General features: G+C 64.1%; 105 protein-coding genes and 1 tRNA gene (2 of these 106 only partly in view). 56 read left to right on the forward strand and 50 right to left on the reverse strand.

Features of this window, described 5'->3' with window-relative positions:
- The 4 genes from C8N35_RS07305 to C8N35_RS07320 form a co-directional block, all read right to left on the reverse strand.
- A protein-coding gene (locus C8N35_RS07305) for an ABC transporter permease (protein WP_107988856.1) crosses the window boundary here: on the reverse strand, positions 1-694 show its 5' portion. The gene continues 1043 nt to the left of window position 1, outside the view; 694 of the gene's 1737 nt are visible here — the first part of the coding sequence; the start codon lies at positions 692-694; the stop codon falls past the left edge of the window.
- Positions 695-698: 4 nt separating this feature from the next.
- A complete protein-coding gene (locus C8N35_RS07310) occupies positions 699-1667 on the reverse strand; it encodes an ABC transporter substrate-binding protein (protein ID WP_107988857.1) in 969 nt (322 codons plus the stop codon).
- A 34-nt stretch (positions 1668-1701) separates the two neighbouring features.
- Positions 1702-2835, reverse strand: a complete 1134-nt coding sequence (locus C8N35_RS07315) for an ABC transporter ATP-binding protein (RefSeq protein ID WP_107988858.1) — start codon at positions 2833-2835, stop codon at positions 1702-1704.
- A gap of 350 nt (positions 2836-3185) precedes the next feature.
- Positions 3186-3959 (reverse strand): cupin domain-containing protein, encoded by a 774-nt coding sequence (locus C8N35_RS07320; RefSeq protein ID WP_245926688.1) that lies wholly within the window; start codon positions 3957-3959, stop codon positions 3186-3188.
- A 194-nt stretch (positions 3960-4153) separates the two neighbouring features.
- On the opposite strand from C8N35_RS07320, the gene C8N35_RS07325 reads away from it, so the two are divergent.
- From C8N35_RS07325 to C8N35_RS07360, 8 genes are all read left to right on the forward strand, one after another.
- Positions 4154-5338 (forward strand): branched-chain amino acid ABC transporter substrate-binding protein, encoded by a 1185-nt coding sequence (locus C8N35_RS07325; RefSeq protein WP_107988860.1) that lies wholly within the window; start codon positions 4154-4156, stop codon positions 5336-5338.
- A gap of 89 nt (positions 5339-5427) precedes the next feature.
- Positions 5428-6348 (forward strand): branched-chain amino acid ABC transporter permease, encoded by a 921-nt coding sequence (locus C8N35_RS07330; RefSeq protein ID WP_107988861.1) that lies wholly within the window; start codon positions 5428-5430, stop codon positions 6346-6348.
- Positions 6349-6352: 4 nt separating this feature from the next.
- Positions 6353-7531, forward strand: coding sequence for a branched-chain amino acid ABC transporter permease (locus C8N35_RS07335; RefSeq protein ID WP_107988862.1), 1179 nt, complete (start codon positions 6353-6355; stop codon positions 7529-7531).
- Positions 7528-8304 carry an ABC transporter ATP-binding protein gene (locus C8N35_RS07340; protein ID WP_107988863.1) on the forward strand — a complete coding sequence of 259 codons (777 nt, stop codon included), beginning with the start codon at positions 7528-7530 and terminating at the stop codon, positions 8302-8304. Before C8N35_RS07335 ends, C8N35_RS07340 begins: the two co-directional genes overlap by 4 nt.
- The gene (locus C8N35_RS07345) at positions 8304-9011 is read left to right on the forward strand and encodes an ABC transporter ATP-binding protein (RefSeq protein ID WP_107988864.1); all 708 of its coding nucleotides are present in this window, start codon (positions 8304-8306) and stop codon (positions 9009-9011) included. Before C8N35_RS07340 ends, C8N35_RS07345 begins: the two co-directional genes overlap by 1 nt.
- Before the next feature lie 12 nt (positions 9012-9023).
- Complete coding sequence (locus C8N35_RS07350) at positions 9024-10133, forward strand: M20 family metallopeptidase (RefSeq protein WP_107988865.1); 1110 nt, start codon at positions 9024-9026, stop codon at positions 10131-10133.
- A complete protein-coding gene (locus tag C8N35_RS07355; protein WP_107988866.1) occupies positions 10130-11422 on the forward strand; it encodes an amidase in 1293 nt (430 codons plus the stop codon). The genes C8N35_RS07350 and C8N35_RS07355 overlap by 4 nt, the downstream gene beginning before the upstream one ends.
- A 292-nt stretch (positions 11423-11714) precedes the next feature.
- Positions 11715-13076 carry a site-specific integrase gene (locus C8N35_RS07360; protein ID WP_107988867.1) on the forward strand — a complete coding sequence of 454 codons (1362 nt, stop codon included), beginning with the start codon at positions 11715-11717 and terminating at the stop codon, positions 13074-13076.
- A gap of 326 nt (positions 13077-13402) precedes the next feature.
- Here the strand turns inward: C8N35_RS07360 and C8N35_RS07365 are convergent, their stop codons facing one another.
- Both C8N35_RS07365 and C8N35_RS24175 read right to left on the reverse strand, forming a co-directional pair.
- Complete coding sequence (locus tag C8N35_RS07365) at positions 13403-14554, reverse strand: SH3 domain-containing protein (RefSeq protein WP_107988868.1); 1152 nt, start codon at positions 14552-14554, stop codon at positions 13403-13405.
- Between the two features lie 42 nt (positions 14555-14596).
- A complete protein-coding gene (locus tag C8N35_RS24175) occupies positions 14597-14902 on the reverse strand; it encodes a BRO-N domain-containing protein (protein WP_107988869.1) in 306 nt (101 codons plus the stop codon).
- 847 nt (positions 14903-15749) lie between these two features.
- Between C8N35_RS24175 and C8N35_RS07375 the strand changes: the two genes are divergently transcribed.
- Both C8N35_RS07375 and C8N35_RS07380 read left to right on the forward strand, forming a co-directional pair.
- Positions 15750-16310, forward strand: coding sequence for a recombinase family protein (locus C8N35_RS07375; protein WP_107989153.1), 561 nt, complete (start codon positions 15750-15752; stop codon positions 16308-16310).
- Between the two features lie 123 nt (positions 16311-16433).
- On the forward strand, positions 16434-17264 hold the full coding sequence (locus C8N35_RS07380; protein ID WP_107988870.1) for a hypothetical protein: 831 nt from the start codon (positions 16434-16436) through the stop codon (positions 17262-17264).
- A gap of 247 nt (positions 17265-17511) precedes the next feature.
- Here the strand turns inward: C8N35_RS07380 and C8N35_RS07385 are convergent.
- Positions 17512-17587, reverse strand: a tRNA-Ala gene (locus C8N35_RS07385).
- Between the two features lie 329 nt (positions 17588-17916).
- Between C8N35_RS07385 and C8N35_RS07390 the strand changes: the two genes are divergently transcribed.
- The 5 genes from C8N35_RS07390 (at position 17917) to C8N35_RS07410 (ending at position 20348) form a co-directional block, all read left to right on the forward strand.
- The gene (locus C8N35_RS07390; protein ID WP_107989154.1) at positions 17917-18213 is read left to right on the forward strand and encodes a YggT family protein; all 297 of its coding nucleotides are present in this window, start codon (positions 17917-17919) and stop codon (positions 18211-18213) included.
- Between the two features lie 25 nt (positions 18214-18238).
- Complete coding sequence (locus tag C8N35_RS07395; RefSeq protein ID WP_107988871.1) at positions 18239-18568, forward strand: DUF167 family protein; 330 nt, start codon at positions 18239-18241, stop codon at positions 18566-18568.
- A gap of 60 nt (positions 18569-18628) precedes the next feature.
- Positions 18629-19540 carry a bifunctional methylenetetrahydrofolate dehydrogenase/methenyltetrahydrofolate cyclohydrolase FolD gene (gene folD / locus C8N35_RS07400; protein ID WP_107988872.1) on the forward strand — a complete coding sequence of 304 codons (912 nt, stop codon included), beginning with the start codon at positions 18629-18631 and terminating at the stop codon, positions 19538-19540.
- Between the two features lie 173 nt (positions 19541-19713).
- Entirely contained in the window at positions 19714-19902 is a 189-nt protein-coding gene (locus C8N35_RS07405) for a hypothetical protein (protein WP_107988873.1), read from the forward strand.
- A 182-nt stretch (positions 19903-20084) separates the two neighbouring features.
- A complete protein-coding gene (locus C8N35_RS07410; protein WP_107988874.1) occupies positions 20085-20348 on the forward strand; it encodes a hypothetical protein in 264 nt (87 codons plus the stop codon).
- A 241-nt stretch (positions 20349-20589) separates the two neighbouring features.
- Here C8N35_RS07410 and tlpA read toward each other — a convergent pair whose 3' ends face one another.
- Positions 20590-21273, reverse strand: coding sequence for a thiol:disulfide interchange protein TlpA (tlpA, locus tag C8N35_RS07415; protein WP_107988875.1), 684 nt, complete (start codon positions 21271-21273; stop codon positions 20590-20592).
- A 33-nt stretch (positions 21274-21306) separates the two neighbouring features.
- Here tlpA and argH point away from each other — a divergent pair, with 33 nt between their 5' ends.
- From argH to C8N35_RS07435, 4 genes are all read left to right on the forward strand, one after another.
- Entirely contained in the window at positions 21307-22704 is a 1398-nt protein-coding gene (argH, locus tag C8N35_RS07420; RefSeq protein WP_107988876.1) for an argininosuccinate lyase, read from the forward strand.
- 202 nt (positions 22705-22906) lie between these two features.
- Complete coding sequence (locus C8N35_RS07425; RefSeq protein ID WP_107988877.1) at positions 22907-23128, forward strand: hypothetical protein; 222 nt, start codon at positions 22907-22909, stop codon at positions 23126-23128.
- A gap of 20 nt (positions 23129-23148) precedes the next feature.
- Positions 23149-24420, forward strand: coding sequence for a diaminopimelate decarboxylase (gene lysA / locus C8N35_RS07430; RefSeq protein ID WP_107988878.1), 1272 nt, complete (start codon positions 23149-23151; stop codon positions 24418-24420).
- 381 nt (positions 24421-24801) lie between these two features.
- Positions 24802-27339 (forward strand): TIGR02302 family protein, encoded by a 2538-nt coding sequence (locus C8N35_RS07435; protein WP_107988879.1) that lies wholly within the window; start codon positions 24802-24804, stop codon positions 27337-27339.
- Positions 27340-27652: 313 nt separating this feature from the next.
- On the opposite strand, the gene C8N35_RS07440 is transcribed toward C8N35_RS07435, so the two are convergent.
- From C8N35_RS07440 to C8N35_RS07450, 3 genes are all read right to left on the reverse strand, one after another.
- On the reverse strand, positions 27653-28048 hold the full coding sequence (locus tag C8N35_RS07440; RefSeq protein ID WP_107989155.1) for a RidA family protein: 396 nt from the start codon (positions 28046-28048) through the stop codon (positions 27653-27655).
- Positions 28049-28126: 78 nt separating this feature from the next.
- Positions 28127-29347, reverse strand: a complete 1221-nt coding sequence (locus tag C8N35_RS07445) for a multidrug effflux MFS transporter (protein WP_107988880.1) — start codon at positions 29345-29347, stop codon at positions 28127-28129.
- Complete coding sequence (locus C8N35_RS07450) at positions 29347-29826, reverse strand: MarR family winged helix-turn-helix transcriptional regulator (protein ID WP_107988881.1); 480 nt, start codon at positions 29824-29826, stop codon at positions 29347-29349. The genes C8N35_RS07445 and C8N35_RS07450 overlap by 1 nt, the downstream gene beginning before the upstream one ends.
- 213 nt (positions 29827-30039) lie before the next feature.
- Between C8N35_RS07450 and typA the strand changes: the two genes are divergently transcribed.
- From typA to C8N35_RS07465, 3 genes are all read left to right on the forward strand, one after another.
- Complete coding sequence (gene typA / locus C8N35_RS07455) at positions 30040-31863, forward strand: translational GTPase TypA (protein ID WP_107988882.1); 1824 nt, start codon at positions 30040-30042, stop codon at positions 31861-31863.
- A 660-nt stretch (positions 31864-32523) separates the two neighbouring features.
- Positions 32524-34779 (forward strand): heavy metal translocating P-type ATPase, encoded by a 2256-nt coding sequence (locus C8N35_RS07460; RefSeq protein ID WP_107988883.1) that lies wholly within the window; start codon positions 32524-32526, stop codon positions 34777-34779.
- Between the two features lie 317 nt (positions 34780-35096).
- Positions 35097-35492: a YkvA family protein gene (locus C8N35_RS07465; protein WP_107988884.1), complete on the forward strand. Its 396-nt coding sequence runs from the start codon at positions 35097-35099 to the stop codon at positions 35490-35492.
- A 116-nt stretch (positions 35493-35608) separates the two neighbouring features.
- On the opposite strand, the gene C8N35_RS07470 is transcribed toward C8N35_RS07465, so the two are convergent.
- Together C8N35_RS07470 and C8N35_RS07475 are read right to left on the reverse strand one after the other, a co-directional pair.
- Entirely contained in the window at positions 35609-35815 is a 207-nt protein-coding gene (locus tag C8N35_RS07470; protein ID WP_107988885.1) for a DUF1737 domain-containing protein, read from the reverse strand.
- A gap of 15 nt (positions 35816-35830) precedes the next feature.
- Positions 35831-36712 (reverse strand): HpcH/HpaI aldolase/citrate lyase family protein, encoded by an 882-nt coding sequence (locus C8N35_RS07475; protein ID WP_107988886.1) that lies wholly within the window; start codon positions 36710-36712, stop codon positions 35831-35833.
- Positions 36713-36865: 153 nt separating this feature from the next.
- Between C8N35_RS07475 and C8N35_RS07480 the strand changes: the two genes are divergently transcribed.
- Positions 36866-37318 (forward strand): DUF3237 domain-containing protein, encoded by a 453-nt coding sequence (locus C8N35_RS07480; RefSeq protein ID WP_107988887.1) that lies wholly within the window; start codon positions 36866-36868, stop codon positions 37316-37318.
- Between the two features lie 121 nt (positions 37319-37439).
- Here C8N35_RS07480 and C8N35_RS07485 read toward each other — a convergent pair whose 3' ends face one another.
- From C8N35_RS07485 to C8N35_RS07510, 6 genes are all read right to left on the reverse strand, one after another.
- Positions 37440-37643 carry a YgaP family membrane protein gene (locus C8N35_RS07485; RefSeq protein WP_107989156.1) on the reverse strand — a complete coding sequence of 68 codons (204 nt, stop codon included), beginning with the start codon at positions 37641-37643 and terminating at the stop codon, positions 37440-37442.
- 261 nt (positions 37644-37904) lie between these two features.
- Positions 37905-38900 carry a PDR/VanB family oxidoreductase gene (locus C8N35_RS07490; RefSeq protein WP_107988888.1) on the reverse strand — a complete coding sequence of 332 codons (996 nt, stop codon included), beginning with the start codon at positions 38898-38900 and terminating at the stop codon, positions 37905-37907.
- 117 nt (positions 38901-39017) lie between these two features.
- Positions 39018-39785 (reverse strand): GntR family transcriptional regulator, encoded by a 768-nt coding sequence (locus C8N35_RS07495; protein WP_107988889.1) that lies wholly within the window; start codon positions 39783-39785, stop codon positions 39018-39020.
- A 5-nt stretch (positions 39786-39790) separates the two neighbouring features.
- Positions 39791-40846 (reverse strand): aromatic ring-hydroxylating dioxygenase subunit alpha, encoded by a 1056-nt coding sequence (locus C8N35_RS07500; RefSeq protein WP_107988890.1) that lies wholly within the window; start codon positions 40844-40846, stop codon positions 39791-39793.
- Between the two features lie 243 nt (positions 40847-41089).
- Entirely contained in the window at positions 41090-41596 is a 507-nt protein-coding gene (locus C8N35_RS07505; RefSeq protein ID WP_107988891.1) for a cyclic nucleotide-binding domain-containing protein, read from the reverse strand.
- Positions 41597-41803: 207 nt separating this feature from the next.
- Positions 41804-42484: a hypothetical protein gene (locus tag C8N35_RS07510; protein ID WP_107988892.1), complete on the reverse strand. Its 681-nt coding sequence runs from the start codon at positions 42482-42484 to the stop codon at positions 41804-41806.
- Between the two features lie 279 nt (positions 42485-42763).
- On the opposite strand from C8N35_RS07510, the gene C8N35_RS07515 reads away from it, so the two are divergent.
- Complete coding sequence (locus C8N35_RS07515) at positions 42764-43225, forward strand: L,D-transpeptidase (protein ID WP_107988893.1); 462 nt, start codon at positions 42764-42766, stop codon at positions 43223-43225.
- Between the two features lie 101 nt (positions 43226-43326).
- Here C8N35_RS07515 and C8N35_RS07520 read toward each other — a convergent pair whose 3' ends face one another.
- The gene (locus C8N35_RS07520; RefSeq protein ID WP_107988894.1) at positions 43327-44109 is read right to left on the reverse strand and encodes a 3-hydroxybutyrate dehydrogenase; all 783 of its coding nucleotides are present in this window, start codon (positions 44107-44109) and stop codon (positions 43327-43329) included.
- 304 nt (positions 44110-44413) lie between these two features.
- On the opposite strand from C8N35_RS07520, the gene C8N35_RS07525 reads away from it, so the two are divergent.
- The 5 genes from C8N35_RS07525 to C8N35_RS07545 all read left to right on the forward strand — a co-directional run bounded on the left by C8N35_RS07525 (position 44414) and on the right by C8N35_RS07545 (position 49986).
- Complete coding sequence (locus C8N35_RS07525; protein WP_245926689.1) at positions 44414-44914, forward strand: Fur family transcriptional regulator; 501 nt, start codon at positions 44414-44416, stop codon at positions 44912-44914.
- 151 nt (positions 44915-45065) lie between these two features.
- Complete coding sequence (gene ispG / locus C8N35_RS07530) at positions 45066-46325, forward strand: flavodoxin-dependent (E)-4-hydroxy-3-methylbut-2-enyl-diphosphate synthase (RefSeq protein ID WP_107988896.1); 1260 nt, start codon at positions 45066-45068, stop codon at positions 46323-46325.
- Between the two features lie 12 nt (positions 46326-46337).
- Positions 46338-47243: a pyridoxal kinase gene (gene pdxY / locus C8N35_RS07535; protein ID WP_107989157.1), complete on the forward strand. Its 906-nt coding sequence runs from the start codon at positions 46338-46340 to the stop codon at positions 47241-47243.
- The gene (locus tag C8N35_RS07540; RefSeq protein ID WP_107988897.1) at positions 47236-47976 is read left to right on the forward strand and encodes a DUF429 domain-containing protein; all 741 of its coding nucleotides are present in this window, start codon (positions 47236-47238) and stop codon (positions 47974-47976) included. Before pdxY ends, C8N35_RS07540 begins: the two co-directional genes overlap by 8 nt.
- A 234-nt stretch (positions 47977-48210) precedes the next feature.
- On the forward strand, positions 48211-49986 hold the full coding sequence (locus C8N35_RS07545) for an SLC13 family permease (protein ID WP_107988898.1): 1776 nt from the start codon (positions 48211-48213) through the stop codon (positions 49984-49986).
- 181 nt (positions 49987-50167) lie between these two features.
- Here the strand turns inward: C8N35_RS07545 and C8N35_RS07550 are convergent, their stop codons facing one another.
- The 3 genes from C8N35_RS07550 to C8N35_RS07560 form a co-directional block, all read right to left on the reverse strand.
- Positions 50168-51610 (reverse strand): L,D-transpeptidase family protein, encoded by a 1443-nt coding sequence (locus C8N35_RS07550; RefSeq protein ID WP_107988899.1) that lies wholly within the window; start codon positions 51608-51610, stop codon positions 50168-50170.
- A gap of 514 nt (positions 51611-52124) precedes the next feature.
- Positions 52125-53075: an acetyl-CoA carboxylase carboxyltransferase subunit alpha gene (locus C8N35_RS07555; RefSeq protein ID WP_107988900.1), complete on the reverse strand. Its 951-nt coding sequence runs from the start codon at positions 53073-53075 to the stop codon at positions 52125-52127.
- Positions 53076-53417: 342 nt separating this feature from the next.
- On the reverse strand, positions 53418-54311 hold the full coding sequence (locus C8N35_RS07560; protein ID WP_107988901.1) for a DUF3108 domain-containing protein: 894 nt from the start codon (positions 54309-54311) through the stop codon (positions 53418-53420).
- A 426-nt stretch (positions 54312-54737) separates the two neighbouring features.
- On the opposite strand from C8N35_RS07560, the gene rpmB reads away from it, so the two are divergent.
- On the forward strand, positions 54738-55031 hold the full coding sequence (gene rpmB, locus C8N35_RS07565; RefSeq protein ID WP_107988902.1) for a 50S ribosomal protein L28: 294 nt from the start codon (positions 54738-54740) through the stop codon (positions 55029-55031).
- 171 nt (positions 55032-55202) lie between these two features.
- A complete protein-coding gene (locus tag C8N35_RS07570) occupies positions 55203-55847 on the forward strand; it encodes a queuosine precursor transporter (RefSeq protein WP_107988903.1) in 645 nt (214 codons plus the stop codon).
- A 71-nt stretch (positions 55848-55918) separates the two neighbouring features.
- Here the strand turns inward: C8N35_RS07570 and C8N35_RS07575 are convergent, their stop codons facing one another.
- From C8N35_RS07575 to C8N35_RS07615, 9 genes are all read right to left on the reverse strand, one after another.
- On the reverse strand, positions 55919-57163 hold the full coding sequence (locus C8N35_RS07575; protein ID WP_107988904.1) for a thiolase family protein: 1245 nt from the start codon (positions 57161-57163) through the stop codon (positions 55919-55921).
- Positions 57164-57339: 176 nt separating this feature from the next.
- Complete coding sequence (locus C8N35_RS07580) at positions 57340-59229, reverse strand: feruloyl-CoA synthase (RefSeq protein ID WP_245926690.1); 1890 nt, start codon at positions 59227-59229, stop codon at positions 57340-57342.
- 205 nt (positions 59230-59434) lie between these two features.
- Positions 59435-61114, reverse strand: coding sequence for a methyl-accepting chemotaxis protein (locus C8N35_RS07585; RefSeq protein ID WP_107988905.1), 1680 nt, complete (start codon positions 61112-61114; stop codon positions 59435-59437).
- A gap of 453 nt (positions 61115-61567) precedes the next feature.
- On the reverse strand, positions 61568-62602 hold the full coding sequence (locus tag C8N35_RS07590; RefSeq protein WP_281261769.1) for a dipeptide ABC transporter ATP-binding protein: 1035 nt from the start codon (positions 62600-62602) through the stop codon (positions 61568-61570).
- The gene (locus C8N35_RS07595) at positions 62599-63582 is read right to left on the reverse strand and encodes an ABC transporter ATP-binding protein (RefSeq protein WP_107988906.1); all 984 of its coding nucleotides are present in this window, start codon (positions 63580-63582) and stop codon (positions 62599-62601) included. The genes C8N35_RS07590 and C8N35_RS07595 overlap by 4 nt, the downstream gene beginning before the upstream one ends.
- A 2-nt stretch (positions 63583-63584) precedes the next feature.
- On the reverse strand, positions 63585-64496 hold the full coding sequence (locus C8N35_RS07600) for an ABC transporter permease subunit (RefSeq protein ID WP_107988907.1): 912 nt from the start codon (positions 64494-64496) through the stop codon (positions 63585-63587).
- A gap of 3 nt (positions 64497-64499) precedes the next feature.
- Positions 64500-65510 (reverse strand): ABC transporter permease subunit, encoded by a 1011-nt coding sequence (locus tag C8N35_RS07605; RefSeq protein WP_107988908.1) that lies wholly within the window; start codon positions 65508-65510, stop codon positions 64500-64502.
- Positions 65511-65613: 103 nt separating this feature from the next.
- The gene (locus C8N35_RS07610) at positions 65614-67203 is read right to left on the reverse strand and encodes an ABC transporter substrate-binding protein (RefSeq protein ID WP_210203454.1); all 1590 of its coding nucleotides are present in this window, start codon (positions 67201-67203) and stop codon (positions 65614-65616) included.
- 255 nt (positions 67204-67458) lie between these two features.
- Positions 67459-68010, reverse strand: coding sequence for a DUF924 family protein (locus tag C8N35_RS07615; RefSeq protein WP_245926691.1), 552 nt, complete (start codon positions 68008-68010; stop codon positions 67459-67461).
- 79 nt (positions 68011-68089) lie between these two features.
- Between C8N35_RS07615 and C8N35_RS24180 the strand changes: the two genes are divergently transcribed.
- Positions 68090-68407, forward strand: a complete 318-nt coding sequence (locus C8N35_RS24180; RefSeq protein ID WP_107988910.1) for a sulfurtransferase TusA family protein — start codon at positions 68090-68092, stop codon at positions 68405-68407.
- Between the two features lie 53 nt (positions 68408-68460).
- Here C8N35_RS24180 and C8N35_RS07625 read toward each other — a convergent pair whose 3' ends face one another.
- A complete protein-coding gene (locus tag C8N35_RS07625; protein ID WP_107988911.1) occupies positions 68461-68766 on the reverse strand; it encodes a 4a-hydroxytetrahydrobiopterin dehydratase in 306 nt (101 codons plus the stop codon).
- A gap of 155 nt (positions 68767-68921) precedes the next feature.
- On the opposite strand from C8N35_RS07625, the gene C8N35_RS07630 reads away from it, so the two are divergent.
- Positions 68922-69374, forward strand: a complete 453-nt coding sequence (locus C8N35_RS07630; RefSeq protein ID WP_107988912.1) for a host attachment family protein — start codon at positions 68922-68924, stop codon at positions 69372-69374.
- 100 nt (positions 69375-69474) lie between these two features.
- On the opposite strand, the gene C8N35_RS07635 is transcribed toward C8N35_RS07630, so the two are convergent.
- Both C8N35_RS07635 and C8N35_RS07640 read right to left on the reverse strand, forming a co-directional pair.
- The gene (locus C8N35_RS07635; protein WP_107988913.1) at positions 69475-70647 is read right to left on the reverse strand and encodes an NAD(P)/FAD-dependent oxidoreductase; all 1173 of its coding nucleotides are present in this window, start codon (positions 70645-70647) and stop codon (positions 69475-69477) included.
- 49 nt (positions 70648-70696) lie between these two features.
- Positions 70697-71566, reverse strand: a complete 870-nt coding sequence (locus C8N35_RS07640) for a phosphatase PAP2 family protein (protein ID WP_107988914.1) — start codon at positions 71564-71566, stop codon at positions 70697-70699.
- A gap of 131 nt (positions 71567-71697) precedes the next feature.
- On the opposite strand from C8N35_RS07640, the gene C8N35_RS07645 reads away from it, so the two are divergent.
- Positions 71698-72294 carry a 2-hydroxychromene-2-carboxylate isomerase gene (locus C8N35_RS07645; RefSeq protein ID WP_107988915.1) on the forward strand — a complete coding sequence of 199 codons (597 nt, stop codon included), beginning with the start codon at positions 71698-71700 and terminating at the stop codon, positions 72292-72294.
- Positions 72295-72500: 206 nt separating this feature from the next.
- Here C8N35_RS07645 and C8N35_RS07650 read toward each other — a convergent pair whose 3' ends face one another.
- From C8N35_RS07650 to C8N35_RS07680, 7 genes are all read right to left on the reverse strand, one after another.
- The gene (locus C8N35_RS07650; RefSeq protein WP_107989161.1) at positions 72501-73259 is read right to left on the reverse strand and encodes a DUF1223 domain-containing protein; all 759 of its coding nucleotides are present in this window, start codon (positions 73257-73259) and stop codon (positions 72501-72503) included.
- A 213-nt stretch (positions 73260-73472) separates the two neighbouring features.
- Positions 73473-74138 (reverse strand): DsbE family thiol:disulfide interchange protein, encoded by a 666-nt coding sequence (locus C8N35_RS07655; RefSeq protein WP_107988916.1) that lies wholly within the window; start codon positions 74136-74138, stop codon positions 73473-73475.
- Positions 74135-74353, reverse strand: coding sequence for a heme exporter protein CcmD (gene ccmD, locus C8N35_RS07660; protein ID WP_107988917.1), 219 nt, complete (start codon positions 74351-74353; stop codon positions 74135-74137). Before ccmD ends, C8N35_RS07655 begins: the two co-directional genes overlap by 4 nt.
- Positions 74353-75159 (reverse strand): heme ABC transporter permease, encoded by an 807-nt coding sequence (locus C8N35_RS07665; protein ID WP_107988918.1) that lies wholly within the window; start codon positions 75157-75159, stop codon positions 74353-74355. Before C8N35_RS07665 ends, ccmD begins: the two co-directional genes overlap by 1 nt.
- 69 nt (positions 75160-75228) lie before the next feature.
- Entirely contained in the window at positions 75229-75897 is a 669-nt protein-coding gene (gene ccmB, locus C8N35_RS07670; protein ID WP_107988919.1) for a heme exporter protein CcmB, read from the reverse strand.
- Positions 75894-76508, reverse strand: coding sequence for a heme ABC exporter ATP-binding protein CcmA (ccmA, locus tag C8N35_RS07675; RefSeq protein ID WP_107989162.1), 615 nt, complete (start codon positions 76506-76508; stop codon positions 75894-75896). Before ccmA ends, ccmB begins: the two co-directional genes overlap by 4 nt.
- 228 nt (positions 76509-76736) lie before the next feature.
- Positions 76737-78416, reverse strand: a complete 1680-nt coding sequence (locus C8N35_RS07680) for a methyl-accepting chemotaxis protein (protein ID WP_210203405.1) — start codon at positions 78414-78416, stop codon at positions 76737-76739.
- A gap of 898 nt (positions 78417-79314) precedes the next feature.
- Between C8N35_RS07680 and acnA the strand changes: the two genes are divergently transcribed.
- The 6 genes from acnA (at position 79315) to C8N35_RS07710 (ending at position 88866) form a co-directional block, all read left to right on the forward strand.
- Positions 79315-81987: an aconitate hydratase AcnA gene (gene acnA / locus C8N35_RS07685; RefSeq protein ID WP_107988920.1), complete on the forward strand. Its 2673-nt coding sequence runs from the start codon at positions 79315-79317 to the stop codon at positions 81985-81987.
- Between the two features lie 114 nt (positions 81988-82101).
- Positions 82102-82947 (forward strand): DUF3800 domain-containing protein, encoded by an 846-nt coding sequence (locus C8N35_RS07690; protein WP_107989164.1) that lies wholly within the window; start codon positions 82102-82104, stop codon positions 82945-82947.
- Positions 82948-83232: 285 nt separating this feature from the next.
- Positions 83233-83652, forward strand: coding sequence for an acyl-CoA thioesterase (locus C8N35_RS07695; RefSeq protein ID WP_107988921.1), 420 nt, complete (start codon positions 83233-83235; stop codon positions 83650-83652).
- A gap of 101 nt (positions 83653-83753) precedes the next feature.
- Complete coding sequence (locus tag C8N35_RS07700) at positions 83754-86576, forward strand: DUF3772 domain-containing protein (protein ID WP_107988922.1); 2823 nt, start codon at positions 83754-83756, stop codon at positions 86574-86576.
- Positions 86573-87088, forward strand: coding sequence for a CAP domain-containing protein (locus C8N35_RS07705; protein ID WP_107988923.1), 516 nt, complete (start codon positions 86573-86575; stop codon positions 87086-87088). Before C8N35_RS07700 ends, C8N35_RS07705 begins: the two co-directional genes overlap by 4 nt.
- Positions 87089-87222: 134 nt before the next feature.
- Positions 87223-88866 carry an acyl-CoA synthetase gene (locus C8N35_RS07710; protein ID WP_107989165.1) on the forward strand — a complete coding sequence of 548 codons (1644 nt, stop codon included), beginning with the start codon at positions 87223-87225 and terminating at the stop codon, positions 88864-88866.
- A gap of 45 nt (positions 88867-88911) precedes the next feature.
- Here the strand turns inward: C8N35_RS07710 and C8N35_RS07715 are convergent, their stop codons facing one another.
- From C8N35_RS07715 to C8N35_RS07725, 3 genes are all read right to left on the reverse strand, one after another.
- Positions 88912-89109 (reverse strand): twin transmembrane helix small protein, encoded by a 198-nt coding sequence (locus tag C8N35_RS07715; RefSeq protein WP_107988924.1) that lies wholly within the window; start codon positions 89107-89109, stop codon positions 88912-88914.
- A gap of 103 nt (positions 89110-89212) precedes the next feature.
- Positions 89213-90076 (reverse strand): SDR family oxidoreductase, encoded by an 864-nt coding sequence (locus C8N35_RS07720; RefSeq protein ID WP_107988925.1) that lies wholly within the window; start codon positions 90074-90076, stop codon positions 89213-89215.
- A 3-nt stretch (positions 90077-90079) separates the two neighbouring features.
- Complete coding sequence (locus C8N35_RS07725; RefSeq protein ID WP_107988926.1) at positions 90080-91318, reverse strand: ubiquinone biosynthesis hydroxylase; 1239 nt, start codon at positions 91316-91318, stop codon at positions 90080-90082.
- Between the two features lie 206 nt (positions 91319-91524).
- Between C8N35_RS07725 and tesB the strand changes: the two genes are divergently transcribed.
- Together tesB and C8N35_RS24015 are read left to right on the forward strand one after the other, a co-directional pair.
- A complete protein-coding gene (gene tesB / locus C8N35_RS07730; protein WP_107988927.1) occupies positions 91525-92394 on the forward strand; it encodes an acyl-CoA thioesterase II in 870 nt (289 codons plus the stop codon).
- A gap of 163 nt (positions 92395-92557) precedes the next feature.
- A complete protein-coding gene (locus C8N35_RS24015; RefSeq protein WP_245926692.1) occupies positions 92558-93697 on the forward strand; it encodes a mechanosensitive ion channel family protein in 1140 nt (379 codons plus the stop codon).
- A gap of 65 nt (positions 93698-93762) precedes the next feature.
- Here the strand turns inward: C8N35_RS24015 and C8N35_RS07740 are convergent, their stop codons facing one another.
- Positions 93763-94566, reverse strand: a complete 804-nt coding sequence (locus tag C8N35_RS07740) for an exodeoxyribonuclease III (RefSeq protein ID WP_107988929.1) — start codon at positions 94564-94566, stop codon at positions 93763-93765.
- Between the two features lie 263 nt (positions 94567-94829).
- On the opposite strand from C8N35_RS07740, the gene C8N35_RS07745 reads away from it, so the two are divergent.
- Positions 94830-96068 (forward strand): MFS transporter, encoded by a 1239-nt coding sequence (locus C8N35_RS07745; protein ID WP_107988930.1) that lies wholly within the window; start codon positions 94830-94832, stop codon positions 96066-96068.
- A gap of 106 nt (positions 96069-96174) precedes the next feature.
- Here C8N35_RS07745 and C8N35_RS07750 read toward each other — a convergent pair whose 3' ends face one another.
- Complete coding sequence (locus tag C8N35_RS07750) at positions 96175-98166, reverse strand: protein meaA (RefSeq protein ID WP_107988931.1); 1992 nt, start codon at positions 98164-98166, stop codon at positions 96175-96177.
- A gap of 323 nt (positions 98167-98489) precedes the next feature.
- On the opposite strand from C8N35_RS07750, the gene C8N35_RS07755 reads away from it, so the two are divergent.
- The 4 genes from C8N35_RS07755 to C8N35_RS07770 all read left to right on the forward strand — a co-directional run bounded on the left by C8N35_RS07755 (position 98490) and on the right by C8N35_RS07770 (position 103172).
- The gene (locus C8N35_RS07755; RefSeq protein WP_170122035.1) at positions 98490-99104 is read left to right on the forward strand and encodes a hypothetical protein; all 615 of its coding nucleotides are present in this window, start codon (positions 98490-98492) and stop codon (positions 99102-99104) included.
- A 30-nt stretch (positions 99105-99134) separates the two neighbouring features.
- Entirely contained in the window at positions 99135-100814 is a 1680-nt protein-coding gene (locus C8N35_RS07760; RefSeq protein WP_107988932.1) for a methyl-accepting chemotaxis protein, read from the forward strand.
- 387 nt (positions 100815-101201) lie between these two features.
- Entirely contained in the window at positions 101202-102497 is a 1296-nt protein-coding gene (gene ccrA / locus C8N35_RS07765; protein ID WP_107988933.1) for a crotonyl-CoA carboxylase/reductase, read from the forward strand.
- Positions 102498-102599: 102 nt separating this feature from the next.
- The gene (locus tag C8N35_RS07770; protein WP_107988934.1) at positions 102600-103172 is read left to right on the forward strand and encodes a cob(I)yrinic acid a,c-diamide adenosyltransferase; all 573 of its coding nucleotides are present in this window, start codon (positions 102600-102602) and stop codon (positions 103170-103172) included.
- A gap of 271 nt (positions 103173-103443) precedes the next feature.
- Here the strand turns inward: C8N35_RS07770 and C8N35_RS07775 are convergent, their stop codons facing one another.
- Together C8N35_RS07775 and C8N35_RS07780 are read right to left on the reverse strand one after the other, a co-directional pair.
- A complete protein-coding gene (locus tag C8N35_RS07775) occupies positions 103444-104622 on the reverse strand; it encodes a CobW family GTP-binding protein (RefSeq protein WP_107988935.1) in 1179 nt (392 codons plus the stop codon).
- 59 nt (positions 104623-104681) lie between these two features.
- Complete coding sequence (locus tag C8N35_RS07780; RefSeq protein WP_107988936.1) at positions 104682-106061, reverse strand: D-alanyl-D-alanine carboxypeptidase family protein; 1380 nt, start codon at positions 106059-106061, stop codon at positions 104682-104684.
- A 367-nt stretch (positions 106062-106428) separates the two neighbouring features.
- On the opposite strand from C8N35_RS07780, the gene C8N35_RS07785 reads away from it, so the two are divergent.
- From C8N35_RS07785 to C8N35_RS07795, 3 genes are all read left to right on the forward strand, one after another.
- Positions 106429-107319 (forward strand): urease accessory protein UreD, encoded by an 891-nt coding sequence (locus tag C8N35_RS07785; protein ID WP_210203406.1) that lies wholly within the window; start codon positions 106429-106431, stop codon positions 107317-107319.
- Between the two features lie 21 nt (positions 107320-107340).
- On the forward strand, positions 107341-107643 hold the full coding sequence (locus C8N35_RS07790; protein ID WP_107988938.1) for an urease subunit gamma: 303 nt from the start codon (positions 107341-107343) through the stop codon (positions 107641-107643).
- 61 nt (positions 107644-107704) lie between these two features.
- Positions 107705-108010 (forward strand): urease subunit beta, encoded by a 306-nt coding sequence (locus C8N35_RS07795; RefSeq protein ID WP_107988939.1) that lies wholly within the window; start codon positions 107705-107707, stop codon positions 108008-108010.
- 75 nt (positions 108011-108085) lie between these two features.
- Here C8N35_RS07795 and C8N35_RS07800 read toward each other — a convergent pair whose 3' ends face one another.
- On the reverse strand, positions 108086-108403 hold the full coding sequence (locus C8N35_RS07800) for a hypothetical protein (RefSeq protein ID WP_107988940.1): 318 nt from the start codon (positions 108401-108403) through the stop codon (positions 108086-108088).
- Positions 108404-108605: 202 nt separating this feature from the next.
- On the opposite strand from C8N35_RS07800, the gene ureC reads away from it, so the two are divergent.
- From ureC to acs, 6 genes are all read left to right on the forward strand, one after another.
- On the forward strand, positions 108606-110318 hold the full coding sequence (gene ureC, locus C8N35_RS07805) for an urease subunit alpha (RefSeq protein WP_107988941.1): 1713 nt from the start codon (positions 108606-108608) through the stop codon (positions 110316-110318).
- 23 nt (positions 110319-110341) lie between these two features.
- On the forward strand, positions 110342-110839 hold the full coding sequence (locus C8N35_RS07810; RefSeq protein WP_107988942.1) for a hypothetical protein: 498 nt from the start codon (positions 110342-110344) through the stop codon (positions 110837-110839).
- 35 nt (positions 110840-110874) lie between these two features.
- A complete protein-coding gene (locus C8N35_RS07815) occupies positions 110875-111387 on the forward strand; it encodes an urease accessory protein UreE (protein WP_107988943.1) in 513 nt (170 codons plus the stop codon).
- Entirely contained in the window at positions 111335-112090 is a 756-nt protein-coding gene (locus tag C8N35_RS07820; RefSeq protein WP_210203407.1) for an urease accessory protein UreF, read from the forward strand. The genes C8N35_RS07815 and C8N35_RS07820 overlap by 53 nt, the downstream gene beginning before the upstream one ends.
- On the forward strand, positions 112087-112710 hold the full coding sequence (gene ureG / locus C8N35_RS07825; protein WP_107988945.1) for an urease accessory protein UreG: 624 nt from the start codon (positions 112087-112089) through the stop codon (positions 112708-112710). Before C8N35_RS07820 ends, ureG begins: the two co-directional genes overlap by 4 nt.
- Before the next feature lie 269 nt (positions 112711-112979).
- Positions 112980-114183: the 5' portion of an acetate--CoA ligase gene (gene acs / locus C8N35_RS07830; protein ID WP_107988946.1), read on the forward strand. 746 nt of this gene lie beyond the right edge of the window; 1204 of the gene's 1950 nt are visible here — the first part of the coding sequence; it begins with the start codon at positions 112980-112982; its stop codon lies off the right edge, out of view.

Consider the following 114183-nt stretch of genomic DNA (forward strand, 5'->3'; position numbering starts at 1 on the left):
CGAAATTGCCGATCGAGGAGACGAAGGCGAGCGCAGCACCCGCGAAGATGCCGGAGCGGATCAGCGGCAGCACGATGTCGCGCGTCACCGCGCCGGCGCCGGCACCGTTGGAGCGGGCGGCCTCGATCAGCGAGGCGGGCAGGCGCTGCAGGCTCGCGCGCACCGACAGGAAGACGAGCGGGGCATTGTAGAGCCCGAGCAGGAAGACGATGCCGCCCATGGAATAGAGCGGATGCGGCGTTCCCGGCGGCAGGGTCAGGCCGAGCGGGCCGAGCACCGGGCTTGCCGGCGAGAACGCCTGGATCCAGGCAAGCGCGGTCACCTGCGGCGGGATCATCAGCGGCAACACGAAACCGAAGACCCATGCCGTGCGGTAGCGCATGTCGGTGAGGCTCACCAGAAGGGCCGCCGCCGTGCCGGCGATCGTGGCGAGCATTGTGGAGGCGACGGAAATCTTGACGGTGTTGAGGGTTGCTTCCAGCACCCGGCGGCCGCCGAGGATGTCGGCAATCCGCTCCGCATCGAAAACGCCGTGCGGCATCAGCGCGGACCAGGCGAGGCGTGCGAGCGGGACGACGGACAGGACGCCGACGAAGACGACGAGCGCCAGCAGCAGGAGGTATTCGCCACTCAGGCGGCGCGGGAACCGAAGCGCCCGGGTGGGGCGCTTCGGCATGTCGAGAGCGAGGCTCATCGCATCACAGCCCGAAGATGTCTGCGAACTTGGCGCGGACCTCTTCATTGGTCTTCACCGCGTTGTCGACGTCGTAGCCGAGGAGCTTCATGTCTTCCATCTTGGGGAAGCCTTTCGGCCCGGCGACGCCCGGCAGGATCGGCAGGTTGCCCTGGCTGGCGGCGAGCTCCTGACCTTCTTTGGAAAGCAGGAAGTCGATGAAGAGCTTGGCTTCCTTCGGGTGCTTGGTGGTAGCCATGATGGCGGCCGGCTCGGTGATGAAGGAAACGCCGTCCTTGGGCGCGATGAAATCGATCGGCGAGCCGTCGGCCTTGGCGCGCAGCGCGTTGGCATCGACCACGATGGCGTATTTCGCCGCGCCCGAGGCCACGGCCTTGATCGCCGGGCCGTTGCCGCCTTCCGGCACGATGCCGAGATCGTTCAGGCCTTCATAGAAGGACCAACCGATGGCGGGATCGTTGATCAGCGCGTGCAGGTGGTTGAGCGCGGCGCCCGAATAGAGCGGCGAGGGCACGGCGATCTTGCCGCGGTTGTCTTCGCTCAGGAGCTCCTTCCAGGTGGAAACCGGCTTGGCGATCTTGGTGTTGTAGGCGATGCCGGTGGTGATGGCCTTCGTTCCGAAGAACATCATGTCCTTGTCGTAGGTCGCCGGGTCGTAGTTGTCGACGGGCGCGTCCGGGTAGGCCATCAGGTGGCCGCCGGCCTTCAGCTCGCCGAGGTTGATGACATCGGCCACCAGCAGCACGTCGGCCTGGACCTGACCGGCCTCGATCTCGGCGCGCATCACGTTCATCAGCGCGGACGTGCCGTTGCGCGTCCACTGGACCTTGATGTCCGGGTGGGCGGCCTCGAAGGCATCGACGGTCTGCTGCGCCTGTTCGGGCGGCTGGGAGGTGTAGAGCGTCAGCGTGGTTTCGGCGTAGGCGGCGCCGGAAAACAGCACGGCGGCGAGCGTGAGGGAGAGCAGTTTCATGGATTTGTCCTGAGGCTTTTCGGGAGGTTGGGGACTAGAGGCAGGCGGAGGAGGGGAGGGACGATGCGGCGGCCGAGTGAACGGTCTGGGGGATGACCCAGCCGTCGCGCAGCGACAGGGTCACGCGCTGGCCCTGCGAAACGGAGGCCGGCGCGGGAATGTTGATGGAAAGCGGCACGGAACCCTGCGGTCCGGCCATGACATCGGCGCGCAGATAGGCGCCGCGATAGGTCGCCCGCGTCACGTTGGCGGCGATGCCGCCCGCATCCGCATTCGCGGTCGCGTCATCGGAAACGAGATGCAGATCGCCGGGGTGAATGGAAATGCTCGCGCGAGAACGCGGGCCTTCGCCGGGGGCGCAGCGCAGCTCCACTTTCTGGCCGAGCAGGGAGGCGGCGGCGCGGCCGTTGCCGAGCGGGCGGATGTCCTCCGCCTCCAGCACGCGGCCCTCGCCGATGAAGCCGGCGACCGTCTCGTTCGCGGGCCGGGCGAACAGCGCCTCCGGCCGGTCGAACTGCAGGATGCGGCCCTTGTCCATCACCGCGACGCGGTCGGCCAGCGCCAGCGCCTCCGACTGGTCGTGGGTGATGTAGAACATCGTCGCGCCGGAGCGCTTGTGGAAGGCGGCGAATTCCTCTTCCAGCGCGCCGCGCAGGTGTACGTCGAGATTGGCGAGCGGCTCGTCGAGCAGCACCGCGCGGCTTTCCATGGCGAGGCAGCGCGCGAGCGCCACGCGCTGACGCTGGCCGCCGGAAAGATCGGCGGGACGGCGGTCGGCAAGCGCCCCGAGTTCCACCACCTCCAGCACCCGGGCGACGCGCTCCGCACGCTGCTTCTTCGCCAGTCCGGCCACTTTCAGCCCGTAGGCGACGTTCTGCGCCACGCTCATGTGCGGCCACAGCGCGTAGTTCTGGAAGACGACGCCGATGTTGCGCCGTTCCGGCGGCACGTGGTGGCGCGGGGCGGAGACGAGTTCGCCGCCGATCTCGATGCGGCCGCCGTCCAGCGTCTCGAAGCCGGCGAGACAGCGCAGGAGCGTGGTCTTGCCGCAACCCGAAGGCCCGAGGATCGCCACGAACTCGCCCGACGCGATGTGGAGCGACACCTCGCGCAGAACGGCGGTGTCGCCGAAACTCTTGTCGATCGCGTCGATGCGGATGTCGCTCACGGTTCACCCCGTCTGTTGTCGAAAGGACGGCTGCACAGCTGTGCAGCGCCGGCCCTTGGACTAAGCGCGACAGGCAACAGGGCGATGACGCTCACATGACGTTTCGATGAACAATCGGGTCCGAAACAACCGCCGCGGATGGGGGGCTTGGCTCCCCTGCGGCACGTTGTTATTCCGACCCGGCCAACCCGGCCCGGACCAGCGGGAAAACGGCGCGCTCGGCCTCTCCCGGGGCTTGGCCGCCTCAGGCTGTAAAATGTAAAAAAAACCGGGTGATGAGGCTTTGCGGGGTCCTTTGGAAGAACGACGGGTTCGCAAAGGTCACGCGGGCAATGGTCGCCTGCGTGTGTTCAGAACGTCGCGGGTGTCGCCACCCACAGGATACGTGTGACGCCGATGTCGAGGTTGCGGTAGCGGTGCGGCAGGGTCGAGGCGAAGAAGAAGCTGTCGCCGGCGGTGAGATGGTAGCTCTTGCCGGCGACGATCAGCTCCGCGGTGCCTTGCAGCACGTAGCCGACCTCCTGGCCGGCGTGCTGGATGTCGCCGCCGCTTTCCGCGCCCGGTTCCAACGTGTGGATGTTTGCCGAAAGCATCATGTCGGGCACTGTCGGGGACAGGCGTTCCAGAAAGATCGATGCGCCGCCCTTGTTGCGCCTGACCTGCACGGCCGGGCGCGCATCGCTGCGGATGACGCTGATCTCCTCCGGCTGCGCTTCCGCTCCGAACAGGTGCGTGATCGAGATGTCGAGTACCGCCGCGATGCGATGAAGGGTGCGCAGCGACGGGGTGGCCTGTTCGGTCTCGATCTTGGAGAGCATCGAAGGCGAGCACCCGACCTCGTCGGCCACCTCGCGCAACGTCATGCCCTTTTCCTTGCGGGCCTTGCGGATCCGGGCGCCGAGATCTGAGAGCGTCATCTGGGACGCATGGGCGGACGACGCCTCGCCCGATGTCGGAACGCGCGACCGGGGTACGGTCTCCGGTTCGCCGTCTCGTTCCGCGGCATCGACGGCTGCCCGGGACGAAGTCTGTCGCCCACCGGCGCCGAACGTCTCGGGAGCGCTTGCGGGCAGGGGGGCGGCATCGCGACCGATTACGATCGTCTGCCTAAGTTTTGTGCTCATGCCTCACCGAAGTGCTCAAATGTATATCTGAACGTTTGAATAAAGATCACTTTTTCCGCAGTCCCTACATTAAAGTTGAATGACATTCAATTTTTTGCCAGCCTGTACGTCATCAGGCGCGATTGCCATGCAAGATGACCGAAGAAGTCCATCGGCACTCGAAAATATATCAAATGCAATAGAGGGACAACGAAATGACGTCCGGTACTTTCCACTCTGCACGTTTGGCCGTTCTGACGGCGGTGACTGCCGCGGGGCTCGCACTCGGTGGCCCGGCCATGGCCAAGGATACCGTCGAGCTCGGCTTCGTCGGTCCGCTGACCGGTGGCGTCTCGGCGATCGGCGTTGGCGGCCGCAATTCCGCCGAGCTCGCCGTCAAGCTGCGCAACGCCGACCCGAAGAGCAAGTACCACTACGAGCTCCAGGCGCTCGACGACGAATGCAAGCCGAATGTTGGCGTTCAGGTGGCGACGAAGCTCGCCGCCAACCGCAAGGTCGCCGGTATCGTCTCGCACTACTGCTCTGCGGTGGCGATGGGAACCGTCGATATCTATCACCGGTTCGGCCTGCCGGCGACGGTCTGGGGCGCTGTGCTGCCCGACATCACCTACGGCAACGACTACGCCGAGATCACGCGCGTCAACGGCACGATGATCAACCAGAACGAGGTGGCCGCGAAATTCATGGCCGACCGGGGGTACAAGACCTGGGCCGTCATTCACGACACCACCGACTACGGCAAGGGCCACGACAAGTACTTCACGAAGTTCCTTGAAGCGGATGGCGGCAAGATCGTCGGCGACTTCGGCGTGACCTCCGACCAGCAGGACTTCACCGCCGAGCTCACGCAGATCAAGCAGCTCAACCCGGATGTCGTCTACTTCGCCGGCCTGACGCCGCTTGGCATCCGCGTGCGCCAGCAGATGGACAAGCTCGGCCTCAAGGCCGTCTTCCAGGGCGTGTCCGGCATCAAATCGGACTCCTTCTTCGATGGCATCGGTCCGGATCTGGCCGAAGGCACGCTGACCTTCCTCGAAGGCGCTCCGGCCGAGAAGCTGCCCGGCGGCGCGTACTTTCTCAAGGAGTACCAGAAGGCCGGATTCGACAGCGCCGCCGAGGCCTACGGTCCCTTCGCCTTCGCCGCGATGAACCTGCTCATGGACGCGGTCGAGACCGTCGGACCCGATCGCAAGAAGATCGTCAAGTACATGGGCACCGTGAAGGATCACGACTCCATCACCGGCCCCATCACCTTCGACGAGCACGGCCAGAACACCGTCGCGCTGATCACCCCCTACGTGGCGCAGGACGGCAAGTGGGTGGTCTGGGCCGACAGCGAATACGCTTCCGGCAAGCGCAAGCTTCCCGGCCAGAACTGATCGTACCTTGAACACGTGAACGTCCCGGGCCGGTCAAGCCGGCCTGGGTTCTTCTTTCCCGTCCCGTATCCGGCTGGAAGGCTCCGACGATGGATCTCGGACTGATCGCCCAATACCTGGCCAACGGCATCATGCTGGGCACCATGTACGCCCTCGTTGCCGTCGGCTTCACCCTGTTCTTCGGCGTGCTCGACGTCATCAAGTTCAGTCACGGCGACGTGCTGATGCTCGGCACCTTCGCCGGCTTCACCGTCTGGCTGGGGCTTCAGGCCGCCGGCATCGTCAATCCCTGGCTGCAGCTGGTCATCATCCTGATCGCCTCCATGGCGTTCACCGCCGCCATCGGCGCGATGATCGCAAAGTGGCTGGTGCTGCCGCTCAAGAAGGCGCCGCCGCTCAACACGCTGCTCCTGACCTTGATGCTGGGCACGGCGATCCGCGAGGCGGTGCGCCTGTTCTATCCCAACGGCTCCAACCCGAAGGCCTTCCCCGCGCTGCTGCCGTCCGCCTCGATCGATCTCGGCGGGTTCCTGCTGCGCGCCGACAGCGTCATTCTGGTCGCCGCCGGGCTTTCGCTCATCGCCGGGCTGAACCTCGTGCTCAACCGCACCCGGCTCGGCCTTGCCATACGCGCCGTCGCGCAGGACGAGGAGACGGCGCGCACGATGGGCATCAACTACATGCTCGTCGTGCTGGCGACGTTTGCCATCGGCTCCGGTGTCGCCGCCTTCGCCGGCATCATGAACGGCCTCTACTATTCCGAGATCAATTTCGGCATGGGCCTGCTTCTGGGCCTGATCGGCTTTTCCGCGGCCATCGTCGGCGGGCTCGGAAATCTCTACGGCGCGATCCTCGGCGGCTTCATCTTCGCCGGCCTTCAGGTGGTCGGCGCGGCGCTGCTGCCGTTTGCCTCCGCCTACAAGGACGTCTTCGCCTTCGCGGTGGTCATCGCGATCATGGCGTGGAAGCCGACCGGCCTCATTCCCGAACGCACCAGCGACAGAGTCTGATCAGATGAGCGATATTGCCATTGACGCGCCGGCCCGGCCGAAAGGCCTCCTGCCCGGCGCCGCGACCATCCTTGCCGTCTCCGTCTACGGCTGGGCGCTGCTGACCGCGGAAGAGGACTGGCAGGTGATCGGCCTGCTGGTTCTGGCCGCAGCGGTCGGTCTTGTCGGCAAGCTGGCGGGTCTCGGCCCCAAGGTTCTGGCGTCGTGGAGCTCGAACGAGGCGACGATGAACGGCGGCGCCGTTCTCGGCCTGCTGGCCGTCATCTTCGCCCTGTCGACCCAGCATTTCCCGCTCCTGATGCTGACCACGACGCTGCTCTACTTCATTGCCTCGCTCGGCCTCAACATCCAGTTCGGCTACACCGGCATGGTGAATTTCGCCGGCGCTGCCTTCTTCGGCGCCGGCGCCTACACCGCCGCCGTACTTGGCGGCTACGCCTGGATACCGCCGCTGCTGACAATCCTTGCCGGTGGCGTCGTGGCGATGGTCCTCTCGCTTTTGCTGGTCTATCCGATCGTGCGCACCACCGGCCATTACGCTGCGGTCGTCACCATCGCCTTCGGCGTGCTGTTCAAGACCTTTCTCGAAGTGAACGAGATCCTGGGCGGGCCGCAGGGGCTGATGGTGGAATCCATGAAGCTGCCCGGCTGGGACTTCAACAACGGGCCGGTGCTGTTCGGCGTGGAGATGTCGTTCTATCTGAACTACGCGCTGTTCGCGACGGCGCTGGTCGCGCTCATCTTCTGTCTCGTGCGGCGGCTGGAGCGCAGCTGGCTCGGCCTGCACATGGATGCCGTCCGGCTCGACGAGACGGCGGCGGCCTGCTTCGGTATCTCCGTCCACCGCACCAAGATCCTGGCGTTTCTCTCCGGCAACTTCATTCTCGGCATTGCGGGCGCGCTCTACGGCATGATGATCAGTTTCATCGCACCCGCCTCCTTCACCTTCTCCGACAGCCTGCTGATGGTCTCCATCGTGCTGCTCGGCGGCATGGGCAGCCCCTGGGGCGGGGCGCTTGCCGCGGCCATCGTCGTGCTGTTGCCGGAAAAGCTCCAGGTGCTGCAGGAATACCGCTTCCTGCTGTTCTCGGTTCTGGTGATGCTGGTGCTGCTGTTTCGCCCCGACGGGCTGCTGCCGCGCCAGATCCGCAACTACTTCCCGGGCCGGGAGGGTGGCAAATGAGCGAACGACTTCTCGAATTCCAGGCCGTGACCAAGCGCTTCGGCGGCGTGACGGCGCTCGACAGCTTTTCGATGCATCTCGACAAGGGCGAAATCCTCGGCCTCATCGGGCCGAACGGCTCGGGCAAGACGACGAGCTTCAACCTCCTGACCGGCATTTATCCCAAGACCGGCGGCAGCATTCATTTCGATGATCGCGACATCTCCAGCATGAGCGCTCGCGAGGTCTACGAAACCGGCATCGTGCGCACCTTCCAGCGCTCGCGCCTGTGTCTGCCGCTGTCGATCTACGACAACATCATGGTCGGCGACACCTCGCGTCTGCCCAAAGGGCTCTGGTCGAACCTTGTCAGGCGTCGGGCCTTCCGGCGCCAGTATGAGGAGACCTTCAAGGTGGCGCGCGATCTCGTCGCCACCTTCTCCGGCAACCTCGCGGACCGGATGCTCGATCCCGTCGGCGCGCTGCCGATGATCGAACGGCGGCGCATCGAGATCTGTCGTGCGCTCATTTCCGGCCCGCGTCTGTTGCTGCTCGACGAGCCTTCCGCCGGCATGACGCATGACGAGACCAACCAGCTCATGAGCGACATTCTCGATGTGCGGGCGCGCGGCGAGGGCCTGTCGATCATCATCGTGGAGCACGAGATGGGCGTCATCGAGCGCATCACCGACCGCTGCGTGGTGCTGAGCTACGGCAAGAAGATCGCCGAAGGCACCTACGCCGAAATCGCTTGCGACAAGGAAGTGCAGAATGCCTATCTGGGGGTCGACTGATGGCGCAAATCGAAGTTCGCGGCCTGTTCGCGGCCTATGACAAGGCCGACGTGCTGCACGATATCTCGCTCGACGTGAAACCGGGCAAGATCACCTGCCTGCTGGGCTCCAACGGCGCCGGTAAGTCGACGCTCATCCGCGCCATTCTCGGCCTGACGCCGCCGCACACCGGCAAGATCCTGCTGGACGGCCACGACATCACCGGCCTGCCGACGCACAAGATCGTCTCGCGCGGCATCGCGGCGATCCCGGAAGGGCGCAAGATGTTTCCCAAGCTCACCGTGACGGAAAACCTGCGTCTGGGGGCCTTCCAGGTCGCGGACAACAAGGTCATCCGCGAGCGCATGGACACGGTCTTTGAGGCCTTCCCGCGTCTCGCGGAGCGTCGCGATCAGCTCGCCGGAACGATGTCGGGCGGCGAGCAGGCGATGGTTTCCATCGGTCGCGGGCTGATGGGCGCGCCGAAGATCCTGCTCATCGACGAGCCCTCGCTCGGTCTTTCCCCGCTCTACGTGAAGGAGAATTTCCGCATCATCGAGGGGATCCGCGAGCAGGGCATCACCGTCTTCCTCGTCGAACAGAACGTGCGCCAGACACTGGCCATCGCTGATTATGGCTATGTGCTTTCCGGCGGCAAACTGGTGGGCGAGGGAACCGCCGCGGCCCTGTCGAGCGACAGCGCGGTACACGCGGCCTATTTCGGATAAGAAGACAATCAAATGGATGTCATAGAACTCACCCGCTGTCTGGTCGCTTTCGACACGATCAATCCGCCGGGCGGCGAGGCGGAGGCCATGCGCTTCGTCGCCGGCCTGCTTGGCGAGGCCGGTTTCGACTGCCGGGAGATCACGCAAGGTGAAGGGCGCTGCAATCTCGTGGCGACCCGGGGGCTTGCCGGCGAGGCGAAGGCACTCGGCTTCACTGGTCATCTCGATACCGTGCCGCTGGGCGCCGCCGCCTGGCGCCATCCGCCGCACGAGGCGGTCGTCGCGGACGGCCGTATCCATGGTCGCGGCACGTCGGACATGAAGGGCGGTGTCGCCGCCTTCGTCTGCGCCGCCATGGAAGGCCCGACGCCACCCGGCGGCATCGCCCTGCTCATCACGGCGGGCGAGGAAACGGGAAGCGACGGGGCGAAATGTATCGTTGCGGCCGGCGATCTGCCGGATATCGGCGCGCTGATCGTGGCCGAGCCGACGCTCAACCGTGCCTTGCCGGGCCACAAGGGCGCGCTGTGGCTGAAGCTCATCGCGCGCGGCGTCACCAGTCACGGTTCCATGCCCGAGGAGGGCGTCAACGCCGTCATGATCATGGCGCGCGCGCTTTCCGTCCTCGACGGCTTCGTGCCCGGGCCCGTGCATCCGATCATGGGGCCGGCCACCTGCAATGTGGGCATGATCCACGGCGGGCTGAACATCAATTCCGTTCCCGACCTGTGCGAGGTCACGATCGACATGCGCTCCGTGCCGGGCACCGACCACGCCGCGATGCGCGCCGCGCTTGCCGAGCGGATCGGTCCCGCTATCGAGATCGTGACCCTGATCGACCTGCCTTCGGTCTGGAGCGATCCGGCCGATCCGTGGGTGGCGAGCCTTGCCGGCCTTGCCCGCGATCTGGCGGGGGCCGATCCCGCCCCGGCAAGCGTTCCCTATTTCACGGATGCCTCGGTCTTCACGCCGGCGCTCGGTGACGTGGCGACCGTGATCCTGGGGCCGGGCGATCCCGCGCTCGCCCACAAGACCGATGAAAGCGTTGCCATCGACAGACTGCAGCAGGCGCAGGCGATCTTTGCCGCCGCGCTCGGGGACTGGGACGGACGGGCACGATGACCGGCGCGGTGGAGCGGCCGCTGGGGGCGCTGGAAACCCGCACCGCGATCGCCGAGGGCCGGTTGAGCGCCGAAGCTGCAACCGAGGCGCTCATCGAACGCATTGCCGCGCTGGAACCGGAAACCGAGGCCTGGGTCGCGGTCGATGCCGATGGGGCGCGGGCGGGGGCACGGGTGCTCGACCGGGGCCCCGAGCGCGGCGCACTTCACGGCGTCGCCATCGGGGTGAAGGATATCTTCGCTGCCAATGGTCTGCCGTGGCGTTGCGGATCGCCCATCTGGGCCAACCGGATCGCTACCTTCGATGCGGCGTCCGTGGCGATGGCGCGGGCGGCGGGAGCGATCGTTCTGGGCAAGACCGAGACGACGGAGTTTGCGAGCTACAAGCCGTGCCGGACCCGCAATCCGGCCGCGCCGGGGCGTACGCCTGGCGGGTCTTCGTCTGGATCGGCGGCGGCCGTGATGTCAGGAATGGTGCCGCTCGCCTTCGGCACGCAGACGTCAGGCTCCATCATCCGACCGGCCTCGTTTTGCGGCGTGGTCGGCTACAAGCCTTCCTTCGACCTGATAGCGGGGAGTGGCGTGGCGCCGCTGGCGCGCAGTTTCGATACGGTCGGCCTGTTTGCCCGAAGCGTCGCGGATATCGCCTTTGCGGCCGGCGCCCTGACCGGGCTCGATCTCGCACCGGAAAACGCGGCGACGCCACCATGCCCCGTCGGGCTTTTCCGTTCCGCCGCCTGGGAATTCGCCGAGCCGGATCTCATGGCCGTATGGGAGACGTTCGAGGCCGACATGTCCGCCTCGCCCGCCATCCTCTCGCAACCGGTTCCCGCGCACTTCGCGGATGAACTGGAAGGCGCGCTCGACCTGCATGCCCGGATCATGGCGGTGGAAACGGCCGAGGCGCTCGCGCACGAGGCGGCGATCGCCCCGGAATTGCTCTCTGAAGGTCTTGTGCGCGAGATTGCCGCCGGCCGGGCTTTGTCGTCTGCACGGCGTCATACGGACCGGCTTTCGCTGCACCGCCTTCGCGCCCGCGCGTTGGATTGTCTGGACCGCCAAGCTGTCTGGCTGACGCCATCGGCCTGCGGCGCGGCGCCGGACTGGAACTCGGGAACGGGAAATCCGGCGTTCAACCGGACGTGGAGCCTGCTGGGCCTGCCGGCCTGCTCGGTGCCGTTGCTTGCCGATCCGGCGGGACGTCCGATTGGCGTTCAGGTCGTCGGCGCGATGGGCAACGATGCCGGCGTTCTCGCCGTCGCCGACTGGCTGCGGCGCCATTTCACATAGCCGGCAGTGATGTGACCCGGGGCGAAAGCGGGTGCACCATTGCGCACCGCGGTATTACTGTGGGATTTATTCAGGTCCGCACGACACTCGACACGGAGACTTCGCAACGAATCTTGCGTTTCCGACAGGATGAGCCCTGCGGAACGAAAAACGAACATGTGAAGAAATGGTGGAGCCGAGGGGAGAGTCTCTTCCACCGAAAATTCCCGAATAGAAACAAAATGTTCTTGCCGTCTCAACGGCTTCTGGTGCCTTCTGTGGGTACGCATTTGGGTACGCAGAAGACCTCCTAATGGCACGATCCTCCTCCACCGACCGCCGTTACCTCGAGCTTCACGGGGGCAAATGGCGGGTGACGATATCCATTCCCCGCGACCTCCAACGGAAGCTCGGAACGAAACTGAAGCACCCTTTGAACACCGACAGTCTCGCAGTGGCCAATCGGCTGAAGTGGCCGGTGATAGCCCGGTTAAAGGAGAGGATTGAGCTGGAAAGAGGGGGCGGTCTTCACGCGTCCCATATCAAGCAGGCCTTGGTTATGTCCGACTCTCGCCGCAGCGCGGTCAGCGATGTCGAACTGGTCGCCTCTGATGCGGCCATCATCGAACTGGCGGATCAAATTCTTGGGCCGGTTGTCGATGAGGGAACAAACGCCGTAACCGGGCAGGTCGAGCCGGTCTACAATAAGGACCGTGAAAAGCGAGCGGTCGAGTTTGCCAAAGTGGCTCTTGGGCATGCCACTCCCATGGACCGACATCACCAGCAATATCTCGACCAGCTGACGGTCAAGCCACGCACACGAGCGGACGACGAACGTGCCATGAAGTACCTCAAGGCATGGTGCGAACTGGAGGGAGTCTCACCGGTTCTTCAGAGCTTCACCCGGAAGACCGCTGTGCGTTTCATGGATGGACTGTCAGGCGTTGCCCAGGGCCTTTCGCCGGTGACGCTCAACAAGTATCTGCGGCGTCTCTCGCGGTACTGGCAGTGGCTCGAGATGCGCAATGAGGTCGAGGACAATATATGGCGAGGGTTGACCATCGCCGAGCCCAAGACGGCGTACGACGAAGCCGAGCGTTCCTTCACCGATGATGAAGTGCGGAGGCTGCTTCAGGGCGAGGCGACACAGCACATGCACGATCTGATGAGGATTGCAGCGCTGACCGGCGCTCGCATCGATCCTATCGTCTGTCTAAGGGTCTGCGATTGCGCTGATGGTGTCTTCATCTTCAAGCCGCAGAAGAAGGAAAAGAAGGAACGCGCCTGCCCCATCCATCCCGACCTTGCCGCCATCATCGAAAGGCGCGTTGAGGGAAAGGAGCCGGAGGATGCGCTCTTCCCGGAATGGCCTGCGCCACGAAAGAAGGGCTCAATGCGGGAGCGGTCTTTCAAGGCATCTAGCCAGTTCACGGACTATCGTCGCAAGATGGGCGTCGATGAGGTGGTAAGCGGCAAGCGGCGCTCGCTGGTGAACTTCCACTCTTTCCGGCGGTGGTTCATCACCAAGGCGGAGCAAGCCGATCAGCCCGAGTCCATCATCGCGGCGGTTGTGGGCCACAAGAGGCAGGGGATGACGCTTGGCCGGTACTCGGCTGGGCCGCTTGTGGATCAGGCACGACGGTGCGTGGAAGCCGTCAACTTACCCTGCCCTTAGGGATGACGGATCGAGGGGCTCTTGACGTTACTGCCCGAACGAGAGGCATCAGCGCCTCACATTTTTCCCCACCCACGTTTTTCCGGCTGGGCATCATAGAAGCCCCCTGAGAGACTCATAGAAGGCAACGGGTCTCTTTGGAGCACTGTGGGTGGCGAGCGGTCAGGATGACTCCCTGTGAGTCTCCCAAAAGGCTTCGCGGCCGTGCAGGTGCTTTGCAGGGCATCGTTGGCGTAATGCTGTCTGCTTTGGTCGGTTGGCGGGGACGTATCTGAGGCCTTCGCCTCTGGCCCTTCAAAGGTATTTGGGGCAAACGGAAGAGCCGCTCATTCCCCGCAGCAGACACGCTTCACATAGGTGTTGCCGAGGGTCACGAAGCTGTCCTGCGGGATTTCGCCCTTGCTCTTGAGAAGTCTGGTCAGACCGATAGCCTTGTCAACTTCATAGCTGTCGCCGACCGTGACGGCGTACCAGCCATTCGTGGCCACGAACACGGAAGCCTTCAGCGGGAATGCTCGAGCAAAGGTGTTCGCGTCATAGGCGTTGTCGAAGCTCTTGATTTGGATGAGGCGCTGATAGCCCGGGGTGCCATCGAACTGATCCACGCGCACCCAAGTGTGGTGCAGGAAACCTGTGCGACCGTCTGCGCGGACGCGGTACCAGCGGTCGGAGTCGCTAAGGATGGTTATGCGGGTGCCGTTCTTGAGCGTTGCGGCGTCCTCGGCTTTGGTGCCGGGCGAGGTCTTTAGATGCACCGCTCCCTTGGGATGACGCACGTATCCTGACCGCGCTGTTGGCAATGCGGGGGCTTTCCCGGAGGCATCCAACTGCGCCGTTGGCTTGTGAAACGGATTGTCCGTTACCTGTGGCGGCGGACTTCTTCTGGGTGATGTGGCATTGCCGACCCACGTCACGCGATACCGCGCCATCTCCTCGCGAGAGAGGTAGCGCATGTCGTTCGCCTCAGTCTTGAGGGAAAGCTGGAGAAGCGAAGGGTCAACTCCCATCTCCACCATGTAAGCGACAATGTCCGCCGTCATCTCTTGGATCACTGAGACCGCGACGTCCGCGTCCGGTGTAAACCCAGGTGAGAATGTGGACTTGTGAACACCGATTGCCCCGGCTTCGGCTCCTCGATTGACGCCGCCCATGAAGGCGAGTGCGCATGCCGAGCTGCATTCCAGCATGCGCAGTTGCAGGGTCGAGAGGTTCAGTTTGCGTATGATGCGTCCAAGCTCCATCGCCTTGGCAACGTTGCCTCCGGGGCTTTGGAAGCTGATGAACATGGGCTCGTGGATGATGGCCTGCGCGGCAAAGGTGGCCAAGTCATCATCGTGGTCGAACGTGCCCGATACGAGGATAAACTTCAGGCCGTCGTTGGTCGTTTCGGGCACGAAGTCGAGCTTCGCTTGCACCCCCGTGGCAGCAACGGTTGCAGCGAAAAAAGTGAACGCCATCATCAGGCTTGAAATACGCATACTTCCGCCCCGATACCCCGCCGGATCTCTCCTCGTATCAGCCTAGCACGTCAACTCTACACGCCAAGATGCCGTTGCCAAGACCCGCAGCCGTCGGCATGCGTCCAGTGTGCCGCCGTTCTTGCGGATGCTCGGGATATCCTCGCGGGTCACCCAGTCCTGAAAGGGCTTGGCCTCCGGCTTGTCGCTGCGCATGATTAGCTTGTAGAGGCCACTTTCCGAAAGGTGATGCATCTGTCGTAGCTGGACGCGCCCGTTCGAGAGATCCACTTGCATCCGATGTAAGCGAACCTCATCGGCAGAGGGCGTGGAGAACCGCTTCGGAGTGAAGCACACACTCCCGACCATGCGTCGATAGCAATATCTAACGTACGGCCAACATCCTGTACTGTGAACCACGGCTTCCCGTCGATCTCCATGACGCGGACGACGGGGGTGTGGAAGTCGTGACTGGGCTGGGTTGAAAGGCAGTCACCTAGAACATCAAACGCTGCTCATCACAGTCCACTCAGGAGGAGGTTTTGAAGGACGTGCTGGGGCAGGGGCGGGTTTGAAACGTAGTCACTCAGTGGGGGATGATACATGTCAGGAGTGTTCTTTAAGAGACTTAAGGATGGTGCTGGGTTGCCGTTCCCGTGACCGTCAAGGCCTGCGGCAGTGCAGTCCCTGAGCCCCAAGACGCCCATCGTGCCGCCAAGAGCGCAAGAGTGTCCTGCCGGTGTTCTCTGGTGGAACGCCACCCCGCACACCAAGCCCATCACCTCGGATGCTCCCCGCTCTGGTTGGTGGACGGCATCGACGCTCCACTAAGACAGACAGGGCGGGGTGGTCGTTTTCTAAGACGCCGCGCCATGCGAAAGACGCCTGAGGCTCCCCGGCTTCTCCGTAGCCTCTGATGACCCTTAGGCACCCGCGACCATTTCGGGGAAAAATCTGTTGGCTTATATCGATAGAGTTGCGCGGCAGCTTTCCCCCATACGGGGGTAGGGCTGCTGCTGCGACCTATACCGGGCGCTTCAACGCCGGAGACGGCGAGTCTCCGACGACTAAGCAGCGCTGTCTCAATTGGGTGCACCCCTGAGGGGCACTTAGGTGTGACATCGTGCCAAGTGATTTCGCGTCACAATAGGGTTGCTGCAGCTGTTATGTGACGATATGCAGTATGGGTCTAACCCTATTGTTACAGGAGGGACTCATGTCCCGCATTGGCTACGCTCGCGTTTCAACCGCTGACCAACACACCGATACTCAGGTCGAGCGGCTCAAGGCAGCCGGGTGCAGTCCTGTCCGGCAAGAGAAGGCGAGCGGGAAGAGCCGGGAAGGGCGTGACGAGCTTGCAGCTATCCTCGACTTCATTCGCGAAGGCGATGAGCTGGTGGTGGTGAAGCTCGACCGGCTGGGGCGTTCCACGCGGGACGTCCTCAACCTCGTCCATGAACTGGAAGAGCGCGGCGCATCCCTGCGGGTTCTGGAGCCCGAGTTCTCAACGGGCGATGGGACCGGTCGCATCCTCGTCACCGTGCTCGGGATGGTGGCGGAAATGGAGCGTGAGTTTATCAAGGAGCGCCAAAGGGCCGGGATCGATGCTGCCAAGGCCAAAGGGGTCTACAAGGGCCGCAAGGCGTCGGTGCCGGTGGAGCGTGTCAGGGAACTTGCCTCGGAGGGATGCGGAGCGACTGCCATCGCGCAAGCGCTGGGGATCTCAAGGATGAGTGTCTATCGGGCTTTGGATGGCGTGGTGGCGTCGTCGGAGTAGATTCCGCTTCTATCGCGACTTCCTAATTTTCTACTCCTTCATTTTTTAGGTTGTCGAGTGTGTCCACCCCGCATAGATTTGCATGATAAGTAATTCATATTACTCATACTTAAAGCAAGCTCAATGATACCCGTCAGCGCGATTCTAACACTTAAAATTGAGACTGAAGAGCCAATCGAATTAGATGCGTTCGTCGGCGCTTTTACTTCGATAGCCGAAGAATATAGGAGAAGTATCCGGGAATATCATCCGGATATAGAAGGCGATTCGCGTATCTATGTTAAGGAAATAAGAAAAGGGTCATATGAGGCGGATCTGATACCGCTCGTTGCTGCTGCGGCGGCTCCCTTGGTTTCCAGTATGGATCAGCTTTTGATTGCCGAGCAATTTGTTCGCACGTGGGGTGCGCGGATCAAAGCGTTAGCATCGGGTAAGTTCGATGGTTGGGAGCCAACCAAGGGCGAGCTTGCAACGTTGGCGAATGCAACCAAAGCCATTGCGACAGACCCAAATGCATCGTCGACGTTATCAGCTGTTCGATACAGAGACGGGCGTCGAGACGTTGAAGCTTCTTTTGTGTTTTCAACACCGGACGCAGTTCGGGCTCAAGCGTCTATAGATGCCGCATATCGAGCGCTCGAAGCGACTGACCACTCTGAGTATCGGCGGGTATTAATGGTTTTCACGCGATCTGATATAGGTAGCGCTCGCGTTGGCAGGCGATCTGCTGATCGTGTGAAGATTGAAGAGCTTTCTCCCAAGCCTCTTGCGGTTATGTATGCATCGGACCTTGCTAAGGACCGTATAAAACATGAGATTAGAGAGAGCGATGATAATATCTACAAAAAAGGATTTGTTGTTGATGTAAATGTTCGTACGCTTAACGGTAAGCCGTCTGTGTATGCGGTAACTAATGTTCACGAGATTATAGAATTACCTGACGATGACGAATAGGTGGTGTGCGAGCGTCTCAACAACTTTCCATCTTACCATATTGCGATGTTGACATTGCGCAGTCCGATCGGTGCGGCATTGCTGATAGCTTCAGCTCTTGCGCATGTGTAGACGCAAGGGGCGGCGTAATCAAAATTCTTGCATCGGGAGCGGGTACGCAGCCTGGGTACGAATGTGGGTACGCACTGCCTCGCACCGTTCGGCTAAGGCATTGAAATAATTTCGCGATTTTAAATGGAAAACCAAATGGTGGAGCCGAGGGGAATCGAACCCCTGACCTCGTCATTGCGAACGACGCGCTCTCCCAACTGAGCTACGGCCCCATCTCTTGAGTGAGGCGCATTTAGTCGGCGAGGGAGGGGGCTGTCAAGGGACCCTGCGTGCGAAATTAAACGTTCTTTCCATCCATCCCCCGGGATGCCTTGAAAACGAGGCTTCGACCGCCTCTTTTTCCACTGCCGGGCTCAGGTTTCTGCCTGACGGACGGTGGTGCGGCTCGTCAGGTTTCGCCCGGGCGGAACCTGCCGCATTTACCGCCGTGGAGAACGCGGCGCTCACCCGTCTTGCCATGCCGCCGGGCTATCGCTACATCTGCGACACCAAATATCGCCGGAACCCAATTGAGACCCCGAACACGGAAAGATCGACCCAGATGGCCGTCGTCTGCTCCATCGTCCCCGTCGTCCTGCTCGCGCTGCAGCTCTACTCCTACGTCATCATCGCATCCGCGATCTTCTCGTGGCTCTATGCGTTCAACGTCATCAATCCGCGCAACCAGTTCGTCGGCATGATCGGCCAGACGCTCTATGCGCTCACGGAACCGGTCTACCGGCCGATCCGCAACGTCCTGCCCGCCATGGGCGGGCTCGATCTGTCTCCGATCGTCGTTCTGCTGTTGCTGATCCTCATCCAGAACCTGATCACGAATCTCAGCGGCTGCTACTTGTAGCAGCGGTGCTTACCGGAGGCTGGCGGTGAGCGCGGATGCGCCCTGGCGCGTGGTCGAGGGCGGTGTCGATGTGGCGCTGCGGCTGACGCCGAAGGCGGCGAACGACCGGATCGACGGGGCGAGCGTCCTGTCTGACGGGCGCGCCGTGCTGCTTGCCCGCGTTCGCGCGGTGCCGGAAAAGGGTGCTGCCAACAAGGCGCTGGAAAAGCTTCTCGCCAAGGCGCTGAAACGGCCCGCCCGCGATGTCTCGGTCACGGCCGGCCACACCGCGCGCCTCAAGACCGTTCACGTTGTCGGCGAGCCGGGTGACCTCGTTTCCGCCCTTCAGGCTCTCGCGAAGCCGGCCGGAGGCTGATAAGAACCTCACCGTTCGGTCTTTCGCCTTATCCAGGCTTCCCTTTCAAGGACGTTATCCATGAGCGCCACCCTCATCGACGGCAAGGCCCGCGCCGCCCGTTTGCGTGAAACGGTCGCACGGGCCGCGGAAAAGCTGAAGCATGACGAGGGCTTCGAGCCCGGTCTCGCCGTGGTGCTGGTCGGCGAGGATCCGGCGAGCCAGGTTTATGTCGCAAGCAAGGTCAGGCTGACGAAGGAATGCGGCATGCGTTCCATCGAGCACATCCTGCCCACTGATACCAACCAGGCCGATCTCGTCGCGCTGGTCGAGAAGCTCAACGCCGATCCGGGCGTCGACGGCATTCTCGTGCAGATGCCGTTGCCGAAACACATCGATTCCGATGCCGTCGTGCTCGCCATCGATCCGGCCAAGGATGTGGACGGGCTGCACCCCGTCAATGCGGGCCGCATCGTGCTCGGCAAGCCGGGGCTGGTGCCGTGCACGCCGCAGGGTTGTGTGATCCTCGCCAAGGAAGCCTTCGCGGACAAGACCGGCGGCGACCTTTCCGGCTTCGATGCGCTGGTGCTCGGCCGTTCCATTCTGGTCGGCAAGCCGGTGGCGCTTCTGCTGCAGAACGAGAACTGCACCGTCACCATGGCCCATTCGCGCACGCGTGATCTGGAGGCGGCCTGCCGGCGCGCCGATATCGTCATCGCCGCCGTCGGCCGGCCGCGGATGGTCAAGGGCGACTGGCTGAAACCCGGCGCCTGCGTCATCGACGTCGGCATCAACCGGGTGCCGGCGCCGGAAAAGGGCGAGGGCAAGACGCGGCTCGTCGGCGATGTCGATTTCGAGACGGCCGTCGAGGTCGCCGGCGCCATCACGCCGGTGCCGGGCGGCGTCGGCCCGATGACCATTGCCTGCCTTCTCGCCAATACCATCCGGGCGGCGTGCAAGCGGCGCGGGCTGGCGATACCCGAACTCGGCTGACAGCTGACGGCGGGAGGGATGCGGCCGGAGGGTGGCGGGGCGATGCCCGCTCCCGGCCGCATCCGTAAGAGCCCTCATCGCGCGTCTTTGCACCCCGGTGCGGCGAATTGTACCGAAACCATTGAGAACTTCTTAACGCGCGCGCCCCACGGTGGGGCAATGAGGAGCACGTCATGAATGCCATCGCAACAGCCGCCGTCGTCGCCGACAGGTCGCAGGCCGTGACCACCATGCTCGCATCCTTCATGAAGCAGGGCGCTCAGCAGGCGCAGGCCATGGCGGCGATGCTCGAGGAAGCGGCGCAATCCGCAAAGGCCGCTGCCCCCGACGGCATGGGCAGCCAGGTCGACATCCAGGCCTAAACCCCCGGGCAGGCCTGAGCCTCCCGGGGTCTTTAATAGAATTTTAAAGACCTTATATACTGCGGGTTGAGGGAGTTAGGACTTCGTTCAGGTTCGTTACCCCGCGTTAATATGAAGCCGCGATCCTGAGGTCACGTCCTGATACGCTCGGTATCACGTTCTGGTACAAGGAGTTCGTTCACATGCAAATCACCGGAGCCGGTCCGACGGTTCAACGCCAGTTCGACTTCGACACGAAGATCGAAAAGCAGGGCTCATCGGATCTGCAGACGAACAATCAGCAGCAGACGGCGCAGGCGGCCTCCGCGAACGCGGCATCACAGACGAACGAGGCAAACGAGAGCTCTCCCGTCGAGGCCGCTTCGGACAGCTCGAGCAGCAATGCTCAGGAGCGGTCCGAAAACCGGCAGCGCGGTGTCGGCCAGACACTCGACATTTCGGTCTGAGGTCTCAGCCTGACAAGCGTTTCCTGACAATCGCCGCCTTCCCCACGGCGGCGATCCGAAAGGCCGGTTCCGTGTGCGCACGGCGCCGGCCTTTTCGTTTGCAGGCCCTTTTCGTTTGCAGGCTTTGTGCCGGCGCAAGAAATGTGTGCCGGCGCAAGGAAGGACGGAGCGCGATGCTTCGGGTCTCTCCGCCCGTCATCCGCGAGCCCGTTATCCTCAAGCCTGGCATTCCCGGGCCAATCTACCGGTCCGCGGCCTCGTTTTTCTCGCCCATGGCGGCCTTCAGCAGCCTCTGCGCATCCGCCGAGTCCCATTCGGCAGGCCCGTACATCGTGCCGATCTCGCAGCCCTCGGGGCTTACCAGCATCGTCGTCGGCAGGCCCGTCGCCCGACTCATGGACCGCATCTCGTTGAAGATGCCCATCGTGTCGTCGGCATAGTGGGGAAGATGCGTGACGTTGATTTCCTTCATGAAGTTCCATGGCCGGTCGCCGCCGCGCGTATCCACATTGACCGGAACAACCTGGAAGCGGTCGCTTCCCATGGCCCCTTCCAGCCGGTCAAGCGCCGGCATTTCCTTGCGACACGGGGCGCACCAGGTCGCCCAGAGGTTCAACAGCACCGTCTTTCCCTTGAAATCGGCAACCGTCATGTCCTTGCCGTCCGCGCTCTTGAAGGCCAGGTGAGAGACGTCGAGCGCCTTCGTCGTGGGCAGGAAGGCGGCCACTTCGCCGGTGGCCAGCGGCTTGATGTCCGCGGCCGTCTTCAGCGATGCGGCACAGGCACCTGTGCGGCTTGAGTTGCCATCGGGCAGTCCTATCCCGTATATCGCTGCCAGTCCGATGACAGCGCCAGCCAATCCGGCCAGCGCGATCAGTTTCAGGCCGTTTCCGCGTTTCGGGTTGTCATTTGCGGGTTCGGTCATCTTTTTTGGCAACCTCGCTAAAAGGGCTTGAGGATGAGCAATCGCATGTGGGGCGGCCGGTTCGCCGAAGGCCCCGACGCAATCATGGAGGAAATCAACGCCTCCATCGACTATGACCGCAAGCTCTACCAGCAGGACATCGCCGGGTCCAAGGCTCATGTCCACATGCTGGCCGCGCAAGGGATCGTCAGCGCTGACGATGCGGAGACGATCGCCAAGGGTCTGGACACGATCCTGTCGGAAATCGAGGCGGGCACTTTCACTTTTTCGCGAGCGCTCGAAGACATCCACATGAACATCGAGGCGCGTCTGGCCGATCTGATCGGCGATGCGGCCGGCCGGCTTCACACGGCGCGCTCGCGCAACGATCAGGTGGCGACCGATTTCCGCCTGTGGGTGCGCGACACGATGGATACGCTCGACCACCAGCTGCACGATCTTCAAATGGCGCTTGCCGAGAAGGCGGAGGCGCATGCCGGCGCCGTCATGCCGGGATTCACGCATCTGCAGTCGGCGCAGCCGGTCACCTTCGGCCATCACATGCTGGCCTATGTCGAGATGCTCGCGCGTGATCGCGGACGCTTTTCGGACGCCCGCAAGCGCATGAACGAATGTCCGCTCGGCTCGGCGGCCCTTGCCGGCACGTCCTTCCCGATAGATCGCGAGGCGACGGCGACGGCGCTCGGTTTCGACAGGCCCACGGCCAACTCGCTCGATGCGGTCGCCGATCGCGATTTCGTGCTGGAGGCGCTCGCCGCCGCCTCGATCACGGCCGTGCACCTGTCGCGGCTGGCGGAAGAGATCGTGCTGTGGTGCTCGGCGCAGTTCGGCTTCGTCAAGCTGTCCGACAAGTTCACCACCGGCTCCTCGATCATGCCGCAGAAGCGCAACCCGGACGCGGCCGAACTGGTGCGCGCCAAGACCGGCCGCATATCGGGCGCACTGGTCGGGCTTCTCACCGTCATGAAGGGCCTGCCGCTCGCCTATTCCAAGGACATGCAGGAAGACAAGGAACAGGCCTTCGACGCGCTCTCCAACCTGTCGCTGGCGATCGCGGCGATGACCGGCATGGTCGGCGACATGGAGCCGGACGTCACGCGGCTGAAGAAGGCCGCGGGCTCGGGCTATTCCACCGCCACGGATCTCGCCGACTGGCTGGTGCGGGTGCTGGGCGTGCCGTTCCGCCGGGCGCACCACATCACCGGCTCCATCGTCGGTATCGCGTCGGCGAAAGGCATCGAGCTGCACAAGGTGTCGCTTGAGGAGATGAGGCAAGTCGAGGCGGGTATCACCGAGGACGTCTATTCCGTTCTCTCCGTTGACAAGTCCATCAAGAGCCGCACCAGCTACGGCGGTACAGCGCCGGCCAATGTGCGCAAGCAGGCGCGGCACTGGCTGAAGCAGCTCGAGAAGGAAGCTGCCGGCCACTGAGGTCTTGCGTTCCTCGGGTCGCACGCGAAAACAACGTCTTGAAGCGAATGCGTTTGCGTGCGACACGAGAACCGGCGCAGCCATGCGGCTGAGGCCCGTGTTGCGGCCGGAGTGAACCGATGCGGCCGCCGCGTCCGCAAGTCCACTCTGCCGAAAGCGCGGCGGCTTCGTGCCGCTTGTGTCGAGAAACCTGGAGAGATCCGTGAGCGCCGTTCGTTCCGCCCGTCTGGCCGTCTTCGCCGTTGCCGTTTTGGCGCTCACCTTGAGTGGCTGTGGACGTCGCGCCAAACCGGAAATGCCGAGTGCGGACCCGAAACCGGCGACGTCCAGCATCGCCGGTGGCATACCCGGCGCCGTTCAGGACGAGAAACCGGCGCCGTCGAAAAAGCCCGACAGGCCCTTCATTCTCGATCCTCTGATCTGATCTCTCCGGAGCAAAAGCTCGTGCACCATTTTACATTTCGCGACGGCGTCCTCAACGCCGAAGACGTGAGCGTGGCCGATATCGCGCGCGAGGTCGGCACGCCGTTCTACTGCTATTCCACCGCCACCCTGGAACGCCACTACAAGGTCTTCGCCGGTGCTTTTCCGGGCATCGACACCATGGTCTGCTACGCCATGAAGGCCAATTCCAATCAGGCGGTGCTGACGACGCTGGCGCGTCTGGGCGCGGGCATGGACGTGGTCTCGGAAGGCGAGCTGCGCCGGGCGCTCGCGGCCGGTGTGCCGGGAAGCCGCATCATGTTCTCCGGTGTCGGCAAGACGGCCGCAGAACTCGCCTTCGCGCTCGACCATGACATCCTGTGCTTCAACGTGGAATCGGAACCCGAGCTGGAGCAGCTGTCCCGGGTGGCGGGGGGCCGAGGCAAGACAGCACGCGTGTCACTCCGCATCAATCCGGACGTCGATGCCCGCACCCACAAGAAGATCTCCACCGGCAAGGCGGAGAACAAGTTCGGCATTCCCTGGCAGCGGGCCCGCGCGGTCTACGCCCGTGCGGCGGAACTGCCGGGCATCGAGGTCACCGGCATCGACATGCATATCGGCTCGCAGATCATCGAGCTGGAGCCCTTCGATGCGGCCTTTGCCCGGCTCGGCGAACTGATCGCGAGCTTGCGCGCCGACGGCCACACGATCGAGCATGTCGATCTCGGTGGCGGGCTCGGCATTCCCTATCGGGGCAACAACGAACCGCCGCCGCACCCCGATGCCTATGCCGCTCTGGTGAGGAAGCATGTCGAGAAGCTCGACTGCCGCATCATCTTCGAGCCCGGCCGGGTGATCGCGGGCAATGCCGGCATCCTCGTGTCGGAAGTGATCTACGTGAAGCAGGGCGCGGACAAGACCTTCGTCATCGTCGATGCGGCGATGAACGATCTTGTCCGGCCGACGCTTTACGAGGCATGGCACGATATCGGCCCGGTGAAGGAACCCGCCGTCGATGCGCCGCGCATGGTCGCCGACATTGTCGGCCCGGTCTGCGAAACGGGCGATTATCTCGGTCACGACCGCGATCTGCCGGAGCTCTCGGCCGGCGACCTGATCGCGGTGTATTCCGCCGGCGCCTATGGCGCGGTTCAGGCCGGCACCTACAATTCCCGCCGCCTCGTGCCGGAGGTTCTGGTCAACGGTGCCGATTACGCGGTGGTCCGTCCGCGCCCCAGCTACGAGGACATGATCGGCCTCGACCGGCTGCCTGACTGGCTGAAGGGGTAGGGCGAGGACTGCGGGCTTACCGGGTGCTCGAAGAATTCGCCGCTTGCTTCCGTCTCCCCCTTGCCGGGAAACGGGAGCAGGGCGCGTGGGCACGGCCCTCCGGTCAGTCTCGCGCCCGTATGCCCTCGACCCGCCGCTTCTGAACTCATTGTGACCGGCGAAACCACGCGGCGGCCATAATTAGCTTGCCGTATGGCGGCCTGCGCCACACCCTGTAGACTGTGCGAACCGTAACGCTGACAAAGCGGCGGCATCAGGAACGCTTGATGAGCCATCTTGGGGAGAGGCCGGCAATCGGGGAGCTTGATCTTGTCAGACCATCGTGACCCCCCGGGGCGTGTTTCCTCCGGGAGCGACCCCGCCGGACGTGATCCGAAAGCCGTGTTCGAGCGCAGGCTGGAGCGGGCGCTGGCGCTCGCGCGTGCCGGGCTCTTCTGGGAGCGGCTGTGGCCGGTCCTCTATCGTGTTCTGATCGTCGGCGGTCTCTTTCTCGCTCTCTCCTGGCTTGGTTTCTGGTGGATCCTGCCCGTCTGGCTGCGCTGGGTCGGTCTTGCGGTCTTTGCGGGCGCGATCACCTTCGCGGCCCGGCCGGCTCTGAAACTTGGCTGGCCGACACGCGCGCAAGGCCTGGCGCGGCTGGAAGAAGCCGGCCACTATTCCCACCATCCGCTGGCCACTCTGGAAGACCGGCTCGCCACGGACGAGAGCGACCCGACGGTGCGCGCCCTGTGGCAGGCGCATCGGGACCGCGCCCTGAAGGCGCTTGGCGCGCTGAAAGCCGGCTGGCCGCATCCGCAAGCCTTCCGGCGCGATCCCTGGGGGGCGCGCGTCATCGTCGCCATGCTGCTGGTCGTCGGGTTCGCCGTCTCAACGGGCGATCGCGGTGCGCGCACGATTTCCGCCTTTACCGGAAGCGAGGCCCCGGAGGCGCGCATCGGGCGTATCGACGCCTGGGTGACGCCGCCCGCTTATACCCGCCGCCCGCCGATCTTTCTCACCGGCGACATGGGGCCGGCGCGCGATCCCCAGGCCGTGGTCACCGTTCCCGAGGGCAGCGTCGTCATCGTGCGGGCGCAGGGCGACAGCCGCGATCTCAAAGTGACATTCGTGACCGGGATATCCGGGGCTGGGACATCCGCGACCGGCCAGACAGAGAGCGATGTCGCGCCGGAGACCCCGCGCGATCCCAATGCCGCCAGCGATGCGCCGCTCGAGCATCGCGTCACGCTCGCCGCGAACGGCGCGGTCGAGGTCCGGCGTGGCGGCGCGACGGTCGATCTCTGGCGCTTTGCCGTGGAGCCGGACGAAAACCCGGTCATCAGTTTCCTCGGGGAACCGGAAGGTCAGCTCAGCGGCACGCTCAAGCTCGCCTACGAGGTTTCCGACGATTTCGGCGTCGTCTCGGCGCGCGCCGTGATCGAACCGACCGCGGATGCGACGACCATCGCCGGGGCGACGGGCGAGCCGCATCCGCTTTACGAGGCGCCGGCCTTTCCGTTGTCGCTGCCGCATCGCCGCGCGCGCGAAGGCAAGGGCGAGACCTTCAAGGACCTGACCGCCCACCCCTGGGCCGGGTCGAAGGTCAAGCTGACGCTTGTCGCGACCGACGAGGCCGGTCAGGAGGGGCGGTCGCAGACGAAGCTCATCACCCTGCCGGAGCGGCGGTTCACGAAGCCGCTGGCGCGCGCCATTGTCGAACAGCGCCGCAACCTCGCGCTCGACGCCAACCTGCAGCCGCAGGTCGTCGACGCGATGGACATGCTGATGCTGGCGCCCGACGAGTTCATGGACAACCCGAAGAATTTCCTCGGCATGAAGTTTGTCTATGCCCGGCTCAACGAGGCGTCGGGCGACGATGAGCTGCGCGAGGTCGCGGACCTTATGTGGGAGCTGGCGCTCTCCATCGAGGATGGGGACCTGTCGGTCGCCGAACGCGAGCTGCGTCAGGCGCAGGAGCGCTTGCGCGATGCGCTGGAACGCGGCGCCTCCGACGAGGAGATCGCCAAGCTCACGCAGGAGCTGCGTGAGGCGTTGCAGCGCTACATGCAGGCGTTGGCCGAGCAGCTCAAGAACAATCCGCAGGCGATGCAGCCGATGGATCCCAATTCCCAGATGCTGCGCAGCCACGATCTTGAAGAGATGCTTCGCAAGATCGAGGAACTGGCGAAGAACGGAGCGCGCGATGCCGCGCGCGACCTGCTCTCGCAGATGCAGCGCATGCTGGAAAACCTGCAGACCGGCCGCAACCAGCAGATGCCGCAGGGCCGCCAGTCTCAGGAAATGATGAAGATGCTCAACGAGCTGGCGGACATGATCCGCCGCCAGCAGGATCTGATGGACCAGACCCACCGCCAGGGCCAGCAAGGCGAGGATCAGGAAGGTCGCGAAGGTCAGCGCGGCCAACAGGGTCAGAACGGCCAGCAGATGACGCAGGAACAGCTCGCCGAGGCGCTGAAGCGGTTGCAGGAGGGGCAGAACGGCCTTGCCCAGCGCCTGCAGCAGCTGATGGACCAGATGGGCAAGAACGGAATGCAGCAGCCCGGTGAACTGGGCGAGGCGGGCAAGAGCATGGGCCGGGCCGGCGAAGCGCTGGGCGAGGGCCGGCCGGGCGATGCGGTCGGCGATCAGGGGCAGGCGCTGGAAGCCTTGCGCCGGGGCGCCCAACAGCTCGGCGAACAGATGATGGGTCCCGGCGGGCCCGGCGGTCTGGTGCGTCAGGACGGACGCAACAATGAAGACCCGCTCGGTCGCCCGCGCCGCACCGAGGGGCCGGACTACGGCAACCGGGTGAAGGTGCCCGATGACATCGATATCCAGCGCGCACGCCGGATTCTCGAAGAACTTCGCCGCAGATTCTCCGATCCCGAGCGCCCGCAGGGCGAGCTGGATTATCTGGAGCGGCTGCTGAAGCGGGAGTAGGGCGGGGGCTGGCCGGAAGCGGCGATCCCGCCTTCAATCATCTCTATCCTTGCGGAAAGATCTGGCCAAAGGTCTGGGTGAGGGTTGGGGCGTTTCCGCAAGCCCTGAGATCTGATATCCCCACGCCTAACCCGCCCTCAAGGGGAAGGGGAACACAGGGTATCGGTGTTGGATCTGTCGAGAGACCCGAAATGTGGGCTTCCGGGTCCTCCTCCTCCCCGAGGGGGTGTCGAACGGCTTCCCTGATCTGTCGCGGCAGGCAATGACCGGCGGTGGCGGCAAGCACATGCCATCGCCCTGTTCTTGCTCCGCCCTAATCCGGCTCTCTGCTCCGCCTCAGCGCCGTGACCTCGATCTCGATCATCATTTCCGGTTCGATCATCTCGCACAGCACCATCGTGGCCGCCGGGCGGATCTCACCGAAGGTATCGGCCAGAATGGGGGCGATGCGGCGCACATGGGCACGGTCGGAGACGTAGTAACGCACGCGGACCACATCGGCGAGCGAGGCGCGGGTTTCCGCAAGTGTGCGGGCGATGTTGGCCAGCGCCTTGCGGGTCTGGGTCTCCACCGTCGCCGGCAGCACGTTCTTGTCGTAGTCGTAGCCGGTGGTGCCGGAAACGAAGATCCAGTCGCCGTCGACAACGGCCCGGGCATAGCCGAACCGTCTTTCGAAGTCGGAGCCGGTGGTGATCTGGTGACGGGTCATGCGCGTGCCGTGCGTTCCTTCGGGAAGGCGCAGGATGGGCCACAATCGCGCAGACCCGCAACCTGTTTCGCGAAAGCCCTACATGCGCGCGGGCGACTGGCGGCGCATGACGAGGCCGAGCACCACGTAGGCGATGACGCCGATCACCGGCATCGCCGGGGCCACCGTCGCCATCGCCAGCACCGGGTCGCCGATCCAGGCCGCGACGATGGAGCCCGCAAAGCCGCTGCCGAACTGGATGAAGCCCATCATCGAGGCGGCGGAGCCGGCCATTCTGGGGAAGGAGGCGAGCGCCCAGGTGGTGGTCGCGGGAATGGCGTGGGCGAGCGAAAAGGTGAAAAGGCCGATCGGGCCCATCACCATCAGGTAGCCGAAATCCGGCTGGTGCAGCATCACCGCCAGCAGGCTCATCGCAACCAGCATGCCGGCGATCGACCAGGGCACCAGGTTATCCGCATCGAAGCGGCGCATCAGGCGCGAGGTCACGATGGTACCGGAAAAGTAGCAAGCGGATTGCAGCATCATGCCGAAGCCGAACTGGGCCGGCGTCAGGCCGACATGCTCGATCATCACGAAAGGGATGATGGTCGCCATGGTGTAGATGCAACCGAGCGACAGGCCGATGAAAAGCGATGGTCTGAGGAAGACAGGGGTGACGCACAACGTCAGGTAGGCGTTTACCAGCCTGCGCGGATGGGCTCGCGTGGGATCGGGAGCGGTGTTGGTCTCCGGCAGCAGGAAGAAAACGGCGAGGCCGAGCGCAACGCCGTAGAGTATCATGAAATAGAAGATCTGCTGCCAGCCGAAGAGCGTCAGCGTGATGCCCCCGATGGTGGGCGAGACCGCCGGCCCCACGGCCAGCATCATGCCCACCGCATTGAGAATGCGCGATGAGGCCTGGCCGATATACTGGTCGCGCACGATGGCGCGCGAAACCGCCATGCCGACAGCGGCGCCCACCCCCTGGATCAGTCTCGCCACGATCAGCCATTCCACTGTCGGCGCCCAGGTCGCCACCGCGGTCGCGACCAGATAGAGGGCTAGGAACCACAGTGTCACCGGCCGCCTGCCATAGGCGTCGGTCAGCGGCCCGCAGATCAGCTGGGTCAGCGCGAAACCCGCGAAATAGGCTGTCAGCGTCAGCTTGATGACGGAGGGCGAGGTGTCGAACACGGCCGCCAGCGTCGGCATGGCGGGGGTGTAGAGCGCCATGGAGATCGGACCGATGGCAACAAGCGCGGCGCCCAGTATCGCGGTTCGCCGTTCGCTCATCACAGGGGGCGGAGGGCTGATTTGCATCACTTGCTCCCCTGGTTGACGTCAGCGCCGGCCTCGGGTGCTTCCGCACCGAGGTTGACCCGCAGCGCCTGAAGGAGTGTGAAGGTGCGCTCGATATCCTCATCGCAAAATCCCGCGAACGCCGTTTCGCGGATGCGCGCCACCACCTCGTCGAACACGCGGATGGCGGGGGCCGCCTTTTCCGTCGGGCGCACCAGCTTGGCGCGCCGGTCGCACGGATCGGGCACGCGTTCGACCAGTCCCGCGGCTTCCAGCCGGTCGAGAAAACCAACCAGCGTCATCGGCTCCACACCCAGATACTCGGCGAGTGCCGTCTGGCGCCGGTCAGGCAGGCGGCGGGCGATTGCGAGCGTACGCGCCTCGCCGAGCGTCAGGCCAAGCCCGGCGTCGGCCAGCCCATCGGCGAAATGCCTGCGCGCCAGGCGCGCGAGGTCGGTCAGGAGGAAGGAGATCGTGCGTTCGGGCGGGACGCTTGTCATATGGATATCTTATTATATGGCTACCTTATCATCTATTCTGGGGCTGACGTCTGGTCAAGCGGATCGCGCAAATGTTTTCGGTGCGTTGCACAAACCGCCGGATTGCCTTATATACGCGGCCAATCGCAACAACGGTCCGATCGGGCCTGCCGCTTCAAGCGCGCAACGAACCGCGGGTCCTGCCGGGCGCGCGGTGCTTTTTTGGATGGGTTCATGAATCTGCGCAATATCGCCATCATCGCGCACGTCGACCATGGCAAGACCACATTGATCGACGTGCTGCTCAAGCAATCGGGCTCTTTCCGCGAAAACCAGCGCACGGAAGAGCGGATGATGGATTCCAACGATCTGGAGCGTGAGCGCGGTATCACCATCCTGGCGAAGGTGACCTCGCTTGTCTGGAAGGACACGCGCATCAACATCGTCGACACCCCGGGCCACGCTGATTTCGGCGGCGAGGTGGAGCGTATCCTTCACATGGTCGATGGCGTGATCATTCTGGTCGACGCCTCGGAAGGCCCGATGCCGCAGACCAAGTTTGTGCTCGCCAAGGCCCTGAAGCTCGGCCTGAAGCCGATTGTCGCGATCAACAAGATCGACAAGCCGGATCAGCGCGCGGAAGAGGTTCTGGACGAGATCTTTGATCTGTTCGCCGCTCTCGATGCCAATGAGGATCAGCTCGACTTCCCGGTTCTCTACGGATCCGCGAAGCAGGGCTGGATGTCGCTCGAGCCCGATCAGCCGGCGGAGCCGTCCATGGCGCCGCTGTTCGAGATGGTGCTGGAGCGCGTCGCGCCGCCGAAGGCCGAAGAGGGTTCCTTCCGCATGCTGGTGACGACGATCCAGCCGAACCAGTTCCTCGGCCGCATCCTCACCGGCCGCGTCGTGTCCGGCACGGCCGTGCCGAACATGGCGATCAAGGCGCTGTCGATGGACGGCAAGGTGGTGGAAACCGGCCGCATCTCCAAGGTGCTGTCGTTCCGCGGCCTGGAACGCGAACCGGTGGAGAAGGCCGAAGCCGGCGACATCATTTCCATTGCCGGCATGCAGACGGCGACCGTCGCCGACACGCTGTGCGCTCCGGACGTCACCGAGCCGCTGCACGCCCAGCCGATCGATCCGCCGACGCTGTCGATGACGTTCCGCGTCAACAACGGCCCGCTGGCGGGCAATGACGGCGACAAGGTTCAGAGCCGCGTCATCCGCGAACGGCTGTTGTCCGAAGCCGAGGGCAATGTCGCCCTCAAGATCGAGGATTCCGCGGAGGCCGATGCCTTCATCGTGTCGGGTCGTGGCGAACTGCAGCTTGCCATCCTGATCGAGAACATGCGCCGCGAGGGCTTCGAGCTGTGCGTCGGCCGTCCGCGCGTGGTCTACCAGCAGGATGAGGCCGGCAATACGCTCGAGCCGATCGAAGAGGTCATCATCGACGTCGACGAGGAGTTCTCCGGCGCCGTCGTGCAGAAGCTTTCCGAGCGCAAGGCCGATCTCATCGAGATGCGCCCCTCCGGTGGCGGCCGCACCCGGCTCGTGTTCTACGCGCCAACGCGCGGCCTGATCGGCTATCAGTCGGAACTGCTGTCGGATACCCGCGGCACCGCCATCTTCAACCGGCTGTTCCACGAATACGCGCCGTACAAGGGCGAGATCCCGAGCCGCAACACCGGCGTCCTGATCTCCAATTCGAACGGCGAGTCGGTCGCTTTCGCGCTGTTCAACCTGGAAGACCGCGGCCCGATGCTGATCGATGCCGGCGTCAAGGTCTACGAGGGCATGATCATCGGCGAACATACCCGTGGCAACGATCTGGAAGTGAACCCGATCAAGGGCAAGCAGCTCACCAACATGCGCGCGTCGGGCAAGGACGAGGCGGTCAAGCTGACCACCCCGATCCGCCTGTCGCTCGAGGCTGCACTGTCCTACATCGCCGATGACGAGCTGGTCGAGGTCACGCCCAAGACCATCCGTCTGCGCAAGGCGATCCTCGATCCCAACGAGCGCAAGAAGGCCTCGCGCGCCAAGAAGACCGCGGCCTGAGCACTGACACCCGGCGGCAACCCATGCCGCCGGTTCTGAGCGCGGTCGCATTGCGGGACCCGCGACCATCCCCACCGCTATTTCTCCATCGTCGTTCCCCGGCTTCGTCCGGAGGTTGACGATGGACAGTCCTGATCCGCCGCTGCTGGCAGCGGACCGCCCGGACCGTGCCGGGCAATGACGGTAAAACGCCGGAACGCGCCTGGCGCAGCAATGTGCCGCTCTCCGCCGTCCCGCGCCCTTCGGACTCATCTTCGCCATAAAAAACAGGGAGGAGGTTACCCTCCTCCCTGTCTTGCAATGGTCACCGATTGAAAAAGCGCGCCGTATGCCTTGGGTCGCAAAGCCCGAGCGAAAGACCCTGGGCAGCTCCTCCCGAGAGCCGAAGTCCCATGCACGCCCAATCCATTGGCAAAAGTTCTGCCGGGGCGAGGGCCGTGCCGCCTCCGATCGGACCATCAGGGTAACTCCCGATATTACGTAACGTCAATACGGTAGGTGGAAGTCGGTGCGTCAATTCGACCACGGATTGCGAACACCCCCTGCCACTTGACATTCCAGTCACTGGAAACCCTATCTCCCCTTTACGGCTTTCCGGCCGAATTTTCCGAACTTCGCATGCCGCCGCACGCGCCGTTCTGCGAAACTGGACATTCCGCAATGAGCACCCATCTTGCCGAACCGATCCGTCAGACCTCATCCGCCTCCCGTACGAGCGCGGGTTTGCAGCCAGTACAGCTCGACATTACGGGCATGACCTGTGCGGCGTGCGCCGCACGCGTGGAGAAGGTGTTGAAGCGCGTTCCCGGTGTCGACAGCGCCAGCGTCAACCTGGCGATGGAACGCGCCGACGTCGCGTTCAACGACAACGTGAAGGTGGACGATCTCGTCGCGGCGGTGGAAAAGAGCGGCTATCACGCCTTTCCCCGCGCCGATGACATTGAAGCGCGCCGGGCGGAACGCGAGGAACGAGAACGCGACGCGGCGCGGGAAGAGCGGCACACCTTCGTCGTCCTCATCGTGTCCGCGCTGCTGTCCGCGCCGCTGGTCGGGCAGATGATCGCCATGGCGGCGGGCGCCTCGTTCCATCTGCCGCCGGTGGCGGAACTGATCCTGGCCGCTCCGGTACAGGTAATCGCCGGGACGCGGTTCTATCGCGGCGCCTTCAAGGCGCTTCGCGGCGGCAGCGCCAACATGGACGTGCTGGTGGCGCTCGGCACTTCGGCCGCCTTCTTCTATTCGCTCTACCACCTCGTCACTCTGGGCAACGCGGCGACCGGCCATCTCTATTTCGAGGCGTCCGCCGTCATCCTCACGCTTATCGTCTTCGGCAAGCTCTTGGAGGCGCGGGCGAAGCGCTCGACCACGGCCGCCGTGCGCTCGCTGATGGCGCTCAGGCCGGAAAGCGCCAACAGACTGACGGAAACGGGCACAGAGGTGGTGCCGGTTTCGCAGCTCAGGCTCGGCGATCTCGTGCTGGTCAAGCCGGGCGAGCGGGCGCCGGTGGACGGCACGATCCGCGAGGGAACGAGCGAGCTTGACGAGTCGCTCATCACTGGCGAGAGCCTGCCCGTCACGCGCACGACCGGCGACGAGATCACCGCCGGCACGATCAACGGCTCCGGCGCGCTCACCGTGGAAGCGACCGCGCTTGGCGAGGATACGACGCTGGCGCGCATCATCCGGCTTGTGGAAAACGCCCAGACCGGCAAGGCCCCCGTCCAGCGGCTGGTGGACAAGGTTTCCGCGATCTTCGTGCCCACCGTCGTCGGCATCGCCGCGCTCACCTTCGCCGTGTGGCTGGGTGTTGGCGGGGATTTCGAACATGCACTGATCGCCGCCGTCTCCGTGCTGGTGATCGCGTGTCCCTGCGCGCTGGGGCTCGCGACCCCCACGGCACTTGTCGCCGGCACCGGCGCCGCCGCGCGTTCGGGCATTCTGGTGAAGGACATTCAGGCGCTGGAAATTGCCGTCCATGTCGATACCGTCGTTTTCGACAAGACCGGCACGCTCACCGAAGGCCGGCCCGAAGTGACGGACATCAAGGCTTTCGACCACAATGCCGACCGCCTTCTGCGCATCGCGGCGTCCGCACAGTCGGCCAGCGAGCATCCGCTCGCTCACGCCATGGTGCGCGCGGCGCAGGACAAGGGACTTGAGCTCACCCGCCCGACGAAATTCGAAGCGCGGATCGGGCGCGGGTTGGTCGCGGAGATCGCCGGCCAGCCCGTCGCCATCGGCAACGCGAAGCTGATGGACGAGCTCGGCATCGACCATTTCACAGCCGACAACATGCGCCGCGATCTGGAGAACCAGGCCAAGACTTCCGTCATGGTGGCGGTCGCGGGGCGCACCGTCGGCGTCATCGCCATGGCGGATCAGCCGCGCGAAGGTGTGGCGGACGCGCTCTCCCGTCTGAAGGCGATGGGCATCCGCACGCTGATGCTGACGGGCGACAGCCCGGCCGTGGCACACGCCATCGCCGAAGGCATCGGTCTTGACGATGTTGAGGCGGGTGTCGCACCCGATGGGAAGGCGGCGCGCATCGAGGCGCTGCGGGCGGGCGGGGCGACGGTCGCCATGGTCGGCGACGGGCTCAACGACGCGCCGGCGCTGGCTGCCGCCGATATCGGCATCGCCATGGGATCGGGAGCCGATGTCGCGCTGGAGACGGCGGGCATCACGCTGATGCGCTCCGATCCGCGCATGGTGGCGGCCGCGCTGGAGGTTTCGCGCGCGACGGTGCGCAAGATCCGCCAGAACCTGTTCTGGGCGTTCATCTACAACGTCGTCGGCATCCCGCTTGCCGCCATCGGCTTCCTGTCGCCAGCGATCGCAGGCGCGGCGATGGCGATGAGCTCGGTATCGGTGGTGACGAATGCCGGGTTGCTCAGGCGCTGGAAGGCGAAGGTGTAGGGACGGGGAAGGAAGAGAGAAGGATTGTGGAGCGGCTTCGCCGCCGCTTCTTACGCTGGATTCCGGGTCTGGTCATGTGGCTTTCGCCGCAGACCGCCCGGAATGAGGAGCGTGTGGCGGAGTTGAAACCCACCCCTTCCTCCCTCATTCCGGACAAGTGAGGCAAAGCCGAACGCCGATCCGCAATCCAGCGCGACAAGCGGCGGCGAAGCCGCTCCGTTCCTCTTCAGCGCGCCGTTTGCCTTTCCCCCGTTCCGTCCCCATCTAAGTCTCAATCCCGGCTACAATGCCCGCTCCGGCACGATGCGAGAGAGGCGATGACGAACACCTATCCGCTCGAAGGCGAAATCCTCGGTCCCGACGACCCGTCGGGCCCGCGCGAGCGCGAGCGCCTGGACGGCAAGGCGGCACGCGTCCGAAAGTCGTTCTTCAAGACCTCGCGCAAGGCGCTCAGGCAGATCCCCTTCATGGAGGACGTTGTCGCCGCCTACTACTGCGCCTTCGATCCGGCGACGCCGGCGAAGGTGCGCGCCACGCTGATCGGTGCGCTGGCCTATTTCGTGCTGCCGCTCGATGCGGTGCCCGACTTCATCCTCGGCATTGGCTTCGGCGATGACGCCACGGTGCTGATGGCCGCCATCTCGATGGTCGGCGCCCATATCCGCGAGGAACACCGCGAGGCCGCGCGCAAGGCGTTGGCGGACGTGGAGTAGGGCAAGCCCGGCCGGGAGGCGGAGAAGTGAGTGGGGGAGTGCGTGGCCCATCCTGAGGAGGCCGCGCAAGCGGCCGTCTCGAAGGATGGGCAGCTTGCCGCGGACCCGCTCCGCCCTCAATACTCCCCGAGCTTCGTCTCCGGCGAATAGTCTTCCCCCGGCACCTCCTTCGTCACCGCCTGGCCGCAGATGGTGCGGCCCTGGACGGCGTCGAAGGTCAGCGACGGCGAGCCGGACAGCTCCCAACCCTTGTTCAGGGCCGCGGTGACGCGGTGGCAGAAGGCGGAATCGTCCGGGCCGGTGATGAAGCGGTACAGTCTCATGGTCGTGTCGCAATCCTATTGCGCGCGGGCCGCGATCGCGTCGGCGATGGCGACGGTGCGGCGCGCCATGTCCGCATGAAGGCGCTCCACCATCCGCCCGTCAAGCTGGATCGCGCCCTTGTCGGCGTTTTCCGGCAGGTCGAAGACGGCGATGATGGCCCGCGCCCGCTCGATCTCTTCTGCGCTTGCCGAAAACGCCGCATTGCACGGGCCGATCTGTTTCGGGTGGATCAGCGTCTTGCCGTCCATGCCGAGATCGACGCCCTGGCCGCATTCCGCGGCAAAGCCGTCCTCGTTGTTGAAGTCGTTGTAGACGCCGTCAATGATGTCGAGGCCGTTGGCGCGTGCCGCCGCAAGGCAAGTCATCAGCCACGGCAGCATCGGCGCCCGGCCCGCAACGAGCCGTGCGCCCGTCTCCTTGGCGAGATCGTTGGTGCCCATCACCAGAACGGCGAGGCGCGGGGAGGCGCCCTTCGCGGCGGCAGCGATCGCGCCGGCGTTGAGCATGGCGAGCGGGGTTTCCATCATCGCCCACAGCGCGGTCTTTTCCGGCGCGCCGGCCTGGCGCAGCAGATCCTCGATGCGGGCGAGATCCTCGGGAGAGGAGACCTTCGGGATCAGGATCGCATCGGGGGCGGCGGCGGCTGCCGCCGTCAGGTCCGCCTCGCCCCAGAGCGTCGACAGGCCGTTGATGCGCACCACCACCTCGCGCGGGCCGTAGCCGCCGGCCGTCACCGCCTCGCTCACCTGGGCCCGCGCCGTCTCCTTGGCATCGGGCGCAACCGCGTCCTCCAGATCGAAGATCAGGGCGTCGGCTGAAAGGCTGCGCGCCTTGTCGAGGGCGCGGGCGTTGGAGCCCGGCATGTAGAGCACCGAGCGGCGCGGTCGGAAGGTCATGGGAAGTCCTCGTCGGGATCTGCTTGTTTCAAATGCCGTCGCGGAGATTAGCGGGCCGCTCCCGCCTTCGCCAGCCGACTTTCGCCACGAGGCGAACCGCGCGATAAGGGGGCATGACCGGCCGGGAGGGCCGGCATTCCCGGGAGGAAACCGATGCTCGAACTTGCTCATCTCGCCGATCTAACCGTCGAACTCGGCCCGCCGCTGGAACTGGGCGATGCCCCGAAGGGGCGGCGGCGAATCATTCCGATCACGGGCGGCACCGTCTCCGGCGCGCGGCTTTCCGGCACGATCCTCTCCGGTGGCGCGGATTGGCAGACCGTCTTTGCCGACGGTTCGGCCGAACTCGACACGCGCTACATGATCGAGACCCATGACGGGGCGACCATCGACATCCGCAATTTCGGCTATCGGCATGGCCCGGCCGAGGTGATCGCCCGGCTTGCGCGTGGCGAAGAGGTGGACGCCGCCGAGTATTACATGCGCACCGCACCGCGCTTTGAAACCGGCGATGGGCGTTACGCATGGCTCAACCACACGCTCGTGGTCGGCACGGGCGCGCGGCAGAAGGCGTCGGTGACGCTGACATTCTACGAGGTGCTTTAGGCGGCGGGGCCCGGCTGTCCGCCGGGGCTAGTGTTGGACTGCCAAACCCCGCCATGTCCCGCGCCCACCCGTGGGAGGATGCGAGAACGCTTGGTCGCGGACGCTTGCCTGTCGCAGGCGGTCAGCTTTTCGTCTTGAAGCCAAGGATCGTGTAGAGCGGGCACCAGCCGATAAGCGCGGTCACAAGCGGGATCACGCCAATCCAGCCGATCCACTTCCAGTCGATATCGACCGGGCCGGCGAGCGCAAAGGCGATCAGCGCGATGCCCACGACCACGCGTATGACGCGGTCAGCCGAACCCATGTTCGTGGAAATTCCTGCCATTCGTTCAAACTCCTCCATTGGCCGGACACGGGAGGGGCCCGGCCTTTCGGCGGCGGGGCGCCGGACGATGCCGGCTCTCGTTGCGCCACACGTTCTAGATAGGGGATGCGACGGCGAGACGCTCCGCGACGTATAGACGCATTCGAATGAAGGAATATGAAATATCACTGGAAACCGTGTCCCGCTCATATGAGCGGCAAGCGTAGCCGCGCGCATGACTGTGATACGGTGTTGTGTTGCGGATTGTTCCGGCTGCCCGCCTTATTCGGCGGCTTCGGACACCTCGTCGGGCCGGTACCAGGTGTCCACCGTGACCGACCCGCCCGCAACGCGCGAGACGCACGGGCACATGTGCTCGCCGTCGGCCTGTTCCTCGGCGGAAAAGAACACGTCGCGATGGTCGATCACACCGTCACTGGCGAGCACCTTCACCTTGCACACGCCGCATTCGCCGCGCCGGCAATCGGACACCATGTCGATGCCGGCCGCTTCCAACGCCTCCAGCATCGAGCGGTTTTCGGGTACCCTCACCTCCACCCCCAGATTGGGAATCCTCACGGTGAACTCCTGCGGCGCGGCATGGCCGGAGGAGCCGAACGTCTCCGTGCGCAGGGATGCGGCGGGACGTCCGGTCCTCGCCCAAATCTTGCGCGCGGCCTCCAGCATGCCCATCGGTCCGCACAGGTAGAGATCGCCGTCGCGCGAAAGCCGGCCGATCTCCTCGGCCAGATCGAGCGGCATGTCGTCGTCGGTCCGCACTTCCAGGTGTTCGCCCAGCGTTTCGCGCAATTCATCGGCGAAGGCGAGGTCGGTGCGTGAACGGGCGGCATGGACGAGGCGGAAATCGGCGCCTCGGCGCTTCAGCGTCTGTGCCATGAAGTGGAGTGGCGTGATGCCGATGCCGCCGGCGATCAGCAGGTATTGCGGGCGATCATAGTCGAGCGCGAAAAGGTTGTGCGGGTTGGATACGGTAATCCGGGCGCCTTCTGCCAGGCTCCACATGTAGCGCGAGCCGCCCCGGCTTTCCGGCTGCCTGCGAACCGCGATGCGGTAACGGCCGGGTTCAGGCGTGCCAACGAGCGAATAGCTGCGTGTGTCGGGCTGACCCGCGATCAGCACGGAAACGTTGATATGGCTGCCGGGCGCGTAGCTTTGCGCCTTGCCTGATGCGGGCGCGATCAGGAACTCGCGCACCGTCGGCGTGATGTCGCGGACGCGTGTGACGACGGCGTCCTCCCAGTGAAGCTGAAATCGCATGACCGTCCTCCCAAACGGTGTTGATGATCGTGTGCGGCGCGGCGGTGGCCTGCATCCCTTCCCGCATTCACCCCGGTGATAGCGCCGACTTCGCGTGCTCCCGACGTCTCGGGTCCTTCACCCCGCCCCGTGCTGACGGATCAGCGCCGCGCCGGGCACGAGCTGGAAAGAAGCCCGGTCGCGCAGCGCCAGGATCAGATTGCGCTTGGCGAGCCGCGCGTGTTCGCGCATCAGCGCTTCGGCCCGTCCTCCCTCGCGCGCCTCGATCGCCTCCACCACGCAGCGATGCTGGTCCTGGGCGATCGTGAGGATCTTCAAAGCCTCCGGGAGCACGGCCTGGGCCATCACGAAGCCGGAAGGCGAGGCGAAGGGCAGGGCGCTGGCGCGTTCCAGCTGGTGTGCCAGCACGGGGCTGTCGGCGGCGGCCAGGATCATCTCGTGGAACTGCTCGTTGAGATCGACATAATCGGAGAAATCATCTTCCGACAGCTTGCCCCGGCCGATCAGCTCGTCGAGATCTGCAAGGCAGCGGTGGAAGGCGGAGAGCCCGATCGTGGTGACCCCGCGCTCGGCCGCAAAGCGTGCCGCGAGACCTTCAAGCGTGCCGCGCGTCTCGATCGCGTCGAAGATGTCGCGTTCGGTGAAGGCCTTGACGATGAAGCCGCCGGTGGGAAGCGCCTCCAGCAGGCCTTCCTCCTCCAGCCGCACCAGCGCCATGCGCAGTGGCGTGCGCGAAACGCCGAGCCGGTCGACGACGGAAAGTTCGGCGATGCGCTCGCCGCGCTTCAGCTCGCCGGAAAGGATCAGGTCGCGAAGCGCGAGCAGGGCCTTCACCGTCTGCGAGGTCGCCTTGCCCCGGGTCGCGTCCGCTTGCCCCGCCGCCATTTCCGCTACTCCGCCGCCTGCAGGGCCGGATCGGCCTCGTCGGCGATCATCCTGTCGATCAGCCGGCGCGCCCACATGGACCCGGCATCGATGTTGAGATTGTAGATCTCGCGGTCCGGGTTCTCGTCGATGGCCTGCTGCTGCGCCTCAAGGATCAGCTCGTCCTCGCGGAAGATGGTGGAGACACCTTCGCGGAGCTGCGTGGTGAGCATCTGTTCGCTCAGCCGGTAGTTGCGCACGAAGGCCCAGTGATAGTGGCAGGTGCGGTCGGTTTCCGGTGTGATGGTGTTGAGCACGTAACCGTTGACGCCCTGGCTGCGGTCGCCTTCGGGCGCGCCGGTGCCGGCGGGCGCCACGCCCACGTCGATGGCGATGGTGCAGGGTGCCTCGAAGCGGATGATCTGCCAGCGGTCGACATCGCCGGGCTTGCCCAGCTGGCCGCGCCAGAAGGGCGGCGGCTCCACGCCTTCCATCCAGCGGGTGACGGTCGCGGTGCGGGTGCCGTGGGTCACGTCGAAGGGGCTTTCGGCCACCGCCTCGTTGCCGATGGAAGACGAATGCACGTAGGTTTCGTGCGTCAGGTCCATCAGGTTGTCGACGACCAGCCGGTAGTCGCACCTGACCTGGATGGTCTTGCCGTCACCGGCCCATGCGGGATCGTGGTTCCAGTGCAGGTCGGGCACCAGCGCGGGATCGGCAAGCGCCGGGTCGCCGGGCCACACCCATATGAAGCGGTGACGCTCCACGATCGGGTAGGCGCGCACGCAGGCCGACGGGTTGATGGTTTCCTGCGAAGGCATGAAGGTGCAGCGGCCGTGGCCGTTGAATTTCAGGCCGTGATAGCCGCACACGACCTCGTCACCCTCGATCCGTCCCTTCGACAGCGGCAGAAGCCGGTGCCAGCAGGCATCCTCGAGCGCGGCGGCCGTGCCGTCCGCCTTGCGGTAGAACACCATGCGCTTGTTGCAGATGGTGCGTGCGAACAGCTCCCGCCGGATCTCGTGATCCCAGGCGACCGCGTACCAGGCATTGAGCGGAAACCGCTTTTCTCCCTCGGCCATGAACTCCTCCCAAACTTCGATGGCATCCCATAATTGTATACATACCGGACGCACGACGCAACGGCAAGTGCGGTCGGGAGGCTTCGATCAAGGGTGTCATGCGGCGTTTCGAGAGCTCTCGGGATGAGTATGTATACATTTCGGCGCGCCGAGACGGTCGGACCCGCGATGCGGGGAGCGCGCGCGGGCGCACGCGGCATGAATGCCGGCGCGGACGGAAACCCGGCTGGCAATGCGCCCGGACTACTTGCGCTTTTCGGTGAGTGGAATGAGGTTCAGCGCGTCCAGCGAGTCGGCCACCTTCAGCAATTCACCCGTGGTCATCTGCAGGCGCCTTGCAAGGCTTGCATGCATCGCCTGGGCGATGTCGGGATATTCCTGCAGCATGCGCTTGAAGAGCGCGCGGCGGATGCGGATCATCTCCGTCTTCTCGATCGCCACGGCCGTGTTCGGCCGCTTGGTCTCGATCAGAAGCGCCATCTCGCCCAGCAGCGTGCCGGGACCGAAGGTGGCGACATCCCCGGTGTTGCCGCCGTCTTTCCTGTCCGCCCTCGTGGGGGCGCGAAGCGCCACCTTGCCGGAGACGATCACGTAGCTCGCATCCGAGCGCTCGCCTTCACGGAAGATCACATCCTCGGGAGAGGCGACAACATTTTCAGCGGAGAAGGCCAGAAGACGGAGCTGCTCGTCGGAAAATTCTCCCAGAAGCGGCACCTGGCGCAGCAGCGGTATATCGCGGGCGAGGCTCATGCGGCGGTTCCGGGGTATCCTGAATGGGTTGCGGATCGGCGTGGCGCCGGGTCGGGGATGGCCCGATGGGCCAGGCGGTCACGCGAATCGACGCCGGACCGTTCTGGCGGAATCACCACGAACCGGTTCGCCAGTCTAGCATGGAAAGTGTTTTCGGCGAGGCGGTTGGCAAGAGGTGTTCGCGAAGGTCGGACGCCTTTCGCCCGGTCAGTCGCTCCGCGCGCCGATCTGTGTGATCCGCGGCGCGTCACCTCCTGGCTGGAGCGACGTTTCTTCGGGCGCCGCGAAGGGATTGCCGCTGTCCTCCTTCTTCTCGTCGCCGGAGAACGGGTTGGAAGATCCGCCGTCGTTGGAGAAGGGGTTGCTCTGCGCTGCGGGCGCGCGATTGCGCCAGTAGCGGGCGCATTCGAACAGCCGCGACAGCATCCGGTTGGTGGAGGTGAGCGAGAACGTCATCGTGTCGTTGGCCGCGCGCACGGAAAGCAGCCGGCCGCGGCGCACCTGCGCAAACAGCCTGTCGCTGGCCGGAAGCGGCACCTTCACCTGATGTTCGGATACCACCTCCGCCTTGCCGACGAAATCGCGACCGCGATCGACCCAGTAGCGCACCGGATAAGTCTGGCCGGGCGTGAGCTTCCAGGTGTTGTTGACGAGGCCAAAGGCCCAGTTGAGATCGGTGTAAATGGAGAAGATCAGCGTCGTGCCGCTTCGGTAGCTGGCGGAGGCGGCGCAATGGCTGAAGGCGCCGGTCTTCGAATGGGTGTAGGCACCGCCGTCCCAGTTGCCGATCTTGAAGTGCGAGACACGTTCCGCCTGCGCTGTGGCGGGCGCGAAGATCCCCGCAAGCCCGATCGCCACGAGCCCTGCCGCTATCGTCTTGCCGATCATGCCGTCCTCGTCTTCCTGGTTTCGCACAAGAGGCCCGCCGCAGGCGTCGTGGCGCCAAGGGCCTCGTTTTCCGTAGCGGCGATATGATGCGACGAAGGGCTCTTCGTGACAATGCGCTTGCGCGTCGCGTCACGATTTGCCTGCCTGATCAGGACGCGAGGTCCGGTCTCGGCCGGTTTCTCCCGATTGTCCGGCCGTCTCTGGAAAACCAAGTCTTTGCAATCTTGGCGTCCAGCGCCTTTACTGGTGATCTCACGAATCCCGGGCTGGGAGGGATAGATGTTCAAATTGAAACGGCTGCTCGTCGTGGCGGCCGTCGTGGCCGCGCTTTTCGGATTTGCTTCGCCTGCGGGTGCCGGGCCCGTGACCAACGCGGCGGTCGCGCGGGTCACCGCCGTCATCAGCCTCAAGGATCAGCGGATGAAGGTGACGGTCAACGGCTGGAAGCGCTATTCCTGGAAGGTTTCCACGGCGCGACGCGGTTACCGCACGCCAACGGGTACGTTCCGTCCGACGCGGATGTACGAGCGCTACTATTCCAAGAAATACCATCACTCGCCGATGCCATGGTCGGTCTTCTTCTACCATGGCTTTGCGATCCACGGCACGAACGCGATCGGCCATCTCGGCCGCCCCGCCTCGCACGGCTGCATCCGGCTTCACCCGGACAATGCCCGCAAGCTTTTCGATCTGGTGAAGCAGTATGGCTCCGCGAACACCACGATCGTGGTGACGCCCTGAGGCGTGCGGACGCTCACGATTGGCGTAGATCCGAAATCGCGGTTTCCGTCCCGGCGGGCCCCTTTCCGTCAAAATGACGGGAAAGGGCCGCTTGACGTGCGTTACTGCGCGGTCCAGCCGCCGTCCATCGACATCAGCGAGCCGGTGATCGATGAGCCGGCGTCCGAACACAGGAAGATGGCCATCGCCGCCACCTGGTCGACGGTGACGAACTTCTTTGTGGGCTGGGCGGCGAGAAGAACGTCCTTCTTGACCTCTTCCTCGCTCATGTTGCGTGCCTTCATCGTGTCGGGGATCTGCGCCTCGACGAGCGGCGTCCAGACATAGCCCGGGCAGATGGCGTTGACCGTGATGCCGGCCTCGGCCACTTCCAGCGCGACCGTCTTGGTCAGCCCGGCGATACCGTGCTTGGCCGCAACATAGGCCGCCTTGTAGGGGGAGGCGACGAGCGCGTGGGCGGACGCGGTGTTGATGATCCGGCCCCAGCCCTTCTTCTTCATCGCGGGCAGCGCGGCACGGATGGTGTGGAAGGCGGAGGAGAGGTTGATCGCGATGATCTGATCCCATTTCGCCACCGGAAATTCGTCCACCGGCGAAACGTACTGGATGCCGGCATTGTTGACGAGAATGTCGAGCGCGCCGAATTCGGTCTCCGCGTCGGCGATCATCGCCGCGATCTCGTCGGGCTTTGTCATGTCGGCGCCGGAATAGCGGCAGGCGACGCCGAATTCGGCCTCGATCCCGGACCGTTCCTTCTCGATGGCGTCGGCGTCGCCGAATCCGTTGATGATGACATTCGCGCCCTCGGCCGCAAGCGCGCGGGCGTAAGCGAGACCGATACCGGAGGTGGAGCCGGTGACGAGAGCCGTCTTGTTCTTCAACATCAATCAATCTCCTGAAATTTCGTGTCGATGACGTTTGCAGCCGCGACCTGCTACCAAAGCAACCTTCAAGGCGCCTGGAAGGTGGCGAAGTTCCGCAAGAACACTTATTTGGGGCATTGATGCGGTGCAACAAGAATACGCTGCGTCAGCCAGGTGCGGGACAGACCCGCACCCGAGCGATGAACCCGCCGCATGGTCTGAAGTTCCCTCCCGTGCTAAGCATTCGGTGTATTGGCAAATGGAAGGTACCCGGTCGTGACGGCGGCTCGATCACAGGGACGGAACCATACAAGGACCGCTTGCCGTGTTTGAACATGAAGATCATGACCATACGACCTGCGAGAGCGGGGCTCTGGAACGGGCGAAGTCGACATGCGCCGAGCGCGGCGTGAATTTCACGGCCCAGCGTCGCCGGGTTCTGGAGGCTCTTCTGGAAAGTCATGTTCCCGCGAGTGCCTACGATATTATCGACCGCCTGGCCGATGAGGGCCCGCGACCGGCGCCGATCACCATCTACCGCGCGCTGGATTTCCTCTCCGGGCAGGGCCTGGTCCACCGGATCGAAAGCCGGAACGCCTATGTGGCGTGCTGCCATGTCCACCAGGGGGGCGAGGTGGTGTTCCTGCTCTGCGACAAGTGCGGTGCCGCCGGCGAGGTCACCTCGGCGAACCTTGCCGGTCCCATCGCGGCCATCGCCGCGCAGGCCGGCTTCGAGCCGCGCCGCTCGGTGCTGGAGATCCGCGGGCTCTGCGCCAGATGCGTTGCCGCCGGGGAGAGCGAGGGCGAAGCGCAAGGCACGCGATGATACGCGGAGGCTGCGTCTCTCAAATCGTCTGTCCTGCGGATTTCGCTTTCATGCGATTTGCATTAGAAGACTAGCGCACCCGGTGTTGCGCCCTAGTTGACCGTCTGAACGCGCCGCGCCCTTTGAAAAATCCGAGAGACCGCTTTCGGCGATGACCCATTCCGCCCTGCTCAAGCCCCGTCGTCACTCCGTCGCCGTCAAGGTCGGCTCCGTCACCGTGGGCGGAGATGCCCCGGTCGTCGTGCAGTCGATGACGAATACCGATACAGCCGATGTGGAAGCAACCGTCGCCCAGGTCGCGGCTCTGGCGCGCGCGGGCTCGGAGCTGGTGCGCATCACGGTGGATCGCGATGAGGCCGCCGCAGCCGTTCCTCACATCCGCGACCGGCTGATGCTGAAGAACATCGATGTGCCGCTGATCGGCGACTTTCACTATATCGGCCACAAGCTGCTCGCCGATCATCCCGCTTGCGCCGAGGCGCTGGCCAAGTACCGCATCAATCCCGGCAATGTGGGGTTTCGCGCCAAGCGCGACACGCAATTCTCGCAGATCATCGATATCGCGCTGAAATACGACAAGCCCGTGCGCATCGGCGTCAACTGGGGCTCGCTCGACCAGGAACTGCTCACCCACCTGATGGACGAGAACGCGGTGAGCGCGCGGCCGGTGCCGGCCGCCGCGGTTACGCGCGAGGCGATCATCCGCTCCGGGCTGCTGTCGGCCGAACGCGCGGAAGAACTCGGGCTGGGGCGCGACAAGATCATCCTGTCGGCCAAGGTCTCCAATGTGCAGGACCTGATCGCCGTTTACGCGGATCTGGCGGGGCGCTGCGATTACGCGTTGCATCTGGGGCTGACCGAGGCCGGCATGGGCACCAAGGGCATTGTGGCGTCCGCCGCCTCCATGGGCATCCTGCTGCAGCAGGGCATCGGCGACACGATCCGCGTCTCGCTGACGCCGGAGCCCGGCGGCGACCGCACGCGCGAGGTGCAGGTGGCGCAGGAGCTCCTGCAGACCATGGGCTTCAGGGCTTTCGTTCCCGTCGTCGCGGCATGTCCGGGCTGCGGGCGCACGACCTCGACCGTCTTCCAGGAGCTTGCCAGCGACATCCAGGATCACATTCGCGACAACATGCCGATCTGGCGCGAGCAGTATCCGGGCGTGGAGGCGCTCAACGTCGCGGTGATGGGCTGCATCGTCAACGGGCCGGGCGAGTCCAAGCATGCCGATATCGGCATTTCGCTGCCGGGCACCGGCGAGACCCCGTCCGCGCCGGTCTTTGTCGACGGCAAGAAGGTCGTCACGCTGCACGGACCCGGCATCGCGGCGGAATTCAAGAAAATGGTGCTCGACTATATCGAGAACCGCTTCGGCCCCGGCGAACGCCGGCCGGCCGCAAAGTCCGCATGAATGCGGGAAGAGATGACAGACACAGCTAATACCCCGGCAAATCCCGATACCCCCGCCCGACAGAAGCCCGCCATCATCGTCGCCACCTCGCAGGTGGTGCGCGGGGCGGTGGGCGGCCGATCCACGCTTTTCGCGCTGGAACGCCTCGGCTTCCGCGTCTGGCACCTGCCGACGATCCTGCTCGGCTGGAACCCGAAATACGGCCCCTCCACAAGGCTCATCCCCGACGAGGTGACGTTCGCCAGCATGGTCGACGATCTGATCGGCTCGCGCTGGCTGGGCGAGGTCGGCGCGGTTCTCACCGGCTATCTCGGCGCCGCGCACGAAGGTGCCGCGCTCGGGCGGCTGGTTGCCGCGGTCAAGCAGCGCAATCCGGATGCGCTCTATCTCTGCGATCCGATCATCGGCGACGAGGGCAATCTCTACGTGCCGGCGGAGACGGTGGACGCGCAGAAGAACGAATTGATGCCGCGCGCCGACGTCCTGACGCCGAACCTTTTCGAACTTGGATGGTTCTCCGGCCGGCCGGTCGATACGGAGACCGCGACGCTTGCCGCCGCGCGCACCTTGCCGGCGCCCCGCGTCATGGTTTCGTCCGCTCCGGCGCTTCGCAAGAAGTCGCTCTCCACGCTGCTTGCCACGCCGAAGGGCGCCTTCGCAGTGGAACATGCGGAAGTGGATGGCGTCCCGCACGGCACCGGCGATCTGCTCGCGGCGCTGTTTCTGGCGCAACTGCTCGAAGGGGCGGACGACGAGGCGGCGCTGGCCAAGGCCGTGTCGGGTACGTTCGAAATGGCCGCGCGCAGCGCCAAGGCGGGATCGGACGAGCAGCTTCTGAGCGAATATCAGCAGGCAATCGTGAAACCGATGGCGATGGTGACGTCCCGGCGGATCATCGAACGGTCGGGGCGTGCCTGAGGGCTCTGCCTGCCCGCTCGTTGCGGGCGTAGACGGTTGCCCCGGCGGCTGGGTCGCGGTGCTGCGCAACGGTGCCGCTGATCCCGCACCGCGCATTGCACTGTTGGGGAATTTCTCCGGTCTTCTGGCGCTCGATCCCGCCCCGGCTGTTTTCGCCGTCGACATGCCGATCGGGCTCGCCGGGCGGTCCGGTCTCGGTGGCCGTGGGCCGGAACGGCACGTCCGCCGGCATCTGGGCGCGAGGCAATCTTCCGTCTTCTCGCTGCCTGCCCGCGCATCTGTCATGTGCGAGGATTATCGGGAGGCCTGCCGCGTCGCGCTCGCAACGTCAGAACCGCCGCGCAAGGTGTCGAAGCAGGCATTCAATCTTTTTCCAAAGATCCGCGAGATCGACGCGCTGATGACGCCGGAGCTGGAAGCGCGCGTCTACGAGGTCCATCCCGAACTCGGTTTCTGGCGGTTGAACGGCGGGACGGAGATGAGCTTGCCGAAGAAGATTCGCAACGAAGGCTCCATGCCCGGCATAGAGCAGCGCCAGGCGCTTTTGGAATGTCACGGCTTTCCGGCCTCATTCTGGCGCCAGCCGCGCCCCTCCGGGGTCGGTGCGGACGATCTCGTCGATGCCGCCGTCAACGCGGTCATCGCGGAACGCATCTGGAAGGGCGAGGCGCAGGCGTTCCCGCACGATTTCGAACGCGACGCCAAAGGCCTCAGGATGGCGATCTGGGCCTGAGGGGCAAAAACAGGTTGGCGTCCGTCCTTCGAGACGGCCCGCAAAGACCCCCGCAAAGATCCCCGTCAGGCAGCCCCGTACAGCGGCCCGGCTCGCACAACACCGGTTCTCCGCCTTGCCTGGGAACCAAACGCGCGCCATCCGACTTGATGTCAGAGCCCGGCCGCATCGCCGGTTCCACGCCTCCCGCACATCGACTATCGTGTGCCGATATTACCGCACCCCGGATTTTTCATGACCTTCGATCAGGCAGCTTTGTTCGCCATCTTCTTCTGCGTCTTCGCGTTGATGCTGTGGGGGCGTTGGCGGTTCGATCTCGTCGCCTTCGCCGCTCTGCTCATCGGTGTGGCGGTTGGTGCCGTGCCGGTCGATGACGCCTTCGCCGGGTTCGGCAACGAGGCAACCATCATCGTCGCGCTGGTGCTGGTGGTCTCGCGCGGGCTCGTCAATTCCGGCGCGGTCGACTTCATCACCCGGCAGGTGTCGGGAACGGGCAGGGGGCTTGCCGGGCACATCGCGATGATGGGCGGTATCGGCTCTGTGCTGTCGGCCTTCATGAACAACGTGGCCGCGCTGGCGCTCCTGATGCCTGTGGACCTGCAGGCCGCGCGCAAGGCGGGCCGTGGGCCGGGGCTCACACTGATGCCGCTGGCATTCGCAACCATCCTCGGCGGCATGGTCACGCTGATCGGCACGCCGCCCAACATCATCATCTCGCAAATACGCGCGCGCACGCTCGATGCGCCCTTCAAGATGTTCGATTTCGCGCCCGTCGGGCTCGTGTGCGCCGTTGTCGGCGTCGCCTTCGTCGCCTTCATCGGCTGGCGGCTCCTGCCGACGCGCGTGCGCGAAGGCGGCGGCGAGGAGAGCCTGTTCGATCTTGACGACTACATCGCCGAACTGGTGGTGGGCGAGGATTCCAAGCTCATTGGCCGCAAGCTCGGCGATCTCGGCGAGGAAACGGACGAGGCCAATGTCGCGGTAATCGGGCTGGCCCGCGGCAAGACACGGTTTTCCGCCTCCAACCGTCATGTCGAGATCCAGCCCGGCGACGTGCTGATCGTGGAGGCCGGGCCGGAGGGGATCGACAAGTTCCGCGGGCTGGCCAAGCTGGAGGTCGCAGGCGACAAGCGCACCGGATCGGCCACGGGCGAGGGCATGGGGCTGGCGGAAGTCGTCGTGCCGCGCGACAGCCGGCTCGACGGGCGCTCCGCGCTCGGCGTCCAGCTTCTGCGACGGCAGGGGGCGACGTTGCTCGGCGTGTCGCGCCACGGCCAGCGGTTTTACGAGCGCCTTGGCCGGCTGACGATCCGCGCCGGCGATATCCTGCTGCTTTACGGTTCCGCCGACCGGTTGGCGGACGTCACACGCTGGCTCGGCGCGCTGCCGCTTGCCGCTCGCGGCATCGGCGTAACCCAGCACCGCCGTGCGGCGGGTGCTGTCGTGACCTTCGCCATCGCGCTCGTCGCGGCGAGTTTCGGGCTCCTGCCGCTGCCGATCGCGCTTGGCTTTGTCGTGGCGCTCTATGTCGCCTCCGATATCGTGCCGATCCGCGAGGTCTACGATCACATCGAATGGCCGGTCGTGGTGCTGCTCGGGTCGATGATCCCGCTGGGGCTGGCGCTGGAGAAGTCGGGTGGCACGACGCTGATCGCCAACGGCATTGTCGATCTTACGCAAGGCCTGCCGGCCGCCGTCATCCTGTTCGTGCTGATGGTGGTGATCATGACGCTGTCGGACGTGCTCAACAACACCGCGACCGCGGTTATCGGCGCGCCGATCGCCATCGATATCGCGCGCAGTTTGAGCGTCAGTCCCGACCCGTTCCTGATGGCGGTGGCGGTGGCCTCGTCGTGCGCCTTTCTCACGCCCATCGGCCACAAGAACAACACGCTGATTCTTGGTCCGGGCGGCTACGCCTTCTCCGACTACTGGCGCATGGGCCTGCCGCTCGAAATCCTCATCGTGTGTACCGCCGTTCCGGCGATCCTGGTGTTCTGGCCGTTGTGAGGGTGAGCGGCGGTGGCAAGGCACAGGGGAAAGGCCGGTGCGCGCGGCCCATCCTTCGGGTGCCCGCTGATGCGGGCTCCTCAGGGGGACGTTGTGCCTGTTGCGCAAGTCCTCAAAACCAGCAGCACGAAAATCAGCAGTCCGAAACCGTCGGCCAGGTCGGAGGTTACGGTGCCAGACTCTAGTTCTCGTCCTTGCCGAAGCTGAACCAGCGCGAGACCAACTTGGACACCTTGGAACCGGCGCCGTCGGCTTTCTGATCGGTCCCGGCCGCCACTTCCTTTGGCCTCGGTGCAGGCTCGGAGCCGGCGGTCGCGGGGACCTGTGCGGTGGCGGCGGGTTCGAGCGCGGCCTTCGGCAAGGGGGCGTTCGCCGGGCGTTCCGAAGCCGGGGCCACGGGCGAGCTGGCGCGGCGGTCCTCTCCGGTGAACAGACTGGAGAAGAACCCGCCTTTCCTGGTGTCGGTGTCGACTGTCGCGACATCGTCACGTTCGGGGTTGGCCGCGGGGACGGGAGCTCCCGGGGCTGGGGTGCTCTCGGGCGTGGAATAAGCCAGCACCGGAACCTGTCCCTTGGCGTCGACCGGGGCGGTATTGGCGCCGCGCGGCGTCTCGCCGGCCTCGTTGCCGGGCCCGAAGAGCTTGGCGATGGCGGTGTCGCCGTTCTTCCATTCCTTTTCGCGCTCGCGCTGCCTTTCGAGCTTGGCGACGATCATCGCCGTCTTCTCGTCGTCCGCCTTCTCCTTGGCGGCAACCGCAAGGCGCAGCGGTTCCGGCACCTCGTAGGCCGGGCAGGCAGCGGTGGCGACGAAACGCGCATCGGTACTTTCGGGCTGGGCGTCGAAAACATAACGCTTGTCGCACACGTCGACCTTCGGCACCTTGTGGGTGACCTCGAAATGGTCGTAGCCGGTCTTCAGCATGCGCCAGAACGGCATGTTCTCGTCGTCGGCGTGGCGGGCCATGTTCTCCGCCGTCATTCGGAAGGGAAAGGCCTCGAACTGGAAGTCGCGCTGACCGCCCCTGAAAGCCTCGCGCGCCACCGAATAGATCTCCTGGATCTGTTCATCCGTCATCGCGTAGCAGCCGCGCGAGGAACAGGCGCCATGTACCATCAGGTTGGAGCCGGTGCGCCCATAGGCGCGATCATAGGCGTTGGGATAGCCGGTGTTGAAGGAGAGATGATAGGACGAGTTCGGGTTCATCTGCGCGGGGCGGATCGTGTAGAAGCCCTCCGGCGCCTGACGGTCGCCTTCCTTCTTCTTCGGGCCGAGCTTTCCCGACCATTTGCAGATGTCGTAATCCTTCAAGAGCGCGTAGCGACCGGAACTGGTCCGCTTCCACACCTCCAGCTTCGATTCTTCCTTGAACAGCCGGACCAGAATCGGGTCGGACGGCTTCATCTTCTTGGCGGCCATGTCGGCCTTGATCTCATGGGAAAGCGGCCGCTCGGCCTTGGCGCCATAACCGAGTTCATCGGCCTGGCAGCCGGCCAGCGCGATCAGTCCGGCGGCGACCACCGCGCCGCGCAGCACCGTGATCACCCGGCGGCGGATGGCGTGCGTCGCGAACCCGGCCCGATCGGCCTGCGGTCCGCCAGCGTCAAAACTCTCAAGAGCAGACATGTGTCCACCTCAAATTTCGCCCGGGCCGTTGCCTCGGGCTGCGCCAGGGCCTGCGCCCTGCTATGGCGATACGCGTTACAACGTCCTGATCCGATACGGGTTTCCCGGCGTGGCCGGCGTGCAGACCCACTGCTCGGGAGGGGCCTGGACCGTGCCCTTTGACCGAATGCGCCGGCATCGTCCTGACGCGGCGTTCCCGTCATCGAAATCTCATACTGCGCTTCGATACTATTTCGTTAACCTTTCGCAAAGGTTTACGACTTCGCAAAGATTATATCGATCGGAAGAACCGGGCGAGATCCGACGCAAGGGCATCCAGCGACGAGATCTGGCGATGATTCCGGTCGGTCGGGGCTTGCGTGATCCCGTGTCCGCACAAACCAGTGCGCGCGCGGACCAAGCGCCGGCGTTTCTTTCGCCGACATCACGGTCGTGTGAAAGGGAGCGCGCCGACGGCGAGGCCGCCGCCTTCAGCAGGCTGAATTGTATTTGAATCCGGCGATATGATGACGCGTTACAGGTTCCGGCCGATCGCCAGGAATTTTTCGTGACGCTGTTGCCGTATTGCGTCGGCTGACTGACCGTGAAATTCGCCGAGCACGCGTTCGAGCGCCTCTCCGGCCTTGGCGATGGCGGTTCCCGGGTCCCGGTGCGCGCCACCCAACGGCTCCTCGACGATCTCATCGATAATGCCGAGCTTGATCAGGTCCTGGGCGGTGATCTTCATGTTGGTCGCCGCGTCCTGTGCCCGCGCGCTGTCGCGCCACAGGATGGAAGCAGCGCCCTCCGGCGAGATCACCGAGTAGATGGAGTGTTCCATCATGATGACACGGTTGGTGGAGGCGATCGCGATGGCGCCGCCCGAGCCGCCCTCGCCGATGATCAACGCGGCATTGGCAACACCGAGCTTCAGGCATGCCTCGGTGGAGCGCGCGATTGCTTCCGCCTGGCCACGCTCTTCCGCGCCGATGCCGGGATAGGCGCCGGCGGTGTCGACGAAGGAGATCACGGCCAGTCCGAAACGGTCGGCCATCTCCATGATGCGCACCGCCTTGCGGTAGCCCTCGGGCCGTGCCATGCCGAAATTGTGTTTCAGGCGGGACTGGGTGTCATGGCCCTTTTCCTGGCCGATGACGGCGACGCGCTGGCCGCGGAAGCGGCCTATGCCGGTCACGATCGCCGAATCCTCGCCGAACTTGCGGTCGCCGGCCAGCGGCGTGAAGTCCTCGATCAGCTGATCGATGTAGTCCGCGGCGTGCGGGCGGTCCGGGTGGCGGGCGACCAGCGTCTTCTGCCAGGGCGTGAGCTTGGAATAGATGTCCTTGAGCGCCTGATTGGCCTTTGTTTCCAGCCGGGCGATTTCTTCGTCCACATCGACGGCGTCATCGCCGCTCATCGTACGCAACTCCTGGACCTTGCCTTCCAGATCGGCGATCGGTTTTTCGAATTCCAGATAGCTACGCATCAAACTTTCCGCTCGTGGAGGATCCGGGCTCCGTGGCCCCTGCCGGCACCCGTGCCCGTATCAGGCGTCAGGAACCGTCATCGAGAAACGAGATGCAGCACAACTCCGCCCGCCGCGCGACGTGGACGAGCCAGGTCACACGCTTGCGCTCAGACGCGCGGGGCAGGGTGCGCGACGCGGCGCGACACTGGCCGCAGGAACCATTTGTGTCAAGCGGGCACGAAATACAAGCCATGCGTGTCGGTTAAGGCCAACGGGCGAGCCGCCGGCGCCAGCGGAAGTGCGTTTCGGGCTCGATGAAGCGGCCGGCCATGCCGCAGGCGGCCTGCCGGCTGCGGCGCTTCAGCGCGCCGCCTGCTTGCGTTCGTGATCGGGCAGGGTGAGCTTGCGCGCTTCCACGACGATATCGCCGCTCATGGTCCTGAGCGAGATGCGGTAGGGCACGAGCAGCGGCTCGTTGGCCACCGGGGCCAGCCAGATCTCGATGTGCTTGTTGGCGGCCATGTATTTGACCGAGCGCTTGTCCGGACGATGGCCGGCGACCGGAATCCAGCGCGCGCCGCACACGACGACCGGTCCGTCATAGCCACGGCCCGAAACGTCCTCGGTGCGGCGGTAGGAAAGCTGCACATCGTAGCGCTGCCAGCCGTCGAAGATCGGGATGCGGCGGTCGCAGGCATTGGGCGAGAGCCCGTTCGATCCGCTCGAGAGCGGCATCAGCGCGGCCGAAAGCGGATCGACCACATTGCGGCGATGGCTACGGGTGACGGGAATGCGGTCGGGCCGGTTCTTCAGTTGCGGGGTCACCGCGAGGTCGCGCACGTCGCCGCGCCCCATATCCATGGAAACCTTGGAAGAGAGATCGGCTTCCTTGGAGATCATGGCGTATCTGGTCGGCACCACGTGACTTCCGCGCAGGCGGCCGGTGCTTTCGGCGTTCGACTTGGAGGGTACGAACACGCCGACGAGACCGGACGTGCGCATTCCCACGCGGGCCTCGTAGGCGTTGCCATCGAGCTGGACCGACAATTCGCCCTTGGCGAAGGTCAGGCCGGAAAAGGAAATGTCATAGAGCGCGCCGATGGTGGCTCCGCGCTGCGCCGCATCGGCGGGCCGGGAGGCGACAAGCCCGGAGAGGGGCAGCGCTGCGACAGACACGCAAACCAGCGCCGTTGCGCCGATTGCGGCCGCGCGGCTGCGAGGTCTCGCGTTCGTGGCGGTCTTGGAAACGGTCATGCGATCGAGATTCCTGAACACGCTCGAATCCTCCGAACGGGCGGCGCCCCGCCAGGGTACTCTGTCCGCAAATTTTACGGAATAGGCATTAACCTCGAGGCATCTGTCGCGAAGCAGCCCGTGAAGTACCGATTGTTCCCTGACATGGTAACTGGAATCTTAACAAGACGGCGAAGAAGAGGCGATTGCCACCAATTCGTTTCGGCCGCTCATTCGGTCTTGACGCCGCGGGGGGGGGTCACTATACCGGGGCGACTTTCCGACAGGCCGGACATGGCGAGCTGGACTTTGACGTCCGCTCCAGTCGCCCAATGGGCGACGCGGCCAATCCGGAGCCTGAACCTTCAGCCGACTTTCCCGGCTTGGACGAGATCATTGCGGGTCGCGCGAGCGGCTTCGCGCGCAGAGACAAAAAAGGGTGTTCCCATGGCCCGACGGTGCGAACTCACCGGCAAGGACGTGATGTCCGGCAACAATGTCAGCCACGCGAACAACAGGTCGCGTCGCCGCTTTCTGCCGAACCTGTGCAATGTCACGCTCATCAGCGAAGCGCTCGGCCGTTCGGTCAGCATGCGCATTTCCGCCCACGCCCTGCGTTCGGTGGAACATCGCGGCGGCCTCGACGCGTTCCTGGCCAAGGCCAAGACCGAAGAGCTTTCGCTGAAAGCTGCCCAGCTGAAGCGCGAGATCAAGCGCAAGCAGCAGGCTGTCACGGCCTAAGTGTTCGGAACCGGGCGCCCCGATTCGGGCGCCGGGACCCCGTGGCAAGGTCGGTGGCAGGTCGCGCAAGGGCGCTCCGGCCAGACCTCTGCCAAGCTAATTCGCTTTACGGCGGGCGCCCATACCAGCGGCGCGCGCCGTATTTGCATGTTCTGACGAAGGTCTGTTCCCATGGCCCAGTTGCAACCGTTTTCGGCCCGTTCCCTGACGCTTGGTGTCGTCGCCATGGCCGTTGTGGTTCTCGCGTCCAATATTCTGGTGCAGTATCCGTTCCACTTCACCGTTGGTGGTTACGATCTCGCGGATCTGCTCACCTGGGGCGCCTTCACCTATCCGGCGGCCTTTCTGGTGACCGATCTCACCAACCGCCGCTTCGGGCCTGCGGCCGCGCGCCGGGTGGTGTTCGTCGGCTTCTGCGTCGCCGTGGTGCTGTCGGTCGCGCTGTCGAACCCGCGCATCGCGCTGGCGTCGGGCTCCGCCTTCCTGGTGGCGCAGCTTCTCGACATCTTCGTCTTCAACCGCCTGCGCCGGCTTTCCTGGTGGAAGGCGCCGTTCGCCTCGTCGCTGATGGGGTCGGTGCTTGATACGGTGGTGTTCTTCTCCATCGCCTTTTCGCTGGCCTTTGCCTTCCTTGGCCACGGCGACGATTTCGCCACCGGCCAGGCTCCGCTGCTGGGGCTCCTCTCGGTGGAGGCTCCGCGCTGGATCTCCTGGGCCATCGGCGACTTTTCGGTGAAGATGCTGGTTTCCATCACGCTGCTGGTGCCCTACCGCGTGCTGATGGAATTCATCCGCCCGATGCCGGTCACCGCGTAAGGCGGGATCCGGGTTGTGGGTGGGGGGCCCTTCGCTCAGGGCGGTGGCGGTCACTCAGACCTTGCCCGCCCTCAGTTCACCGCCGTCACGTTCTCCACCAGCATCGCAATTCCCTGGCCGCCGCCGATGCAGGCGGATGCCACGCCGTAGCGTGCGCCGGAGCGCTTCAGTTCGCGGGCAAGCGTCAGCGACAGCCGCACCCCCGTCGCGCCCAGCGGGTGGCCGATGGCGATCGCCCCGCCGTTGACGTTGACCCTGGCCTCGTCGAGCCCAAGCTCGCGGATACAGGCAAGGATCTGCGCCCCGAAGGCCTCGTTGATCTCGATACGGTCGATGTCTGAGATGGCCACGCCGGTGAGTTCCGAAAGCCGGGCGATGGCCGGTGCGGGTCCGATGCCCATGATCTCCGGTGGCACGCCGAGCGACACGCCGGCGACGATGCGCGCCAGCGGGGCCTTGCCGGACTTCTTGGCATACGCGCCCGAACACACGATTGCGCCCGCCGCGCCATCCACCACGGCCGACGAATTGCCTCCGGTCTGCACGCCGCCGAAGGCCGGCCGGATCTTCGCCAGCACCTCGATCGGCGAGGGCCGTACATGGCTGTCGGCTTCGACCGCCTCCACCTTGCGCGGCAGGCGAATGCCCCGGTCGTTGTAGCCATCGAGCGCGAAGACCTCGGACGTCACCGGCACGATCTCCTCGTCGAAGAAGCGGGAACGTTGGGCCGCAATCGCGCGCGCAAACGATTGCGCGGCGAAGGCGTCCACCTCCTCGCGGGTGATCTGGTAGCGCTTGGCGAGGTTTTCCGCCGTGTCGCCCATGGTGCAGGAGCAGGCGGGATCGAGCAGGGCTTCCCAAAGGAAGTCCTTGAAATCGACCTGTCCCATGCGGAAGCCGCCGCGATGGGTGTAGGCGGCGATGGGGTTGCGGCTCATGGATTCCGCGCCCACGCACAGAGCGGCCTCGGCGCGGCCGAGCGAGATGGTGTCGGCTGCCTGCATCACCACCTCGATGCCGGTGCCGCACACCCGCTGGACGAGATGGGCCGGCACGTCTGCCGGTACGCCGCTATAGAGCCCGACATGGCGCGGCAGCATGTAGGCGTCGTAGCTCGCCTGCGCCATGTTTCCGCACACGACGGTACCGATGTCGGCCGGGTCGATATCGGCCTTTTCCAGCGCCGCACGGCCTGCCTTGATGCCGAGATCGATGGGCGAGATCAGGCCGAGATCGCCATTGTAGTCGACGAACGGCGTGCGCGCGCCGTCGAGCAGCCAGGCATCGGAAAAGGTCGAACAAAGGCCTGCGGCCATGGGTATCTCCTTGACGTCATGTGCGGCCGCGGCCGCGAATTCGGTATTTGTCCGGCGACGGCGTGGGCGTCGCTATTTTGGGGCGGTGGCTCAGGTGCAGGGTGAGCCGCATTCTTGAAGAAGAAGCGGGGGCACCCTTCAAAAACAGATGGCGGCCCTTCCCGAAAAGTCCCCCTTCACCCGATCTCGATCACGTGTGCGGGGCAGGGCTCGTCATAAAGCTCCTCCACCTGCGCCTCGCGGCGCGCCAGCACCGCACGCTGGTTGATCGAGCCCTTGTCGGTCACCTCGCCCGCGTCGATGGAGGGCGGCTCCTTCAGGACCAGCAGCCGGCGGATGCGGGTCGAGGAGCCCGTCGCCTCGCGCGCCATGGCGTTCAGCAGGAATGCGAATTCCGTCCGAAGCGCGGGATGGCGCAGGATGTCGGCGGGCCCGGCATCGCGTCCCAGAGCCGATGCCAGGCGCCGACAGGCGTCGAGATCGGGAAACATCATCGCCGTCACGTCGTCGCGGTTGAGCCCGGCGATCACCACGTCGCGGGCGTAGGGCGAAAAATGATCGAGGAAGCGCGCCCTGAGCGGGCCGACACTGACCCATGTACCGGTCGCGAGCTTGAAGTCTTCCGCCACCCGCCCATCGAACAGGAAACCCATGTCGGGCCGCGCCCGGTCGATGAACTTCAGCGCGTCGCCCAGCTTGTAGTAGCCTTCCTCGTCGAAGGCCTTGGCGGTGTTGACCTTGTCACGCCAGTAGCCGGGCGTGATGTTGGGGCCCTTGAGGCGCGCCTCCAGCTTGCCGTCGACGGGGGCGAGCTTCAGTTCCAGTCCCGGCACCGGCACGCCGACATGGCCCGACGCCGTCGTCTCCGGCGCACACGACAGCGCAAACGGCGCGCTCTCTGTGGCGCCCAGCCCCGTCAGCATGACGATCTTCTTGCCCGTCTGAGCGACGGATATGTCATCCAGCGCATCCCACACGGGCTTGGAAAGCCCCGCGCCTGCAAAGAAGTTGAGCTTCAGGCGGGCGAAGAACCTCTCCCTCAGCTGCGGTTCGTCCTGAAGGTAGGGAACCAGCGCCTCGTAGCCCTTGGGCACGTTGAAATAGACGGTCGGCGAGATCTCGCGCAGGTTCCTCACCGTCTCCTCGATGCCGCCCGGCATCGGCTTTCCCTCGTCGATATAGAGCGTTCCGCCGTTATGAACCACCAGCCCGACATTGTGGTTGCCGCCGAAGGTGTGGTTCCAGGGCAGCCAGTCGACGATGACCGGCGGCTCCTCCTTCATGAAGGCCAGAACGGTGTTCAGCATCACCTGGTTCGAGGTCAGCATGCGCTGGGTGTTGATGACGCCCTTGGGCGAGCCGGTCGAGCCGGAGGTGAACAGGAATTTTGCGATCGTGTCGAGCCCGACCGCATCGTGCGCGGCGTCGACAGCCTGCGTCTCGGGCCGCTCCGCAAGTCCGGCGAACAGCGTCGTTGCGCGGCCGGCATGCGGGTTGCGCGTCACCACGACCTCCGCATCCGGCGGCACGACCGCGTCGATCGCCCGGGCAAACGCCGCGCCGTCGGCGGCGAAGACGAGACCCGGCGTCAGCAGGTTGATGATGTGGCGCAGCTTCGCGTGGTCGGTGGAAAGGATCGAATAGGCCGGCGAGATCGGCGCATAGGGAATGCCGGCATAGAGGCAGGCAAGGCCCAGCAGCGCGTGCTCGATGTCGTTGCCCGACAGGATGGCCACCGGCCGGTCGCACGAAAGTCCGCGATCGATCAGCCCTTGCGCGATCCTGCGTACCAGACGGCGCGTCTCGGCATAGGAGACCTCGCGCCATGCGCCGCCGGCTTGCGGGTCGCGCATGGCGATGAAGGTGCGTTCGGGGGCGGCTTGCGCCCAATGGTCGAGCCGCGCAGTGAGCTTTGCCGGATAAGGGCCGATTTCACCCCTGGGGTGGACGTAGATGGTCCCGTCGCCGCGCTCCTCCACGGTGACGGAAAGCTCCGCGAGTTCGACGTCGCGATAATCCTCGAGCCGGAAATCCGGCTCGGCAATGGCCTGAAGTGCCCTGGACACGTCGCCCTCCCTGCTTGGCGTCCATATATCGGCGGATCCGTTTCCTCCCGTCCGCCACGCCAATATTGTTATTCCATGTAACAATTATGCGCAATGGCAAACGTAGCTGAAGAAATGGCGCCGTTGGAAGGGCAAGGGAGGGGCAAAAGGAAACGGCCGCCCCGGTTTGGGGCGGCCGCTCGTGGGCGCCTGCGATGCGTCCCGCTCAGGCGGCGCGCACCGTTGCCAGGAAGCGGTCGACCTCGCTGCGCAGCGTGGTGCTCTCCCGGGTCAACGACTGGGCGGAGAAGAGCACATGGCTTGAGGTCGCACCGGTCTCCGAAGCGCCGCGATTGACGTCGGTGATGTTGTTTGCCACCTGCTGTGTGCCACTCGAGGCTTCGTGGATGTTGCGGGCGATTTCGTGCATGGCGGTGCCCTGTTCCTCCACCGCGGAAGCGATGGTGGTGGAGATTTCGGCGATGCGCGAGATCGTCTCGCCGATCGCCTTGATGGCGGAGGCCGAGTGGTTCGTCGCCGACTGCATGCCCGCGATCTGGGTTTCGATCTCTTCCGTGGCGCGCGCGGTCTGTTCGGCCAGCTGCTTGACCTCGGCGGCAACCACCGCGAAGCCCTTGCCGGCCTCCCCGGCGCGGGCGGCCTCGATGGTCGCGTTCAGTGCCAGGAGGTTGGTCTGCCCGGCGATGTCGGTGATCAGCTTGACCACGTCGCCGATGCGGCCCGCGGCGCGCAGCAGTTCAGTGATGCGTTCGTCGGTCTGAACAGCCTGGCTCACGGCCTCCTTGGCGATCCGGTTCGATTCCTGCACCTGCCGGCCGATCTCCTGTGTGGAGGCGGTCATTTCCTCGGCCGCACCGGCAACCGACTGCACATTGGCCGAGGCCTGCTCGGAGGCCGCAGCCACCGTGCCGGCCAGCCGCTGGGTGTTCTCGGCGTTCTCCGTCAGCGTTTCCGCCGCATTTTCCAGTTCGCCAGCGGCGGAGGAAACGGTGTCGACGATGCCGCCGACCGCGCCCTGGAACTCGTCGGCCAGCTGGTTCATCTCGTGCTTGCGCCGTTCCGCGACATGCTTTTCGGTCTCGGCCTGCTCCGCGCGAAGGCGTTCGGTTTCAGCGAGCCCGTCGCGGAAAACGCCGAGGGCCGTGGCCATCGCCCCGATTTCATTGTGTTTCCCGACATAGGGGATACCGGTTTCCAGGGCGCCGCTACTGATCGCACGCATGGCGTTGGTGATGCCCTCGATCGGCCGGGTGACGCCGAAAATGGTGAAGCCCATGGCGCCGGCGCCGATCAGCAAGCCGAATATGATCGAGCCCAGAGTGATCGCCCGGGCGGATGTATAGGAACGTACCGCAGACGCGTAGTCCGCTGCGGCGCCGTTGTTGTTGAGCGCGACTGTTTCTTCCAGCTGCTTGGAGAACTCGTCGTAAAGTTTCCGCAGGTCGCCCTTGAACAGGGTCGCCGCTTCTTCGTTCTTGTTTTGACGCGACAGCGACATGAGCTTGTCATGCTGCACCATGTATTCGCGGAAGATCCGGGAAAACCCTTCGTAGTGCGCCTTCTCTTCATCGGACGAGATCAGCTTCTCGTACTTTGCGCGGTTCTCGTCGAAGGTTCTCTTTACCGCCGCGAAATCGCTTTCCGCCCTGTCCATTTCGGCCTTGTTCGTGGACATGATGTGGGCCGCCTCGGCCAGACGGAGGTCGGAGGTATTGGTGTTGATCTTGTTCACGACATCGATGCTGGGCACCCAGTTGGTGGCCTCGTTCTCGACATTCTTATTGATCGTGGCCAGATTGCTCAGCGCGATCCATCCTTGGCCAGCCATCAGCAGCAGCAGCGTTCCGACAATCCCGAGGAGTGCGGCTTTCAACGTGAGGCGCATTTTTCGTTCATCCCATACGGTACAGGGGGGGCAGCATGACCTCACGTTTCCCATTGGCACAGACATGTATTTCGTAATTTTTACTTCGTAAAATTACGGATATATGTATTGTGAAGTGGGAATACGAAAGGGAGAAACTGATAACGAGAGAAAATCATCAGTTGTACTAAAATCTGCTACGCGAAATCATTTAACGAATTATTTCGCGCGCGGATACTCAGCGGCACGGACCTGCCGGCGGAATCGTGTCGTAGAGGGGGAGGGGGCTGCCCGCGAGGGGGGCGGGTCGGCGTTTTGCGTTGGCAGGCGCGGAACGGTCAGGAAAAGGCGAGGGCCGGACGCATGCACAAATGCGATGCGAGAGAGGTCTCGCATCGCATTTGCACAACGGTCAAATTCGAACCATCTTCAATGGAAATTCAACGAAAAAATTAAAATGATTCAAAACGGCCTTCAGGCGGCCGATTCCGTCTCGGCTTCCCATGGCCGATGACACCAGCTGGTGGTGCCGCAAACCCGCTGAACGGGCGGGACGAGGCGCTTGCAGATGTCGGCCGCCATGGGGCAGCGCGGGTGGAAGGTGCAGCCCGGCGGTGGAGCGATGGGCGAGGGAAGTTCGCCCGTCAGCACGATGCGCTCACGCTTTCCTTCCGGATCGGCGACCGGCGTCGCCGACAGCAGCGCCTTGGTGTAGGGGTGCTGCGGGCTTGCGAAGATCGCGTCGCGCGAGCCCTGCTCCACCGGGTGGCCGAGATACATCACCATGACCTCGTCGGCGATGTAACGCACCACCGAAAGGTCATGGGAAATGAAGAGATAGGCAAGGTTGTAGCGCTTCTGAATGTCGCGCAGCAGGTTCAGCACCTGCGCCTGGATGGAGACGTCGAGCGCCGAGGTCGGCTCGTCGAGGACCAGGATCGAGGGGTCCAGCATCAGCGCGCGGGCGATGGCGATGCGCTGGCGCTGGCCACCGGAGAACATGTGCGGATAGCGGTCGTAGTGTTCGGGCCTGAGGCCGACCTCGGCCATCATCGCCCGTGCCTTTGCCTCGCGCTGCTTCTTCGACAGATTGGTGTTGACCAGCAGCGGCTCCTCCAGAGCGGCGCCGATCTTCTGACGCGGATTGAGCGAGCCGTAAGGGTTCTGGAAGACGATCTGGACCTTTGAGCGCAATGCTGCGAGCTGGGAGCGTGAGGCGTTGACGACGTCGGTCTTGCCGATCCGCAGCGATCCGCCCGATGCCGGCTCGATCATCGTGACGACGCGCGCCAGAGTGGACTTGCCGCAACCGGATTCGCCCACTACCGCCAGCGTCTGGCCGCGTTGCAGCGTGAAACTCGCACCGTCGACGGCCTTCAGGATGCGCGGCTTGCCGAAGGCGCCTTGCGGGATCTCGTAGTGACGCTTGATATCGTCGGCGACCAGGACGGTCTCGCCGGCCTTCCGGTCCGCCTTCGCTTGTGAATTCATGTCGGTCTCAACCATCATGCGGCCTCGTTCTGCGGCTTGCCGGCGACGAGCGGCGTGTGGCACAGGGCGCATCCCAGCTCCTTGCCCGCCTGGGTCGGCTGCTCCTTGTGGCAGCGATCGAAGACAAAGGAGCAACGCGGCGAGAAGAGGCAGCCGGCGGGGCGATCGAACTGACCCGGTACGACGCCGGGAATGGAGGGCAGCTGATCGCCTGTGGCGCGCTCGGGCAGGGCTGCCAGAAGCGCGGCCGTATAGGGGTGGTGCGGATCGCGGAACAGGCCCTTGACGTCCTGCTGCTCGACCTGCTGACCGGCATATTGCACAATGACCCGGTCGGCTGTTTCCGCCACCACGCCCATGTCGTGGGTAATCAGCACCAGCCCCATGTCGTTCTCCTCCTTGATCTTGATGAGGAGTTCGAGGATCTGGGCCTGGATGGTGACGTCAAGAGCGGTGGTCGGCTCGTCGGCGATCAGCAGCTTGGGATCGCAGGCGATCGCCATGGCGATCATCACACGCTGGTTCATGCCGCCGGAAAGCTGGTGCGGGAAGGCGGTGACGCGCCGCTCCGGTGCCGGAATGCCGACGAGGCGGAGAAGCTCGATCGCCCGGTTCTTGCGCTCGGCACGGGAGAGATCGGTGTGCTTCTTCAGCGTTTCGATGATCTGGTAGCCGACCGTGAAGCACGGATTGAGGCTCGTTGTCGGCTCCTGGAAGATCATCGAGATGTCCTTGCCGATGATCTTGCGCTTCTCCTTCGGCCGCATCGAGAGCATGTCGCGGCCCTGAAAGGTGAGCCGGTCGGCGGTCACCTTCGCGGTCCAGGGCAGCAGCCCCATCACCGCCAGCATGGACACGGACTTGCCGGAACCGGACTCGCCGACGATGGCGACGACCTCGCCCGGATCGACTGTGAGCGAGACGTTGTCGACGGCGCGGAAGCCGCCGTTCAGCGTCTCGAACTCGACGGAGAGATTTGTGAATTCGAGGAGGGACATGGTCACGACCTCTTCAGCTTGGGATCGAGCGCGTCGCGCAGGCCGTCGCCGAACAGGTTGATGGCGAGCACGGTGAAGAGGATGGCGAGACCGGGGAAGGTCACCACCCACCAGGCGCGCAGAATGAATTCGCGGGCCTCGGCGAGCATCGTCCCCCATTCGGGAGTGGGCGGCTGGGCGCCGACGCCGAGGAAGCCCAGCGCCGCGGCATCGAGGATCGCGGTGGAAAACGAAAGGGCCGCCTGGACGATCAGTGGTGCCATGCAGTTCGGCAGCACGGTCACCAGCATCAGGCGCATGCCCTTCACGCCCGCAACGCGCGCCGCCGTGACGTAGTCGCGCGACATCTCGCTCATGACGGCCGCGCGGGTGAGGCGGACGTAATGAGGCTGCTGCACGATCGCGATGGCGATCATCGCGTTGGTGAGCGAAGGGCCGAGAATGGCGACCAGCACCAACGCCAGCAACAGGCTGGGGAAGGACAGGATGATGTCCATGACGCGCATGATGATGGTGTCGACCCATCCGCGCATGGCGCCGGCGAGCAGGCCGAGACAGATGCCGACGACGAGCGCGATGGAGACCACCACGCAGCCGATGAACAACGAGTAGCGCGAGCCGTAGATCAGGCGCGAAAGGATGTCACGGCCGACCGCGTCGGTGCCAAGCAGGAAGCGCGCGTCGCCGCCGCTCGTCCAGGCTGGCGGCACCAGCAACGCATCGCGGTACTGATCGGTGGCCGTATGCGGCGCGATCACGTTCGCGAAGAGCGCGATGAGGATGATGGCGACAAAGAAGAACAGTCCCGCAACCGCGCCGCGGTTGGTGGCGAAATACTGCCAGAACTCCTTGAGAAGCGCGAGGCGGCCCGTGGCGCGCGTCGGCCCGGAGGAGGCGAGAGTCGTTTCCGACATGGCTTACCTCGTGTGGCGAATCTTGGGGTTGATCAGACCGTAGGTCACATCGACCAGCAGGTTGACCAACATGACGATGATCGCGATCAGCAGGAGGCCGCCTTGCACGGCGGGATAGTCGCGACGGAAGATCGAATCGATCATCCATTTGCCAATGCCCGGCCAGGAAAAGATCGTCTCGGTCAGGATGGCACCGGCGAACAGCACGCCGATCTGCAGGCCGATCGTGGTGATCACGGGGATGAGCGCGTTTCTGAGCGCGTGCAGGCCGATGACGCGGAAGGGCGCCAGGCCCTTGGCCCGCGCGGTGCGCACATAGTCTTCGTCGAGCACCTCCAGCATGGCGGAGCGCGTTTGGCGCGCGATTACCGCCAGCGGAATGGTGCCGAGCACGATTGTCGGCAGGATCAGATGGCTGACGGCTGATTCAAACGCCCCGGCCTGGCCCGAAAGCAGGCTGTCGATCAGCATGAAGCCGGTCACGGAGGGGAAATAGTAGAGCAGCGATATCCGGCCGGAGACGGGTGTCCAGCCGAGAATGCCGGAGAACAGGATGATCAGCAGCAGGCCCCACCAGAAGATCGGCATCGAATAGCCGACGAGCGCCGTGGTCATCACCGCGTGGTCGGGGGTCTTGCCGCGATAGAGCGCCGCGATGACGCCGGCGGGAAGCCCGACGACGACCGCGAAGAAGATGGCGCACAGCGACAGTTCCATCGTCGCGGGGAACAGCGTGAAGAACTCGCTGATCACCGGCCTGCGCGTGGAGATCGACGTGCCAAGGTCGCCATGCAGGATCCCGACGAGATAGTCGAGGTATTGGCGCCACAGCGGCTGGTCGAAGCCGAATTGGTGCATGAGGTCGGCGTAGCGGTCTCCGGTGATGCCGCGCTCGCCGGCGAGCAGCAGGACCGGATCACCGGGCAGGAGCCGAATGAACAGGAAGGAAATGATGGTCACGCCGATGAACGTCGGGATCAGCAGACCGATCTTGTTGAGGATCAGACGAAGCATGAGGTACCGATAAACCTGTGGGTCGCCACCGCTGCCTTTCAGGCACGGGAAATCCCGGCCGCATGCACGGCCGGGATCAATGTGTCAATTCCGTCGGAATTGCCTACTTGAGGTCGACGTCGTCGAAGCGGTGGTAGCCCAGCGGGTCCTGCACGAAGCCGGTCACGTTCTTGGCAACGGGCATGAACACCGTCGAGTGAGCAATGGTCGCCCACGGCGCCTGCTCCTTGAAGACGACCTGCGCCTCTTCATAGAGCTTGGTGCGCTCCGCCTTGTCGGAAGTGATCTTGGCCTTGTAGATCAGATCGTCGAAGGGCTTGTAGCACCACTGTGAACGGTTGGAACCCCCAACACCGTCGCACCCCAGCAGAACCGCCAGGAAGTTGTCCGGGTCGCCGTTGTCGCCGGTCCAGCCCAGCAGAGCCGCACCATCGCGCTTAACGTCGGAGGACCGCTTCAGGTATTCGCCCCATTCATAGGACACGATCTCGACCTTGACGCCGACCTTGGCGAAATCGGACTGGATCATTTCGGCCATGCGCCGGGCGTTCGGGTTGTAGGGACGCTGCACCGGCATCGCCCAGACCTTCATGGAAAGATCCTTGACGCCGGCTTCTTCCAACATCTTCTTGGCCGCTTCCGGATCGTACGGGTCGTCCTTCACCGCGTCATTGTAGGACCACATGGTGGGCGGGATCGGGTTCTTGGCGACCTGGCCGGCGCCCTGGAAGACGGCGTCGATGATGGCCTTCTTGTTCATGGCCATGTTCAGCGCCTTGCGGACCTTCGGATTGTCGAAGGGCGCCTGCTGCGTGTTGTAGGCCATATAGCCGACGTTCAGGCCGGCCTTTTCCATCAGGTTGATCTTGTCATCCGACTTCATGGCCTTGATGTCGGCCGGGTTCGGATACGGCATGATCTGGCATTCGCCGGCCTTCAGCTTCTCGTAGCGCACGGACGCATCGGGCGTGATGGCGAAGACGAGATTGTCGAGCTTTTCCTTGCCCTTCCAGTAGTCCGGGTTCGCCTTGTAGCGGATGACCGCATCCTTCTGGTAGGCGACGAACTGGAACGGGCCGGTGCCCAGCGGTTGCTGGTTCAAAAGCTCCGGATGGCCGTCGGCCACGAGCTTGTCGGCATATTCCTTCGAGATGATCGAGGCGAAATCCATCGCCAGGTTGGCGATCATCGGCGCTTCGGGACGGGTCAGGACGAACTTGACCGTGTAGTCGTCGACCTTCTCGATATTCTTGATCAGGTCCGGCATGGACATGCCGTTGAAATATTCCCACGAGCCGTTCGAATAATCGAACCACGGGCCCTTCTTGGCGGCCTGGCGCTCGAAGGAGAAAATGACGTCGTCGGCGTTGAAATCGCGCGTCGGGGTGAAGAAGTCAGTCGTCTGGAACTTCACGCCCTTGCGCAGATGGAAGGTGTAAACGGTACCGTCGTCGGAGATGTCCCAGCTCTCCGCGAGGCCCGGCTCGGTCTCGGTCGAGCCGTGCTTGAATTCCACAAGCCGGTTGTAGACCGCGCGCCCGGAGGCATCGAACGTGGTGCCCGCAGTGTAGAGCGCCGGGTCGAAGCCTTCAGGGCTGCCCTCGGAGCAATAGACCAGGGTCTTGGCAACGGCCGGTGCGGCCAGAAGCATCGCGACGGAGGCGATGGCCCCGAACCGCATCGTCTTCTTCATAAACATGATTGTTCCTCTCTACTGAATATACCGGAAAAATATTCCGTCACTCGAAGGTCTAGAGCGCGGGAATTCTGCGGTATTCAGGCCGGCGATTGCACTCTGTTTCCGCGGAAAAAACAAGTCGGAATGCCTGGAAAATGACGACCTTTTGACGCAATCAGATATCGCGTAGCGTCAACCTGTGGGTAAACCTTACCTAAGGTACCACGGTGAAGCTATAGGAAGACGCCCCGTATGGATATACATAGCCTATTATGACGAAAAGCCACCTGTGTCGAGATAGCTCTGCTCTTCGGGGGAGGTGGTCCGGCCGAGAGCCCGGTTCCTATGCGGGAAACGTCCGAAGCGCCGGATGACGTCCAGGTGAATCAGAGCGTAAAGATAGGTTTGCTCGTTTCCGTGCTGGCGGAAGAGGTCGACGCTTGTTTGCTGGGCCGCGATCTCCTCTGCGTGCTCGAAGGGCAGGAAGAAGAAGGTTCGGGCCTCGCTCGGGAAGGCGCGATGGAAGCCGCGGGCGATGCAGGATCGTGCGATTTCCAGCGCCTTCGCGTCGTTTGCGAAGGCATGTGCGTCCTCGCGGTGTAGATTGCGCGAAAACTGGTCGAGAACGATGATGAGGGCGAGTGCCCCGTGCGGGGTCTCGCTCCAGCCGTCGAAGCCGCCCTGGGCCGCTATGGCGTGCATCTCGTGAAAGCGCTCATGAATCTCGGCGTCGAATTCGGCATCCCGGGTGAACCATTTTGTCGCACCCGCTTTCCACCAGAAATCGAGAATGTCGAACGGATCGGCAGGGGTCGTCGTCACGGGCTCCTCCTTGAACGGCCTTTGTCGATGGTTCGGTTTTAGCCTTTTCGCGCCGCGTCGGACATGCTTTTGTCGCCGCATGAGCACGCAAGACCGCCTTCCCGAGACCAATGCCGATGCCGACGCGGTTCCGCATGACGCGACCGCCGGCGATGTGCCGACAGAGCTGGACCTGCGCGGTCTGAACTGCCCGATGCCTGTTCTGCGCACCGCCAAGGCGTTGCGCCCGCTTATATTCGGTGCTCGCATCTCGGTGCTTGCGAGCGATCCGCTGGCGCGCATCGACATACCGCATTTCTGTCGGGAACACGGCCATGTGCTGGAAGAATGCGATACGACGGGCGAAGCCCTGCGCTTCGTCATCCGCAAGGGAATGGGCCCGGAAACGGGCTCATAAATGAGACCGGAACGAATTCCAGCCGCCGGGCGGCGTGCTCCGCGCGCCACGCCCTAAACGGTGGCGGCGATCGCCTCCATCGCCTCGGCGAGTGCGATGTCCTTGTGGGTCACGCCGCCCGCCTCGTGGGTGGAAAGCGTTACGTCGACCTTGTTGTAGACGTTGAACCATTCGGGATGATGGTCGGCCTTTTCCGCCACAAGCGCCACGCGGGCCATGAAGCCGAAGCTCTCGGAGAAGTCCGCGAAGCGAAAGCTCTTGGTGATGGCGTCGCGCTCCCCGCTCGCTGACCAGCCGTCGAGCCGGGTGAGCGCGGCGTCGCGTTCCTGCGGGCTCAGCAGTCCGTTTTCAGAAGGCATGGATCTTTCCTCCACTTTGCCGAGTTGGTGCCGGGCATACCGGGTAGAACCGGAAATGTAGGGCGCGGCTGTATCTTTCCAGCAGGTGTCCTCGTAAACTTTCCTAAGGGCAGGACCGGATCCTGCCCGCAGAACTTGTCCCAGGGAGCGACTTGATGGGTGGTATCCGAATAGCTCACAACGCATGGGTTCTCGTGGGAGACGGCGAGAAAGCGCTGTTCTTGCGAAACGAGGGAGAACCGTTTGCGCCGAACCTGAAGGTGATTCAGGTTCTCGAACACGAGAACCCACCGAACCGGGAGCAGGCGACCGATGCGCCCGGCCGTCAGACGGACGCGCTCGGTCCCCACTCCAGTTCGATGGAGTACACCGACTGGCACATCATCGAAAAAGAGCGCTTCGCGAAGACCCTCGCCGAGGCGCTCTACAAGGCGGTTCAGGCGAAGAAATATCGCGATCTCGTTCTGGTCGCCCCGCCGCCGACGCTCGGCGCGCTGCGCAAGGTGCTGCACGGCGACGTCGTCGCCTGCATTTCGGCCGAGATCGACAAGACGCTGACCGGCCACAGTGTCGACCAGATCGAGAAGAATCTGTCGGAAAAGGCGTGATATCGTGCGGGGTGGGCCGTCGCGGACCCACCCCTGCCGCTCGGGTCGTCTGGTGCGGTTGTGTCCGGGGTGGCGTCCCCCTTCAGATCACGACTTTTTCTCAGATCACGACCTTTTCAAACACAGGTCGTCCTTGCGCAACGCGCTGATAGCCGAAGATCGAGAGATTGAGGTGCTCAAAGCGTCCCAGCGCGATCAGTTCGGCGACCGCGCGGCCGACACCGGGTGCCTGCTGCAGACCGTGACCCGAAAAGCCATTGGCGTATATCAGGTTCGAGATTTCCGTATCCGGCCCGACGATCGCGTTCTGGTCGAGCGTGTTGTAGTCGTAGTGTCCGGCCCAGGCCGGACCGGGACGGATCTCCTCGAAGGCCGGTACGCGATGGGCGAGCGCCGGCCAGATGATTTCCTCGAAAAGAGGCCAGTCGGGGTCGAAGTCGTTGTCGTCGGCACGCGTGTCGGCGCCTTCGGCCGGTGACACGCCGCAGATGAAGGTCGCCCCCTCAGGACGGACGTAGACGCCGGACGTATCCACCATCAACGGCAGACCCGGCACCTCGGACTTGCAGCGGAAGGTGAAGACGGATCGTTTGCGCGGCTCCACGGGCAACGGACGACCGGCCAGCGCCGCGAGGTCTCCGGCGGCAGGGCCGGCCGCATTGACGAGAAGGCCGCAGGCGATCGTCTCGCCCGAGGCAAGCCCGGCATGGGAGATGCGATCGCGATCGCAAACAAGGCTGGTGACCGTATCGGTGATGATCTCGACGCCATCCTCCCGGCAGGCGGTTTTCAGCAGCGCCAGCAGCAGGTGAGCGTCGAACCAGCCCTCGCCCGATCTGCCCCATGCTCCGGCGGCGATGCCGTCGAGATTGAGCCAGGGAAACCGTTTCAGGAGATCGTGCGGTGCATCAAGGGCGATGTCTGCACCTTCGGCCGTCTGAACGGCATGGTTTTCCGACAGGATATGCCGGCCGTCATCTCCGGCGAGCACCAGATAACCGCCTTCGGAGAAGCCGATATCGGCATCCGCGCCGAAACGATTCTTCAAGGTTCGGAAGAAGTCGCGGCCGAACAGAGACAGGCGGACATTTTCCGGGGTCGAGAATTGCTGGCGGATGGAGGCGGCGGAGAGCGTCGTAGCGGCGCGGGTATAGGCGGGATCCTTCTCGACGACGGTGACGGTGCCGTCGAATTTCAGATCGCGCTTGAGGAAATGGGCAATAGACAGGCCGACGGCGGCGCCGCCGACGATACAAACGTCGCGTACGAGCACGGGATGAACCTCCGGAAAGAGCTGTGCATATTCTTGTTCGTCTTGTTTTTCAGGTGTGATTGCGCCACGCGCGCCATTCCTGGCGCAGGCGGAAGAGGAAATCGTCGAGGCTGTCCTTCAGCCAGTAGCCCAGGCGCGTGAAGCCGCTCTCTAGCGCGGTATCCGTGAGCCATGCCGGGGTGCGCTGATAGAAAAGCCGGTAGAACAGGGCGATCAACAGCCCGTTCAGGCACCAGGCAAGGAGGGTGTCGGACAGGAAATGGCCGCCGAAGGCAACGCGGTTGAGCGACACCATGGCGCCGATCGCGACGGCGACAAAGGCTGCGGGCCGGCGCCAGGTGAGCGGCAGCGCCAGCGCGAACGCCACCAGCCATGCGCCGGACGATCCTTCGCCTGAAACGAACGAGCAGTTCGACTGGCAATAGTCCGTAAACCGCCAGACCGGCACATAGGGCAGGTCGCCGCCAAAAAGCTCCACGTTGCGCGGCCGCGGCCGGCCGGACGTCGCCTTCAGGATGCCATTGGCCATAAGGCCCGGGCCGAGCGCCAGCGTGATCAGCAGGAAGAGCGGTCCACGCAGGGGCACGAGGGGCGGGCGTTCCGGCAGCACGAGCTTGAGAAAAATGACAAGACCGGAACCAAGCGCGATCACCCAGACGAGCAGGGGCCCAAGGCCACGCAAACGCCGCAGAAAGGCGTCTTGCTCGGCGGGGAACCCGCCGAGGTCGGCATGATGGTAGAGACCGGAAACCCACAGATCGACGCCGGGAAAGAGAAGGAAGAAGGCGGAGACGAGTGCGCTCGCCCACAAAAGCCCGGGCAGCGGATGACGCCAGCCGGCGCGCAGCGCGTGGCGCGCGCCCCGGTAAAGCATGCCGGCAAGGGTCCATAGTCGGCTTTTCGGCGGGGTCTCGGCCATGTTTGTCCTGGCGCTCTTGAGGAGGAATCGCCCTCAGTCAATCCATCTTCGAAGCCGGACGCAAGAGGCTGACTCTGGACCGGGCCGGCGGAGGATGGAATAGTCCGTGCGACATCGATGGGAGATCCCCTATGGCACTGGCCTTCTGGTACGAATTCGCCTCCACCTACAGCTATCTCACCGCCATGCGCATTGAGGCGGAAAGCCGCTCGCGCGGTATCGATGTCGACTGGCGGCCGTTTCTGCTGGGGCCGATCTTCAAGCGGCAGGGCTGGAATTCCTCGCCCTTCGAAGTCTATCCCTTGAAGGGAATCTACATGTGGCGCGACATGGAGCGCCAGTGCGATCTCTACGGCCTGCCACTGTTGCGCCCCGACATTTTTCCGCAAAACAGTCTTCTGGCGGCGCGGCTTGCGTTTTCGGGACGCGAGGAGGGATGGGCGCCGGCGTTCACGCGCGCTGTCTATCAGGCGGAATTCGGTGAGGGGCGCGATATCTCGCGGCCCGAATTGCTGGCCGGTATTCTGATGGAACTCGGCCTTGATGCCGATACGCTTCTGGCAAGGGCCGGGAGCGAGGACGTGAAGGCGGCATTGAAAGCGCAGGGTGCGGAGGCAGATCGGCTGGGCCTCTTCGGCTCCCCAAGTTTCGTGACCTCCGACGGCGAACTCTTCTGGGGCAACGACCGGCTGGAGCAGGCCTTCGAATGGGAAGCGCGGCTGGGGTAGCGAAGGAGCCGGTCATTCCCGCCTGACCGCCGGTGCGGCTTTACCTGTGCGGTGTCCCCGCGCCGCGTTCCGGATCGTTTCATGGCTCGACGGAAGCGGATGGATGACGAGCCGCAAGCGTCTGGCACCCGTCTCCCCCCTTGAGGGGGAGGGAGGATGTTGCCAGACCACAGCGCCAATCCGCTTCCGTCAAGCCGTGAAACGTTCTAGCGCGCGGTCACCTTGTCGAGATCGTGGCCGAGATAGGTGGCACCGACGATGGGGCCGGGACGCCCCTCCTTGTCTTCTCCCTGGACCAGCACGGCACAGCCCTGGGAGCCGGCCTTGGCCAGTTCGCCGCGCGGCATCTCATAGGATGCCGCCTTGCCCTTCCACATGCCGATCGCCTGCATGCGGCGCACGACGTTGTGATAGGTGATCGTGTGGCCGTGGTTTTCGCCGCGCTTGATGCGGACTTCGCGGGCCCGGTCGAACAGCACGATCCAGACGGTCGCCATCATGCCGGGCGTCTTGCCGGGCCCGACCGAGATCGTCAACGCCTCGTCGCTCATGTGCGCGGTGACGTCGACCGGCAGTCCTGCGGAATTCTCGATCGCGATGGAAATTGCGCGCTTGTCGGACCCGACCGCGTGGCGGCGGCCGTTTATGACGGCCTGCGGGGTGTAGACAGCGCGGTCGCCGCGCATATCGGCATAGGCGCGCTGGCGCGCGCTGTTGTCGGGGCTGGCAAGCGTGTCTTTCCAACCGAGATAGTCCCAGTAGTTGACGGGCAGGGAGAGCACGACAAGATCGCGATCCTGGGCGAGCTTGCCAAAGAGCTCGTCAGCCGGCGGACAGGATGAGCACCCCTGGCTGGTGAACAGTTCCAGGACAGCCTTGGGATTGGCCGCCGCAGGCCCGGCAAGCAGAAGGCCAAATGTCAGTACGCCGAGCGCGGGCAAGCCCCTGGCGCTCCAAGCGCGCATGTTCGCGCTCAACGGATTGGTCCATCCCGGCATCCTTTGTCCCGTTCCTGAGATGTCGCCGCCAGCAGGTGGGGGCGGGCATCGTGGTCGCGATCACGCAAAACGCGATCGGTAATGCGCGGCGACCTTAGTCGCGGCCCCGTTCAATGGGAAGTCACGTTGGGGTGACACCCGGGCGACACGGGAAGGGCGGCGCAATCTGTTGCGCGACGCTCATTTTTCCGCAAGGGCGGCTTCGATCTTGGGAACGAGCACGTCGCGCAACGATTTGGGCGACAGGGGGCCGATGAACTTGTAGCGGATGCGGCCGGTGCGATCGACGACGAAGGTCTCAGGCACGCCATAGACGCCCCAGTCGATCGCGGCGCGTCCCTTATCGTCCACACCGACGGCATCGTACGGATTGCCGAGCGCGCCGAGAAAACGCAGGGCGTTTTCCGCCTTGTCCTTGTAGTTGATGCCGACAAGTCGGATGTCCGGCCGCTCCGCCAGCGTTTCCAGAACCGGATGTTCCTCGCGGCATGGAACGCACCAGGACGCGAAGATGCTGACGATCGTCACCTTGTTCGCGAGGTCGGGGCCCACGCCGTTGCCGTCGATGAGGTCCGCGGTCGAAAAGCCCGGAACCTGCTTGCCATTGGCGGTGAGCCCTTTGAGCGGCGCCAGTTCGAACTCAGGCGCGGGCCGGTTGATCAGCGCTGACGGGATCTCGTTCGGTGCGCGTCCGATGGTCAACTGGATGAGAAACAGGGCGGCGAGGCCGGCGAAAATCAGCAACGGCAGCAGAACGAGTACGGGAAAGCGGCGGCGCGGCGTCTCCGGCGCGGCTCCCTTCCCGGCAGCTGCGTTCTTGTCGTTGCTCGACGGGGTGTCGGTCATGCTTTCGAGCCTGTGGGGGCGCCTGTCGGAGTGCCTTTTCGGGGGGGCTGGGCGGCGGAACGGCGACGCAGGCCGCGCGCCTCCAGTTCGGCCAGCACGGATTTCTGGCGGGCGTAGTCGTAGCGGATCCAGGCGATCAGCGTCGCGATGACCACGAGCGAGACCGCGTAGGAGGCGATGATGAAGCCGGCATGGTTGCCGAGATCGGGCAGCATCAGGAATGCGCCTCCGCGGGCTTGGTATCGGAATGGGCGGGGCCGGGCCGTGCGCCGGTGGTTGCGGTTGCCACGCCGGCGGCGCCCGAGGCTTCCCTCTGGCGCATGGTGCGGATGCGCCGGCGCAGGATCTCGCTGCGCATCGTCATGAAATGCAGGGTCATGAACAGAAACGTGAAGGCCAGCGCCATGACCAGCAGCGGCACCAGCATGGACGGCGGCATGGAGGGGCCATCCATGCGCATGATCGAGGCCGGCTGGTGCAGGGTGTTCCACCAGTCGACTGAAAACTTGATGATCGGGACGTTGAGATAGCCGACCAGCGTGAGGACCGCGACCGCCTTGCCGGCCCGGATCGGGTCCTCGATCGTGCGCCACAGGGCGATGATGCCGAGATACATGATGAACAGCACCAGCACCGAAGTGAGCCGGGCATCCCACACCCACCATGTGCCCCACATCGGCTTGCCCCACAGCGAACCGGTGACCAGGCACAGGAACGTGAAGGCAGCACCAATGGGCGCCGCCGCCTTTGCCGAGACGTCGGAGAGCGGATGCTTCCACACGAGTGTGCCGAGCGAGGCAAGCGCCATCACGGTGTAGGCGAACATCGCCAGCCACGCGAAGGGCACGTGGATGTACATGATCCGGACCGTCGCGCCCTGCTGGTAGTCCTCGGGCGAGGCGTAGAGCGAGAGATAGAGCCCCGCCACCATCGTGACGACGGTCGCGCCGACGAGCCACGGCAGAAGCCGGTCGGTCAGACGCAGGAAACGGGTCGGGTTAGCCAGATCGATGAGTGCCATGGAATTGTTCTAATCCCGCAACGTTGCGGCATCAATGCGGCGATGTGCGAAACAGCGCCATGAGGTTGATCAATCCGACGAGAATCTGAGCGCTGCGGCGGCCGCAAACGGGCCGACGACAGCGGAGATCAGCGTCAGCGCGCACAGGATCGCGAAAGGGGTGGCAAAGGGCAAGGAATAGTCGAGCGCGGCGTTCGCGGCGCTGACGCCGAAGATCAGGACGGGGATCGTAAGTGGTAGCACGAGGATGGCGAGCAGCAGCCCGCCGCGACGCAACGACACAGTGAGGGCGGCGCCGATGCCGCCGATGAGCGTAAGCGCCGGGGTGCCGGCCACAAGCGTGGCCGTGAGCGCCGCCGTGGCGAGCGGATCCATGTTGAGAAACAGCGAAAATACCGGAGCCGAAATCACCAGAGGCAGGCCGCTGGCCGCCCAGTGGGCAAGGCATTTGGTGAGGACGACCAGTTCCAGCGGCGTATCGCCCATCAGCAGCAGATCGAGCGAGCCGTCATCGCGGTCGGCCTGGAAGAGCCGGTCGAGACCCAGCAGCGATGCGAGCAGGGCGCCAATCCACAGGATCGCCGGACCGATGCGCGACAGGAGATTCAGGTCGGGTCCGATGCCGAAGGGCACCACCACGATCACGCACAGAAAGAACAGGACGCCCATCCAGGCGCCGCCGCCGACGCGGATCGCGAGCCGCATCTCGCGGACGAAGAGGGAGCCGAGCGTGCTCATGCGGCGGCCTCCGCGGCTTCGAAGCGCAGATGGCGCGCGGGAGAGACGGGCAGGTCCTGATGGGTGGCGGCGACGATCAGCCCGCCCTTTGCAAGATGCGCGTGCATGAGCTCGAGGAGCTTCGCTTCCGATGCCGCATCGAGCGCCGAGGTTGGTTCATCGAGCAGCCAGACCGGACGCCAGGAAACGAGAAGGCGCGCCAGCGCGAGGCGGCGGCGCTGGCCGGCCGACAGATAACCGGCAGGCAGGTGCGTGATGAATTCGAGGCCAACCTCTTCAAGCGCATCATCCACACTCGCTGCCGGTTTGCCGTTGTAGCTGCGCCAGAAGGCGAGGTTCTCGGCCACGGTGAGCGGCGGCTTGAGCGCATCGGCATGGCCGAAATAGTGGCATTGGCTGGCGAGGCTGAGTTCGACCTCGCCACCTTCCAGCGTCAGCGTACCGGAGGTGGCGGGTACGAGCCCGGCCAGAACGCGCAGAAGGCTCGATTTGCCGACGCCGTTCGGGCCGGTGACGATCAGCGCTTCGCCGGCGGACACATCGAAGATGAGATGGTCGAAGACACGGCGGCCGCCGCGTTCGCAGGCGAGATCTTCCGCGATCAGCTTCAAGAGAAAAGCCCCCAATCCCGTTCGGTCGCGCCGGCACTTAGGCCGGTTTCGTGCTCGCAATCAAGGCAGAATGACGATCGGGAGCGTCGCGGGCGATCGAGCGGACTGGCGGCTGGCGATGGCCGGCAAGCCGAAATCGGTCTCTCGACAAACGCGGCGGAGGCCGCACGGTGGTTGGCGCGACGCGATTGCGCGGGGCGTGGGGGCGCCGACGTCTCGCGTCGGACGTCAGGCGGCGCGGATCGTGCCGAGGAAGCGGTCGAGCTCCGTCTTCAGGTTTTCTGCCTGTTGCGACAGCTCGTCGGAAGCGGAGAGCACGTCGTTGGCTGTATCGCTGGAGCCCTGCGCGACATGGGTGACCGTCTCGATCGCGGAGGAGACGTCCGATGTGCCGGTCGATGCCTGCTGGACGTTGCGGGCGATTTCCTGCGTTGCGGCGGATTGTTCCTCCACGGCGCCGGAGATGGCGGTGGAGATTTCGCTGATCTGACGGATGGTTTCCGTGATGGCGTTGATGGCGGTCGCGGAGTCCGCGGTGGACCCCTGGATCTCGTTCACCTGGGCGGCGATTTCTTCCGTGGCCTTGGCGGTCTGGTCGGCGAGTTGCTTGACCTCCGCTGCCACGACGGCGAAGCCCTTTCCGGCCTCGCCTGCCCGCGCTGCCTCGATCGTCGCATTGAGCGCCAGCAGATTGGTCTGGGCGGCGATACCGCTGATAAGCTCGATGATGTCGCCGATCCTCTGGGCCGCATTCGACAACCCATGCACCTTCGATGCGGCGGTGTCGGCATCGACGACGGCCCTGCTGGAGATCCGGCTGGAATCGCTGACCTGTGTGGCGATTTCCTGCACGGAGGCGGTGAGTTCCTCGGTGGCGGCGGCAACCGTCTGCACGTTGCTGGAGGCCTGCTGAGAGGCGGTGGCGACCGCGCTCGACTGGCTGAAGGTCTTGTTCGCGTTTTCCGACATGGTTCTGGCGGAACTCTTCATCTGTGAGGCGGCGGCCGAAAGGGTCTGCACGATCCCGCCGACAGCCATCTCGAAATCGTCGGCCAGCTTGTGCAGCATCTGTTTCTGCTCGGCTTCCGCGCGCGCTTTCTGCGCCTCGTTTTCGGCCGCCATCCGGGCGTTTTCCAAAGATTGCGCGCGGAAGAAACCGGCGGCCTTGGCAAGCGCGCCAACCTCGTCGGCCCGTTCCGCTCCGGCGATTTCCATGTCCGTGTGGCCTTCGGCCAGGCCCTTGAGCAGATGGACAACGCCGGTAATGGGCCTGGCAATGCCGAACCGGGCGACCCAGCCGCCGAAGCCGACGCCGAAGAGAATTGCGAAGATGGCCGTGGCCACGAGGGTGTTCGCCGCCGTCTGTGCTTCCGTGGTCGCCGCTTGGCGTTCGGCGTTCATCGTCTTTGCGGTATACGTGCTGTAGACCTTGACGGTATTCGTCACGTCTCCCTGACCTTGAAGCGCCGCGTCGAGGGCGGACGAGATCGCGGCCGTATCGCCGGGCGATCGCTCGACGACATCGATCATCGCGCCGATCTTGGCGAAATAGGCCCTCAGCGACGCTTCGATCGTTTCGAGCTGGCCGATTTGTTCCGCATCGGCGGCGGCGCGCAATTTTGGCAGCCGACCGAGCATCTCCTCGGCCCGCCGCTTGTTCTCGTCACGGAATTCCTGCGGCGACTTCACCGACTGTGCGAGCTGGTACGTCATTCGACTGATCGCGATGATGTCGATGCGCAGGTCCATGGCCTCGCGCGCTGCACGCTCGGTGGCGCCGACCTCGTCGAATGTGCGCGTCAGCTCGTTCAGGTTGGAGTAGGAAACCCAGGCGATTCCGGCGGCGGAAAGGCCCATGACGGCGACAACCGCAAGAACTTTACGGACGATCGAGACGTTCTTTAACAACGCAACAGACTCCAGGAATAGGGTCTTCCCCTCCAATTTTGAATATCTTTATGTCGAGCAAATCTTAAAGAACCGTATTTTCAGTCGCCCTCACACGAATTATTCGAAGTATATTGAAGAAAATGACAGCCCATACCGACGAATTAGCGATCGGATAAAAGCAATTTTTATTCCCTAATTGCTAAATTATTAAGAATATAATCCGTAGTAGTCTCGGTCTTGGCATAATTTTAGATCACAAATCCACCCAGACAAGAACGATATTATACATAAACAGATGTAAAAAGTGATGGTCCGCTTGCACTAACTGTGTGGTGTGAACAGATGTAATCTGTGTTGAACAGCTACGCTCCTTCACTGTCATAATAATAATTGGAACAGCGTGGTGCGGCCAGATCCTTTCTATTGTCTGCGATGAGGCGACGGATCCCACCAGTTCCTGACCGGGGGCGGAATTCACGCCCTTAGCAATTGGGGGATGACTTTTGTATACCATTGTATATAAAACGCGCGAGCGAGCTCGAAGCCGGGGTGTCGAAACGGCGGCAAATGTGGCCACCGTCCGCGTTAGCGCACTGGTGCCGCACCGCAAGATTCGCTATGACGAGCGCGGTCATGACCGGTTTTGCGCGAAGAGGGCGGCGGTCGGGGACGAACGAGGTTCCGTCCGGGCTCGCCGGACCGTAGCGACCCCGATCCCGTCAGATCGCAAGGGATCAGATCGGATCGGGATCAACGGATCGGGTTCGACGCGACGTCTCGATCTCCGCGGTCCTTGCCGCCGGATCGACGCTCGAATGCCTGCCTGACGCCGGCCTGGCACGAACCGGGCCGCCAACAGGGCGTGCCGCCGTCGGCGAATGGCGGGGCGCCCTTGAATGAAAGGGGATCGCCAGCCGTGACAAAATCGCTCGACACCTTCAAATGTCGCAAGACGCTTTCCGTCGGCGACAAGACCTACACCTACTTCTCGCTGCCCGATGCGGAGGCCAACGGCCTCGAGGGGATCTCCAAGCTGCCGTTCTCGCTGAAGGTGCTCCTGGAGAACCTGCTGCGCTTCGAAGACGGGCGTACGGTGACCGCCGACGACATCCGCGCGATCGCCGGCTGGCTTGGGACACGCAAGTCCTCGCACGAGATCGCCTACCGCCCGGCGCGCGTGCTGATGCAGGACTTCACCGGCGTTCCCGCCGTCGTCGATCTGGCGGCGATGCGCGATGCGGCGACCAAGCTCGGTGGCGACCCGAAGAAGGTCAACCCGCTGGTGCCCGTCGATCTCGTCATCGACCACTCGGTGATGGTTGACTATTTCGGCACCACCGCCGCCTTCACGCAGAACGTTGAGCGCGAATACGAGCGCAACGGCGAGCGCTACGAGTTCCTGCGCTGGGGCCAGTCGGCCTTCGACAACTTCCGCGCCGTGCCGCCGGGAACCGGCATCTGCCATCAGGTGAACCTCGAATACCTCGCCCAGACGGTCTGGACCAAGGACGAGGACGGCGAGACCATCGCCTATCCCGATACGCTGGTGGGCACCGACAGCCACACGACCATGGTCAACGGCCTCGCCGTTCTCGGCTGGGGCGTGGGTGGTATCGAGGCGGAGGCCGCGATGCTCGGCCAGCCGATCTCCATGCTGATCCCGGAGGTCATCGGCTTCCGTCTCGACGGCGAGCTTTCCGAAGGCGTGACCGCCACCGACCTGGTGCTGACCGTCGTGGAAATGCTGCGCAAGAAGGGCGTTGTCGGCAAGTTCGTGGAATTCTACGGCCCCGGCCTCGACAACCTGTCGCTGGAAGACGCGGCGACGATTGCCAACATGGCCCCGGAATATGGCGCCACCTGCGGCTTCTTCCCTGTCGACGGCGATACGCTGGAATATCTGACTTCCACGGGCCGCGCCAACGACCGCGTCGCGCTGGTGGAAGCCTATGCGCGGGCGCAGGGAATGTTCCGCGACACCCATTCCGAGCCGGTCTTCACCGACACGCTGCAGCTCGATCTCTCCTCCGTCGTTCCCTCCATCGCCGGCCCGAAGCGCCCGCAGGACCGCGTCGCCCTCGACGTAGCGCCCGAAGGCTTCGCCAAGGTCATGGAAGAGGAATTCAAGAAGGCGGACGAGCTCGGCAAGCGCTTTGCCGTTCCCGGCCGCAACCACGATATCGGCCACGGCGACGTGGTGATCGCCGCGATCACCTCGTGCACCAACACCTCCAACCCGTCCGTGCTGATCGGTGCAGGCCTCGTGGCCCGCAACGCGCTCGCCAAGGGCCTGAAGGTGAAGCCGTGGGTGAAGACCTCGCTTGCGCCCGGTTCCCAGGTCGTGACCGAGTATCTCAAGAAGGCCGACCTGCAGAAGGATCTCGACGCGCTCGGCTTCGATCTCGTCGGCTATGGCTGCACCACCTGCATCGGCAATTCCGGCCCGCTGCCGGAGGAAATCTCCCAGTCGATCAACGACAACGACCTCGTGGCCTGCTCGGTGCTGTCGGGCAACCGCAACTTCGAGGGCCGCGTCAATCCGGACGTGCGCGCCAACTATCTGGCATCGCCCCCGCTGGTCGTCGCCTACGCCATCGCCGGTTCGCTGAACGTCAATCTCGCCAGGGATCCGCTGGGCGAAGACCAGGACGGCAAGCCGGTGTTCCTCAAGGACATCTGGCCGACGAGCAAGGAAATCGCCGATCTCATCCGCACCTCGATCACCGAGGAGATGTTCCGCGAGCGCTACGGCGACGTCTTCAAGGGCGACGAGCACTGGCAGGGCATCAAGGTCGAGGGCGGCCTCACCTACGACTGGCCGGCGACCTCGACCTACGTGCAGAACCCGCCGTATTTCGAGGGCATGACCATGGAGCCGAAGCCGCTCGAGGATGTCGAGAACGCGGCGGTGCTGGGCCTGTTCCTGGATTCCATCACCACCGACCACATCTCGCCGGCCGGCTCCATCAAGGCCGAAAGCCCGGCGGGCCAGTACCTGATCGACCATCAGGTGCGCCCGGTGGACTTCAACTCCTACGGCTCGCGGCGCGGCAACCACGAGGTGATGATGCGCGGCACGTTCGCCAACATCCGCATCAAGAACCAGATGGTTCCGGGCGTCGAGGGCGGCGTCACGATGAAGGACGGCGAGAGCAAGTGGATCTACGACGCGGCGATGGAATACCGCGACGCAGGCCAGCCGCTCGTCATCTTCGCCGGCAAGGAATACGGCACCGGTTCCTCGCGCGACTGGGCGGCCAAGGGCACGCGCCTTCTGGGCGTGCGTGCGGTCATCGCGCAGTCCTTCGAGCGCATCCACCGCTCCAACCTCGTCGGCATGGGCGTGCTGCCGCTCACCTTCAAGGACGGCGAGAGCTGGCAGTCGCACGGCATCACCGGCAAGGAAAAGGTCTCCATCAAGGGCGTGGCGGACCTGAAGCCGCGCCAGATGATGCCGGTCGAGGTCGAGTACGAGGACGGCGCAAAGAAGACCATTGAGGTGCTGTGCCGGATCGATACGGTCGACGAACTCGACTACATCAAGGCCGGCGGGATCCTGCACTACGTGCTCAGGAACCTGGTGGCGTGAGTATTAGTTGGAAGTAGCTCTACAGTAAGGGCTAGGATTGAGGGGTGGGGCCTTGTTGACCCACGCCCCTCAATCTATGAAAGTGCAGGGGTGATTTTTGACAGAGATCTGCGCATGGCACGCCCAACGTTCATTCTTTATTGCGATGAATCAACTAAAAGCGGAAAGCACTATTCGGATTTTTACGGTGGCGCTCTAGTTAACGCAAGTGATCTGAACGATGTAGAGCTTGTATTACAAAACAAAAGAGACGAACTAAATTTACTTGGAGAACTAAAGTGGACGAAGATAACCGATCAGTATTCTAATAAGTATATTAGTTTTATAAATTTATTTTTTGATCAAATAGAGTCAGGAAGAATAAAAATTAGAATAATGTTTACGCACAACGTACATCGCGCCAGAAATTTGAGCGATTATCACGAAGAAAATAGATACTTCCTTCTATACTATCAGTTTATAAAGCACGCATTTGGATTTCAGTATGCCGATGATTTCTATGGAGATCGGCTTAAATTAATAACGTTGCTAGACGAATTGCCTGAGAATAAAGAAAATTGCGACGCCTTTCGAGGATATGTGAATTCTCTCGAGCGTTTTCCGCCCTTCCGAAAGCGGGGGTGGTCAATTTCTGAAAGCGACATTGCAGATGTAGATTCAAAACAACATGTAATTCTTCAAGGGTTAGACATTATCCTTGGTGCAATTCAGTTCCGTTTAAATGATAGACATAAAATAAAGCCGGAAGGGTCCAGAGTTCGAGGAAAAAGAACTATTGCAAAGGAGAGAGTGTATAAAGAGATAAACCGCAGAATACGTATTATATATCCGAATTTTAATATCGGCATTTCAACCGGACATCAAAATGGAAGTGTTGATCGGTGGAGCCACCAATATAGACACTGGTGCTTTTTGCCCGCTGATCGAGAGTACGTATCTCAGTTTGTTAAGAAAAAATGACCCCGCCAAGTTCTACATGAAACTCCCTAGTGGAACTAGAGCCTTCGAACAAGGCAGGGCCTTCATTAAGGTACGGCACGAATCGCTTGACATCAAGGGCGACTCGCGAAGCTCGTTCAATTTCTCTCGATACGCCCTAACCAAAAATTGTGAGAAATTGGGGCAGCTGTCTTCCGTGACTAGTCGCCGATATTTCTCCGGGTCCTGCAATGCTTCGTTCCCCCTCGCCTTCCCCCACGTGCCGCGCTAAAACCCCTCCGCTGAACTGACAGGGAGGTTTCGTTCATGCTTCAATCAAGCCGCGTGATCCAGATCGAGTGGGGGGACTGCGATCCGGCGGGGATCGTCTGGTATCCGCGCTATTTCGGCATGTTCGATGCCTGTACCGCCGGGCTCTTCCACAAGGCGACGGGCCTCAGGAAGAGCCAGCTCATCGCGAAATACGACTTCGTTGGCTTTCCCATGGTGGACACACAGGCGAAGTTCATGATCCCGTCGGCCTTCGGCGACGAGATCCGCATCGACACCACCATCACCGAACTCGGCCGCTCGTCCTTCGATATCCTGCACAAGGTGATGAAGGGCGATCAGCTCGCCATCGAGGCGACAGAAAAGCGGGTGTGGGTCGGCAAGCATCCCGACGATCCGGCGCGGATCAAGTCGAAGCCGATCCCGGACGAGGTGGTTGCTGCGTTGAGAGGATAATGCGTAGACGGCCGGATTATCCCAATTCGGCCGCAAAATAAGGCGAAGCAGCGGAACCGGCCGTTGCGGGAATCACGTTCGCGCGGCAGGGTTGGCACTTCATGGCCGACCGCCGCATGCGCGGGGCGGCTTCCTTCGCGCGTTCCTTCGACATATGCGCGAACCGACCGACGGACCAGACCGTGAACCGCTGCCTGCAAAACATTGTTCTTTGTCTCTGCCTGATCGCTCCGGCGATGGCCCAGCCCGCGCTCGCGCAGTCGGCCACCCAGATTATCGAACGCGCGGTGATGCCCAATGCGGGCTCCGGCGCGGACAAGAAGGCGTCCGGGACGGAGGCCTCAGGAGCGGCGGACGCCAATGCCAAGGGCGGGCAGGGGGACGGTTCGACCGGCGATCCGGCTGGCGACAGCAAGAATGGTGGCGATGCGGCGCCGGCTGAAAAGAAGCCCGTCCAGATAGATCCGACACTGCAGACGACGCTCGACAGCGCGCAGCGGCGGATCAACATGTGGGGCAACCGGCTGGACAGCACCGAGGCTGCGCTTCAAAGCAAGATCATCGAACCGCAGCGGCTCGATGATCTGCGCTCTTCCGTGATCGACGTGCGTTCGGCCAGCGAAGAGGTCCAGAGCAGCCTGAAGCCGCGCGCCGACGCGGTCGATCGGCGGGTTCAGGAACTATCGCCGGCAAAGGATTCCAAGGAGGCCGTATCGGAAGCGGTCGCCAGTCAGCTCGAGGACCAGCGCGCCCAGCTTGCCGCAATCAACGGCGTGCTCAAGCAGGTTCAGGTGGTTCAGCTGCGCGCCGATGAACTGCTGACCCGGATCATCCAGTATCGCCGCGACCAGATCACCCGCCGGCTGCTTACACCGACGCCCAGCGTGCTGGAGCCGCAATTCTGGTCGCGGGTCGTGCGCGATCTGAGTCCCTTGCTGGGGTCTGCGGGAGAACTCGTCTCCGACTGGTTCAACCTGATCTACGCCCGTGCGGGCGCGTGGGCCGTTCTGCTGGTGGGCATCGCGCTCGTGGGAACCTACGGGCTCGTCTGGCCGCTCAGGCGGTTGCTTCTGGACAGGGCGGCGCGTGATCCCGACACCGCACCCGCCCCCATGCATCGCTCCACGGCGGCGCTGGCGATTACCGTGCTCGCGACGATCGTGCCGGCAGCCGCCATGGTCATTCTTTTTCGCGGTCTCGATCTCTTCGACCTTGCTCCGCAACGGGTCAGCGAGGTGCTGGCGGCGATCTTCCGCGGCGCCGTATTCGCGGCCTTCGCGCAGGGACTCGCGTGGGCCCTGATCGCGCCGAAGCGCGCGAATTGGCGGCTGCTGCCGATTTCCGACGATGCCGCGTCCCAGTTGATGCGGGTCGCCACCGCGGCGGGGATCATCTTTGCGCTGTCGCTGATCCTCAACGGGACGCTCGACGTGCTGACCGCACCGGGCGACCTGATCATGGCGCTTCAGGCCATGATCGCGGCAATGCTCGGCGGTTTGACCGTCACCGCACTCAGGTCGATCGCACGCGCCTCCGATCCGGAAGCCGAAACCATCGAAGGGGGCGGGCTCAGTCCGGTCGCGCGCTGGCTGATGCCATTGTTCTGGCTGGCCGCCCTGACCACGCTGATCGCGCCGATCATCGGCTATATCCGCGTGTCTTCCTTCGTCGCGCAGCAGATCATCTGGTCGGTATCGGTGTTCGGTATCACCCATCTTCTGCTGATGGTTGTCGATGATGTGGCCACCGCGCTGTTTCGTGGCGATACCGGGCTCGGGCGGGCGTTGCGCGAAACACTGGCGCTGGGGGCCGGCACGATCGAGCAGATCGGGGTGTTGTTGTCGGGCATCCTGCGCATCCTGCTGATCGCGAGCGCGACAATCTCTCTGCTCGCGCCGTGGGGCGTTTCCACCGGCGACGTGACCAGCCTGCTGCGCCAGGCGGTGTTCGGTTTCCAGATCGGTTCCTTCACATTCTCGCTGTCGGACATCGTGCTGGCGCTGATGATCTTCGTCATCGGGCTCGCCGTGACCCGGGCGATGCAGCGCTGGCTGGAAACGCGCTACCTGCCGCATACCCGGCTCGATGTCGGGCTGAAATCCTCGATCCGCACTGGCTTCGGCTATGTCGGGGTGATCGTGGCGGGCATGGTTGCCTTCTCGTACATGGGGCTGAACCTCCAGAACATCGCCATCGTCGCCGGCGCTTTGTCGGTCGGTATCGGTTTCGGCCTTCAGTCGATCGTCAACAATTTCGTCTCCGGCCTGATCCTTCTGGCGGAGCGGCCGATCAAGGTCGGCGACTGGATCGTCGTCGGCGAGGCGCAAGGCTATGTGCGCCACATCAACGTGCGCGCGACGGAGATCGAGACCTTCGACCGACAGACGGTGATCGTGCCGAATTCCGATCTCATTTCCGGCGTCGTGAAGAACTGGATGCATGACGACACGTCGGGTCGGATCATTCTTGCCGTCGGCGTCTCCTACAACAGCGATCCGGAAAAGGTGCGCGACATCCTTCTGGAGATCGCGCGGGAGAACTCAGAGCTCCTCGCCTATCCTGCGCCGGTGGTCTATTTCATGGAATTCGGTGCTTCATCGCTGGATTTCGAACTGCGTGCCTATCTCGCCCAGATCGACTACTCGCTGTCGGTGAAATCGGAACTGAGGTTCGAGATCATGCGCCGCTTCCGCGAGGCAGGCATCGAGATCCCGTTCCCGCAGCGCGATCTCAACCTGCGCGACATGGACCGGCTGGAGGCCGCGATCCGTGGGCGCGGAAAGACCGGCCGGACCCTACAGCCGGCCTCGTCAGAGCCAACGAAATCTGCGCCCCTGCAATCTGAAGAGCCGGCGCCCCACAAGCCGGCACGCCCGACGGCCGAAAGCCCGGCCGAGGCGGACGGGGATGGAGACAACATATGACATCGATTCCCTGTCGCCTGGCGTTCGCGGTCGGCGCGGTCCTGCTCGTTGCCGGCTGCGGACCGCAAGCTCCGGTCACACCGCCTTTCTATGTCGATCTCGGTCGCGCCGGGACGAGCGTCGATGCGCCGGCGGCGCGCACGATGATCTCGAGCTACCGTGAGAAAAACGGCGCGTCGGCACTCGCCATCGATCCGGAGCTGACGAAGGTTGCGGAAGCCCAGGCACGGGAAATGGCTGCAGCGCAGTCCGTCGACGTGTCGCTGGCCAAGGGCAAGGCTGCACGTGCCCGGCTTGATGAGGCGGGCTATCCCAAGGGACCGGTGGTGGCAAACGTCTCGGCCGGTTACCGGCGGTTGGCGGAGGCTTTTTCCGGCTGGCGCGACAGCCCGCAGCACAATGCCAACATGCTGGACAAGCGCATGACCCGCATGGGCATCGCCACGTCCTATGCGCCCGGTTCGAAATACAAGGTGTTCTGGTCGCTGGTGCTGGCCGGCCCGGAAGAATAAGGCTGCCGCAACGTTCCTTGCATGATTGCCCGGTCGGCGCAGGCTGCTTAAGCTGCGCGCGCAACAACAAGGCCGGGTCCCGGACAGGGACCCCAGGAACCGGCCCGAGAATGACCGGGCCGGTTGGGGGGATCATGCTTACGCCAGCCGAATCATATGCGGATCTGGTCGCCGGCTTTCGCTGGCAGGTGCCGGATTTCTACAACATTGCCGCCGACGTCTGCGACCGCTGGGCGGCGGCTGATCCGGACAGGATAGCGCTAATAGACCGGCGCACCGACGCGACGGTGGTCGAGATCAGCTACCGCACCTTGCGCGAAAAGTCGGACCGGCTGGCGAATGCCTTCGCCGCGCTCGGCGTTGCGCGCGGTGACCGGGTGGCGATCCTGCTGCCGCAGATGCCGGAGACGCTCTACTCGCATCTGGCGACCTACAAGCTTGCGGCGATCGCCCTGCCGCTTGCCTCGCTTTTCGGTGTCGACGCGCTGGAGCACCGGCTGGGCAACGCGGGCGCCAAGGCAATCGTTACCGACAGGGCCGGGCTTGAGAAGATCGCTGCGATCCGTGACAGGCTGCCGGAGCTTCAGGTCCTTGTCACGGTCGACGATCCCTCATGCGCCCCGTTTGCCGGCGTTCATGGCTTCGATCCGCTGCTGGAGCGCTCCGCCGGCCAATTCGAGACGACGGTCACGAAGGCTGACGATCCGGCGCTGATGATCTACACCTCCGGTACGACAGGGCTCGCCAAGGGGGCGTTGCATGCTCACCGCGTATTGCTCGGCCATCTTCCGGGCGTGGAGATGCCTCACGAATTCCTGCCCCAGCCGGGCGACCGGTTCTGGACGCCGGCGGACTGGGCGTGGGCGGGCGGTCTCTTGAACGTGCTGCTGCCCTCGCTGCATTTCGGCATTCCGGTCGTCGCCTACCGGGCGGCAAAGTTCGATCCGGAGGAGGCGCTGGCGCTGATGGGCGAGATGCGTGTCAGGAACGCCTTCATCCCGCCGACCGCATTGAAGATCCTGCGCACTGTGGAGCGGCCGCGCGAGCGCTTCGGTCTTGCTATCCGCTCCATCGGGTCGGGCGGCGAGGCGCTGGGCCGGGAGGTCTACGAGTGGGCACAAGAGGGGCTGGGGCTCACCATCAACGAATTCTACGGCCAGACCGAGTGCAACCTGGTGCTGTCGTCCTGCGCCAGAATCGGGGTGTCGCGCCCCGGAGCCATCGGCAAGCCGGTTCCCGGGCATGAGGTCGCCATCATCGGCGCCGACGGCGAGGCGCTGCCGGCGGGTGAAAAGGGACAGATCGCGGTGCGCCGGCCGGATCCGGTGATGTTTCTGGAATACTGGAAGCGGCCGGAGGCGACAGAGCAGAAATTCGCCGGTGACTGGATGCTGACCGGCGATCAGGGTGTGATGGACGCGGACGGCTATTTTCATTTCGTCGGGCGCGACGACGATGTGATCACATCCGCCGGCTACAGGATCGGACCGGGCGAGATCGAGGACTGCCTGATCGCACATCCCGCCGTCGCGCTCGCCGCCGTCGTCGGCAAGCCGGATCCGGTGAGGACGGAGATCGTCAAGGCCTACATCGTACTGAAGGAGGACGCGGAGCCATCGCCGGAGCTGGCCGAGGCGATCCGCCTCTATGTACGCGACCGACTGGCCGCGCACGAATACCCGCGCGAGGTGGAATTCGTCGAGGATCTGCCTATGACGACCACCGGCAAGGTCATCCGCCGGATCCTGCGTGATCGGGCCCGCGGGGAAGCGGGGTAGGGCGGTGTCGCAAACGCCGAACGAACGCGCCTCGCGTGTCCCGTCTTACCCCGTCCCGTGAATGAGATACGCCGCCGCCAGCACGAGGACGATAGTCAACGCCTGCGCGATCACGCGGGCGCGCATGAGGCGTTGCGACACGTTCGGTGAACCGCCGCGCAACATGTTGAACAGTCCCGCGATCAGGATCAGTCCGACGATGCCGATCCCGACCGGAATGAGATTGTAGAGAATTTGTCCCATGAAAGACCCCCTCCCAGGCACGTTGCGCCCCTCCGAGCTTCGTGCCGGCTTCTTTACAGTCGTCGTTTCAATTGATGACCCAAAACTGACGCTGCGTCCAATATCATTGTTCGCGGTCCGAGGCGCGACCGAGGACGCGGTCGAGCATGCGTCCGGGTAGCAGGCGGCGGGCAATGCCGGCGATATGAGCCGGAACGGTTACCGGATAGCGCAGTTTCGGACGCTCGGCCGCCAGTGCTTCGGCGATCCGCTCAACCACCGCTTCGGGGGGAAGCTTGAAGCGCTTTGCCCCGCCACGCTCCATCCGCGCCGCGCGCTTTTTGTAGACCGCACGATGAACGGAGTTTTCCGCATCGATGTTGCGGCGAAACTGTTCGGCGGCATTGAGCGAAAACCGCGTGGCTATGGGGCCGGGTTCAACCAGCACCACATGGATGCCCGATCCCGAAAGTTCCATCCGCAGTGTGTCTGTGAGGCCTTCGAGCGCGAACTTCGAGGCGATATAGGCGCCACGATACTTCATGGCGATGAGACCGAGGACCGAGGAGACCTGGACGATCCGTCCTTGCCCGCGCGCCCGCATGGATGGAATCAGCCGGCAGGTGAGATCGTGCCACCCGAAGAGGTTGGCCTCGAACTCGTCGCGCAGTGCCGCGCGCGGAACATCTTCGACCGCGCCGGGCTGGCTGTAGGCGCCGTTGTTGACGAGCCCAAAGAGCGCGCCATCGGTGGCCGACAGCACGGCTTCGGCGGCACGCGCCACACAAGCCTCGTCGGCATAGTCCAGGTGAAATGCCTCAAAACCCAGGGCTTTCAGGTTTTCGACGTCCTCCGGCTTTCGTGCTGAGGCCAATACCCGGTAACCGCATGCCTTGAGACCCGTCGCCGCCGCAGCGCCGATGCCTGATGAACAGCCTGTGATGAGGACAGCGCGCCCCCGGCCGGCCGCGCTATGCGGGGCACCCATGTATCAGATCGCCTCGCCGGTCAGCAGCCGCGGTACCTGACCGGAAAGTCCGGCCGCCTCACGGATGAACGTCCCCTTCAGGCCCGGCATGCGTTCCACCAGGCCGAGGCCGAAGTCGCGCGCGGCGCGCAGCACATCCGAATCATTGGAGAACAGCCGGTTCAACACATCGGTGACGACACCCATCTGGAAGGTATCGAAACGGCGCCAGCGCTCGTATTGCTCCAGCACGTCGAAGGCGCCGATGTCCTGTCCGAGCCGGCGCGCTCCGATGATGATCTCGGCGAGGGCGGCGGCATCGCGAAAGCCGAGGTTGAGGCCCTGGCCGGAAATGGGGTGGATGCCGTGGGCGGCATCGCCGGCAAGCGCGAAGCGCGGCTTGACGAAATCGCGCGCCAGCGTCAGTGACAGCGGATAGGCATGGCGCCCGCCGGCGATCTTCAGCGCGCCGAGGTGATGGCCGAATCGACGCTCCAGTTCCATTTCGAACGTGAAGTCGTCGCCCTTGACGAGGGTTTCGGCGACCGAGGTCTTCTCGCTCCAAACGAGCGAGGACCGGTTTCCGGTGAGCGGCAGGATGGCGAAGGGGCCGGATGGCAGGAAATGCTCTTCCGCACGGCCCTCGTGCGGACGCTCATGTTCCACGGTGCAGACGATGCCCGACTGGTCGTAGTTCCAGTGCACGGTGGATATGCCGGCAAGATCGCGCAATTTCGAACGCACGCCGTCGGCCGCAACCAGCAGACGCGCCGTGCGCGTGCCGCCGCTCGCGAGCTCAATGGCGACGGTTTCGCCGGTCGTCTCGTAGCACGTGACGCTGTCGGGGGCGATCATCTCGACGCCGGCTTGCGACGCCGTGTCGTGGAGCGCGCCGACCATGTCGGCATTGGCGACCATGTGGGCGAAGGGCTCGCCTGGCGCGACATCGCCGGAAAACGTGAGGAAAACCGGACGGGCCACATCACGCAACCGGCTGTCGGTAATGATCATCTCGTTGATCGGCTGGGCGCGGGCGGCGAATTGGGACCAGACGCCCAGATGCGTCAGCATGCGCTCGGCGGCCGATGCGATCGCGGAACAGCGCAGGTCCTTCGCAATCGCCTCGCGTGCTCGGGTGTCGACCACGGCGACCGCGATCGCGGGGTCCGATTTCTTCAGTGCGAGCGCCAGCGAAAGCCCGACATAGCCGCCGCCGGCGACCAGAACGTCCAGCGTGGCGTTATCGTCTCGGGCATTCGTCATATCCGTCCCTCAAGGTTTGCGGAGCGGCCTGCGGTCCCGCTCCGACTTGACTTCGCCGCCCCGCTCCGCACAGGGTCTCGCCGGTTGATGCGGCGCGGCGTCGCTGATATCTGCCGTCCTATCTAACGTTTTTCCCGCCCATTGGAAGCGCGGTCCGATCCGGAATTTCCATTCCGCCGCCAGCAGGCAACAGGAAGCAAACGCATATGAGCACGGCTGTCGAGACCCTTCTCGAGATCCTCGATCTGGAAACCCTTGAACGCAATCTCTTTCGTGGCGGCAATCCGAAGACAGGCTGGCAGCGTGTTTTCGGCGGCAGAGTGCTCGGACAGGCCCTGGTCGCGGCATCGCGCACCGTGGGCGAGGAGCGCAGGGCGCACTCCATGCACGGCTATTTCCTGAGGCCCGGGGATCCCTCCGTTCCCATCATCTACGATGTCGAACGCATTCGCGACGGGCGTTCCTTCACCACGCGGCGCGTTGTCGCGATCCAGCACGGCGAGGCGATCTTCTCCATGTCGGCCTCCTTCCAGGTGGGGGAGGAGGGGCTGGACCATCAAACGGAAATGCCCGACGTTCCCCAGCCGGAGGACCTGCCGGGTGAGGAGGACCTGAAAGACGAGATCATGAAGCGGGCGCCGGAAGCGGTGCGGCTCTATTTCTCGCGCGAACGACCCGTCGAAATCCGTCCGGTCGATCTGCGTCACTACTTCACCAGCGAAAAGCTGCCGCCCGAGCAGTATGTGTGGGTCCGCGCCAACGATCCGCTGCCGGACGACAATCGTATCCACCGCTGCGTGCTGGCCTATGCCTCCGACATGACGCTGCTTGACACCTCGCTCTTCGCGCACGGGCTTTCGGTCTTTTCCGACCGGATACAGCCGGCGAGCCTCGACCACGCGCTGTGGTTCCACCGCCCGTTCCGGGCCGATGAATGGCTGCTCTATGCCTCCGACAGCCCGTCGGCTTCCGGCGCACGCGGGTTCAGCCGCGGCCAATTCTTCTCGCGCGATGGCCGCCTTGTCGCCTCCGCGACGCAGGAAGGGTTGGTCCGGGAACGCAAGCAGCGGTTCTGAGCAAAGCCCAAGGGCGGAACCGTGCCGGGCGGACGGCGCCGGAATCCGTCCCGGCGGCCTATCGTTCGAGACGGGCCGCGCGCAGCCTGTGTGGGGAACCAAGTCGCACCTCTGGCGTTGGGTCGGTATCATCCTACTCAACGCCAGAGGTGCGCCGACTGCCGTGCTCGCAGAACTCGATCGCCTGGCTCCGGCCGATATCGACCAGCTTCCCGACCCCATTCTCGCGGGCGCTCTCATTCTTGGGGCCGTCCTCGTCGGCTATCTGGCCCATCGCTTCCTGATCGGTCTTTTCAACCGGACGCTCGGCAAGCGCTACACGAACCTGGCCACAATAGCGCGCCGCAGCCGGCCGATCACGCGGCTTGCCTTCTTCATTCTGGCACTGGCGCTCACCGTGCCGCTGCTCAACGTGCCCTACCGGTTCATCGGCGACATCTACCACGCCATGGTGGTGCTGATGATCCTGCTCGTCGGCTGGGCGGCGATTATCGTGCTGGGCGTGATCGCCGACCGATATGCCCGTCATTTCCGCCTCGATGTCGACGACAACCTTCAGGCCCGACGCTACATCACGCAGATCCGGGTGATGCGCCGCGTCATCAACGTGCTGATCGTCATTCTGACCATCGGGCTGGCGCTGATGACCTTCGAACCCGTGCGCCAGTACGGGCTGTCGCTGTTCGCGTCGGCGGGCGTTGCCGGTCTGGTTGTCGGTTTCGCGGCCCGCCCCGTGCTTTCCAACATCATCGCCGGCATCCAGATCGCGCTGACACAGCCGATCCGCATCGAGGACGCGGTGGTGGTGGAGGGCGAATGGGGCTGGATCGAGGAAATCGCGGCGACCTACGTCGTCATCCGCATCTGGGACTGGCGGCGTCTTGTGGTCCCGCTTTCCTATTTCGTCGAAAAGCCGTTTCAGAACTGGACCCGGGAATCGGCTTCCATCATCGGCTCGGTTCACTGGCGGGTGGACTACACGGTGCCGGTTGGCGAAGTGCGGCAGAAGCTTGAGGAATTTCTCGACGAATCGAAACTCTGGGACCGCAATGTGGTGAACCTGCAGGTTGTCGAATCCGACGAGCACGGGCTTTTGCTGCGCGGCTTGATGACAGCCTCCACCTCTCCACGCGCCTGGGATCTGCGCTGCGAGATCCGCGAGAAGATGATCGGCTGGCTGCAGGAGGCCCATCCGCAGTGCCTGCCGCGCATCAGGGCCGAATTGCCCGCGGGACCCGGAGCAGGGGAACCGGGCATGGGCGGCGCGGCGGTGGCGGCCCAGATGTCGGCGGCATCGAAATAGAGACGCCGCCCGGGCCCTCGGCAGGTTCCAAAACCCCGCCGGAGATCAGACGTTCGCCTGATGCCTCAGCTCTCAAGCGTCGCAATGACAGGGGCGTGGTCCGACGGGCGCTCCCAGCCGCGCGCCTCGCGGATAACCTGCACATCGGTGACCTTCGGCGCCAGCGGCGGGGTCACCCAGATGTGGTCGAGTCGGCGGCCCTTGTTGGCCGCCTCCCAGTCCTTCGCGCGGTAACTCCACCAGGTGTAGAGCTTTTCCTCCATCGGGACGAAGCGGCGCATGGCGTCGACAAAGGGGCCGGCCTTGCGCACGTCTTCCAACCGCTCGCGCTCCAGCGGGGTATGGCTGACCACTCGCGAGAGCTGCTTCGTGGACCACACGTCCTGTTCGTACGGAGCGATGTTGAGATCGCCGACGACGATGCAGGGAAAGGTGGTCGCGCCCAGCCAGTCTTCCATTTCGGTGAGGAAATCGAGCTTGTGCCGGAATTTCTCGTTGACGTGCGGATCGGGTTCGTCGCCGCCTGCGGGCACGTAGAAATTGTGGATGCGCAAGTGCCGGCCGGCGAAAGGCACGTCTGTGCCGACGTGGCGGCAATCGCCCTTCTCGCAAAACTCACGCCGTTGCGTGCCCGTGAGCGGGCGTTTGGAAAGGGTGGCGACGCCGTGATAGCCCTTCTGCCCCGAAATCTCGATGTTCTGATAGCCCGCCTTGCGCAGTGCCGCGAAAGGAAAATTCGCATCCGGGCACTTGGTTTCCTGCAGGCACAACACATCGGGTTGATAGGTGTTGAGGAAGCGCTCGACGATCGGCAGGCGCAGCCGCACGGAGTTGATGTTCCAGGTGGCGATCGTCAGTCGGTCGGTCATGGCTTTCGGAAGGCTTGAGGGCAGGGCGTGAAACTCACGGCGTTGGGCGGGCCAGACCCTATCCTTTCACCGGCATACAATCCAGCAGGTTGAGGGACGGCAGAAAATATGTCGGCGTTTCGAACGGGCATGAGCTTTTGCCGGATGACCTTCTGTGCAGGTTCGTTGTCTTGATGTAAGGGAAGTATGTGCCTGTCGGCAGAATCCGCAAGGGCAGCACCGCAAAGCCCCCGCCGCTTCCCTCCCTTCGCCAAGGTCACACCATGTCCACCCAAGACGCACCCGACCAATCCCGCTGGCTTGCCTTTACCCATTCGGCTTTCCGCCGCTACTGGGCTGCGCGATTCGGCTCGACCTTCGCGGTGCAGATCGTTTCCGTCTCCGTCGGCTGGCAAGTCTATGACATCACCCGCAATCCGCTGGATCTCGGCTTTGTCGGGCTGGCGCAATTCCTGCCCGCATTCCTTCTCGTGCTGGTGACGGGAACGGTCGCCGACCGCTTTGGCCGGCGCACGGTGATGGGAACGGCGCTTATCGCGGAAGGCGTGATGGCTGCCTTGCTGCTCGCGTTCACGCTCTCCGGGTCGACAACGGTATGGCCGATCTTCGTTCTGCTCGTGGGCTTCGGTACCGCGCGCGCCTTCTTCAACCCGGCGTCGTCCGCGCTCGTCACCAACCTCGTTCCGCCCGAACACCTCGCCAATGCGATCGCGTGGAACTCGTCCGCCTGGCAGGTGGCGAGCATCGTCGGGCCGGTGGCGGGCGGGTTGCTCTATGGCCTTTCGCCCTATGCGAGCTATGCCGCGGCGCTCATCATGCTGGCCGGTGCCGCCATCGCCGCGCTTTCGATCCCGAGACCCGAGCAGCACACGGCTGCCGGACAGGTGACGTTCGCCTCCGTCGTCGACGGCTTCCGCTACATCTGGCGGGAGAAGGTGGTTCTGGGGGCGATCTCGCTCGATCTCTTCGCCGTTCTGCTCGGCGGGGCGGTGGCGCTGCTGCCGGTCTATGCGCGCGATATCCTGGAACTGGGCCCGTGGGGCCTGGGGCTCTTGCGCGCCGCTCCCGGCATCGGCGCCATCATGGTCGCCATGTGGCTCGCGGCCCATCCGCTGCGCGATCACGCGGGGCTGCTGATGTTCGTCTTCGTGGGGCTTTTCGGAGCGTTCACGGTTCTCTTCGGCGTTTCCACCATGCCGTGGCTGTCGATCGCCGCACTCCTGCTGATGGGGGCCTTCGACATGGTGTCGGTCTATGTGCGCGAGACGCTGATCCAGCTGTGGACGCCGGACGCGCTGCGCGGCCGGGTCAACGCCGTCAACATGGTGTTCGTCGGCGCCTCCAACGAACTCGGCGAATTCCGAGCGGGCGTCATGGCGGCGGCCATTGGCACGGTGTCGGCCGTCGTCGTGGGCGGTATGGGCACGATGGCGGTGGCGGCGCTATGGGCGAAGATGTTCCCGGATCTCAGGAAGGCGCGGCACCTCGACGGGCGGGTGTGAGGGATCGCAGAGGTGGACCATCCTTCGAGACTTCCGCTGCGCGGCCTCCTCAGGACGACGTGGATAGTGCCGTGAAAATGACTGGAGATCATTTCCGGGCCTCGCCCTACGCCGCCTTCTCCGCCTGGGCCTCCACGATCTTCACGATATCGGCCATGATCTCGGTGAGCTGAAAATCCTTCGGCGTGTAGACGGCGGCAACGCCTGCCGCCCGAAGCGCCTTGGCGTCCTCGTCCGGGATGATGCCGCCGACAACCACCGGCACGTCGTCGAGACCGGATGCCCGCATGCGTTCCATCACGTCGCGCACGAGGGCGAGATGCGATCCCGAGAGGATCGACAGGCCGACCACATGGACGCCTTCTTCCAAAGCTGCGTTGACGATCTGGGCGGGCGTCAGGCGAATGCCCTCGTAGACGACTTCCATGCCGCAGTCGCGCGCACGGACCGCGATCTGTTCCGCGCCGTTGGAATGACCGTCGAGGCCGGGCTTGCCGACCAGGAATTTCAGCCGCCGTCCGAGTTGGCGCGACACGGCCTCCACGGCGGCGCGTACGGTCTCCGTGTCGCCTCCGTCCTCGCGCGCGGCGCGGCCGACGCCTGTGGGCGCGCGGTATTCGCCGAAAACCTCGCGCAGCGCCGCGCCCCATTCGCCCGTGGTGACACCCGCCTTGGCGGCCGCGATCGAGGGCTCCATGATGTTGCGGTTTTCGGCAGCCGCGGCCTTCAGTTCGGCAAGTGCCCTCTTTACAGCATCCTCGTCACGGGCTTCGCGCCAGGCCTTCAGCGCGGCGACGGCTTCCGCTTCCACATGCTCCGGCACGGTAAGGATGCCGCCGTCGGCGCCGCCGGCAAGTGGCGACGGTTCGCTTTCCGTCCAGCGGTTGACGCCGACCACGACCTGCTCGCCACGCTCGATCGCTTCCAGCCGCTTTGAATTCGATTCAACGAGCTTCTGCTTCATGTAGGAGGATTCGACGGCTGCAACCGCGCCGCCCATGGCATCGATGCGCGCCAGTTCCTCGCGCGCTTCCGCCTTGAGCGTCTCGACCTTTGCCGTGATCTCTGCCGATCCGTCGAAGATGTCGCCGTATTCCAGAAGGTCGGTCTCGTAGGCTACGATCTGCTGCATGCGGATCGACCATTGCTGATCGAAGGGGCGCGGCAGGCCCAGCGCCTCGTTCCAGGCCGGCAACTGCACGGCGCGGGCGCGGGCGTTCTTCGACAGCACCACGGCCAGCATCTCGATCAGGATGCGGTAGACGTTGTTTTCCGGCTGCTGCTCGGTCAGACCCAGCGAGTTCACCTGCACGCCATAACGGAAGCGGCGGTAGCGTTCGTCCTCCACGCCGTAGCGGGTCCGGCAGATCTCGTCCCACAGCTCGGTGAACGCGCGCATCTTGCACATCTCGGTGACGAACCTGAGACCCGCATTGACGAAGAACGAGATGCGGCCAACCGCCTTGGGAAAGTCCTCGGCCGGAATGGCGCCCGACGCCCTCACGTTGTCGAGCACGGCTTGCGCCGTGGCCAGCGCGAAGGCCAGTTCCTGCACCTGCGTCGCGCCCGCCTCCTGCAGGTGGTAGGAGCAGACGTTCATCGGGTTGAACTTCGGCATCTCCATGTACGTCCAGGCGATCATGTCGGTGGTGAGCCGCATGGAGGGCGCCGGCGGGAACACGTAGGTGCCGCGCGAAAGGTATTCCTTGATGAGATCGTTCTGCGTGGTGCCGGAAAGAAGCTTGCGGTCCGCCCCCTGCTCGTCGGCGGCCGCCACGTAGAGCGCCAGCAGCCACGGTGCCGTGGCGTTGATCGTCATCGAGGTGTTCATCTTTTCCAGCGGGATATCGGCAAACAGCGCCCGCATGTCGCCCAGATGCGCCACCGGAACGCCGACCTTGCCCACTTCGCCGCGCGCGAGCGCGTCATCGGGATCGTAGCCGGTCTGCGTCGGCAGATCGAAGGCGACCGACAGTCCGGTTTGCCCCTTCGCGAGATTGGACCGGTAAAGCGCGTTAGAGGCAGCCGCTGTCGAATGTCCCGCATAGGTGCGGAAGATCCAGGGCTTGTCCCGTCCCGTCTCAAACTTCCCCGACATGGCGCTCTTCCTCCCGATGATGCACTGCCGCAAAGTCGTTTTACGGCTTTTGATCCGGGCTGTCATCTCGACCAAGGCAGCAAACGGAAAGGCCGGGCCACATGAGCGGTGTCGCGCGTGCAAGACCTGACCTTAAAGGAGGAGACGTGTTGATAGTATCTTTGCCCAATCAGGAATTTTGGATATCCAGGATCGGTTGTAATGAAAGTAAAATCGCCTGAAATAACATAATGTAAAATACTTATATTGGTGTGAAATTAAGTAACAATAAATAACTTTGTTTGTCTAGTGGGAATTAAATTTCCTGAAAGGGGTCAAGTGAAATGAAACTGGCGCTTCTCTTGAGTGGGCTTGTCGCGGGATGCCTGCATTTCAGTGCCTTCGCTGCGGAGCCGACCCAGCCGGTCCCGGATGTCAATGTCCTGGTGACCGACAAGGTGATCGCGAACCTTCGCGAGATCATACTTGATGACGTCATCCAGATTTCCGTGAAGGCACAGAACTCCCGGCGGGGAAGTATCGAGCAGGCGCGGGTGGATGAACTCGACAAGGAGTGGCGGGCGGAGACCAAGTCCACCGGCAAGCAGCCGCTAATCGCGCGGACGCTGTCCAATCCGGCGTCCGCCCAGCTTCTGCGGATCCAGGCGCGTTCGCTCGGCCTTTATTCCGAAATGTTCGTGATGGACGCCAAGGGACTCAACGTCGGACAGAGCTCGATCACGTCCGATTACTGGCAGGGGGATGAGGCCAAGTTCCAGAAGACATTTCCGGTCGGCCCTTCGGCGATCTTCATCGATGAGCCGGAATGGCACGAGGAAACCGGTACATGGCGCGTCCAGGTCAACATGACGATTCCTGACGGCAAGGATGGCGGTCCTATCGGAGCGGCCACCTTCGAGATCAACCTGACCGAACTGCAACGCCGCATGAACGTCTAAGGCCAGTCCAATCTGATTGAGAAGAACATTATGAAAAAACTGAGCACGTTCTCTGTCACAGCCAAGCTGACCGCCATCTTCGCCTGCATCCTGGTCGCTGGTCTCGCCAGCGCGCTGGTGACCTTCATACAGCTTGGCGAAACGCGCCAATCCGTGATGGACAAGACGGCGTTGATGAAGACGCTCGATGAGGTGAACTCATTCGAAATGGCGATCTCTGATGCCCAGGCCGCCATTCGCACGTTCCTGCTGACGGGCGATCTCTCCAATGTCGACGATTACCATCGCGCCAATAAGGAGTGGAACGGAACTTACGGAACGTTGACGCGCTCGCCCATGAGCGAAACCGACGCGTTGAAGCGTGCCTACGACAAGGCCGTCGAATGGCAGACCGCCTACGCCGACCGTCAGATCTCGTTGATGGAACGTCCGACGACCGTGGAACTGGCACGCACGCTGGAGGTTACGGGCGAGGTGCAGCGGTTGTCGAAGGAAGTCCACGCGGCGTTGCAAGACTATCGCGGCGCGCTGGTGTCACGCATCGACAAGGCGGAACAGGCGCAGCGCCGTCAGCTGGGCAATGTGGAGATGGTGGCGATTGGCTCGGGCGTCGTGATGCTCCTCATCGCAGCTTTTGCCGCCCTGTTTTCCTATCGCGGCATTTCCCGGCCCATGCGGGTCATCGCGCGCGAAACCAACGAGATCGCCGAGGGCGCGCTGGAGACGCATATCGATTACGCTGATCGTGGCGACGAAGTCGGCGATCTGGCCCGCGCGCTCACCATCTTCAGGGACAATCTGGCCCAGAACCGCAAGCGGGAGCAGGAAGTGCGCGAACGCGAGGAAGAAAGCCGGCAGGAGCGCAAGGCTGAACTCGATGCCATCGCGGAGGAGTTCGAGGACACCGTCAAGGCGCTGGTTGAACGCCTCAGCGTCTCCTCGGGTGCGCTGTCGGACAACGCGGATCAACTCTCCTCGCTTGCCGACACAACGTCGGAACAGGTCATCGATGCATCGAGTGCATCCGAAGAAGCGTCTGCCAACGTCAATTCCGTGTCGGATGCGGCCGAGCAGCTCGCCGAATCCGTTCGCGAAATCAACAGCCAGCTCGAAAACAACGCCAAGCTGGTGTTGGAAACCGCCAGCGAAGCGGCGCGCACCAGTACCTCGGTGGGCGAACTGCGCGACGTGGTTGCCCGGATCGGCGAAGTGATCAGCCTGATCCAGGCGATTGCCGAGCAAACCAACCTGCTGGCGCTCAATGCGACCATCGAGGCGGCGCGGGCCGGCGAGGCGGGCAAGGGCTTCGCCGTCGTGGCCGGTGAGGTCAAGCAACTCGCCAGCCAGACCGCCAAGGCCACCGAGCAGATCGAGAACCAGATCGCGCAGATGCAGGAAGCCGCCTCCTCGTCCATATCGGCGGTGGACAATATAAGCGGCCGGTTGGAGACAATGCGCGAAACGGCCTCCTCCATCGCCGCCGCCGCCGAAGAGCAGGGGCTGTCGGTCCAGGAGATAGCTCGCAACATCGCGGAGGCGGCGCGAGGCACCAGTCAGGTCAGCCATGCGATCGCACTGGTGCGCGACGGTGCCGCGAGAACCGGTTCCATGGGGGGCGACGTGAAGTCTTCGGCCGAAACGCTGAGCGATGACGCCGGCTCACTGAACAGTCAGGTCGAGGCGTTCCTGAAGCGCGTGCGGGCCGCCTGAGCCCTGCTTGCGGGGGATCGGGGCTTGGCGGGGGGGCCAGGCCGTGATGGTCCCGGGGTTCCGCAGGATGGGTTGAAATGCCAAGCGTGAGGCCGTGCTGCATTGTCAGCACGGCCTTTTTTTATGCGGTGCAACAACGTTGCCTGACCCGGTTTACCATCCGGCCCCGGCGGGCGGTTTTCTTGTGTTCGCGCAACATAATGCCGCGGAGCAGCCTCTTCCTTTGCGATGCTTGCGACTAATGGATCGTGTAAAACTCTTGCGTCAGCTCGATATTGCATCGCAATATCGAGGCTATCCGCAGGGGAGGATCCGGCTGGGTGCGACTGGTGCGCGCGAATGCGCCAAGCGACAGCCGGTGCGATGCAAAAACATGGGAAGAGAGACATGGCTGTCACTGCTCACGCCGAGGCTCAGCCGCCGCGACCGGCCGGCGAGATCAAGGATCTCTACGAAATGGGAGAGATTCCGCCGCTCGGCCATGTGCCGGAAAAAATGCATGCCTGGGTGATCCGCCGCGAGCGGCACGGGCCGCCGGAAGAGGCAATGCAGAAGGAAGTCGTGCCGACCTGGCAGATCGGCGATGACGAGGCACTCGTCCTCGTAATGGCGGCGGGTGTGAATTACAACGGCATATGGGCCGGTCTCGGCGAGCCGATTTCCGTCTTCGACGTCCACAAGCAGCCCTATCACATCGCCGGTTCAGATGCCTCGGGCATCGTCTGGGCGGTTGGCTCGAAGGTGAAGCGCTGGAAGGTCGGCGACGAGGTCGTCATTCATTGTAATCAGGACGATGGCGACGACGAGGAATGCAATGGCGGCGATCCGATGTTCTCCAATTCCCAGCGTATCTGGGGCTACGAGACGCCGGACGGTTCGTTCGCGCAATTCGCCCGCGTTCAAGCGCGCCAGCTCATGCACCGTCCGCAGCATCTGAGCTGGGAGGAGAGCGCCTGTTATACGCTGACGCTGGCGACCGCCTACCGCATGCTGTTCGGTCATCGGCCGCATATCCTGCGACCGGGTGACAACGTGCTCGTGTGGGGCGCCTCGGGCGGGCTCGGGGTCTTCGCGGTGCAGCTGTGTGCGGCGGCCGGCGCCAACGCCATCGGCATCATATCGGAAGAAGACAAGCGCGATTTCGTGATGAGCCTCGGCGCCAAGGGCGTGATCAACCGCAAGGATTTCGCCTGCTGGGGCCAACTGCCGAAGGTCAACTCGGAAGAGTACAAGACCTGGTTCAACGAGGTGCGCAAGTTCGGCAAGGCGATCTGGGATGTCACCGGCAAGGGCGTGAACGTCGATTTTGTCTTCGAACATCCCGGCGAGCAGACCTTCCCCGTCTCCACTTTCGTGGTGAAGCGCGGCGGCATGGTGGTCTTCTGTGCCGGTACGACAGGCTTCAACATCACGTTCGATGCCCGCTACGTGTGGATGCATCAGAAGCGTATCCAGGGCTCGCACTTCGCGCATCTAAAGCAGGCGGCGGCGGCCAACAAGCTGATGATCGAGCGTCGCATCGACCCGTGCATGTCGGAGGTATTCCCCTGGGAGCAGATCCCCAAGGCGCATACCAAGATGTGGAAGAACCAGCACGCGCCGGGCAACATGGCCGTTCTTGTCAACGCGCCGCTTCCGGGTCTGCGGTCCTTCGAGGATGTGCTGGAGGCGACCGGCCAGTAACGGCCCGGATGTCGCCCGAACCCCGATCCGTTTCCCCCGGGCGCTTTCGTCCGGGGGCCGTGTGTTCTACCGTCCGCCCGAACGCGGACGGAGGATTCGGCAATGGTTGTCCTGAACAAGATCTACACACGCACCGGCGACGACGGCACGACGGCGCTTGGATCCGGCGAGCGCCGGGCAAAACACGATCTGCGCGTGGCCGCCTATGGCACGGTGGACGAGGCGAACGCGACGCTCGGGCTGGTGCGGCTTCATCTGGAGGGAATGCCGGATCTCGATCAGGCAATGGCGCACATCCAGAACGATCTTTTCGACCTGGGTGCCGATCTCGCCACGCCGGAGACGGACGAGCCGCTGCCCTACGAGCCGCTCAGGATCACCGATGACCAGGTGAAGAAGCTGGAGACGGAGATCGACCGTCTGAACGGCGATCTCCAGCCGCTGCGCTCTTTCGTGCTGCCGGCCGGGGCTCCGGGGGCGGCGTATCTTCATCTCGCGCGTACCGTGGCGCGACGTGCCGAGCGGCTGATAAGCGAGCTTTCGGGCTACGAAAAGGTCAATGGCGCCGCGCTTCGCTATGCGAACAGGCTGTCCGATTTTCTGTTCGTTGCGGCGCGTTGGGTGAATGCGCAGGACGAAGGCGACGTCCTCTGGGTGCCAGGGGAGAACCGGTAGGTCAGGATGGGATAGCGGAGCGGGTGGTTTATCCGCACGACATTTCACCGTCATTGTCGGCTGACTTGAGATCCGAGCGCACCCTTCAAATCCACACGTCTCTCTCCGGCGTCATCCCGGTTCTGCGAAGCGGCACTTACGCGCCGCATCGCGTCCGGGATGACGCCGGAGGGTTACTCGAGGACCGGAGAGTTCTCCTCAGAAAGTGCCAACGCGCGCCGTATCCGCCTTCTCTCCATGGGAGAGGCGATCGGTCCCGCGAAACCCGGCCTTACCCGAATGTTCCCTTGAAACCCGGCACCGCCAGCGGGTTGTCGAGCATGGCGGCGGAATCCGGGGTGTCGGGCTGGGCCGTGTTCGTGAAGGCCGCGAAGAGGCCTTCCACGAAGCCCTTCGGCATGTCGCGGGTGATGCAGACCAGCCGGGTGGAGTGGTCGGCGTCGGGCCAGCCCTCCAGCCGAACGGGCGGGTGGAAGACATGCTGCACGCCGTGCAGCACCACGGGATGCTCGATATCCTCGGCAATCGCGACGATGCCCTTGAAGCGCAGCAAGTTCGGGCCGTGCGCGGAGCGGATCAGATCGAGGAACATCTCGAGTCCCGCCGCCGGGATCGGCTTGTCGCTCTTCAGCGTGAAGGCGCGGATGTGATCGTCGTGGCGGTTGACGTCATGATGGTGGTGGCCGTGATCATGATCGTGATGACCATGGTGGTGTCCGTGGTGATGTTCGTGATCCCCCTCGGCTTGCGCCTCCTCGCCCAGCCAGCGCCGCACGTCGGGTATCTTGGTATCGGGATTGTAGAGCCCGCAATCGAGCAAGGCTGCGGCCGTGGCTTCGCCCTTCGCCGCATCGAGGATCGCCGCGCCGGGGTTCAGCCGGCGGATGCGCGCGTGAAGCGCGTCGAGTGCAGCGCGGGCCTCGTCGCTGTCGACCAGATCCGATTTGGTCAGCACCAGCCGGTCGGCGACGGCGACCTGCTTCACCGCCTCCTCGTGGGCATCGAGTGTCGCCGCTCCGTTGATCGCGTCGATCATCGTGACCACGCCGTCGAGCCGGTAGCGCATGACGAGATAGGGGTGCAGCATCACGGCATGCAGCACCGGGGCGGGATCGGCGAGACCGGTTGTCTCGATCACCACCCGCTTCAGAGCGTCGATGCGTCCGTTGTCGAGCCGGCGCAGCAGATCTTCGAGCGTGTTGATGAGATCGCCGCGGATGGTGCAGCACAGGCAGCCGGAGGACAGCTCGATCACGCTTTCGTCGGCGGTGGCGACGAGAAGGTGGTCGAGGCCGACATCGCCGAATTCGTTGACGATGACGGCCGTATCCTTCAGCGCCGGATCGCCCAGCAATCGGTTCAGCAGTGTCGTCTTTCCGGCGCCGAGAAAACCGGTGACCACGGTCAGCGGAACCGGGGCAGGCGGTCGCCGGGTTGAAGTGTCGGTCATTGCGGATTCCGATCGTGGGAGCCGCCGCCCTATCGCTGGCGTGCGTCTGTCTTGTGTGCTCAGCGGGGCGAGGGACGGGGAGTGGGCGTGCCGTCGGGCGCATGGGACGGCAACGGAATGATGACAAGGGGGGCGCCGGTTGCGGTGGCCCGGGTGACGGTTTGAGCGGCTTCGGGCGGAGCGCCGGGCTTGGACCGTGGCGGCATCACCGTGCCGAAAGCTTCCGCGATCGTTTCGGACGGGTCCTCCTCCTTCGGCGCGCGCAACGGGACGGCCCGTTTGGCGTTGGCATCGACAGCGAGCGTCACTGCAACGAGTTCACCCGCCTGCCTGCGTGGGCCAATCAGCCGGTCCATCACCTCGCCCCAGTCGACCTTCTTGTCGCCGGTGCGCGGGACGGTGGTCTTGTTCGTGGTGCGCGGCACCACCGGAGAGCGGCGTGCCAGCCGGCCGCTGTCGCCGGCATAGGCATTGGCCACACCGGGGAGATTGGCGTTTCCAGACAGGCTCGCACGTGCGGCCGACGCGCCCGCATAGGTCTTGAGAAGCTCGGCGACGTTCGGTTTCTTGTTGCGCTTGCAGTAACCGTCGGGCGGCAGCCGCCTGACGGTGCGCGGACGGTGCATCTCGTCGAGTGTCTTGCGGCGGCTGAAAAGTCCGCCGCCACTGAAACCCTTTTCAATGAGCTGGCGCGCCTTGGCGGCGCGTTCGAGCCCGGACGCGGCGCCGAAGACGACCGCGACGACAGTGCGTCCGCCGCGCGTGGCGGAGACGGCGACGTTGTATCCCGCATTGCAAATGTAGCCGGTTTTCAGTCCGTCGGCACCGCGCACGCGCTGCAGGTACTCGCGGTTGGCGGAGCGCAGCATGTGCCTGCCGAACTGGACGCCGGCATAGCCATAGAGTTCGCGATATTGCGGGAAGTCGCGCAGCAACGCGCGCGAAAGGATCGCCATGTCGTAGGCAGAGGAATAGTGGTCCGGATCCGGCAGTCCGTGGGGATTGACGAAGTGAGTGTCGCGCATGCCGAGCCGGCGCGCGGTCCGGTTCATCACATCGGCGAAACCGGCTTGCGAACCCCCTATCGTCTCGGCAACGGCAACCGCGATGTCATTGGCCGATTTCACCAGCATCACCTTCATGGCCGCGTCGAGACTGAGCTGCGTACCGGGCTTCAGCCCCATCTTGGAGGGCGGTTGGGCGGCGGCGTGAGCCGATACCGTGACCGGGGAGGCCATCGTCACGCGTCGTTCCTTCAGCGCGGCGAAGGTGACGTAGGCGGTCATCAGCTTGGTCAGCGAGGCGGGGTACCAGCGGTGGAACGCGTCGTGCTGTTCGATCACCTTGCCGGAATTGACCTCGAAGACGATCCAAGACGCAACCTTGGCCCGGGCCGGTTGCACTGAGCCGACGGCAAAAAGCAGGGCGGCGGCCATCATTGCGGCCGCGGCCGTACCGCGCCGGAGAGGAGAGCATGCGCGCGATTTCGCTGAAACGATCAATTCAACCTCGTCGGTGTCTTGAGCAATTCGTGCCGTGCGCCAAGCCAGGCCCCCGCTACGCCGCTACAATGCGCCCGCGTCGACAGCTTGGCATCAATAACCGATCGGACCCCCGGTTTGCAAAGTCTTCGCTGCCGCGACGGTGTCCGGCAAGATGTCGAGGACGGATCATGCCGGAGACTGCGCATTGCGGATGCATGCATATTGGTCAGATGCATATATTTTAGTCATCATATTTCGACTTTGACAGGCGCACGCCTTGAAAATGGGCGTTTGCCTGGCTTGGCCCGGGGATTGCTCAGAGATGCAGAATAAAACCCCGAACAGGTCCGCCAATCCGCCCATGCTCGCCCCTTCTCCTCCGGATGATATTGCCTGTGGTGCCCTTCAGCGTGCCAGGGGCAAGGCGCATGTGGCCTTTGCCGCGCCGTCGGGCGGAGAAACAGCGCGGCTTGTCGACCTCTATCAAAGCGGTTGCGCCAAGATCCGTCTGCCGAAGGCGCGCGGCGAACGGCAGGCTGTGCTGCTGAATACGGCCGGAGGCATCGCGGGCGGCGACCGGCTGGACTATTCCGCGACATGGGGTGCCGGTGCCCGTGCCGTGGTAACGAGCCAGGCGGCGGAGCGCATCTACCGCAGTCTGGGGCCTGCAGGCGAGGTTGCCAATCGGCTGGTTGTCGAGGACGACGCGCACGCCGTCTGGCTGCCCCAGGAGACCATCGTCTTCAACGAGGCGCGTCTGGAGCGGCGTCTGGAAGCCGACCTTTCCGGTTCTGCCCGGCTTCTTGCGGTGGAAGCGGTCGTGCTCGGTCGCGCGGCCATGGGCGAAAGCGTCGAGCGGCTCGGATTTCGCGATCGTTGGCGCGTGCGCCGCGATGGTCGGCTCGTCTTTGCCGACGACACGCGGCTTTGCGGAGACGCAAGGGCGATCCTCTCCGGCCCGGCGTGCGGCGGGGGTGCCACCGCGTTTGCGACGATCGTGGAGGTGGGCGAAGGTGTGGAGGCGCGGCTCGACGCGGCGCGCGCGATTCTGGTGGCCCGCCGCGCAGACGGCCTTTCGTGTGGTGCGAGCGCGTGGGGCGGATTGCTGGTCGTTCGGCTGCTCTCCACAGACGCACGCGTCCTGCGCGACGTGATCATGGGTTTTCTGCAGGACTGGCGCGGCACGGATCTGCCGCGGGTCTGGCATTGCTGACAAGAGGTCAAGGACGAAGACATGAACCTGACGCCCAGGGAAAAGGACAAGCTGATGACCGCCATGGCCGCGATGGTTGCCCGCAGGCGGCTGGAGCGCGGCGTGAAGCTCAATTATCCGGAGGCGGTGGCGCTGATTTCCGATTTTGTCGCCGAGGGCGCGCGGGATGGGCGCAGCGTGGCCGAGCTGATGCAGGATGGCGCCAAGGTCGTTACCCGCGATCAGGTCATGGAGGGCGTTGCCGAAATGATCCACGATGTGCAGGTCGAGGCGACCTTTCCTGACGGTACCAAGCTGGTGACGGTGCACGAACCGATCCGCTGAGCGGCGGGCGCGTCAGCGCCGTGATCCGCCGACGACAAAGACCTGAACCAGGAGGTGAGCCATGATCCCCGGAGAAGTGCTGCCGGCAGACGGTGAAATCGAGCTCAACGCGGGACTTGAGACGATCGCGCTGGAGGTTGCCAATACGGGCGACCGACCGATCCAGGTGGGAAGTCACTACCATTTCGCCGAAACCAATGCCGGGCTCTCGTTCGACCGCGAGGCCGCCAGGGGGATGCGGCTCGATATTCCTGCCGGTACGGCGGTGCGTTTCGAGCCGGGCCAGACGCGCAGCGTCACGCTGGTACCCTTCCGTGGCGAGCGGACCGTCTATGGTTTCAACCAGGCTGTGATGGGACGGCTTTGAAGGGAAAGGCGGGTCGAGGCCATGGCGATGACGCCGGAAGAATGCGGGTATTCATGTGGTGCGACCATTGCAACGTCAGCTGTCGGCCCTCTTCCCCTTGCCGAGATCGATGAGGCCAAGCATGCGATCAAGCGTCTCGCCGATGATCGGATCGCTGCCACGGGTCGTGGAGGCATCGTTCATGGCGGTCTCGATATCGACAGCGACGGTCTGTTCGCCGCTTGCCACGCGTTCGAGCGGCAGCGAGGCCGTCTCGCGCAGTGCGGTTTGCGTGTCCGCTGTGCTGTCGGCAATCGAGGCATGCGGCTCAACGCTCAGCGGTCCGCCAGGTGCCACGGCGAAATAGACGACGGCGACGGTCGCCATGGCCAGGAGAATCCAGAATTTGCGCATCGCTTCATGCCTCCGTTCGGCGGTCTGGGAGACGTCTCCCGCTCACCGGATGGATATGACCCGCGAAAGTGGTCCGGCACGGGCGATGTCGAGATCATTTCTAGGCAAATTGGGGCCATGGTTGCCCGAATGATGAACAAAATGACAGGTTCCTGTGCGGGACCGGAACACAATGCTGTGGTGGCAAGAGGAGCGGTTCCCAATGTCTCATAAGATGCCGCGAGCGGCCTACGCCGACATGTTCGGTCCCACGACCGGCGACCGCGTTCGGCTTGCCGACACGGAACTCTTCATCGAGGTGGAGAAGGACTTCACCACCTACGGCGAGGAGGTCAAGTTCGGTGGCGGCAAGGTGATCCGCGATGGCATGGGACAGTCGCAGGCCACCCGCTCCGGCGGCGCGGTCGATACCGTCATCACCAACGCGCTGATCGTCGACCACTGGGGCATCGTCAAAGCGGATGTGGGCTTGAAGGACGGACGTATTGCCGGCATCGGAAAGGCTGGCAATCCGGACGTCCAGCCGGACGTGGACATCGTTATCGGCCCGGGCACGGAGGCGATCGCGGGCGAGGGCAAGATCCTCACCGCCGGCTGCATCGACGCGCATATCCATTTCATCTGCCCGCAGCAGATCGACGAGGCGCTTTATTCCGGCGTCACCACAATGATCGGCGGTGGCACGGGACCGGCGACGGGGACCAACGCCACCACCTGTACGCCGGGGCCGTGGCATCTGGCGCGCATGCTGCAAGCGGCCGACGCCTTCCCGATGAACCTGGCGTTTGCCGGCAAGGGCAATGCGGCACTGCCCGCCGCCCTTGAGGAACAGGTCCGCGCCGGCGCCATGGCGCTGAAGCTGCACGAGGACTGGGGCACGACGCCGGCGGCCATCGACTGCTGCCTGTCGGTGGCCGACGCCTACGATGTGCAGGTAATGATCCACACCGACACGCTGAACGAATCCGGCTTCGTGGAAAACACCGTCAACGCCTTCAAGGGCCGCACGATCCACGCCTTCCATACCGAGGGCGCGGGCGGCGGGCATGCGCCGGATATCCTCAAGGTCGTCAGCTATCCGCACGTCATCCCCTCGTCGACCAACCCGACGCGGCCATATACCCGCAACACGCTCGACGAGCATCTCGACATGCTGATGGTGTGCCATCATCTCGATCCGTCGATCCCGGAGGACGTGGCCTTTGCGGAAAGCCGTATCCGCAAGGAGACGATCGCGGCGGAGGATATCCTGCACGACATGGGCGCTCTCTCGATCATCGCATCCGACAGCCAGGCCATGGGGCGTGTCGGCGAGGTGGTGATCCGCACATTGCAGACCGCGCACAAGATGAAGGTGCAGCGCGGGCGGCTGGCCGGGGAAACCGGCGAGAACGACAATCTGCGTGTCAAGCGCTACATGGCGAAGGTGACGATCAACCCGGCCATCGCCCATGGTATGGACAATCACATCGGCTCCGTCGAGGTCGGCAAGCTCGCCGATCTGGTGCTTTGGGATCCGGCCTTCTTCGGCGTGAAGCCGGATCTGGTTCTCAAGATGGGCACCATCGCGGCCGCCCTCATGGGCGATCCCAACGCCTCCATCCCGACGCCGCAGCCGGTTCACTACCGCCCGATGTTCGGCGCCTTCGGCAAGTCGCTGGAGGCGTCCGCGGTGACCTTCGTCTCCAGGGCGGCCTATGAGGCCGGGCTCAAGGCCTCGCTGGAACTCGGTAAGGTCATCCTGCCGGTGGAGAACACGCGCGGCGGCATCTCCAAGGCGTCGATGATCCACAATTCCGCGACGCCGCAGATCGAGGTCGACCCTGAAACCTACGAGGTGCGTTGCGACGGTGAACTGATCACCTGCGAGCCTGCCGACGTGTTGCCGATGGCACAGCGCTATTTCCTTTTCTGAGCACAAATGAGAGGCTGGAGACCATGAATTTCGTCATCGAGCCTGCCAGTGATCCCGCTCCGGGGTGTCCGTGTTGCGATCCGCTCGCCTCGGCACCGCAGGGCTTTGTCACGCGCGATGACGAGGCGGTTGCGGTCTATTTCGGCGACTGGACGCGCACGCCGGTGCCATCCGCGGACATCGTCGTCTCACTGGGGCGCTGGGATGCGCTGTCCCAGCCGAAGGACCGCCGCACGATCGCGTTCCGGCTGACGCGTGCGGCGCAGGGGACAAAGGCGGAGCTGCTGGATGCGCAGGTGTCGCGCTGGGCGGTGGTCGATTTCGCAGGCGAAATGCTGGATGAGGCGGCTGCGCGGCGCGATCCTGATCTGGAAGAGTTCCGCGCGATCGTGCTGGAGATCGCCGCCAAGGACGAACGTATCGCCGACGCGCTGGCGGGGCCGGGGAATTGCTCGCTGCGCCTCTCGAGGCGCTCTGGTACGGTGCAGCGGTTCCGTGTCGAGGCGGCGGAATGGCGGTAGAAACGCCGTCCGATCCACATTTGCGAGGACGTCAGATGATCCGGGCACTTGGCGTGTTGGAGGCCGGCACATGGGTGGGCGAGCCGGCCGATCGGGTGGAGCTCGATCACGACGACCGCCACCGCCGCCGCATGGCGATGACGGGCGAGGGGGGATGCGAATTCCTGCTCGATCTGCCGAAGGCTGTCGCGTTGCGCTCCGGCGATGCGCTGGAACTGGAGGACGGCCGGCTTGTGGAAGTGGTCTCCGCCCCCGAAGCGCTGGTTGAGATCGCGGCCGACGACATGGGGCATCTGGTCCAGATCGCCTGGCACCTCGGCAACCGGCATCTGCCGACCCAGCTTCTGGGTGACCGCCTGCGCATCCGCCGCGATCACGTCATCGAGGAAATGGTGGAGAAGCTTGGCGGAGGGATCATGCCGGTCAGCGCGCCGTTCGATCCCGAAGGCGGCGCCTATGGGCATGGCGCCGTGCACGGGCACGATCATGGATCCGATGACTGCCACGATCACGACCATCACCCTCACGGTTCGCACGACCATGTCTGATGCGTCGCTCTATCGGCTGCTCGCCTGGATGTCGCCGTCCTTTCCTGTGGGCGCCTATACCTACAGCCATGGCCTGGAATGGGCCGTTGAGGAGGGCACCGTCACGGATGCTGCCACGCTGAAGGCATGGGTGTCGGATGTGTTGCGCTACGGCTCGGGACGCTCGGACGCGATCCTGCTGGCGCGCGCCTTCGAGGCGTTTTCGGCGGGCGATCTGCATGCCTGCCGCGAGATTGCGGAGCTTTCGGCGGCGCTTCAGCCGTCGAAGGAACGGCATCTTGAGGCGAGCGCGCAAGGGGCTGCCTTCGTCACCGCGCTTGAGGCCGCTTGGCCGACAGGGGACGCGGAAGCGGCCGAACGGCTCGCGGCGTTGAAACAGGCGGACGGCCCGGCCCGGATCTCGACCTGGACCTACTGCATCGCCGTTGGCATTCATTGCGCGGCGCAGGAGGTGGACCTGGCACAGGCGGTTTCCGCCTATCTGCATGCCTTTGCCGCCAATCTCGTTTCCGCCGCGGTCCGGTCCGTGCCGCTCGGCCAGAGCGACGGACAGCGGGTCATCGCCGGGCTGGAAGCGACCATTGCCGATGTCGCGGCCGAAGCGCTCGCGGCGCCGCTGGATGATGTCGGTTCGGCCTGCTTTCTGGCCGACATTTCCTCCCAGCTGCACGAAACCCAGTACACGAGGCTGTTTCGATCATGAGCTCTCCCAATGGTCCCTTGCGCATCGGCATCGGCGGCCCCGTCGGTTCCGGCAAGACCGCGCTGATGGACGCGCTGTGCAAGCGCCTGCGCGACGATTTCCAGCTCGCCGCCATCACCAACGACATCTACACCAAGGAAGACGCGGAGTTCCTGACGCGCTCGGGTGCGCTCGAACCGGAGCGCATTCGCGGTGTGGAGACGGGCGGCTGCCCGCACACGGCGATCCGCGAGGATGCCTCGATCAATCTCGCCGCCGTGGCGGAACTGAACGCGGCCTATCCCGATCTCGACATCATTCTCATCGAATCCGGCGGCGACAATCTCGCCGCGACCTTCTCGCCGGAGCTCGCGGACCTGACGATCTACGTCATCGATGTCTCGGCCGGTGACAAGATCCCGCGCAAGGGGGGGCCGGGCATCACCCGCTCCGACCTTCTCGTCATCAACAAGACCGATCTCGCTCCGCTGGTGGGCGCCGATCTTTCCGTCATGGATCGCGATGCGAAGAAGATGCGCGGGAGCCGCCCCTTCGTCTTCGCCAATACCAAGGCGGGCGAGGGTGTCGACGCGGTGGTGGATTTCATCCTCGCCAAGGGCGGGCTGCAGGCGGCGGCCTGAACGGCCCGGGCTTCGTTGGAAGTCGCCAGGCTTTCCCGTTATGCCGGCCTTTGCGCCGGTATAGCGGGCCGGGCGCTGTCGGCCCCTTTTCCCGAGCCTGATTTCTCCTATGTTTAACATAGACAAGAAATTTACGCCGTCATCCGTGGCGCCGTCCTACCAAAGTTGCTGAATCGCGATATGGACGGGGTTTCCGCGGATACGCATAATGCGGCCGATACAACGCGCATGGGTTGCGTGCATGCAAAGAAGCAATTGGGAGGTTGCCGATGTCCGATACCGTATTTCCGGTCCCCGCTGACATTGCCGAAAACGCTCTGATCGACAAGGACGCCTACCGCGACCTCTACCAGCAGTCGGTTGACGATCCGGATGGGTTCTGGGCTCGTCATGGCAAGCGCATCGACTGGATCCGCCCCTATACCAAGGTCAAGAACACCTCGTACGACTACCACAACGTTTCCATCAAGTGGTTCGAGGACGGCACGCTCAACGTTTCGGCCAACTGCGTTGACCGGCATCTGGAAAAGCGTGCGGGCCAGGCGGCGATCATCTGGGAGGGCGACGATCCTTCCGAGCACAAGGTGATTACCTACCAGGAGCTCTACGCGGAGGTGAACCGCTTCGCCAACGTGCTCCGGGAAGCGGGCGCCAAGAAGGGCGACCGCATCACGCTCTACCTGCCGATGATCCCGGAAGCGGCCTACGCGATGCTGGCCTGCGCGCGTATCGGCGCGATCCATTCCATCGTTTTCGGCGGCTTTTCGCCCGACAGTCTCGCCGGGCGTATCGAGGATTGCGGTTCCACGCTGGTGGTGACCGCCGACGAGGGCCTTCGCGGCGGCCGCAAGGTGCCGCTCAAGGCCAATGTGGACGCGGCCTGCGACCGGCTTTCCGGCCATGAGCCGAAGGTCATCGTAGTCAAGCGCACCGGCGGCGACATCAAGATGAAGGACGGCCGCGACGTCTGGTATCACGAGGCGGCGGAAAACGTCTCCGACCGCTGCGAGCCGGAAGAGATGAGCGCGGAAGATCCCCTGTTCATCCTCTACACGTCCGGCTCCACCGGCAAGCCGAAGGGCGTGCTGCACACTTCGGGCGGCTATCTGGTCTATGCCTCGATGACGCACCAGTACGTCTTCGACTATCATGACGGCGAGGTCTACTGGTGCACGGCGGATGTGGGCTGGGTGACGGGCCACAGCTACATCGTCTACGGCCCGCTCGCCAATGGCGCGACGACGCTGATGTTCGAGGGCATCCCGACCTATCCCGACGCCTCGCGCTTCTGGCAGGTGATCGACAAGCACAAGGTCAACATCTTCTACACCGCACCGACGGCCATCCGCTCGCTGATGGGTGCGGGCGAGGAGATGGTGACGAAGACCTCGCGCAAGTCACTGCGCGTTCTGGGCTCGGTCGGCGAGCCGATCAATCCGGAAGCCTGGATGTGGTACTACAACGTGGTCGGCG

Origin of the sequence: Breoghania corrubedonensis (assembly GCF_003053845.1) — a bacterium.
In the GTDB taxonomy this organism is placed as follows: domain Bacteria; phylum Pseudomonadota; class Alphaproteobacteria; order Rhizobiales; family Stappiaceae; genus Breoghania; species Breoghania corrubedonensis.

Coding starts and splice junctions, on each gene's coding strand:
- C8N35_RS07310 (WP_107988857.1), bottom strand. CDS start 1,667: ATGAAACTGCTCTCCCTCACGCTCGCCGCCGTGCTGTTTTCCGGCGCC.
- C8N35_RS07320 (WP_245926688.1), bottom strand. CDS start 3,959: ATGAGCACAAAACTTAGGCAGACGATCGTAATCGGTCGCGATGCCGCC.
- C8N35_RS07325 (WP_107988860.1), top strand. CDS start 4,154: ATGACGTCCGGTACTTTCCACTCTGCACGTTTGGCCGTTCTGACGGCG.
- C8N35_RS07330 (WP_107988861.1), top strand. CDS start 5,428: ATGGATCTCGGACTGATCGCCCAATACCTGGCCAACGGCATCATGCTG.
- C8N35_RS07335 (WP_107988862.1), top strand. CDS start 6,353: ATGAGCGATATTGCCATTGACGCGCCGGCCCGGCCGAAAGGCCTCCTG.
- C8N35_RS07340 (WP_107988863.1), top strand. CDS start 7,528: ATGAGCGAACGACTTCTCGAATTCCAGGCCGTGACCAAGCGCTTCGGC.
- C8N35_RS07345 (WP_107988864.1), top strand. CDS start 8,304: ATGGCGCAAATCGAAGTTCGCGGCCTGTTCGCGGCCTATGACAAGGCC.
- C8N35_RS07350 (WP_107988865.1), top strand. CDS start 9,024: ATGGATGTCATAGAACTCACCCGCTGTCTGGTCGCTTTCGACACGATC.
- C8N35_RS07355 (WP_107988866.1), top strand. CDS start 10,130: ATGACCGGCGCGGTGGAGCGGCCGCTGGGGGCGCTGGAAACCCGCACC.
- C8N35_RS07360 (WP_107988867.1), top strand. CDS start 11,715: ATGGCACGATCCTCCTCCACCGACCGCCGTTACCTCGAGCTTCACGGG.
- C8N35_RS07365 (WP_107988868.1), bottom strand. CDS start 14,554: ATGCGTATTTCAAGCCTGATGATGGCGTTCACTTTTTTCGCTGCAACC.
- C8N35_RS24175 (WP_107988869.1), bottom strand. CDS start 14,902: ATGGTCGGGAGTGTGTGCTTCACTCCGAAGCGGTTCTCCACGCCCTCT.
- C8N35_RS07375 (WP_107989153.1), top strand. CDS start 15,750: ATGTCCCGCATTGGCTACGCTCGCGTTTCAACCGCTGACCAACACACC.
- C8N35_RS07380 (WP_107988870.1), top strand. CDS start 16,434: ATGATACCCGTCAGCGCGATTCTAACACTTAAAATTGAGACTGAAGAG.
- C8N35_RS07390 (WP_107989154.1), top strand. CDS start 17,917: ATGGCCGTCGTCTGCTCCATCGTCCCCGTCGTCCTGCTCGCGCTGCAG.
- folD (WP_107988872.1), top strand. CDS start 18,629: ATGAGCGCCACCCTCATCGACGGCAAGGCCCGCGCCGCCCGTTTGCGT.
- C8N35_RS07405 (WP_107988873.1), top strand. CDS start 19,714: ATGAATGCCATCGCAACAGCCGCCGTCGTCGCCGACAGGTCGCAGGCC.
- C8N35_RS07410 (WP_107988874.1), top strand. CDS start 20,085: ATGCAAATCACCGGAGCCGGTCCGACGGTTCAACGCCAGTTCGACTTC.
- tlpA (WP_107988875.1), bottom strand. CDS start 21,273: ATGACCGAACCCGCAAATGACAACCCGAAACGCGGAAACGGCCTGAAA.
- argH (WP_107988876.1), top strand. CDS start 21,307: ATGAGCAATCGCATGTGGGGCGGCCGGTTCGCCGAAGGCCCCGACGCA.
- C8N35_RS07440 (WP_107989155.1), bottom strand. CDS start 28,048: ATGACCCGTCACCAGATCACCACCGGCTCCGACTTCGAAAGACGGTTC.
- C8N35_RS07445 (WP_107988880.1), bottom strand. CDS start 29,347: ATGCAAATCAGCCCTCCGCCCCCTGTGATGAGCGAACGGCGAACCGCG.
- C8N35_RS07450 (WP_107988881.1), bottom strand. CDS start 29,826: ATGACAAGCGTCCCGCCCGAACGCACGATCTCCTTCCTCCTGACCGAC.
- typA (WP_107988882.1), top strand. CDS start 30,040: ATGAATCTGCGCAATATCGCCATCATCGCGCACGTCGACCATGGCAAG.
- C8N35_RS07460 (WP_107988883.1), top strand. CDS start 32,524: ATGAGCACCCATCTTGCCGAACCGATCCGTCAGACCTCATCCGCCTCC.
- C8N35_RS07465 (WP_107988884.1), top strand. CDS start 35,097: ATGACGAACACCTATCCGCTCGAAGGCGAAATCCTCGGTCCCGACGAC.
- C8N35_RS07470 (WP_107988885.1), bottom strand. CDS start 35,815: ATGAGACTGTACCGCTTCATCACCGGCCCGGACGATTCCGCCTTCTGC.
- C8N35_RS07475 (WP_107988886.1), bottom strand. CDS start 36,712: ATGACCTTCCGACCGCGCCGCTCGGTGCTCTACATGCCGGGCTCCAAC.
- C8N35_RS07480 (WP_107988887.1), top strand. CDS start 36,866: ATGCTCGAACTTGCTCATCTCGCCGATCTAACCGTCGAACTCGGCCCG.
- C8N35_RS07485 (WP_107989156.1), bottom strand. CDS start 37,643: ATGGCAGGAATTTCCACGAACATGGGTTCGGCTGACCGCGTCATACGC.
- C8N35_RS07490 (WP_107988888.1), bottom strand. CDS start 38,900: ATGCGATTTCAGCTTCACTGGGAGGACGCCGTCGTCACACGCGTCCGC.
- C8N35_RS07495 (WP_107988889.1), bottom strand. CDS start 39,785: ATGGCGGCGGGGCAAGCGGACGCGACCCGGGGCAAGGCGACCTCGCAG.
- C8N35_RS07500 (WP_107988890.1), bottom strand. CDS start 40,846: ATGGCCGAGGGAGAAAAGCGGTTTCCGCTCAATGCCTGGTACGCGGTC.
- C8N35_RS07505 (WP_107988891.1), bottom strand. CDS start 41,596: ATGAGCCTCGCCCGCGATATACCGCTGCTGCGCCAGGTGCCGCTTCTG.
- C8N35_RS07510 (WP_107988892.1), bottom strand. CDS start 42,484: ATGATCGGCAAGACGATAGCGGCAGGGCTCGTGGCGATCGGGCTTGCG.
- C8N35_RS07515 (WP_107988893.1), top strand. CDS start 42,764: ATGTTCAAATTGAAACGGCTGCTCGTCGTGGCGGCCGTCGTGGCCGCG.
- C8N35_RS07520 (WP_107988894.1), bottom strand. CDS start 44,109: ATGTTGAAGAACAAGACGGCTCTCGTCACCGGCTCCACCTCCGGTATC.
- ispG (WP_107988896.1), top strand. CDS start 45,066: ATGACCCATTCCGCCCTGCTCAAGCCCCGTCGTCACTCCGTCGCCGTC.
- pdxY (WP_107989157.1), top strand. CDS start 46,338: ATGACAGACACAGCTAATACCCCGGCAAATCCCGATACCCCCGCCCGA.
- C8N35_RS07545 (WP_107988898.1), top strand. CDS start 48,211: ATGACCTTCGATCAGGCAGCTTTGTTCGCCATCTTCTTCTGCGTCTTC.
- C8N35_RS07550 (WP_107988899.1), bottom strand. CDS start 51,610: ATGTCTGCTCTTGAGAGTTTTGACGCTGGCGGACCGCAGGCCGATCGG.
- C8N35_RS07555 (WP_107988900.1), bottom strand. CDS start 53,075: ATGCGTAGCTATCTGGAATTCGAAAAACCGATCGCCGATCTGGAAGGC.
- C8N35_RS07560 (WP_107988901.1), bottom strand. CDS start 54,311: ATGACCGTTTCCAAGACCGCCACGAACGCGAGACCTCGCAGCCGCGCG.
- rpmB (WP_107988902.1), top strand. CDS start 54,738: ATGGCCCGACGGTGCGAACTCACCGGCAAGGACGTGATGTCCGGCAAC.
- C8N35_RS07570 (WP_107988903.1), top strand. CDS start 55,203: ATGGCCCAGTTGCAACCGTTTTCGGCCCGTTCCCTGACGCTTGGTGTC.
- C8N35_RS07575 (WP_107988904.1), bottom strand. CDS start 57,163: ATGGCCGCAGGCCTTTGTTCGACCTTTTCCGATGCCTGGCTGCTCGAC.
- C8N35_RS07585 (WP_107988905.1), bottom strand. CDS start 61,114: ATGCGCCTCACGTTGAAAGCCGCACTCCTCGGGATTGTCGGAACGCTG.
- C8N35_RS07590 (WP_281261769.1), bottom strand. CDS start 62,602: ATGATGGTTGAGACCGACATGAATTCACAAGCGAAGGCGGACCGGAAG.
- C8N35_RS07595 (WP_107988906.1), bottom strand. CDS start 63,582: ATGTCCCTCCTCGAATTCACAAATCTCTCCGTCGAGTTCGAGACGCTG.
- C8N35_RS07600 (WP_107988907.1), bottom strand. CDS start 64,496: ATGTCGGAAACGACTCTCGCCTCCTCCGGGCCGACGCGCGCCACGGGC.
- C8N35_RS07605 (WP_107988908.1), bottom strand. CDS start 65,510: ATGCTTCGTCTGATCCTCAACAAGATCGGTCTGCTGATCCCGACGTTC.
- C8N35_RS07610 (WP_210203454.1), bottom strand. CDS start 67,203: ATGAAGAAGACGATGCGGTTCGGGGCCATCGCCTCCGTCGCGATGCTT.
- C8N35_RS24180 (WP_107988910.1), top strand. CDS start 68,090: ATGAGCACGCAAGACCGCCTTCCCGAGACCAATGCCGATGCCGACGCG.
- C8N35_RS07625 (WP_107988911.1), bottom strand. CDS start 68,766: ATGCCTTCTGAAAACGGACTGCTGAGCCCGCAGGAACGCGACGCCGCG.
- C8N35_RS07630 (WP_107988912.1), top strand. CDS start 68,922: ATGGGTGGTATCCGAATAGCTCACAACGCATGGGTTCTCGTGGGAGAC.
- C8N35_RS07640 (WP_107988914.1), bottom strand. CDS start 71,566: ATGGCCGAGACCCCGCCGAAAAGCCGACTATGGACCCTTGCCGGCATG.
- C8N35_RS07645 (WP_107988915.1), top strand. CDS start 71,698: ATGGCACTGGCCTTCTGGTACGAATTCGCCTCCACCTACAGCTATCTC.
- C8N35_RS07650 (WP_107989161.1), bottom strand. CDS start 73,259: ATGCGCGCTTGGAGCGCCAGGGGCTTGCCCGCGCTCGGCGTACTGACA.
- C8N35_RS07655 (WP_107988916.1), bottom strand. CDS start 74,138: ATGACCGACACCCCGTCGAGCAACGACAAGAACGCAGCTGCCGGGAAG.
- ccmD (WP_107988917.1), bottom strand. CDS start 74,353: ATGCTGCCCGATCTCGGCAACCATGCCGGCTTCATCATCGCCTCCTAC.
- C8N35_RS07665 (WP_107988918.1), bottom strand. CDS start 75,159: ATGGCACTCATCGATCTGGCTAACCCGACCCGTTTCCTGCGTCTGACC.
- ccmB (WP_107988919.1), bottom strand. CDS start 75,897: ATGAGCACGCTCGGCTCCCTCTTCGTCCGCGAGATGCGGCTCGCGATC.
- C8N35_RS07690 (WP_107989164.1), top strand. CDS start 82,102: ATGGCACGCCCAACGTTCATTCTTTATTGCGATGAATCAACTAAAAGC.
- C8N35_RS07695 (WP_107988921.1), top strand. CDS start 83,233: ATGCTTCAATCAAGCCGCGTGATCCAGATCGAGTGGGGGGACTGCGAT.
- C8N35_RS07700 (WP_107988922.1), top strand. CDS start 83,754: ATGGCCGACCGCCGCATGCGCGGGGCGGCTTCCTTCGCGCGTTCCTTC.
- C8N35_RS07705 (WP_107988923.1), top strand. CDS start 86,573: ATGACATCGATTCCCTGTCGCCTGGCGTTCGCGGTCGGCGCGGTCCTG.
- C8N35_RS07710 (WP_107989165.1), top strand. CDS start 87,223: ATGCTTACGCCAGCCGAATCATATGCGGATCTGGTCGCCGGCTTTCGC.
- C8N35_RS07715 (WP_107988924.1), bottom strand. CDS start 89,109: ATGGGACAAATTCTCTACAATCTCATTCCGGTCGGGATCGGCATCGTC.
- C8N35_RS07720 (WP_107988925.1), bottom strand. CDS start 90,076: ATGGGTGCCCCGCATAGCGCGGCCGGCCGGGGGCGCGCTGTCCTCATC.
- C8N35_RS07725 (WP_107988926.1), bottom strand. CDS start 91,318: ATGACGAATGCCCGAGACGATAACGCCACGCTGGACGTTCTGGTCGCC.
- tesB (WP_107988927.1), top strand. CDS start 91,525: ATGAGCACGGCTGTCGAGACCCTTCTCGAGATCCTCGATCTGGAAACC.
- C8N35_RS07740 (WP_107988929.1), bottom strand. CDS start 94,566: ATGACCGACCGACTGACGATCGCCACCTGGAACATCAACTCCGTGCGG.
- C8N35_RS07745 (WP_107988930.1), top strand. CDS start 94,830: ATGTCCACCCAAGACGCACCCGACCAATCCCGCTGGCTTGCCTTTACC.
- C8N35_RS07750 (WP_107988931.1), bottom strand. CDS start 98,166: ATGTCGGGGAAGTTTGAGACGGGACGGGACAAGCCCTGGATCTTCCGC.
- C8N35_RS07755 (WP_170122035.1), top strand. CDS start 98,490: ATGAAACTGGCGCTTCTCTTGAGTGGGCTTGTCGCGGGATGCCTGCAT.
- C8N35_RS07760 (WP_107988932.1), top strand. CDS start 99,135: ATGAAAAAACTGAGCACGTTCTCTGTCACAGCCAAGCTGACCGCCATC.
- ccrA (WP_107988933.1), top strand. CDS start 101,202: ATGGCTGTCACTGCTCACGCCGAGGCTCAGCCGCCGCGACCGGCCGGC.
- C8N35_RS07770 (WP_107988934.1), top strand. CDS start 102,600: ATGGTTGTCCTGAACAAGATCTACACACGCACCGGCGACGACGGCACG.
- C8N35_RS07775 (WP_107988935.1), bottom strand. CDS start 104,622: ATGACCGACACTTCAACCCGGCGACCGCCTGCCCCGGTTCCGCTGACC.
- C8N35_RS07780 (WP_107988936.1), bottom strand. CDS start 106,061: ATGATGGCCGCCGCCCTGCTTTTTGCCGTCGGCTCAGTGCAACCGGCC.
- C8N35_RS07785 (WP_210203406.1), top strand. CDS start 106,429: ATGCAGAATAAAACCCCGAACAGGTCCGCCAATCCGCCCATGCTCGCC.
- C8N35_RS07790 (WP_107988938.1), top strand. CDS start 107,341: ATGAACCTGACGCCCAGGGAAAAGGACAAGCTGATGACCGCCATGGCC.
- C8N35_RS07795 (WP_107988939.1), top strand. CDS start 107,705: ATGATCCCCGGAGAAGTGCTGCCGGCAGACGGTGAAATCGAGCTCAAC.
- C8N35_RS07800 (WP_107988940.1), bottom strand. CDS start 108,403: ATGCGCAAATTCTGGATTCTCCTGGCCATGGCGACCGTCGCCGTCGTC.
- ureC (WP_107988941.1), top strand. CDS start 108,606: ATGTCTCATAAGATGCCGCGAGCGGCCTACGCCGACATGTTCGGTCCC.
- C8N35_RS07810 (WP_107988942.1), top strand. CDS start 110,342: ATGAATTTCGTCATCGAGCCTGCCAGTGATCCCGCTCCGGGGTGTCCG.
- C8N35_RS07815 (WP_107988943.1), top strand. CDS start 110,875: ATGATCCGGGCACTTGGCGTGTTGGAGGCCGGCACATGGGTGGGCGAG.
- C8N35_RS07820 (WP_210203407.1), top strand. CDS start 111,335: ATGACTGCCACGATCACGACCATCACCCTCACGGTTCGCACGACCATG.
- ureG (WP_107988945.1), top strand. CDS start 112,087: ATGAGCTCTCCCAATGGTCCCTTGCGCATCGGCATCGGCGGCCCCGTC.